Consider the following 113,172-nt stretch of genomic DNA (forward strand, 5'->3'; position numbering starts at 1 on the left):
TCTGGGAAACAGGTTAAGAACCAGGGTGAGTTAGAGAGATTTTTGATACAGGAGCACCACCCGGCGATTGTAAGCAGGGAGCTGTTTGAAACAATCAATCAGGCACGCAAAATAGATCCATAAAGGATTGATAAAAGTCAATAGCAGCAAACAACAAAGTGATTTCTTTTCCCTCTCCGGCATCAGCCTTTCTTCCTGAATCGTTGTGCCGCAAAGGATTCAAAGAAAAATCGATTTTGACCCCTTACTCCATAATGAATGAGCCTCGTTTTTCGAACTATTTTTTCGAAAAACGAGGCTCTTCTTTTATCCAATCCGCTGCTATATCCAGGTTACAGGAATCCCGCCGCATCAGCGGTATTTTTTTAAACTTTATCGAAAAACAGGACTCTTTCTCAGCCTTCGTCCGGAGACAGCAGTCCCTCGTTTTCCAGGGCGCGGGCCAGATCCTCCCGGAACAGCTCTGAGCCGGGGAAGCAGTCATTTTCCATTTGGGAGAACAGGAAGGTCCGCTTCCCGTTTTCGTCCAGATGGAAGCACAAGTAATCGCATCCCGGGTAGCCGATCATGCACCAGCCGTCCTCCCCCAGGTAGGACCCGCCCGCCAGGACGATCCGGTCCGGGGTCGTGGTGTGGGTCTCATAGCTCAGGTTCCAAATCTCAATGCGAAGGTCCCCGAACTCCTCGTAGGACGGCCCGGTCAGATCGGTAAGGCGCCAGTCGTCCCAGACGGCGTTCCCCGGACCGAAGTTCTCCTCGTCGTAGCGCCCGGAGCCGTCTACGCCGTAGCCCTCCGCCGCCAGGGTCTGGAACTGCGTGTCCACGAACAGCGCCGCCTGCCGCAGCACCTCCGCCGGAGGGGTCTTTAAGCTGTTGGCGATATGATCCGTGTAGCCGCTCTCGTCCTTATAAATCCGAAGGCTTTCCCCGTCGAAAAACAGCGTCCGGTAGCCCGTGACCGTGATGTCATAGCCGGGGAGGGGGACCTCCACAGACATGGAAAGGTACCGCCCGTCCGGGTCCCAGAAGCCGGATTCCAGATATCCCACCTCGGGCCATGCGTCATGAATGAGGGCGTCCAGGTCCGCCTCGAAAAGGGTCCCGTCCCGCAGGAAGAAGAGCCGCGAGACATTCCACCCGTCGGAGGCGGCCACCTCCCGCACGCCGTCCCCGTCCAGGTCCGCCTCGGTCACGTTTCCCAGGGCCCGGAGGAGCAGGGAGGGCGTACCGTCGCCGGAGAAGGTGTAATAGTCGTTGATCTGGCCGAAGGAGTGTTCGGTCAGCTGGCCGTAGTAGGAAATCCGCAGGCCGGATTGGCCGAACAGGTTTGTAAAGGGCTCCACGCTGCCCTCCGCCGTCCACCCGGCGGAGTCCTTCCCGGGCACGGTTAAAAAGCAGTCCCGCTCTGTGGCGGAAACCGCCACGGCGGCATAGAGCTCGCCGTCTCCGGAGCGGCAGATCTCTATATAAAAGCCGTCGTCCCTGTCCTCATAGGGTTCAAAGCGTGTGGTGTACAGCGTTTCCGCCGTGCCGCCGCGCCGCTCCACCTGGAGCTCCGGGGCCCGGTAGGGCTCCACGCCGTCCAGGGAAATCACCCGCTCCGGCTCCCAGGCCGGGTAGGCCGTGGGAATGACGGGCGGGTCGTCGTTCCGGACCCAGTTGCTTAAGAAGCGGCAGCCGCCGTCCTTTTGCGGCTCCAGCGTCACACAGACAGGGCCGGAGGAGATCATGTTCATCTCGCCGTTCCCGCTGCTGAGCCCGGGAAAGCCGCTGCCCTCGTAGTACAGGAGAACCTTGCCGTCCTTCCGTTTTCCGGAGATGAAGGTGACTTCGCCGGGATAGTTCGTGTCGCCGTGGAAGTCATAGTAGGCGTCGTATTCCTCCAAATAGGTGAACCGGTCCAGGCCCCATTGGTCCGTCTCGTCAAGGGCGAGGCCCAGGTACTTCTGCAAAACCGCGTCCATCTCAGCGGCAGGACATTTCACAAGGTCCACCATGGGGTCCTCGCCGCCATAAGCCGCGTCCGCCACGGCTTGGCGTTCCTCCTCCGTCACCTCCATGGGCGCTCCCGTGCCATTGTAGAAGAGCTGGAAAAGGTCGATTTGTTGATAATCCTTCGGGGCCTCCACGGCCAGGAAGAGGAACTGGTTCATCATGTTGAAGCCGTCGCCGTTGAATACCTCGGTATTGAACCGCTCCAGCTCCTCCGCCGTCAGGGGCCCGTCCTCCGGCGTCTCCAGGGTCTCGGATTTGGCGAAGGAACAGGCGCAGACCAGAAGGGCTAAGGCCGCAGACAGCACCGCCGCCCACAGCCAGCGCTTCGGGGCCCGGGCAATGCGCCGCACCCGCTCCCGGAGGCTCCGCTTGTCCCCTGTCATGGTGGTGGCGCAGCGCAGAAGGTCCCCGGGCCGGGGCTTGGCGGTGACCAGGGCCAGCAGGGTGGAGCCGTAGGCCCGGCGCTCCCCGTCGCCCAAGCGCTTCAGCGTCCCCTCGTCACAGGCCAGCTCCGCGTCCCGGCGGCTGAGGACCGCCGCCAGCCACACCAGGGGGTTCCACCAGTGGACCGCCAGGGCCGCGCACCGCAGCAGCGACCAGATGTGGTCCCCCTGGCGGAAATGCGTGGCCTCATGGGCCAGCACATGGCGGAGCATTTCCGGGTCCGCCGCCGTTTCCGGGGTGACGTACACCGCCGGGCGGAGCACGCCGAACAGGCAGGGGGAGGGCAGGCCCGCCAGGGTATAGACCAGCAGGGAACACTCCGCCGCCAGCGGAACCCGGAGCCGCCGCAGCCGCCGGGCAAAGCTCAGGTTGGAGAGCAGGAACGCCGCCGCCATCGCCGCCGACCCCGCCAGCCAAATTCCGCCCAGCAGGGCCCGGGGATTCAGCGGCCGCCGGGCCGCCGGAGCGGCGGCTTCCTCCCCGGCGGGGGCGGGGAGGGTCTGGACGGTCTGCCCTGCCGCGTCCCCTTGGGCAGGGTCGATTTTTTCCGCCGGGGTTTGGGGCCCCCTGGGAAGCGCTTGAACCACGGAAAGCTCCGGGAGCACCCGGGGCGCTTCCACAGGGGCGGTGAAGAACTGTCCGGGCACCAAAAGCCGGGCCAGAACCACCGCCCAAAGGGCATACCGCAGCCGGGCGCCGATTCGCCGCCCGAACGCCGCCCGGAGAAGAAGCACTGCCGCCGTCAGCGCCGAGGCCGTCAGCACCCAGTTCAGCAAAAACGCGCTCATTGAGGGCCTCCCTTCTCCGCCTGATCCAAAATGGCCCGAAGCTCCGCGATCTCATCGCCGGACAGCTCCTGCCGCTGGGCCATGGCGCTCATCATCATCCCCACGCTGCCCCGGTACACCCGGTCCAAAAAGCTCCGGGTCTCGGCCACCTCCGCCTGCTCCCGGTCCACAAGAGGGACATACGCCTTTCCCCGGCCCGCCTGCTCACAGCGCAGCAGGCCCTTGGCCTCCATACGGTGGAGGATAGTGATGGTGGTGCTTCTGTGCCAGCCCACCGTGCGCTCCAGCTCGCTTACAATCTGCATGGCCGTCCGGGGGCTTTGCTCCCACAGGCAGCCCAGGACGTTCCACTCGCTGGAAGTCAGTTTGACGCGCTCCATTTTCTGCGCCTCCTTGTCTACATTGTAGACATAGTATAGCACAGGAAGTCTACAATGTCAACAAAATATTATTTCCGCGCTTTAAGCTCGGAAATAATAAAAGCGCCTGCCGCGCTTCCCGAAATCCGGCGGGATTCCCGCGGAAAGCCGGGCCCCGGCGGCAAGTCCCCCGCCGCCGGAGGGCGCGCCATTTTTCAGGCAGCTCCCCGGCAGATTTCATAAACTGTTCACCATTTATCCAGGCCCTTCCTGTATATTATAGATATGCACCTCACCCCCACTATGACCCAGGCGGGCCGGCCCGCCTGCCCATCAGAAATGAGGCATCATTGTGAATATCGCTTACCTTCTGACGCCGAAGCATCGCGTCGCCTACCTGTACGACGACAACACCATACGCCAGGGCCTGGAAAAGCTCCGGCATCACGGCCGCAGCGCCGTCCCCGTCATCAACCGCAAGGGCCAGTATGTAGGCACCGTCAGCGAGGGGGATTTCCTTTGGCGGCTTCTGCCGGACGAAAGCACCCCTTGTCCCTGCTCCGTGAAGGAGCTGGAACGGCTCCACGTCCGGGACATCCTCCGGGAAAACCCCTCCGTCCGCATCACCGCCTCCGTGGACGAGCTGCTGGACACCATCGTCCGCCAGAATTTTGTCCCTGTGGTGGACGATCTCAACAGCTTCATCGGCATCGTCACCCGGCAGGACATCATCCGGTGTCTCGCCGAGGAGAAGGAGGCCCAGCCCACCCTCCGAAAAATCGTGTAAACGGCACCCAAAAGGCCGCCCCTCACCGGGCGGCCTGCATTTTTGCACAAAATTTTAATTTTTAGAAGGAGCCCCTTTGTGCAGTTTCTCCGCATTCGTGGAAATTGGCCTGAAAACTTTCACAAAAACGCCTTTCGATGCAGGAATATTCATGTTAACTTGCAAAAATTATTTACTACGCTAAAATGTCCCCTTGTAAAAAGGGGCATTTTATGGTATGATAATCACATACTTGCAAGAGTTGGCTTCAACCCTCGCAAAATCCAATCCCGAAAAGAGGAAGAACGATGAAAAAGAAATTCTCTCTGCTGATGGCTGTCCTCATGCTGGCCATGCTCCTCTCCGCCTGCGGCGGCGATACCGGCTCCAAGGGCGGCGAAGACGGCGCCGTGGGCGGCGTGGGCGGCGGAAGCTCCGCCCCCGCCGACACCTCCGCCCCCGCCGACACCGGAAGCTCTGACGGCTCCGGCGCTTCCGCCGTGGCCCAGGACACCAACACCGTGGCCGTGGGCGCCGTGGTCATCGCCCGGGACGACGTGCCCGAGGACGACATCTACGCCCTGACCTCCGCCATCTTTGAAAACATCCCCACCATCACCGAGCAGCACGCCAAGGGCGGCGAGCTGGACCTGGACTTTGCCTCCTCCGTCACCTCCGTGCCCTATCACCCCGGCGCGGCCAAGTACTTCGCCGAGAAGGGCAAGGAAGTCGCTTCCGTGAAGGAAGGCGCGGGCTCCGGCGATTCCAAGGCCCTGACCTTCGGCACCGGCGGCGAGTCCGGCACCTACTATGCCTTCGGCGGCGTGCTGTCCAGCTATATCTCCAATAACACCGGCGTCTCCGTCACCGCCGTCACCTCCGGCGGCTCCAAGGCCAACATCGAGGACCTGGCCGCCGGGGACATCCAGCTGGGCTTCGTCCAGTCCGACGTTATGAGCTACGCCTTTAACGGCGAGCGCCTCTTCGACGCCAAGGTGGAGAACTTCTCCGTGGTGGCCGCCCTCTACATGGAGCAGGTGCAGATCGTCACCACCAACCCCGACATCAAGTCCGTGGCGGATCTTGCGGGCAAGTCCGTCTCCATCGGCGACCGGGGCTCCGGCGTGTGGTTCAACGCCGTGGACGTGCTGGGCGCTTATGACATTGACCCCGACAGCGGCATCAGCCCCGTGTACCAGGGCTTCGGCGACAGCGCGGACAGCCTGAAGGACAAAAAGATCGACGCGGCCTTCGTGGTGGCCGGAGCGCCCACCACCGCCATTGTGGACCTGGCCACCAGCGGCCCCGTGTACCTGGTCAGCCTGGACGAGGAGCACACCAGCGCCCTGCTGGAGTCCTCCCCCTACTACAGCGCCTACACCATCCCCGCCGGGACTTACTAATCCCCCAACCCGAGCCATCCCCGGCAAGGGCCGCGTCAAGCGGCCCTTGCCGCATTGAAAGGGCAGCTCTCCCGCCGCCCCTTCAATACGGCAAGGACCTGTTTTCCTTTGTGATACCCCTGTGTTTATTTTAATAAGGAGTAGGATTCTATGAGCGAGAAAGACAAGAAACACCTTCCCGGCGTGGACGTCGGCACCGCGGCGGACATGGACGAGGTCATGCGGAAGTTTGACCGGGAATCCGCCACCCGCATTTGGCAGGGGACACCCAAGCTGATCGTGGGTGTGGTCATGGCCCTGTTCTCCCTGTACTGCATCTGGATGACCCTGCGCTGCACCTGGGACCTGCCCATCCGGCTGACCTCCTTCCTGGGGCTTATCACCATCATGGGCTATCTCACCTACCCCGCCCGGAAGGACCACGTGAAGCCCAATTCCATGCCCTGGTATGACATTGTGCTGATGCTGCTGGGCGCCGGGTCCTTCTTCTATTACTGCCTGAACTATAACTCCCTGGTCATGGTCATCACCAGCGCCGCCAAAATCAACCCCGCCAGCGAATCCGCCATCCCCAACGCCTGGTTTTACCTGGCCATCGGTGTTGTGGCGATTCTGGTGCTGGCGGAGCTCTGCCGCCGCTGCGTGGGGCTGCCCATCCTGTTCGTGGTGGGCGCGCTGCTGATTTACACCTTCGCCAGCGGGCAGAATCTGGCCCGGGTCATCTATACCCTGTTCTACGGCACCTCCGGCGTCATGGCCACCCCCATCCAGGTCTGCGCCAAGTTCATCGCCGTGTTCATCATCTTCGGCGCGTTCCTGGAGCGGACGGGCATCTCCAATTTCTTCATTGACCTCGCCAACTCCCTGGCGGGCAGCACCTCCGGCGGTCCCGCCAAGGTGGCGGTCATTTCCTCCGCCCTGTGCGGCATGGTGTCCGGCTCGTCTGTCGGAAACACCGTCACCACCGGCTCTGTCACCATCCCCATGATGAAGCGCACCGGCTATCAGGGCGAGTTCGCCGGGGCGGTGGAGGCGGCGGCCTCCACCGGCGGGCAGATCATGCCCCCCATCATGGGCGCGGCGGCCTTCCTCATGGCGGAGTACATGGACACCACCTACGCCAACGTGGCGGTAAAGGCCATCCTCCCCGCCCTGCTGTACTTCACCGGCATCTTCCTGGCTGTCCATCTGGAGGCCCGGCGGCTGAATTTGAAAGGCGTTCCCCGGGACCAGCTGCCCAAGTTCGGCATCCTGATTCGCAGCATCTACCTGCTGCTGCCCCTGGTAATCCTGGTGTGGATGGTCTCCACCGGAACCCGGACCCTCCAGTTCTCCGCTTCCATCGCCATTTTGCTGGCCATCCTGGTGAGCCTGCCCCATATGTTTACGGACAGCCGGGCCCAGCACGACGAGGGCTTTGCCGTCCACTTCGTGAAGGACACCGCCTCCATGATCGTCAGCGCCCTGGAGGCCGGCGGCCGGAGCTGCATCACCGTGGCCGTGGCCTGCTCCATGGCGGGCATGGTGGCCGGGTGCATCACCGTGACGGGCCTGGCCTCCAAGCTCATCAACGGGGTCATCAACATCAGCAATATGATCCCCATTCCGGCCCTGTCCCTGTTCATCGCCCTGTTCTTGACCATGCTGTGCTGCATTGTGCTGGGTATGGGCGTGCCCACCACGGCCAACTACTGCATCATGGCCTCCACCTGCGCCCCCATTCTGATTCAGCTGGGCATCGGTAAGATTCCCGCCCACTTCTTCGTGTTCTACTTCGGCATCGTGGCGGATATCACGCCTCCCGTGGCCCTGGCGGCCTACGCGGGCAGCGCCATCGCCAAATCCGACCCCATGAAAACCGGCGTCAACGCCACAAAGCTGGCGATCGCCGCCTTCATCGTCCCTTATATCTTCGCCTACAGCCCGGCGATGCTGTTCGTGGACGTGACCAGCGTCTTCCAGGTGGTGCAGATTATTATCAGCGCGCTGCTTGGCATCTTCGGCGTGGCCGCGGCGCTGAACGGCTACCTGTTCCGGCCCATCCCCAAGTGGATGCGCTTCGCCCTGGTAATCGCGGGTCTTGCCATGATGGTCCCCGGCTCCGCCACGGACGTGGTGGGCCTCATCGCCCTGGCGGCCATGGTCTTCTATCAGCGGGCCATGGCGAAGAAGGGCCCCGCCGCCGCCTGAGCTTTTCCAAAAACCGCCCCGCTTCGGGGCGGTTTCAGACTGTCAAAAAAGTATTTTTGCCAGCCTGGGCAAGTTTTCAAAACCTTTGAAAAGGTTTTGAAAACTTATGATTAAAAACGAAAGCAACCCTTCCTGGGTTCCTCTCGTAACTCTCTTCCTTCCCGTCGGGGATGGTTTTTACGGTTTTTCGACACTCTGAAACCGCCCCGCTTCGGGGCGGTTTTTCCCTGACAGGGGGCTTTGACGGAAATCCGCCGGGTTCCTTCCAGATATTTGTACAGAATCGCCGGAAACCTTTCCAGCCCTTCCAGCGTCTAACCTGTAAAGGGGCCGCGCCCAAATCTTTCGAAAATCTTAAGAAATCTGTAACCGTTTTGTTGTTGTTTTCCCCGCCGAACTGTTCTAGCATAGATGATACAGTTTTGATGCAGGACCCCGCTACCCTGTCCCTGTGCCGTCCCGGCGGCGGACGCCCCGCTGGGGACCGCCGTTTCAGGCCCCGCGCCTCTCTTTGGAGGGAAGGCGCGGCGCTCAGAAATTCCATCCAACCTTTGAAGGAGAAAGCCTATGTCAGAAGTCATGGATCGCGAACAGCAGGCCGCGGCCGTTGAGACGGCCCCGCCTCCCGCGCCGGAAACGGCAGCGGAGAAGACCTCCCTTTGGAAAAAGTGGAGGGGGATGCCCCGGAAGAAGCGGAGAAAGATCGTCCGGCGGTTTATTTTTCTCCTGATTCTCATTGCCATCGGCCTGGGCGTCTGGAAGTTCCTGTCCGCAAAGAAAGGCGGCGAGGAAACCGAGGTGCTCACCGACGTGGTGCAGTACAACTCCATCACCTCCACCGTGGAGGGCAGCGGGCTGACCAAGGCCAAGGACAGCGAAACCATCACCATTGCCACCACGGGAACCGTGTCCGAGGTCTTTGTCAACGAGGGCGACACCGTGGAGCCGGGGACCCCTCTGTTCGTCATCGACTCCGACGCCGCCCGCACCGCCGTGGACAAAGCCCGGCAGGATGTGCTGGGCCGGGAGAAGCAGCTCAACGCCCTTTTGAAGGACGTGGCGGGCCTCAACCTGGCGGCGGGCTACTCCGGCAAGCTGATGGAAGTGGTGGACCTGAACCCCGGGGACACCATCAGCAAGGAGCAGAAGCTGGCGGTGCTGGCGGACGACACCCGCCTGCGGCTTACCCAGTACTACAGCTACGCCTACGAGGGCATGATCCACCAGGGCCAGAGCATGGATGTCTCTATCCCCGCCCTGATGAGCTCCATTCCCGGCACGGTGGAGGCGGTCCACATGGTCAGCCGCATCACGCCGGAGGGCACCAAGCTCTTCTCCGCCGACATTCTGGTGGAGAACGAGGGGGCCCTTACCGCCGAGATGGCGGCCTCCGCCACCGTGACCACCGCCGAGGGCGAGACCATCTACCCCTATGAGCCCGGGAAGCTGGAGTACTACCGCACCGGCGATCTGAAATCCACCGTCAACGGCACCGTCCTCTCCAGCACCCTGGTGGACTTCCTCCAGGTCACCGCCGGGCAGGTTTTGGTCCGGGTGGACGGCGAGGACAGCGAGGCGGAGATCTACTCCGCCCAGCAGAGCCTGGACGAGGCCCAGAAGACCCTGGAAACCGCCGAGAAGAACCTGGCCAACTGCTCCGCCGTGGCCTCCATCGCGGGCAAGGTCATTGGCCTTACGATGAAACCTGGAGACGAAATCGCCGCCAACACCACGGTGGTCACCATCTCCGACACCTCCTCCCTGATGGTCAACGCCACGGTGGACGAGCGGAACGTCAGCGCCGTCCAGGTAGGGACCATGGTAGACCTGGACCAGTGGGGCACCATGGCAATGGGCACGGTGGAAAGCGTCAGCCTCTCCAGCACCATCAACAACGGCGTGGCAACCTATCCCATGGTCATCTCCGTGGACAACGCGGAAGAAACCCTCCAGGTCAACAGCTACATCAACTACAAGCTCACCGCCAGCGAAAACGACAACTGCCTGGTGCTGCCCCTCCAGTCCGTGCGCACCGTCTCCACCGAGGAGGGCGAGACCCTGACGGTGGTCTACGTCAAGGGCGACCGTCCGGACAACGTGGTGGAAAACATCATGGCCGACGAGACGATTCCCGAGGGCTTCTGGCCCGTGGCCGTGGAAATCGGCATCTCGGACAACTACAACGTGGAAATCAAGTCCGGCGTGGAGGAAGGCACCGAGGTCTTCACCCAGATTCAGACGGCCAACCCCTGGGGTTACTGATATGGCAAATCTGATTGAATTGAAGGACATCTTCAAGATCTACGGCGAGGGTCTTGAAAGCGAGGTCCGGGCCCTGGACGGGGTTTCCCTCACCATACAGCGGGGGGAATTCGTGGCCATCGTGGGCCAGTCCGGCTCCGGCAAGTCCACCATGATGAACGTCCTGGGCTGCCTGGACATTCCCACACGGGGGAACTACCTCCTGGACGGCACCGACGTCCGGGAGCTGACGGACACAGAGCTTAGCCGCATCCGCAACAAGGAGATCGGCTTCATCTTCCAGCAGTACAACCTGATTCAATCCCTGACGGTGCTGGAAAACGTGGAGCTGCCCCTGATTTACCAGGGCGTCCGGGCGGACGACCGCTATGACCTGGCCCTGGAGGCCCTGAACCGGGTGGGCCTTTCCAACCGCGTGAAGCACAAGCCCACGGAGATGTCCGGCGGCCAGCAGCAGCGGGTGGCCATTGCCCGGGCCATCGCCACCAAGCCCCCCATCATCATGGCCGACGAGCCCACCGGCGCCCTGGACTCCCGGACGGGCCACGAGGTGCTGGAGTTCCTCCAGCAGCTCAACCGGGAGGGCACCACCGTTATCCTGATTACCCACGACAACGGAATCGCCGCCACGGCCCGGCGCTGCGTGCGCCTCACCGACGGAAAGATCGTGGAGGACAAGGAACAGGAGGTGGACTGGTTTTGAACATCCGTCAGGCAGTGAAAATGGCCTGGAAGTCCATCATCGGCAAAAAGGGCCGGTCCATGCTGACCATGCTGGGCGTCATCATCGGCATCGCCGCCGTCATGACCATCGTCTCGGTCATGAGCGGCTACGCGGCAAAGACCATGGAGCAGTTCTCCGCCATGGGCAGCAACAAAATCTCGGTAGGCATCGACAACTATGTCTATATAGAGGACGAAAACGGCAACTGGGTCCCGGCGGGAAAGGACTACTTCCCGGACCTGTACGCCTACTGCAAGTCCATCCCCCAGTACATCGTGGGCATCACGCCGGAGGCCCGGGCCAGCGTCAACGTGGTCTACGGCACCAAGAACTCCGCTAACTTTGAGTGGGACTGGGACGAAATGGGGAACTTGACCGGCCAGCGGCCTCCGGACGTGTACTACGTCTCCGACCAGTACAGCGCCTGCAACAATCTTGTCATTGCCAAGGGCCGGGACCTGGGAGAGCTGGACGTGGAGCGGTACAACCAGGTCTGCGTCCTGGGCTCCCAGGCGGCGGAGGCGTTCTTCGACTCTGCAGACCCGGTGGGCAAGGACCTCCAGCTCAACGGGCAGAGCTTTGAGGTGGTGGGACTTTACGCTCCCCGCATCTCCGGGAGCGACGCCCAGGGAAGCACCATCGACAACATCATCGTCCTGCCCTACACCGCCCGGCGGCTCTTGGGCGGGGACTACATCTCCAACTTCATCGTCAAGGCCAGGGACGGCGTCTCCACCACGGAGGTGGCCACCCGCATTCGGGGCTTTTTGAATGGCCTGATAGACCCCTCCACCGGGGGCTCCTGGGTGCAGCCCGACGACCGCGGGCTTCAGTACATGAACGAGCAGATGGGCATGATCTCCCTGGTGCTGGGCGGTATCGCCGCTATCTCGCTGCTGGTGGGCGGCATCGGCATCATGAACATCATGCTGGTGACGGTGACGGAGCGGACAAGGGAGATCGGCATCCGCCGGGCCATCGGCGCCCAGCGGAGCTCCATCGTCACCCAGTTCTTGATCGAGGCGGCCATGCTCTGCGGCATCGGCGGCGTCATCGGCATTTTGCTTGGCACCCTGGGCTGCTACGTGGCGGGAAACCTGCTGTTTAAAATGACCATTTACCCCTCCGCCAGCGTGACGGCCGGGGCCCTGGGGTTCTCCGTGCTGCTGGGGCTGATCTTCGGCAGCTACCCCGCCATTAAGGCGTCCAAGCTCCAGCCCGTCGAGGCGCTCCGAGCGGAATAATGAGGAGGAAGACTATGAAAAAACGCGTGTTGTCCCTGCTGCTCCTGGCGGCCTTGGCGGCGTCCTTACTGGTCCTGCCCGCCCAGGCCGCGCCCCCCGCCAACCGCTTCTACGACCTGGGCGGCGACGCTTACGCCCAGGTGGAATCCCTGCGGCTTATGGGCGTGATGGACGGCTTTTCCGACGGGAATTTCCGGCCCAACGGCCAGCTCACCCGGGCCCAGTTTTGCAAGATGGTGGTCTGCGCCCTGAACGCCGAGGACGAGCTGGGCCTTTACCGCACCGTCACCGTCTATCCGGACGTGAAGCCCTCCCACTGGGCGGCGGCCTATATCAACATGGCCTCCAAGGGGAAGAACGCCATCTCCGGCTTCTCCGACGGCAAGTTTTATCCCGACCGCACCGTCACCCTGGGCCAGGCGGCCACCATTCTCCTGCGGGTCCTGGGGTATAAGGACGAAAACATCGGCGGTGTGTGGCCGGACAGCTATCTGTCCTTCGCCGCCTCCATCGGCCTCACCGACGGGGTGGACACCACCAAGGGAAACTCCCCCCTCAGCCGCAGCGACGCCGCCATCCTTTTCAACAACCTCCTCCGGGCGGACGTCCAGGGGGATAAGACCGTCAGCAATTTCCTCACCGCCGCCGGGCTGACCACCAAGACGGACATGGTCCTGGTGTCCTCCAACGCCCGGGGCCCCGACGGCAAGGAGACCGCCATGCTCTTCTCCGACGGATCCATCTACCAGATGGCGGGAGACAAGGCGTCCAACGGCTCCCTCAACGGTCTGAAGGGCACGCTGGTACTGGAGGGGCAGAAGGTCCGCACCTTCCTTCCCGACGCTCTGGGCATCAGCCGTACCGTCACGGTCGCCAAGGCCGAGGCCAACGTGATTACGGACCGCTCCGGCGCCAAATACAACGTCACCTCCGGCACCAAGGTCTACCGCAACGGCGCGGAAACCACCTGGAGCGAAGCCCGGTCCTGGGTGAATCCCGGCACGTCCCTGACGCTGTACCTGGGCACCGCCGGAAATGTGGAATTCATCTTCGTCGGCGGCGGCGACAGCTCCACCGAGGCGGTCATTGTCTACGAGAAGAACTCCGTCAAGGGCTTCGACGCCCTCACCGGAGGCGTGGGCGGCTACACCATCTACAAAAACGGCTGCCGGGCCAACGCCAAGGACATGCGGCCCTATGACGTGGCCACCTATGCCAGCTCCACCAACACCATCCGGGTCTGCGACACCCGGCTGACGGGCTACTACGAGTCCTGTACCCCCAGCCCCACGGAGCCCACCAGCCTCCGCCTTCTGGGCCACGACTTTGACGTGCTGCCCACGGCCCAGTCCACCCTGGCCAAGTTCCGTCCCGGGGACCAGATCACCCTGCTGCTGACGGAGGACAATAAGGTAGCCGGGGCGGTAAAGCCCAACACCGCCGGAGCCAATGCCAACGCCATCGGAATCGCCACCTCCATTTCCGGCACCAGTGCCACGGTGGAGCTCCTCTGCGGCATTGAGATCAAGGGCACCGTGGACCTGGGTGAAGCCTACGGCAACCGCGCCGAGCAGATCCGCCAGGAGGAGCTGGCCCGGATGCAGAACCGCCTGGTCCGAGTCACCTCCACCGGAAAGAACCGGATTGGCCTGGTGCGCCTGGGCGGCGGCGTCTCCGGCGCGCTGGACCTGGAAAAGCGCCGGATCGGCAGCAGCAATCTGGCGGAGACCGTCAGCGTCTTCCGCTACACGGCGAAGGGCATCGACACCCTCAGCCTCAGCGACCTGGGGGCCGGGCCTATCCCCAACGGTGAAATCAGCTACGCCCACACCAACTGGGCGGGACAGGTGGATATCATCGTCCTGGGAGCCGTGGGCAGCGGCGCAACCCTGTACGGCCGCACCTCCATCTCCCTGGACGACCGCGATGTCCGGCGCATCGCCATCTTCAACGACCAGGGACAGGTGACGGACTATTTCCGCAGCAACTACGACATCGCCGGAGGCGTATACGTGGCGGCGGTGGAGTCCAACGACGGCACCGGCTTCTCCAGCCTCAAGCCCCTCACGGCCTTGAAGGACGTGCCCAACACCGCCTGGAGCGGAGAGGGCGCCGTCACAGTGGACGGGCGGACCTACAGCATCCCCGTCACCGTCATGGCCTACAACAAGGACACGGGGGAGTGGATCTCCGCCGGAGACGGCAAAACCGTGGTGGAGATCGCCCACGCCTATGCCAAAAAATGCGACATGTACGCCAGCGAGGACGGCGTCATCCGCGCCATTGAGGTGGGCGGAGACTTCCGCTGAGGCGGCTCCCGCAGTTTAAAGAAAAGCGCCCGGACACTTTGTGTCCGGGCGCTTTTGCTGTTCCGAGAGGCATTGCAAAAAACGACGGCTTATGTTATAATTTTTCATCCGCAGAAATTCCATGCCGAAGGAGGCTTTCCCTATGCTGGTCACCTTTTTAATCGGAAACGGCTTTGATTTAAACCTGGGGCTGGAGACGAAATACGCCCATTTCTATCCCCTCTACCTCAACAGTCCGAAATTTTCCGCGAATGACCCAGATATTCTTGCCTTCAAGGAACTCCTGGCGGAAGACGGCGGCTATTCCCGCTGGGCGGATTTTGAGCGGGCCCTGGGAGAACACACGACGGAGCCGCCGATAAACAGCGAAGCCGCCCTCCGCAAATGCCTCAAGGACTTCAAGCGCTGTTTTGCCCAATATCTGCAGCAGGAGGAGGACCGCATCAACTTTGACGACTGTAGCCGCAGCATGGCACACAAATTTGCCGAATGTCTCTGCACGCACAGGGATTATCTGGAGCCCCGCCTTTTCCGCATTGTCCAGTCTGCACTGCCCGCAAAAGAAGTCTCGATCTATCATATTTTGGACTTCAACTATACGACCATCATTGACCGGCTCTTTCCTTTCTTCTCCTTCAGCGACCTTCGCGGTGGTGATAAAGGCCGCCTTATCCATGTACACGGCACCCATACCAGCGGCATGATTTTAGGTGTGGACAACCTTTCTCAGGTGGCCAATCCCGACCTTTTTACCAATGCCGTTCAGCAGCGCATGTTCCTGAAACCTCTCTTGAACCAGCAGTCCGGCCAAGGTCACGACCAGGACGCGCTAAGCTGCATCAAGCAAAGCGATGAAATCTGTATTTTCGGCATGTCCCTGGGAGAAACCGACCTCATCTGGTGGCAGCGCATCGGATTGTGGCTCATCAGCAATTCCCGGCACCAGCTTCTGATTTTTACCCGGGGGCAGGCGTTGGACCCCCTGTTCCCCGAGGACATCCTGGATCACCAGGATAAGATCCGGAATCTTTTCCTGTCCCGCACAACCCTCGCGCCTGAAAGTTACCCCGACTTCCGGGACCGTATTCATATTGTCATTACATCCGATTTCTTCCGCCTGGAGCCCGCGATGAAGGCTCCCCTTATCGGAAATCCCTCCCCGCCCGCTCTCACTCCGGCCTGATTTTCCGCCCCCATGAGAAAGGAGCTCTCCCATGTCCACCGCTTTGAAAGCCGTCACCCACGCTCAAAATATCCGCTATGACAAGGCCGCCGAGGCCCTGTACATCATTGACCAAAGCCTCCTGCCCAACGAGGAACGGGAAATCCGCCTCCGGACCGTGGACGAAATGGTGGAGGCCATCCAAAAGCTCCGGGTCCGGGGCGCCCCGGCTATCGGCATCTGCGCTGCCTACTGCCTCTATGCCCTGGCCCGGACCATCGAGGAGCCGGACGCCGCCGCCTTCCAGGCCCGGCTCCGGGCGTATTCCGCCCAGCTCAACGCCTCCCGCCCTACGGCGGTGAATCTCAGCTGGGCCCTGGGGGAGATGGGGCAAACCGCCGCCGCCCACGCCGGGGACCCCCGCCCCGCCCTGCTGGAAGCCCTGTACCAAAGGGCGGTGGAGATTCACCAGGACGACATCGCCAAATGCCGGGCCATCTCCGAGCACGGCCTGAGCCTCTTAAAGGAGGGGGACGGCGTCCTCACCCACTGCAACGCCGGGCCTCTGGCCACCTCCCGCTACGGCACCGCCCAGGGGCCCTTTTTCCTGGCGGCGGAGCGGGGCATCCATATCCGCGTCTTTGCCGACGAAACCCGGCCCCTGCTCCAGGGGGCCCGGCTCACCAGCTACGAGCTCCACCGGGCCGGGGTGGACGTAACGCTGATTTGCGACAACATGGCCTCCATGGTCATGAAAAACGGCTGGGTCCAGGCCTGCTTTGTGGGCTGCGACCGGATCGCCGCCAACGGGGACACGGCCAACAAAATCGGCACCAGCGGCGTGGCCATTCTGGCAAAGCACTACGGCATCCCCGTCTACGTCCTGGGCCCCACCAGCACCATTGACTTAAGCTGCCCCGACGGGGACCACATTCCCATTGAGCTCCGGGACCCGGAGGAGATTAAGACCCTCTGGTACGACAAGCCCATGGCCCTGCCGGGCGTCGCGTGCTACAACCCCTCCTTTGACGTGACGGACCACACCCTGATTTCCGGCATCGTCACGGAGCAGGGCATCTGCCGCCCCCCCTATACCGAGAGCCTGGCGGCCCTCTTCCGCTGAGGGGAGGCGGCGACCATGGTTCAAATCTACGGCACCCTGGGCCCCGCCTGCTCCGATACCAAAACGCTGGAGGCCCTCTTTCAGGCCGGGATGACCGGCGTGCGGCTGAACCTCTCCCACGCGGGCCTTGACCGCGCGGCGGAGCAAATCGAACACCTCCACGCCGCCGCCCGGAGCCGCGGCGTCACGCCCCGGCTCCTCATCGACATGCAGGGCCCGGAGCTCCGGGTGGGCGCGCTTCCGGCCCCCCTGGAGCTGGCGGAGGGAACCTCCGTCCGCCTGGGAAGGGATGTCCCCCTGCCCGCCGCCGTCCTGCCGCGCTTAACCCCCGGACAGCCGGTGCTGCTGGACGACGGGAAGCTGCTCCTGCGGGTGGCGGAGCTCCTGCCGGATGGGGCCCTGGCCCGGGTGGAGCGGGGCGGCTTGCTGCAAAGCCGGAAAAGCGCCGCCCTTCCCGGCGTGGACGTCCATCTCCCCGCCATGACGGACAGCGACCGGGAGAATCTCTATCTGGCAAAGGACTACGGCGTCACCGGGGTCATGCAGCCCTTCGTCCGGGGCCGGGAGGATCTGGAGGCCGTCCGGGGGGTCTTGAACGCCGCCGGGGGAGAGGGCATCCGCCTCTTTGCCAAAATCGAGAACCTGGGAGGCGTGGAGAAGCTGGCGGAGCTGATCCCCGCCGCGGACGAAATCGTCGTCGCCCGGGGGGACCTGGGGAATTCCGGCCCCCTTTGGAAGCTCCCGGCCCTGCAAAAGCGCATCGCCGCCGCCTGCCGGGAGGCGGGGCGGCCCTTCATGGTGGTGACGCAGATGCTGGCCTCCATGGAGCAGAATCCCGTCCCCACCCGGGCGGAGGTCAGCGACATTTTCAACGCCGTGCTGGACGGCGCGTCCTCCGTCATGGTCACCGGGGAGACCGCCGTGGGGAAGCACCCGGTGGAGGCCATGCGCTACCTGGCCCATACCGTCCGGGAGGCGGAGGCTTACCGGCGGGAGGCCAGCGCCGCCGGCGGGTTATAGCCTCCGGAGCGGACTTCGCGCACACCTGATAGGCCACGTTGGCGGCGGCAATTGGGGCAATGGGCCAGATATAGAAAACCATGGGCAATCCCTCCTAAAAAATAGACAGCCAGGCTGAAAGCCTGACTGCCGGCAGGTGCCCACCTGTCTTTTGCAAGCGTATGCCACAGCGGTCCGGCGGCGTCAAGCGCCGGGCCGTTTTTTTCCGCCCTTACGCCAGCTCATACAGCGGCCTTACCCGCTCATAGGTCTGGGCCCGGTAGGTGACGGAGGAAATCCGCCGTCCCGAGACCCCATACTTGGGATGGGCGCCGAAGAGGTCCACGTACCGCTCCAGGTCGTCCCGCTCCGCCGCCATGGCCTCCAGCGCCAGCGCCGCCGCCCGGGCGTCGTCAATGGCCCGGTGGCTGTTCACCGCCTTGTCCTCCAGGCCGTAGGCGGCAATGGCGTTTTCCAGCTTGTGGGGGTAGTCCCGCCGGTCCTTATACACCGTCAGCGCGTCCAAAAACCGAGGCTTTTTCAAGACTTCCGCCAGCCCCCAGGGCCGGAGGAGGCCATAGAGAAAATTCAGGTCAAACTGGGCGTTATAGGCCACGATCAGCGGCCGCTCCGCCCCCTCCAGAAGGTCCGCGAAGGCCCGGGCGGCTTCTTCGTCCCCCACGCCATCGGTTTCCAGCCGCTCCTCGGTGATGCCGGTGAGATTCACGATGAAGGGGTCCAGCCGCCGCCCCTCCGGCAGGCGGATAAAGAGGTCCATGCCCCCGGTTTCCACCCCATCCTCCAGCGAAACCGCGCCGATTTCGATGATGCGGTCCCGGCGGTAATCAAGGCCGGTAGTCTCCGTATCGAAGACTACGATCCGGTCAAACTGCTCCCACAGCTTCATGCCGCGTCCTCCTCCAGCCGGCTCTCCCCGGTGGCGTAGTCGATGACCACCCCGGGCTGAACGTTGTAGGCGAAGATGTTGAAGCACACGCCGTCCCCGGCGTCCTCCACGGAATAGGCCTCCATCTGCACCCCCCGGGCCACCAGCTCCGTCCCCACAAACACCGGCGTCACCCGGTAGAGCACATGGTTGTCCGTCCGCTGAACATAGTCCGCCACGTCGTTTTCAAAGGGCAGCATCCCGGTGACGTTCAGATACCGGGTGCCGGTGATGAGATTTTTTTCGTTGGCGTTTTCCCCCGCCAGCTGGAAGCCGATGAGGTGGCAGCGGTTGTAGAGATACTTTCCGTCCACGCAGTCGTACTTGGCGGAAACCCAGCCTGTGGGCTTCACGTTCCCGATGGCCTCCCGCTCCTCCGTGGGCATCAGCTCCGGGCAGATGTTGGCGTAAGCCGCGCCGCAGCGGCCCAGGTAGTCCAGCTCGCTGTAATCCTCAAAGGCCTCCAGGGTCATCTCCTCCTTGGTGAAGCCCGGCTGGTTGTCCTCCAGCTCCACATAGGCCGCGCCGCTCCATTCCGGGATGTCCTCCAAAGACACCGTCTCCGGACGCAGATACCACTGGACCGCCGCCGCGATCACGCACAAAACCAGCAGCGCCGCCATCTGCTTGGGGGTGAGCTGCTGCTTCGTTTTGCCTCTCCGCTTTGCCATACCGTCCTCCTTAAAGCGAAAATTTTCGACACCCCAAATATAACATCTTTCGCCAGCTTTTTCAACCGATAATCCGCCCGCCCCCGGACATGCTGAATGGTGACAACATTTCAAAAACCGGAGGTGCCTATGCTCCAGCGTATGCGAAACCTATGTTTGCTCATGCTCCCCCTTCTCTTCCTGGCGGGGATGCTCTATCTCCAGGGAAAATCCCTCCCCGCCGCCGCCCCCGCCGTCATTCCGGCCTCCGCCGACAACTGGGGCCTCTCCTTTCCCAACGAGGGCCAGTCCCCCGTGGGCAACGCCAGCGCGGAGGATCTGGCCCGGTACAACGCCTGGTTCCTGGGGGACACGTCTCAGAAAGTGATCTATCTGACCTTTGACTGCGGCTATGAGAACGGCTATACGGAACAGATCCTGGACGCACTGAAAAAGCACAACGCCCCGGCGGCCTTCTTCGTGGTGGGCAACATGATCGAAACCGCCCCGGACATCATCCGCCGCATGGCGGAGGAGGGCCACATCGTGGGCAACCACACCTTCCACCACCCGGACATGTCCGCCATTTCGGACCAGGCGGCCTTTCAGAAGGAGCTGGACAGCCTGGCGGACCTCTACCAGGAGACTACCGGGAAAGAGCTTCCCCATTTCTACCGTCCGCCCCAGGGGAAGTACAGTGAGGAAAATCTCAAGCAGGCCCAGGCCCTGGGCTACAAGACGGTGTTCTGGAGCCTGGCCTATGTGGACTGGTACGTGGACAACCAGCCCACGGCGGAACAGGCCTACGCCAAGCTTCTCCCCCGCATCCACGACGGGGCCATCGTGCTTTTGCACTCCACGTCCAAGACCAACGCGGACATCCTGGACGAGCTCCTCACCAAATGGGAGGACATGGGCTACCGCTTCGCCTCCCTGGAGGAGCTGCCGGCGGCCTGACTTCCCCTTGCAACTCCTGGAGAACTGGTATATAATAACGCCAGACCGCCGCCCTTTTGGCGGCGAAAACAGGAGGCGCGTTTTATGGATCTGACGATCACGGCCCTGCTGGACCTCTCCCACACCCTGGCGGGGGACTACCTGGCCCAATTCCAATACCCCTGGGAGGCTCTGGACGGCATCAAGCAGCTGATTTTGCGGCTTGGCCCCGCCCTGGACCCGGCGGAATATGAGGAGCGGTCTCCTCACGTTTGGGTCCACAAGACCGCCTCGGTCGCTCCCACGGCCTTCCTGGGCGCGCCCTGCGTCATTGGCCCGGAGACGGAGGTCCGGCACTGTGCCTTCATCCGGGGTTCCGCCCTGGTGGGGGCGGGCTGCGTGGTGGGCAACTCCGTGGAGCTGAAAAACGTCATCCTCTTTGACGGCGTGCAGACCCCTCATTATAACTACGTGGGGGACTCCATCCTGGGCTTCAAGAGCCACATGGGCGCGGGGTCCATCACCTCCAACGTCAAGTCCGACAAAACCCTGGTGGTGGTCCGAAACGGGGAAGAACGCCTGGAAACGGGCCGGAAGAAGTTCGGGGCCATCCTGGGGGACCATGTGGAGGTGGGCTGCAACAGCGTGCTGAACCCCGGGACCATCATCGGCCGGGCCTCCAGGGTCTATCCCCTGTCCTCCGTCCGGGGGGCCGTCCCGCCGGACAGTATTTTCAAAGGGCCCGGAACCGTCGTTCATCAGGATTGACCGCGCTCATACAAAAGCCCGGCATGGGGGAAACTCCCTGTGCCGGGTTTTCTTTTTAAATGAGGGCTTGACAAATACCCCTGGGGGGTATATGATGAGAATACCCCTAGGGGGTATTTTAACAAAGGAGGCGTCCGCTATGGAAACCTGCGACTGCCACAAGACCAAGGAGCGCTCCGAAGAGGAGGTCAAGCGGCTGGTGAATCGCCTGAACCGGGTGGAGGGCCAGATCCGGGGCATCCGGGGCATGGTGGAGCGCAGCGCCTACTGCCCCGACATCCTGGCCCAGGTAGCCGCCGCCAACGCGGCGCTGAACGCCTTTTCCAAGGAGCTGCTCAGCGAGCATATCCGCACCTGCGTCACCCGGGACATCCGGGAGGGAAAGGACGAAACGGTGGAGGAGCTGCTGGACACCCTCCAGAAGCTGATGAAATGACTTTTATAAATTATCTTTAAAATAGGAGGTTCTGCATATGGAACAGTATAACGTCACCGGCATGAGCTGCGCCGCCTGCTCCGCCCGGGTGGAAAAGGCCGTGGGCAAGGTGCCGGGGGTCACGGCCTGCTCCGTCAGCCTCTTGACCAACTCCATGGGCGTGGAGGGCAGCGCCTCCGCCGCCGAGGTCATCGCCGCCGTGGAGAGCGCGGGCTACGGCGCGTCCCAAAAGGGCGGGTCAAAAGCCGCCTCCGCCGGACCCGCCGCCAATCCCGAGGAGGCTCTGGCGGACCATGAGACCCCCCTGCTGAAAGAGCGGCTGTGGTCCTCCCTGATTTTCCTGGCGGTGCTTATGTACTTTTCCATGGGCCATATGATGTGGAATTGGCCCGTCCCCCAGTTCCTCCATGGAAACCACATTGCCATGGGCCTGATCCAGCTTCTTCTGACGGTGGCCGTCATGGTCATTAACCAGAAATTCTTCGTCAGCGGCTTCAAGAGCCTCTGGCACCGGGCCCCGAATATGGACACCCTGGTGGCCCTGGGGGCCTCGGCGGCCTTTGTTTACAGCACCTATGCCCTCTTCGCCATGACGGACGCCCAGGTCCGGGGGGACATGGGCGCGGTGATGGACTACATGATGGAGTTCTACTTCGAGTCCGCCGCCATGATCCTGGCCCTCATCACCGTGGGCAAGATGCTGGAGGCCCGCTCCAAGGGGAAGACCACCGACGCGCTGAAAAGCCTCATGAAGCTGGCCCCCAAGACCGCCGTGCTGGAACGGGACGGGAACGAAATCACCGTCCCCATCGAGCAGGTCCAAAAGGACGATATCTTCCTGGTCCGCCCCGGCGAGAACATCCCGGTGGACGGGGTGGTGGTGGAGGGCTCCAGCGCCGTCAACGAGTCCGCCCTCACCGGGGAGAGCATCCCCGTGGACAAGGCTCCGGGGGACGGCGTGTCCGCCGCCACGGTGAACCAGTCCGGCTTCCTCAAGTGCCGGGCCACCCGAGTGGGAGAGGACACCACCCTCTCCCAGATCATCCAGATGGTCAGCGACGCGGCGGCAACCAAGGCTCCCATCGCCAAAATTGCCGACAGGGTTTCCGGCGTCTTTGTCCCGGCGGTCATCGGCGTGGCCCTGGCGACCACCTTGGTGTGGCTGCTGCTGGGGCAGACCGTCGGCTTCGCCCTGGCAAGGGGCATCTCCGTGCTGGTGATCTCCTGCCCCTGCGCCCTGGGGCTGGCCACGCCGGTCGCCATCATGGTGGGCAACGGCATGGGGGCGAAAAACGGCATCCTCTTTAAAACCGCCGCCTCTCTGGAGGCCGCGGGCCGGACGGAGATCGTGGCCCTGGACAAGACCGGCACCATCACCCAGGGAGAGCCCAAGGTAACGGACATTCTCCCGGTCCAAGGACTTACGGAAACGGAACTGCTCCGGCTGGCCCGCGCCCTGGAGCAAAAGAGCGAGCATCCCTTGGCGAAGGCCATCTTGCAAAGAGCGGAGGAGGAGCAAATCCCGGCGGAGGAGGTCACGGACTTCCAGGCCCTGCCGGGGAACGGCCTCACCGCCCGGCTGAACGGCGCGGCCCTCAGCGGCGGCAATCTCAGCTTTATCAGCACCCAGGCCGCGGTCCCCCAGGACCTTCAGTCCAAGGCCGAGGCCCTGGCGGGCCAGGGCAAGACCCCGCTGTTTTTCAGCCAAAACGGGGCGCTGCTGGGCGTCATCGCCGTGGCGGACGTTATCAAGGAGGACAGTCCCCAGGCGGTGAAGGAGCTCCAGAACATGGGCATCCGGGTGGTGATGCTCACCGGCGACAACCAGCGCACCGCCCAGGCCATCGGGAAACAGGCCGGGGTGGACGAGGTCATCGCCGGGGTCCTGCCCGACGGCAAGGAGAGCGTTATCCGGAGGCTCAAAGAGCAGGGCCGGGTGGCCATGGTAGGGGACGGCATCAACGACGCCCCGGCCCTGACCCGGGCGGACACCGGCGTCGCCATCGGCGCGGGGGCGGACGTGGCGATTGACGCGGCGGACGTGGTGCTGATGAAAAGCCGCCTCTTGGACGTGCCCGCCGCCATCCGGCTCAGCCGGGCCACCCTGCGGAACATCCATGAGAACCTGTTCTGGGCCTTCTTCTACAACACCATCGGCATTCCTCTCGCGGCGGGGCTCTTCATCCCCTTCGGGCTGACGCTGAACCCCATGTTCGGCGCGGCGGCCATGAGCCTCTCCAGCTTCTGCGTGGTTTCCAACGCCCTGCGGCTGAACCTGTTCAACCTGCGGGACGCGAGAAAAGATAAACCCTTAAAATCCAAACATTCCAAACATTCCGAGGAGGTAACGACTATGGAAAAGACCATGAAAATCGAGGGCATGATGTGCGGGCACTGCGAGGCCAGAGTTAAGAAGGCCCTGGAAGCCCTGCCGGAGGTCAGCGCCGCCAACGTCAGCCACGAGAGCGGCACGGCAGTGGTAACCCTTTCCGGGGCCCTGGCCGACGAGGCTTTGAAGAAGGCCGTGGAGGACCAGGATTACAAGGTGCTGGGCATCCAGTAAGGCCTCAAGGCAGAAAAAAGGTGGACCGCCGGGCGGCGGTCCACCTTTTTTATACGCTTTTAGAAAGTGAATTTTTCGTCTTCGTCCCGCCGTGCGTCTTCCTTCCCGGCCAGCTTATCCGACAGTCCGGCCCGTTTGAGCTCCTCCACTTCCTGCTTGCAGGACTTGGCCTGGGCTTTGCGGAACTCCTCCATAAAGCCTGACAGAAGAGCCTGGTGTCCCATTCCGGTATAGGACGGAGCGCGAGGGGCTCTCGGCCCTCCACAGCCAAAGGCGTTTGCCGCTGAAATCATCGTCCAGCCTCCCTTTCGATTGGTTTGAAAGCCCGTCAGGCGATCGCGTCCAGGAGGTCCCGGACCTTCCCGAACAGGCGGGCCTCATCGGTCTTCCGCCAGGATTGGCTGTCCGAATCCCAGCTCTGGAAGCTGGAGAGGAATTTCATCCAGCCCAGAACGTCGCCCTTCCAGGAATCAAAGGACCAGGGGTCCCTGACGGGGGCCGTATAAAGGCTGGCGGTGCAGGTGGGCCCGGAGAGATCGACAGGAGTCATTTCCAGGCCGCTGAACCCGCAATGGAGGAAATCCTTGTCCTCCTGGTCCAAAACGCCAAACTCGCAGAGCTTGCCGATGAGGGACTGGTAGTCCTCCCAGCTCATATTTTTCAGGTCGAAATTCTCCTTCAGGTACTGCTTCTGCTCCGCCGTCAACGGGGTCTTGATTACTCCGTTTTCCAGCCGGTCCCTTAGACGGTCGAAGTGCGCCGCGCTCCCCTTTTTCGCCATCTCCAGCACCTGCTCCCGGAATTCCGGCTTGGCGTAGCCCACGTTCGGGCCGATGGGGTCCATCCACTCTTTGGGGATGCTCTGTCTGCTTGTCGCTTGAATCATGGTTTTTCCTCCATTTCACAGATTCATTGGGTTTTGAGCGCCCCGTCTTTGAATCCGTTCAATGGAAACGCCCCTGCCTCGATTCCCTTCTTTTCGGAATATCGGCCGGATTTTGGGAAATGTAAGAGGCTCTTCTTACTTTTTCGCGGCCCGGTCCGCCTCGATCTGGAGCTTCAGGGCCTCCACCGCCACCCGGACGGAGGTAGAGGTGTCCTCGCTCATCTTCTGGTCCAGGCCCGCGGCCTCCCGCTCCTGGTTCCAGACCACATGGAAGCAGCTGCCGCAGCGGCAGCCCAGGGCGGCGGCCACCACGAAGAGCGCGGCGCTTTCCATCTCGCTGGCCTTCACCCCCAGGCGCTTCCAGCTCTCCCACTTCTGCTGGAGCTCGTAGTACACCGGGGAGGCAGCGGGGTCGTGCTGGCCGTAGAAGCTGTCCTTGCACTGGACGATGCCGGTGTGGAGAGGATAGCCCAGGGCCTTAGTGGCCCGAACCAGGCAGTCCACGATGCCGAAGTCCGCCACGGCGGGGAACTCCAAGGGGGCGTATTCCAGGCTGGTGTGCTCAAACCGGACGGCGCCGGTGGCCACCACGATGTCCCCGGACTGGACGTTTACGTCGATGCCGCCGCAGGTGCCCGTGCGGATGAAGGTGTCCGCGCCGCACTTGTGGAGCTCCTCCATGGCGATGGAGGCGGAGGGCCCGCCGATGCCGGTGGAGCAGGCCGTCACCTTCTCCCCCAGCAGCGTGCCGGTCCAGACGTTGTACTCCCGGTTATAGGCCACCTGCTTCGCGTCGTCAAAGTAGGCGGCAATGGCGGGGACCCGGCCGGGATCGCCGGGGAGAATGCAGTAGCGGCCGATGTCGCCGGCGGTACAGGCAATATGAAATTGTTTTTCCAATTTTTGCATAACAACCACCTCTATTGTGATATTGTAGAAACAGTATAGCAAATATTGGTTGACTTTGCAACAATGTGACGGAATGTTTTTCAAGGGTCCACCTATTTCAGGCGGACCCTTGCAGACTTTTTGATTATATAGCTACTTTATGAAACTCACTTCATCATCACCACCGTAACCCCGCTCTCACCCTCGCCATAGACCCCCAGGCGGAAGCTCTTCACCGCCTTGCTCCGGCGGAGGATGTCGTGGACGGCCTTGCGGAGGGCCCCGGTGCCCTTGCCGTGGATGATGGTGACGGTTTCCAGCTTGCCCATGACGGCGGCGGACAGGAAGCCCTCCACCACGCTCTCCGCCTCCAGAGTTTCCATCCCCCGGATGTCCAGCTCCCGGCTGGCGGCGGCCCGGAGGGTCCGGGTCCCCCCGGAGCGGACGGGGGTCTTGGGCTTCCGGGCGGCGCGCTCGTCGTCCTCGATCAGCCGGACCTCCTCCGCCTTGGCTTTCATTTTCAGCACCCCCGCCTTCAATTGCAGGGTGCCGTCCTTCCCCACGGAAATCACCTCGGCGGGCTGGCGCACGCCGGGGAACTCCACCAGGTCGCCCTTTTGAATGGGGCGGCTGGGCTTGGGGATGGGCTCGGGGCGGTCCTTCTCCAAGCGGAGGCGGTCCTCCGCCTGGTGGAGCCCCGCCCGGATGGCGGCCTGGGCGTCGTTGATGTTCTGGGCGGAATCCGCCGCGGCCTGCCGCCGCCGGAGCTCCGCCAGCTCATTGAACGTCTGGTCCGCCGCCGCTTTCGCGTCCCGGAGGATGCGCTTGGCCTCCGCCTCGCCCCGGCTCCGGGCGTTTTCCTTGGCCCGCTCCATCTGCTCCCGGAATTCCCGGGCCTTGCGGGCATCCTCCTCCCGCTGGCGGAAGAGGCGGTCCGACTCCGCGTCCCGCTTTTCCAGGGCCTGGCGCTTGGCCTCCAGCTGGGTCAGCACGTCCTCAAACCGGACGCTGTCCCCGCTCATTTGGGTCTGGGCGGCTTCAATGACCTCCTCGGGAAGCCCCAGCCGCCGGGAGATGGCGAAGGCGTTGGACTTGCCGGGGATGCCGATGAGGAGCCGGTAGGTGGGGCTCAGGGTTTCCACGTTGAACTCGCAGGAGGCGTTCTCCACCCCGGCGGTGGTCATGGCAAAGGTTTTCAGCTCCGCGTAGTGGGTGGTAGCGGCGATTTTCGCCCCGGCGGAGCGGACGTGCTGGATAACGGCGATGGCCAGGGCCGCGCCCTCCACCGGGTCCGTGCCCGCCCCCAGCTCGTCGAAGAGGATGAGGCTCTTCCCGTCCGCCTCCTTTAGAATCCCCACGATGTTGGTCATGTGGGCGGAGAAGGTGGACAGGCTCTGCTCAATGCTCTGCTCGTCGCCAATGTCCGCCAGCACCCGGTCGTAGACCGCCACGGCGCTGCGGTCCGCCGCCGGAATGTGGAGGCCGCACTGGGTCATGAGGGTCAAGAGGCCCAGGGTTTTCAGGGACACGGTCTTGCCGCCGGTGTTGGGGCCGGTGATCACCAGGGTGTCAAAGGCCTCCCCCAGCTCTAAATCGATGGGTACCGCCGTCTTGGGGTCCAGCAGGGGGTGCCGGGCCTTCCGCAGGTGAATGGCCCCGTCCCGGCGAATCTCCGGCCGCACGCCGTCCATCTTATAGCTGAGCTCTCCCCGGGCAAAGATCAAATCCAGGTGGACCAGGGTGTCATAATCCCACTGGATATCCTCCCGGTGGGCGGCGGCCTCGGCGGAGAGCTCCGCCAGGATGCGCTCAATCTCCTTCTGCTCCTTGGCCTCCAGCTCCACGTACTCGTTGTTGGCCTGGACCACCCCCATGGGCTCCACGAATACCGTGGCTCCGGAAGAGGAGATGTCGTGAACCAGGCCGGGGAGGTTCCCCTTCTGCTCCGCCTTCACGGGCACCACGAAACGCCCGTCCCGCTGGGTGATGATGGTCTCCTGAAGCACCTTGGCGTAGCTGGGGGAGGAGATGATCCGCTGGAGAATCTGGCGGCTTTTGGCCTGGGCGGCCCGCATGTGGCGGCGGATGTCCGCCAGCTCCGGGGAAGCCGCGTCGGCGATGGTGTCCTCGTCGGGAATGCAGCGCTTGATCTTGTCCTCCAGGAAGCGGTTGCCGTGGAGGGAGAGAAACAGGTGGTCGATGGCGGTTTTTTCCGCCGCGTCGTCATTAAAGTACTCCTTGGCCCGCCGGGCGGCGGTGAGCAGGTCCGCGATCCGCAGCAGCTCCCGGGTGTTCAGGCTGCCCCCCCGGTCCGCCCGGTCCAGGGCCTCTCCCACCGGCTTCACGCCGGAGAAGGAGGGGGCCCCCCGCCGGCCGATCATCTGCCGGGCGGCGTCGGTCTGGTCCAGGAGGCGCAGGACCTCCTCCACTTCCGTCTCCGGGGAGACCCGGAGAGCCCGCTCCTTGGCCTCGGCGCTGACGGCCGCGCCGGACAGCAGTTGCAGCACCCGGGGCAGCTCCAGGGTGCGGAGGGATTTTTCAAACAGCTCGCTCATAGAAATTCCTCCTGTCAAGGGAATCCGCTTTCGCTCCCTTCCGGCGCAAAGCTCCCCGCTCCAGGGCAGCGGGGCCGGAAGGAATCCGTCTCATATCATGCTTTTGTAAAAGTCCAGCGTTCCGAAGCCCCGCTCCAGCTGAGCGTAGAGGAAGGCTTCCGCCGCCGCCGTCAGGCGGCCCAGGGCCTCCTCCCCCAGGCGGAAGGAATACAGCCGCTTGGGGTCCCCATAGACGATATGCCGCAGGGCCGCCAGGGAGTCCCGGCAAAGAGGCCGCCCGCCTCCCCCGCCGCAGTCCCGGCAGCGGAGCACCCCCTGGACCGTGTCCAGCACCGGCTCCGCCGGGTCTTCCCTTCCGCAGAGGGCGCAGGCGTCCGCCAGGGGCTCATAGCCCGCAAGGCACAGAAGCCGCAGCTCAAAGGCGGGCTTCACCAGGGCGGGGGGCTTGTGTAAAGCGGAAAGGGCATACAGCCCGTTGAGGAGGTGCCGCAGCAGCTCCGGGGCGGGCACGGCCTCCGGGCAGACGGCCTCCGTCAGCTCCGCCATGTAGCAGCCCAGGGCCAGGGCCGTCAGGTCGCCCCGGAGGCCGTCAAACAAATCCAGGGTGGACGCGTCGCTGGCGTAGTGCCAGTCCTTGCGCTGGTACAGGGTCCACTCGGCGTAGGCCAGGGGCTGGGCGGCGGCGGCAAATTTGCAGTTTTTCCGCCGGGCCCCCCGGGCGATGACCCCGATTTTCCCCGCCTCCCAGGTCAGGAGGGTCAGGATTTTATCCGTCTCCTTGGTCTCCGTCTCCCGCAGGACCACGCCGCGGTCCACGGCATAGGGCGTTCCCGCCACGGCGGCCTCCCTCCTTTATGTACGGAGAGGAATCATCTCTCCGTTTATGACAAAAAGTTATCGGTTTCGCCCTCCGCCGACCGATAGAGCATATAGGCCAGGGGCTCGCCGGTGAGGCAGAACAGCTCCCAGAGGGGCGCGGGTTCCATATGGTCCATGTCGCAGGCCTCCTTTTGGGAATAGTCTGCGATTGCTGTCGAAAAGGATACGTGGAAAGTTCCGGTCAATCTGGAATGAAAATTTTAGTCCTCCCGGTAGCCCAGGCTGCGGACGTAGTTCACGTTGTCCCGCCAGTTCTCCTTGACCTTCACCCAGGTTTCCAGGTAAATCTGGGTGCCCATGAATTTCTCCATGTCGTGCCGGGCCAGAGAGCTGATTTTTTTCAGCATGGCCCCCTGCTTTCCAATGATAATGCCCTTGTGGCTGGCCTTTTCGCAGTAGATGGTGGCCCCCACGTCCACAACGCCGGAGTCCCGTTCGGAAAATTTCGTGATTTCCACGGCGGTGCCGTGGGGGATCTCCTTGTCCAGGCAGAGGAGCAGCTTCTCCCGGAGCAGCTCTCCCATGACCTGCCGCTCCGGCTGGTCGGAGGTCTGCCCGTCGGGGAAGAGCTGGGGCCCCTCCTGGGCGTATTTCCCCAGCTCCGCCATCAGCTCCTCCAGGCCATCGCCGGTGCGGGCGGAAATGGGGATGATGGCGTCGAAGCCGTCCCAGGCCTCGCTGTAGGCGGCGATGACGGGGAGGAGCTCCGCGGGCTCCACGGTGTCGATTTTGTTGACGGCCAGGATGCAGTGGAGTCCTTCCTCCCGCACCCGGTCGATGAGGGCCTTTTCCGGCCCGCCCACATGGGGGATGGGCTCCACCAGGAGCAGGGCGCAGTCCACGTCGGAGAGGCTGGCGGTGACGACCTTGACCATGTAGTCCCCCAGGGCGGACTTGGGCCGGTGGAGGCCCGGGGTGTCCAGGAGGATGAACTGGGTGTCCTCCCGGTTGACCACGCCGTAGATGCGGTTCCGGGTGGTCTGGGCCTTGTTGGAGACGATGGCGATTTTCTCCCCCACCAGGGCGTTGGTCAGGCTGGACTTGCCCACGTTGGGCCGTCCGCAGACGGTGATCATGGCGGTTTTTTGAATGTTCATAGGTGATCCTCAACTTTCTTTGAGCAATATTACTTTTTAAAAGTGTTTTTATAACCGTGGTCCGGCTTTTTTTACCGCACCAGGACCTTTTTGAGATACTGCCCGGTATACGATTCCTTACAGGCGGCCACACTCTCCGGCGTGCCGGTGCAGACGATGTTTCCCCCGCCGTCGCCCCCCTCGGGGCCCAGATCGATGATCCAGTCGGCGGACTTGATAACGTCCAGGTTGTGCTCGATGACCACCACCGTGTTTCCGCTGTCCACCAGCCGCTGGAGGACCTCCAGGAGCTTGCGCACATCGTCGGTGTGAAGGCCCGTGGTGGGCTCGTCCAGAATATAGATGGTTTTTCCGGTGGCCTGCTTGGAAAGCTCCGTGGCCAGCTTTACCCGCTGGGCCTCGCCGCCGGAGAGCTCCGTGGAGGGCTGGCCCAGCTTCACGTACCCCAGGCCCACGTCCTGGAGGGTCTGGAGGCGGTTGCGGAGCTTCGGCAGGGGGGCGAAGAACTCCAGCGCCTCGTCCACCGTCATGCCCAGCACCTCGGAGATATTTTTCCCCTTATAATGGACCTCCAGGGTCTCCCGATTGTACCGGCGGCCCTTGCACACCTCGCAGGGGACGAAGATGTCCGGCAGGAAGTGCATCTCGATTTTCAGCACGCCGTCACCGGAGCAGGCCTCGCAGCGTCCTCCCCGGACGTTGAAGCTGAACCGGCCCGGGCCGTAGCCCCGGCTCTTGGCCTCCTGGGTGGAGGCGTAGAGGTCCCGGATGTCGTTGAAGAGGTTCGTATAGGTGGCGGGGTTGGACCGGGGCGTCCGGCCAATGGGGCTTTGGTCGATGCTGACCACCTTGTCCAGATGCTCCAGGCCGTCGATGCCCGCGCACTTGCCCGGGTGGACCTTCATGCGCATCAGCTCCGCTCCCAGGCGCTTGAACAGCACCTCGTTGACAAGAGAGGACTTGCCGCTGCCGGACACGCCGGTGACCACCGTGAAGGTCCCCAGGGGGAAGTCCACGTCCACCTTGCGGAGGTTGTTCTCCTCCGCCCCCCGGACATGGAGGAATTTCCCGTTTCCGGGACGGCGGACATCTGGAATGGGCACCCGTTTCTTCCCGGAGAGGTATTGGCCCGTCAGGGAATCCGGGTTGGCCATGACCTCCTCCGGCGTGCCCGCCGCCACCACCTGCCCGCCGTGGACGCCCGCGCCGGGGCCGATGTCGATGAGGTAGTCCGCCTCCCGCATGGTGTCCTCGTCGTGCTCCACCACCAGGAGGGTGTTTCCCAGGCTCTGGAGGTTCCGCAGGGTCGCCAGCAGCTTGTCGTTGTCCCGCTGGTGGAGGCCGATGGAGGGCTCGTCCAGGATATACAGCACCCCCATGAGGCTGGAGCCGATCTGGGTTGCCAGGCGGATGCGCTGGCTCTCGCCGCCGGAGAGGGTCCCGGCGGCCCGGCTCAGCGTCAGGTAGCCCAGGCCCACGGATTGGAGGAAGCCCAGGCGGGACTTGATTTCCTTCAAGATCCGATCGGCGATCAAATGCTGCTGCTCCGTCAGCTCCAGCTGCTCCACCCAGGCCAATTCGTCCACCACGGACAAACGGGTCAGGGCGTCGATGTCCTTTTCTCCCACGGTGACCGCCAGGGACTCCTTTTTCAGCCTCCGGCCCTTGCAGGCGGGGCAGGGGCACTCGGTCATCAGCTCCTCCAGCTCCCGCTTGCTGGCGTCGCTCTGAGTCTCCTGATAGCGGCGCTCCACGTTGTTGCAGATGCCCTCGAAGGGCTGGTACAGCACGCCCTTTCCCCGGGGCTGGTCATAGTGGAGCTCCAGCTTCTCCCCCTTGGTGCCGTAGAGGATGATGTCCTTGGCCTCATCGGACAGGGTTTCCCAGGGCTCCTCCAGGGAGAAGCGGTATTTTTTTGACAACGCGTCGAAGTACATCCGGGAGATGCCGTCGGAGCGGATATTTCCCCAGCCGCTGGCCTGGATGGCCCCCTCCAGAATGGACTTTTTCGGCTCCGGGACCACCAGGGACACGTCCACCTTCAACTGGCTGCCCAGGCCCGTACAGGTGGGGCAGGCCCCGAAGGGGTTGTTAAAGGAGAACATCCGGGGGGTCAGCTCCTCGATGGAGACGCCGCAGTCCTCACAGGCGTAGTTCTGGGAGAACATCAGGTCCTGTTCCTCCCGCAGGAGGTTCACCACCACCAGCCCGCCGGAGAGGGCGGAGGCGGTTTCCACGCTGTCCGTCAATCTCTGCTGGATGTCGGGGCGGATAATGAGGCGGTCGATGATGACCTCGATGTTATGCTTTTTATTTTTTTCCAGCTTGATCTCCTCGTCCAGCTCATAGAGGTTCCCGTCGGCCCGGACCCGGACGTAGCCGGAGCGCTTGGCGTCCTCGAAGACCTTGGCGTGCTCGCCCTTTTTGCCCCGGATGACGGGGGCCATCACCTGGATGCGGGTCCCCTCGGGGAGGGAGAGCACCTGGTCAATGATCTGGTCGATGGTCTGCTGGCGGATCACCTTGCCGCACTTGGGGCAGTGGGGGGTGCCCACCCGGGCCCAGAGGAGGCGGAGGTAGTCATAGACCTCGGTGACGGTGCCCACGGTGGACCGGGGGTTTTTCGAGGTGGTTTTCTGGTCGATGGAGATGGCGGGGCTCAGGCCCTCGATGTAGTCCACGTCCGGCTTTTCCATCTGGCCCAGGAACATCCGGGCATAGGAGGACAGGGATTCCACATAGCGCCGCTGGCCCTCGGCGTAGATGGTGTCGAAGGCCAGGGAGGATTTGCCGCTGCCGCTGAGGCCCGTCATGACCACCAGCTTGTCCCTTGGGATGGTCACGTCGATGTTCTTGAGATTGTTGGCGCGGGCGCCTTTTACGATGATTTTATCTTGCATAAGGGGGCTCCTTGTTTTTCCCCCTGCCAGGGGGAGGGTTGTTCTCGCCCTTGCGGGCGGGGCGAATTGGATACCAGCGATGGCTGGTTCATTGCACCCCCCATTTTCTCTTTTTCTTCCAGAAGAAAAAGAGAAAACGGGCCGTGCACGGTCCAAAAGAGAAAAAGAAGGATCGCCCCTGCGGGGGGACGTGGGACGGGGGTCGCGCAAGAGGTGCTTCCTCCGGGTACGCATGCCTTCTGCCCGCGGCGTAGTCTGAGCGGGGGTTTTGGTGGTTATCGAATGGACTCCCTCCTCTTTTCGCTGCCGCTAATCTGGTGGTAGAGGGTGGATGTCCGCCTTTTCCGGGACTACCTTTCTCTCAATAGGACACTGTGGGACCCACCCTTCTATCGGTAGACCATTTCCATAATGGAAATATTCCGGTAGACCGGAAAACTCTCTTTGTGGGGCCTGACCCCCTGGTCAGGCCATTCTCCAGGAACTGCCCTTCTCCCGGTAGGCCATTCCTTCCGGGCCCATCCTTCTCCCGATAGGACACCCTGTAGGGGCGGACCTGTGTGTCCGCCCTCCCCCAGGTTTCCCCCTATCTCTCCTCAGACCGCCCCAGCAGATAATCGGTACTCACTCCAAAATAATCCGCCAGGGTGCATAATGTCAAGGCAGAAATGTTGATTTCTCCATACTCAATTTTCTGATAGTGGCGGAGTGTAACTCCAAGCAATTCTCCCATTTCCCGCTGATATATTCGCCGTTCTTTCCGTAAAGCCTTTAGCCGTACGCCGAAAATTTCCAAAGTATTCATAGAAACTCCTTGACATACGAATTTTAAAGAGGTATAATGACATTATAATAATTCGTGTGGTGATGATTATGGACCCAACCATTCAAAGACTTTTCGACACCTATGGCGAGTCCGTTCTGAAAGAGCTGAACAATTTTCCCCATGGGGAACTGGTCGACCTTTTGAACGCCCTCCCGATTGAGGAACGCCGCCGAATCCACATTTACGATCAGGTCAGTCACTACTATTATCAATGGTCCGCCGCCGCCTTCGCCGCCGGTCTCCATCTGGGCCTTTCCTTTTTAAATAATGATATCCGCCGTTTCCGCCCGGAGAAGGCCTAACAGCGCCCGAGGCTCCACCTCCACCTGGGCGCCGATCTTCCCGGCGGACACGTAGATGGTTTCAAACTCCAGGGCCGTCTGGTGGAAAATGGTGGGATACTGCTTCTTCATGCCCACCGGGCTGCATCCGCCCCGGATGTACCCCGTTACGGCGGTGATATCCTTCACCGGCAGAAGGTCGATGGATTTCTCCCCCGCCGCCTTCGCCGCTTTTTTCAGGTCCAGGCTGTCGGTTGCGGGGATGTCAAAGACGTGGTAGGCTCCGGAGGCCCCCTTTGCCACCAGGGTCTTAAAGGCCCGCTTGGGGTCCTGCCCCAGGGCCTGGGCCACATGGACGCCATAGTCCCGGGTGCCCTCCGGGCCCTCTTCCTCCTCATAGAAATGGGGGATATAGGGGATCTTTTTCTGGTCCAGGATGCGCATTACATTGGTTTTCTCGTCCTTTTTCTTTGCCATGGTTCACCTCAAAATGATCACGCCCGCCAGGACGCAGAGAATCCCCAGGGCCGTCAGCGGCCCCAGGGTCTCGCCAAAGGCCAGCACGCCCGTCAGGGTGGCCGCCACCGGCTCCAGGCTGGCCAGGATGGAGGCTTTCCCCGGTTCTGTCCGGGCAAGGCCCCAGGTATAAAGAAGGTAGGGTATGGCGGTGGAGAACACCGCCAGAGCCAGGGCCGTCCCCCAGAGGCCGGGGTTGCCGCCGAAAGTCCCCGCCAGCTCCGCCGGGCGGATCAGGACTAGGGAGGCGGGGCCCGCGAAGAGGAAGGTCCAGACCGTCACCGTCAGGGGCGGGTAGTGGGCCAGGGCGTAGCGGCCGAAAATGCTGTACAGCGCGTAGAAGAACCCGGACCCCAGGCCCAGGAGGACGCCGGGGATCGTGACGGACAGCCCGCCGCTGAACACGCCGCAGACGCACGCGCAGCCCAGCAGGGTCAGGCCCAGGGCCAGGAGCTTTTTCCCGGTCACCGGCTCCTTCCACAAAACGGCGGACAGAATCACCACGAAGGAGGGGGCGGTGTAGAGCAAAATGGAGGCCGCCGCCAGGGAGCAGAGCTTCTGGCAGGAGAAGTAGCACACGGTGAAAAACACCACGCTGACCACGCCGGTGCCGAGAAAATATTTGAGGTGCCTCCGCTCCACCCGGAAGACGCTCCGGTCCTTCACGGCGAAGAACGCCGCCAGGAGAAGCATTCCCCCCAGGTTCCGCACCACAACGATGGAAAGAGGCGAAAGGCCCGCCGCCATCAGCGTCCGGTTCCATAATCCGATCATGCCCCACAGAGCCGCCGCCGCCAGGATTGCGGCGCTGGCCGGGGCTCTTTTTTGCGTCTCCATCTATTCTCCCAAAATCTCCCGCTGCACATACTTGGGCAGCTTCTTCAAAACCAGCCCGTGGGACTCCGCGCAGAGCTCCCGGAGGGTTTCATCCGGCAGGCCCCCGTCCAAAAGGCAGGCGATCCAGCTGCGCTTGTCGCAGTAGAACCCCGGCAGGATTTCGGGGTGGGCCGCCCGGAGAATTTCGCTCCGGGCGGGCTCGCATTTCAGGTTCACCAGGTCGTGCCCGTTGTACGCCTCGTCCTTCATCCCGCTGGGGGAGCAGACGGCGGCAAAGAGCTTGCCCCGGATCCTATACCGGAACCAGGCCCATTCGGGCTTATAGTCCTTCTCCGCCCCAGGGAGGGACAGAAGGTATTCGTCCAGCCAATCGTATTTCATTTCCCATCCTCCGTCTTTTTCAACAGGGCGATCAAGGGGTTGGCGAAATCCTCGGAGAAGAGATCATAGGACGTGGAAATCATACGAACGAATTCCCGGTCCTGCTCCGACAGTTCCTCTTTTCCCTTAAGACGCCGCTTCATCACGGCGGCAAAGGTTTTCATCAGCGCCCGGTCCAACAGCGGCATCTTTTCGTAGCACAGCCCTCCCGGCATATAAAAATGGGGAATCCGGTCCAGCTCGTCCGCCGTGAAATTTTTCTCCCAGGTCTGCCGCAGCACCATCTCCGCCGCCCCGGCGGGCATCGCGCCTGTGGCAAAGACCATCAGCGCCGCCCCGCTTGACCGCGCGATCGCTTTTGCCCGCTTCAGCCCGTCCACCGTCCCGGCGCGAAATCTTCCGCCAAATACCATGGTTTCATAGGGAGCCGCCGTTTTCGCGGAGACATCCTTCCAATCCATCAGCGTGCCGCCTGCCTCGCGGGCAATCACCCCGGCGTACCGCCGGGTGAAGCCGGTTACGCTTTTGCAGCAAACCAATACCCTGCCGTCCATATTTCGCTCCTTGCCCGCTTATTTCTCCCCCCGCAATTCGATAATCCGGTCCCGCAGAACCGCGGCGTATTCGAATTCCAGCATCTTGCTGGCTTCCTTCATTTCCTTTTCCAGTCGCTTGATCTCCGCGTCCCGCTCCTGCTTCGTCAGCTTGCGGTGGTGGCGGGCCCGGGTGGTCTCGTCCTCGGCGGTGGTGGAGATTTCCAGCACCTCCCGGACCCCCTTGATGATGGTCTTGGGGACGATGCCGTGCTCCTGGTTGAAGCGGTCCTGAATCCCCCGGCGGCGCTCCGTCTCGTCCATGGCCGCCCGCATGGAGGGGGTGATGGTATCCGCGTAGAGGATAACCAGGCCCTCCGCGTTCCGGGCCGCCCGGCCGATGGTCTGAATCAGGGACGTCTCGGACCGGAGGAAGCCCTCCTTGTCCGCGTCCAGCACGGCGACCAGGCTGACCTCGGGAAGGTCCAACCCCTCCCGCAGAAGGTTGATGCCGATGAGCACGTCGAACTTCCCCAGCCGCAGATCCCGGATGATCTCCATCCGCTCGATGGTCTCCACATCGGAGTGCATATAGCGGACCTTGATGCCGGCGTTTTTGAAATACTCCGTCAGGTCCTCCGCCATTTTTTTCGTCAGCGTGGTCACCAACACCCGCTCGTCCCTGGCCGCCCGAGCGCTGATCTCCTCCATCAAATCGTCGATCTGCCCGGTGACGGGCCGGACCTCCACCTGGGGGTCCAGCAGTCCCGTGGGGCGGATCACCTGCTCCACCACCTGGTCCGCCCGCCCCCGCTCATAGGGGCCGGGGGTGGCGGAGACAAAGACAGCCTGTCCAATGCGGCCCTCGAACTCCTCGAACTTCAACGGCCGGTTGTCATAGGCGCAGGGGAGGCGGAAGCCGTATTTCACCAGGGAGTCCTTCCGGGCGTGGTCCCCGTTGTACATGGCCCGGACCTGGGGCAGCGTGACGTGGCTCTCGTCCACAAACAGCACGAAGTCGTCGGGGAAGAAGTCCAGCAGCGTCATGGGGGCGGAGCCCTGGGGCCGCTCGGAGATGATGCGGGAGTAGTTCTCAATGCCGGAGCAATACCCCAGCTCCGCCATCATCTCCATGTCGTATTCCGTCCGCTGGCGGATGCGCTGGGCCTCCACCAGCTGGTTGTTCTCCGTAAAGGCCTGGACCTGCTCCTCCATCTCCCGGCGGATTTCCCCGATGGCCCGATCCATCTTGTCCTTGGTGGTGACATAGTGGCTGGCGGGGTAGATGGCAATGTGGTTCAGCACCCGGTTCACAGAGCCGGTGATGGGGTTGAACTCGCTGACCCGCTCGATCTCGTCCCCGAAGAACTCCACCCGGATGGCCTTGTCCTTGTAATAGGCGGGGTAAATCTCCACCGTGTCCCCCCGGACCCGGAACATGTTCCGCTCAAAGGCGATGTCGTTTCGCTCATAGCGGATCTCCACCAGCCGCCGGAGGAGCTCGTCCCGGTCCCATTCCGCCCCCGCCCGGAGGGAGACCACCATCTTGGCGAAGTCATCGGGCTCCCCCAAGCCGTAGATGCAGGAGACGGAGGAAACCACGATGACGTCCCGCCGCTCCAGCAGGGCGCAGGTGGCGGAGAGGCGGAGGCGGTCAATCTCGTCGTTGGTGGAGGCGTCCTTGGCGATATAGGTGTCCGTGTGGGGAATATAGGCCTCCGGCTGGTAGTAATCGTAGTAGGACACAAAGTACTCCACGGCGTTGTTCGGGAAAAACTCCTTGAACTCCGCGCAGAGCTGGGCCGCCAGGGTCTTGTTGTGGGCCAGCACCAAGGTGGGCCGCTGGACGGCCTCGATCACCTTGGCCATGGTGAAGGTCTTGCCGGAGCCGGTGACGCCCAGGAGGACCTGCTCCTTCAGCCCGCTCTCGATGCCCGCCGCCAGGGCGGCGACGGCCTCCGGCTGGTCGCCGGAGGGCTGGTATTCGGATACGACTTGAAACTTTGGCATGAGGACCTCCTGCCGGTGGGATTTCAGTGAAGCGATCGGATGTTATCTTACCACAAAGCCCGCCGGATTACAACGTTTGTTCGATATATTTTTCAAAAGCAGGACCCGCTTACCCCAAGTAGCCCGACTCGGAGAAGGACACATACTCACCGTCCGCCACGATGATGTGATCCTCCAGCCGCACGTCTATAGACTCCAGCGCCGCCTTGGCCCGAAGGGTGGCCCCCTGGTCCGCCTGGGAGGGCAGGGCCACGCCGCTGGGGTGGTTGTGGGCCAGAATGACGGAGCTGGCGCAGAAGGTGATGGCGTTCTGCACAATCTGGCGGATGTCCAGGTTCACCGCCGAGGCGCTGCCCTCCCCCAGGCGGCGGCAGGCCAGCAGCTTTCCCTTTCCGTCCAGGCAGATCTCATACACCGCCTCGTTCCGCTCCCGGGAGAAAAGCTCCAGAAGATATTGCCCCACCCGAGCCCGGGTGTTCAGCGCCAGCTCCCGCTCCAGGTCCGTCAGGCGGGCCCTCTGGGCGATTTGGGGAACCAGGCGCAGCAGCACCGCCGTCTGCGTTCCAACGCCCTTCACCTGGGCCAGCAGCTCCACAGGCGCGGAGAACACGCCGGAAAGGCTTCCAAACCGGTCCATCAGGGCATGCGCCAAGGGATTCACATCCCCTCTGGGGATGGCGTAATAGAGCAGCAGCTCCAGGGCCTCGTGGTCCGCGAAGCCGTTCAGCTCATTTTTCAAAAAGCGCTTCCGCATCCGGTCCCGGTGCCCGTCGTGGACGCCCATAAACGCACCTCCCCTGTAAGCTCCGCCCCTCCGCCGGCGGCGGCGGAATCTGAGCGCGGCATTTGGAGAATATGATAGCATATTTTCCAGGAGCCGTCAATCTTCCGGCGGATTTCGAAAAGTTTTTGTATACAAACGGGTTTTCCTGTGCTATACTATATCGAGTTGACGTTCCGGCGGCCCGTTCAGGGCGCCCGGGGCGGTTCCGCCGGGGCGGGTCCCCGGCGCTGATATCGGTATTTTTCCAGGGCGGGACGCGCTTCCCGGCTGGTCAAATAATATAGGGCTTTTCAAGCTCAAAGCGGCTTTCATATTCGGTTGCGACAGGACGCTGCCAAACCTCCGCCGGCGTAACGGGGCCGGGCGGACAGAGGGCGTCTCTTCTTTGCTGTGCCCAGACGCCGGATACAGGACCGCGGTACATCTTTTTATATTGGTAAGGAGTTCTACAATCTATGGCAGAAAAACTGAAAATTATCCCTCTGGGCGGCCTGAATGAAATCGGCAAAAACATGACCGCCTATGAGTACGGCGGGGAAATCATCGTGGTAGACTGCGGTATGGCCTTCCCCGGGGACGACATGTACGGCATCGACTGCATCATCCCCGACGTGACCTACCTCATCAAAAACCGCGCCCGCATCCGGGGCCTGTTCATCACCCACGGCCACGAGGATCATGTGGGGGCCATTCCCTACGTCCTCAAGCAGGTAAACATGCCCATCTACTGCACCCGGTTTACCGCGGGCCTCATCCAGCTGAAGCTGGAGGAGCACGGCCTGGTCAAGAGCACCAAGCTCATCACCGTGGAGCCGGGCAAGTCCGTCCGGGCGGGGAAATTCACCGTGGAGTTCATCCATGTGAACCACTCCATCGCCGACTCCGTGGCCTTCGCCATCCACACCCATATGGGCACCGTGGTCCACACGGGAGACTTTAAAATCGATTCCACCCCCATCGACGGGGAGGTCATCGACCTGGCCCGGCTGGGCGAGCTGGGCAAGGAAGGGGTCCTGGCCCTCTGCGCCGACTCCACCAACGTAGAGCGCCCGGGCTACACCCTCAGCGAACGGGCCGTGGGCCAGACCTTCATGCGCCAGTTCCAGGGCTGCGAGGAGCGGATCATCGTCACCACCTTCGCCTCCAACGTCCACCGCGTCCAGCAGGTGCTGGACGCCGCCGCCGCCCACGGGCGGAAGGTGGCCGTCACGGGCCGGTCCATGGAGAACATCATGCGGGTGTCCACAGAGCTGGGCTATATGAAGGTGCCCAAGAACACCCTGGTGGACATCAATAAAATCAAGAGCCTGCCGAAAAACAAACAGGTCATTGTCACCACCGGCTCCCAGGGCGAGGAGATGAGCGCCCTGTACCGCATGGCCTTCTCCACCCACAAGCAGGTGGAAGTCGGCCCCGGGGACAAGGTGATCATCTCCGCCTCCGCCATCCCCGGCAACGAGGTGACGGTGAGCCGGGTCATCAACGAGCTGTTCCGCAAGGGCGTCCATGTGGTCTATGACAAGGCCGACATGCTCCACGTCTCCGGCCACGCCTGCCAGGAGGAGCTGAAGATCATCCACGCCCTCACCCGGCCCCGGTTCTTCATCCCCCTCCACGGCGAGCAGCGGATGCTCCAGATCCACAGCCAGGTGGCCCAGCAGATGGGCCTGGACCGGAACCACATCGCCATCGCGGAAAACGGAAGCGTCATTGAGCTGACGGCCAAGACGCTGAAAGCCGGCGGCGCGGTGCCCGCCGGGGAGGTCTACGTGGACGGCTCCGGCGTGGGCGACGTGGGCGCCGTGGTCATGCGGGACCGCAAGCGCCTGGCCGAGGACGGCATGGTCGTCGTGGTCCTGCCCACCTCCAGCCACGACGGCGGCCTGCTGAGCCCGCCGGAGATCGTCACCCGGGGCTTCATCTACGTGAAGGAGTCCGGGGATTTGATGAAGGAGCTTCAGGGCATCGCCATGGACGCGGCGGAGTCCGTCACCCGCAAGCGCGGGCGGGACGACGGGGAGCTCCGGGGCGTGGTGAAGTCCGCCGTCAGCAGCTACCTGTTCAAAACGACAAAGCGCAGCCCCATGGTCATTCCCGTTGTGACGAGGCTGTGAGCGGAACAGGGCCGGCTCCCTTCGCAAAGGGGACGGTCCGCGGGGCGGACTGGGAGTTTCCCGCTTGTGGAAACCGCCGTACCGCCTGGGTCTGCCTCAGGTAATGTGTCCCTGCGTGTGATATAGAAGGAGGTCTGCCGTTTTGCGGCAGACCTCCTTGTTTATTTCTTTCTCTACATCCCGCCCCGCTTGGAAAGCGATTCTTTCATAGAAAATTGCCACTTCTCTATTTAGTCGAATCTCATACTGTTTCATATGTCCTCCTTTTACCCGTATTCCCACATTATAACCGTATTCGGTTTATAAGTCAACCGTATTCCCACAATTCTTTTTCTCTAGGAATGGTAATGTGGAAGAAAACGGAAAGGGGAACCATTATGGGGATTGCGGATATGGTACGGACCCGAATCATTGCTTTGTGCCGGGAGAGGGATATCACGGTTAACCGCATGTGTGAATTGGCGGCGGTCCCGCAATCCACGGTCAATAATTTCCTGAACCGTAAGACCCACAATCTTGGCATCATCACACTGAAAAAGTTGACGGACGGCCTTGGATTGAGCATCACAGAGTTTTTCGATACGGAGGCATTCCGCGCTTTGGATCAGGAAATCCACTGAGGGGCGGTTTCGGCAGATGCCCTTCCCGAGTAAAAAACACGGACAGGAGACCTTCCTGTCCGTGTTTCATCGTTCCTTGCTGAGCCCCAGCAGATAATCGGTACTGACGCCGTAATACTTGCTCAACGTGATTAAATGATGGATGGGCAGCTCGTTGGCGCCCCGCTCATAGCGTGCGTACATGGTCTGGGACGTTCCCAGGACCTCGGCGATCTGTGACTGTGTCTTGTCGGCGTCTTCGCGCAAATCACGAAGAATACGTACATACTCCATATCATCCACGTTCGACACCCCCCCTATTGACTTTTACCCGGTTTGTCTTCCAACTTTAATTTATCATAAAAAATGGGGCTTGTTGGGTTTACAACACACAATTTTACTATAATTTCTTCGGGTTTCCATGTATAATTTGTTGGATCCACTAGATTTTAATTGATTAAAGTTTTAAAATCCTCTAAAATCATCGGACTTGTAAGGCCTGACCGCTTTACAAGAGGCCTCTTTTTCTGTATAATACCTTTATCTTGTTTCTATGGACCCGCGTCCATTTTATCATACGCCCCCACTACGTGAAAAGAGGAAATATTTATGGAATATACAGAAGGCGTCCGGTTCGACAGCCTGGGCCTGTCCCCGGAGATCATGCGGGCCATCCAGCGGCGGGAGCTGGAGGTCACCACCCCCGTCCAGGCGGGCTGCATCCCGCCCATGATGGCCTGGCAGGACGTCATCGCCAAGGCCCCCACCGGCACCGGCAAAACCTTTGCCTACGGCATCCCCATTATTGAGCACATAGACCCGGAGGACGACGCCGTCCAGGCGGTCATCCTGGCCCCCACCCGGGAGCTGGCCATTCAAATCACCGACGAACTCCGGGACATCTCCGCCTTCCGCCCCGGCGTCCGCTGCGTCTGCCTTTACGGCGGGCAGCCCATCGGGAAGCAGATCGACGCGCTGAAAAAGCGGCCCCAGATCGTGGTTGCCACCCCCGGCCGGCTCAGCGACCACATGAAGCGCCGCACCGTCCGGGTGGACAGCGCCCGGACCGTGGTGCTGGACGAGGCGGACCGGATGCTGGACATGGGCTTCATCCACGACGTGACCCGGCTTCTGGACAAGATGAACAAGCGGAAGAACCTGGGCCTCTTCTCCGCCACCATCTCCCGGGAGGTCATGGACATCGCCTGGGTCTACCAGCGGGACGCGGCGGAAATCACCGTCCGGGAGGACGAGCAGAACAAGCCGGACATCAAGCAGTTCCGCATGGACGTGGCCCAAAACGAAAAGGCGGACGTCATCGCCAGAATCCTGGAGGAGACGGGCTTCGACCGCTGCATGGCCTTTTGCAACACCAAGGGCTCCACGGAGCGCATCTGCAAGTTCCTGCAAATGCGGGGCATCGACGCGGAGTGCATCCACGGAGACATCCCCCAGCGGCGGCGGGAGCAGGTGATGAACCTCTTCCGGGAGGGCAGGCTCCGGGTCTTCGTCTCCACCGACGTGGCCGCCCGGGGCATCGACGTGGACGACGTGGACATCGTGTTTAACTGCGACGTGCCGGATGAAAACCAGGACTACGTCCACCGCATCGGCCGGACGGGCCGGGCGAAACGCCAGGGGGTGGCGGTGAGCCTCATCGCGGACTACCCCTCTAAAATGCGCATTGACGACATCGCCCAGAAGACCCGGAACGAGATTGTCCCCGTGAAATTCGGGGAGGACGGGAAGCTGGAGGTCCTCGGTTGAGGGAACATAAGAGCGCCGGGGCGGCGTCCCGGCGCTCTTTTCGCGTACAAAACGGATTCAGCTCAAGGAGGCCGTTTCCTCCGCCACCCGGGCCTCGCTCTCCCGCATGGCCTGGAGGGTCTTGTCCATCAGAGTCTCCAGCTCCCAGCCAAGGCGCGCCGCGCCGTCCTTGATAACGTCCCGGGAGCACCCGGCGGCAAACTTCTTGTCCTTGAACTTCTTCTTGAGGGAGGACACCTCCATGTCGGAGCAGGACTTGCTGGGCCGCATCCGGGCCGCCGCGCCGATGAGGCCCGTCAGCTCGTCGGCGGCGAAGAGGACCTTTTCCATCTCGTGGACAGGCTCCACGTCGGAGCAGATGCCAAAGCCATGGCTGCACACGGCGCGGACCAGCTCGTCGGAGCAGCCGATCTCCGCCAGCAGCTCGGGGGCCTTTTTGCAGTGCTCCTCGGGCCACTTCTCAAAGTCCACGTCGTGGAGGAGGCCCACGGCGGACCAGAAATCCGCCTCTTCGCCATAGCCCAGGTCCCGGGCGTACCAGCCCATGACGGACTCCACCGTCAGGGCGTGCTGGAGGTGGAAGGGCTCGGTGTTGTACTTGCGCAGCAGCGCCAGGGCCGCCGCTCTTTCGGGACAGGATTTCATGGGACATTTCTCCTTTGTTTGTTGTTGGGGATAGTATACGGCTTTCGAAAGCGGATTGCAAGCGTATTGGAGCAGATCCCTTCCCGCCGGGCCCGCGTTCCCGATAAAATCCAAGCCCGCCCCTCGACTTGCCGGGGCTCCTGTGCTATACTACAGGAAGACATATTTTAGATGGAAACGGAGGCGTCCGGCTTGTACCGTATTTTTATCGCAGAGGACGACGGCGTCATCGCAGGGGCGGTGGCCCGGCACCTGGAGAGCTGGGGCTATCAGGTGGCCTGCGCCAAAAAGTTCGACGCCGTAATGGCGGAATTCCTGGACTTCGGCCCCCAGCTGGTGCTGCTGGACATCTCCCTGCCCTTCTTCAACGGCTACCACTGGTGCCGGGAGATCCGCAAGGTCTCCCAGGTCCCCATCCTCTTCCTGACCTCCGCCGCGGACAACGTGAACCTGGTCATGGCCATGCAGATGGGCGGGGACGACCTGCTGGCCAAGCCCTTCGACCTTCAGGTCCTCTCCGCCAAGGTCCAGGCCATGCTGCGCCGGGCCTATGACTTCGCCTCCGCCCCGGCCCTGCTCTCCTGCGGCGCCGCGGCGCTGAACCCCGCCAACGGGACGGTCACCGTCAACGGCCGGAGAGTGGAGCTGACGAGGAACGAGGGAAAGCTTCTCCAGCTCCTGCTGGAGAAAAAGGGCCGGATCGTCAGCCGGGACGCCATGATGACCGCCCTGTGGGAGTCGGACAGCTTCGTGGACGAGAACACCCTTTCCGTCAACGTGAACCGCCTCCGGCGGAAGCTGGAGGCGGCGGGACTGCCGGACTTTATCCGCACGAAAAAGGGCGCGGGCTACCTGGTGGAGGATGAAACCGTATGAGAATCCTGGGCGCGTATTTCCGGCGGCACTGGAAGCTGCTCTTCCTCCTGGCGGGGTGCCTGGGCATCTGCTCCGCCGTCTTCTACCTCTACGGCCTGCCTCTGGAGTCGGTGGGCTATGCCTTCGTGTTGTGCTTTTCCCTGGGGCTTGCCTTGTTCGCCGTGGGCTACGTCCAGTTTCTCCGGCGGCACCGGGAGCTGGAGCGGCTGCTGGTCCAGGTCCGGGAGAAGGTCCTCCCCCTGCCGCCCCCCGGGGGACTGCTGGAGGAGGACTACCAGGCCCTGTGCCAGGCCCTGGCCTCCGAGCGGGCCGCCCTGGCCCTGGAAGACCGGAACAGGATCCAGGACATGACGGACTACTACACCCTCTGGGCCCACCAGATCAAAACCCCCATCGCCGCCATGGGGCTGCTCCTCCAGGAGGAGCCCCACCCGGAGCTGGAGGGGGAGCTTTTGAAAATCGAGCAGTACGTGGAGATGGTCCTGGGATACCTCCGCCTGGGCAGCGAGTCCACGGACTATGTATTCCGGGACTGCGGCCTGGACGCGCTGGTGCGCCAGGCCGTGCGGAAGTACGCCCGCCTCTTTATCCTGAAAAAGATCTCCCTGGATTTTCAGGAGACCGGGAAGACCGTGCTGACGGACGAGAAGTGGCTGTCCTTCGTCATCGAGCAGCTGCTGTCCAACGCCGTGAAGTACACCCCCGAGGGGGGCCGGGTCCGCATCTACGGCGACGGGGACACCCTGGTCATCGCCGACAGCGGCATCGGCATCCAGCCGGAGGATCTGCCCCGGGTCTTCGAGAAGGGCTTCACCGGCTTCAACGGGCGGGAGGACAAAAAGTCCACCGGCATCGGGCTTTGCCTCTGCCGCCAGGTGATGGACCGGCTGAACCACGATATTTCCATCGCCTCCCGCCCCGGACAGGGGACCCTGGTGCGGCTGGATCTCTCCAGGGACCGGAAGAGGGTGGAGTGATGGCGGTGATTACAAGAATCATCCCGCCGGAGGAGGACGGGGCCGCGGTGCGGCACATCCTCCGGGCCAAGCTCCACTTTTCCTCCCACGCCGTCTCCCGGCTGGCTCACGGGGGGGAGTGCATCTTCGTCAACGGCGTCCCCGTCCACACGCCTCACGTGCTCCGGGCCGGGGACGTGCTGGCGGTGGAGACGGAGGACCGCCGCCCGCCCAGAACCGCCGCCGTCCCGGGGAACTGGCCCCTGCCGGTGGCCTGGGAGGACGAGCACCTGCTTATCGTGAACAAGCCCGCGGGCATGACGGCCCACGCCTCCAACTTCCTCCCCGGCACCCCCACGGTGGCGGGGGCCCTGGCCTGGACGCGGGGGGCGGACTTCATCTTTCACCCGGTCAGCCGCCTGGACAAGGGCACCACCGGGCTGATGGTGGTGGCCAAGAGCGGCTACGTCCACGACCTGCTCCGGCGGGCCCTGCACACGCAGGCGTTCCGGCGGGAATACCGGGCGGTATGCCTGGGCTGTCCCGCTCCGGAGCGGGGGACAGTGGACGCGCCCATCGGGCGGGACGAATCCTCCGCCGTGGCCCGGAGGGTCCGCCCTGACGGGGCCGGCGCCGTGTCCCACTATGAGGTGCTGGCCAAGGGGGAGGGGGTATCCCTCCTGGCCCTCCGGCCGGAGACCGGACGGACCCACCAGCTCCGGGTCCATATGGCGTACCTGGGCTGTCCCCTGGCGGGGGACTGGCTCTATGGCACGGAAGACCCGGGGCTCATCCCCCGGCCCGCCCTGCACTCCTGCGCCCTGACGCTGGCCCACCCCGTCACCGGGGAGCGGGTGGAGGTCTCCGCCCCCCTGCCGGAGGACATGCAAAAGCTGCTCCGGGAGCGTTTTCTCCCCGGGACGGAGGCTGAAATTGAATAAAAGACGGGACCCGGTCTTCACGGGTCCCGTCTTTTTTTAATCTTCCTCCTCGTCCTCTCCGGCTTCCTCCGGCAGGGCGGGCTCTTCCGGGTCTTCCGGCAGGGGGGCCTTGAACATCTTCCAGGCCAGGAGGCCCAGCACCGCCGCGCCGCCGCCCAGCACCACCGCGCCCAGGGTAAACTGGAAGGAGGTGGGGCCATAGGGGTCGCGGGTCAGGTAGGGCTTGGCAATCTGGTAGAAGAGATAGACCAGGTACAGCGCCGCCAGGGCATAGACGTTGGCGCGTACTCTGGGGTTGAAGGGCTTTTTGGGCTCCTTGGGCTTAGACATGGTTCTCCTCCTTTTCCGGCCCGTCGGGCCGGGTGACGCTCCGCACCCACTTCCAGCTGTGAAGCCGGAGGGCCACGGGAATGATTTTATAGATCTGGTCCCATTTCAGAAGGAAGAACACCAGCTCCGGGGGGCTCTTCCACCAAAACGCCGCCATGGCGGAGAAGGGCACCACGATGCCCCACATGCTGATCAGATTCAGCTTGGCGCTGAAAGCCGTGTCTCCCCCGCCCCGGATGATGCCCGTGTCACAGGCCATCTGGTAGGAGGTGCCCACAGTGGTGACGGCGATGATCGCCATAAACCGGAGGGCCAGGCCCCGGGCCCGGGCCGTCAGCGTGCCGCCGAAGACCGCCAGAATGGGATTCCGGGCCAGGAAGATCAGAGCGCCGGAGGCCAGGCCGATGGCGATGAACAGGACCTGGAGCGTGGCCACCAGGGGACGAAGCGCGTCCTTCCTCCCCTCGCCGATGCTCCGCCCCACCACGATGCCGGAGGCGGAGGCCGCGCCGTAGGCCACTACGGAGAGGACCTGGTAAACCTGGACGGCGATGGCGTTGGCCGCCGTCACGTCGCCCCCCAGGTGGCCCAGAATGCCGGTCTGCACCATCTGGGCCACGCCCCAGAGGGCCTGGTTCACCAGCACTGGGGCGGAAACCCGGTTGTAGTCGCCAAGATAGCTGGCGTCAATGAAGAGGAGCTTCCGCAAAGTCAGGTTCAGCCTCTTCTCCCGGTACTTTAAATAGTAGACCACGATCAGCAGCTCCACGCAGCGGGAGACCAAGGTGGCCACCGCCGCCCCCCGGACCCCCAGCTCCGGACAGCCGAGATTCCCGTAGATTAAGAGGTAGTTCAGCGTGACGTTGATGCACAGCGTGGAAAAGGAAATGGCGTAGCCGATCTTCACCACGCCGATGGACCGGAGGGAGGCCACCAGGATGTTGGTGACGGTGAAAATGACGTAGGAAAAGCAGATGATCCGAAAGTAATCCGCCCCCTGGGCGATGACTCCGGCGTCGCTGCTCAGCAGGCCCAGCAGCTCATGGGGAAACAGCAGCACCACCCCGAACAGCAAAGCCGAGAGAACCGCCCCGAACCGCAGGGCCACGCCGATGATATGGGGAATGGGCTCCAGCTTGTTCTTGCCCCAGTACTGGGACCCCAGCACCACGGCCCCCTCCCCCGCGCCGCCCACCAGCATCTGGAGCAGGAACTGGATCTGGTTGCACAGGCTCACGCCGCTCATGGCCTCCTGGCTGTAGCGGCCCAGCATGACGGTGTCCATCAGGTTTACCCCAAAGGTCAGCAGATTCTGCAAAGCCAGGGACAGCGTCAGGGCAAAAAAGGCGCGGTAGAAGGTCTTCTCCTTAATCATGGGTCTTCTCCTTTGGATGCTCTCACTCCATCCAGTATACCGCGGCGGCGGGAATTTGGCAATATATCTTTTCCGGCACAGCGAAAAGCCGGACGCCAAGGCGTCCGGCTTTTGCCGCCAGGGGGATTATTCCCCCTCTTCCTCTTCTTCCTCCAGGCTCTTCAGGTCAAACTCCAGCTTTTCGCCGCAGTTGGGGCAGACGACCTCGCCGTCCTCCAGAACGGACTCGTCGAAGTAGATGCTCTCCTCGCAGGTGGGGCAGGTGGTAGCGTAGCAGTCCTCGCCCTCTTCCAGGTCGTCCAGCTCATACTCGTCCTCGTCTTCCTCGCCGTAGAGCAGGTCCTCCACGTCCTCCAGATCGTCGCTGACGGCGTCCAGGCCCTCTCCCAGCTCTTCCTGGGCGTCCTCAATGTCGCTGATCTCCAGGGCGATGTCCTCCAGCACGTCGATGATGGCGGCCAGGAGCTTGCCCTCCTTCTTTTCGGTGTCCAGGTCCATGCCCTCCGCCAGGCCCTTCAGATACGCGACCTTCTCCGTGATGCTCATAGTCAATGACCTCCTTTATCCTTCAAATCATGTTCGTGACCACATGCGCGTCAGAAAAATACCTCCGTGACCGGCGTCACGGGTGTGGGGGAATCCAAAGGGGGGATTTCATCCCCCCTTTGCCGTACTCACTCTTTGCAGCGCCCCAAATATTCGCCGGTGCGGGTATCCACCTGGATCTTCTCTCCCTCGTTGATGAACAGGGGCACCTGGATCACCGCGCCGGTTTCCAGGGTGGCCTTTTTCGTGACATTGGTGGCCGTGTCTCCCTTGACGCCGGGCTCGGTCTCCGTAACCTCCAGGTCCATGAAGTTGGGAACCTCCACGGTGAAGACGCTGCCCTTGTAGCTCACCAGCTTGCAGACGGTGTTCTCCTTCATGAACTTGAACGCCTCGCCCAGCACGTCCCGGTTCAGGGGGGACATGTCAAAGGTCTCCGGGTCCATGAAGTAGTAGAGATCGCCGTCGTTGTAGCTGTATTCGGCGTCCTTGCGCTCCACGCTGGCCTGCTCGAATTTGGCGGTGGGGTTGAAGGACTCCTCCCGGATGGCCCCGGTGATGACGTTCTTATACTTGGTGCGCACGAAGGCCGCGCCCTTGCCGGGCTTCACATGCTGGAAGTCCACCACCAGCATGGGCTTGCCTTCCATCTCGAAAATCATTCCCTTGCGAAACTCGCCTGCGGAAATTGTCGGCATAATAAAATCCTCCTCACAAATCTTTATCCGAGAAAACGACCCGTGAGAGGGCATTTTCTCTCTTTTCATGGTTCTTCCATTATAGCCGTAGCTATTTTATCCCATCCAGGCGGTGATTGCAAGTATTTTTCCTCTAATTGTCCGGGACCATGCAAAAATATTTTGGACGGCTCCTATCTCCTCCGCTCCTCCCGGCGGCGGCAGAGGGCCTTGAAGGGGGCCTGGAGAGCGTGGAGGACCTTCTGCCAGGGCGTCGCCGCGCCGCCCAGGGGCTCCACCATCAGCGCCAGCAGGCCGGCCCGGTTCGCCGCCAGCATATCCGTCAAAAGCTTGTCGCCCAGCATGGCGGTATGGGCCCGGTCCGTCCCGGCTCGGGCCATGGCGGCCTCCAGGCCGCGGGTGGAGGGCTTCCCGGCATGGCCCTGGTAGGGAATTCCCAAATCCGCGCAGAACTCCGTCACCCTTGTGCCGGAGCGGTTGTTGGAAACAATCATCACTTGGATTCCCGCAGCCTTCAGCTCCGCAATCCAGGCCCGGAGGGCCGGGTCCGGGCGGTGGACGGACTTGGGGGCCAGGGTGAAGTCCAGGTCGCTGAGGAGCAGGGCCACGCCCGCCTGGCGGAGAAGCTCCGGCGTAATCTCCCGGTAGCACCCGAACAGGCGGCTGGGAACCAGGGAAAGGGGCATAGGCGGCAACCTCCTCGCATAGAATCTCTTGAAGTCATTTCCAGTATACCAGTTTTCAAGCCTGGGCGCAAGGGGGAGTGAAATTTGCAAATCTACCTGGCCGTGACGCCGGAGGAGACGCAGGAGGCCCGGGGGCATTGCCGGAACCTGGCCCACGTGGCCTACCGCATCGGCCCCGGCTCCGCGCTGCTGCGGCAGAGCCTGCTTCTGCAAATCAAGGGGGGCCTCTTATCCGTCAGCGACCGCCAGGCCCCCTTCATCGACAGCCCGGAGGATCTGCGGGACGCGGTGCTGCGGGAGTGCGGGCGGCGGGGCTACTCCGGCGTGCTGCTGGACTTTGAGGAGGCCCCCCGGCGGGACCGGACGGCCTTTGTCTCCGCCCTGGCGCCGGCGCTCTCCTCCTCCCGGCGGGCGCTGTTCCTCCCCGAGGGGTACGCGGGCGCCGCCCCCGGCGCGGCGGTGCTTCTCTGCACCGCCGTCTCCGGCGGGAGCTTTTCTCAGTACCTCCAGGAGGCCGTGGCCCAGGCCGGGGGCGCGGGACGGCTGGCCCTGGACGTTCAGCGGCTCCGCATGGACTTCCGCCTCCCCGCCCGGTCCGGGGAGGGAGAGCCCCTGACCGGGGAGGCGCTGGCGGCGCTGATGGAGCGGGAGAATCCCGCCGTCTTTTTCTCCCAGGACCTCTGCGCCCGGTACTTTACCTATAACCGGGAGGGAGAGGCCCACTTCGTCCTCTTTGACGACGCGGACACCCTGAACCAAAAGCTCCGCCTGGGGGTGGGCATGGGCTTCCAGGCCGCCTTCCTCATGTGGCCGGAGGTTCAGGACATCGCCCCCCGCCTGTTCGCGCCCTGGCGGGGAGGAAAAAAACCACCGTGATTCCTCACGGTGGTTTTTTGCGCTTCATCCCCCCGTTATGCCGGAGATTACCTCCAGCAGGCGGTCGATATCCAAAGGCTTGGCCAGGTGGGCGTTCATGCCGCTTTCGGCGGACTGCTTCCGGTCCTCGTCAAACGTATTGGCGGACAGGGCCACAATGGGGACATTGGCCAGCCCCGGGTCCCCCAGGGCCCGGATGGCCCGGGCGGCGCTGTGGCCGTCCATCACCGGCATCCGCAGGTCCATCAGCACCAGGGCATAGTGGCCGGGGCGGGAGTTCTTCACCTTTTCCACGGCCTCCGCGCCGTCTCCGGCGGTATCCACCAGGAAGCCCGCCTCCTCCAGGAGCTCCACGGCAATCTCCCGGTTCAGCTCGTTGTCCTCCACCACCAGGACCCGGCGCTCTCCCTCCGGGGAGGAGGCGGTATGGGCGGCGGCGGTCTCCTGCAGGCGCAGGTTCAGCGATGCGGTCAGCAGCCCGCCGCCGTCCGGCAGGGCCTGGGCGTCCACCGTGCCCCCCATCAGCTCCATGACGTGCTTGGCGATGGGCAGGCCCAAATCCGCCCCCGCCGCGTCGGAGGCGGCGGTGATTTCCCGGCGGGCAAAGGCGGCGAAGACCTGATCGTTCAGGGGGCGCGCCATATCGGAACAATGGGCGATGAAGTGATAGGACCCATAGGCCCGGGTGGCGCTCCGCTCCCGGAGGGACAACTCCACCCGCCCGCCGGACTCCACCCGGCGCACCGCCCCCAGGGCCAGGCGCTCCAGGGACTGGCGGAGCTTCTGGCGGTCGCACCAGACCTTGGGATGCTCCGTCTCCGGGTCGGAAAGCACCAGCTCCACGCCCCGCTCCTTCGCCCGGGGAAGCACCTCCCCCCATACCTCCCGGGCCAGCTCCGGCAGGGTGCAGGGGACCTCCTCAATGTGAATCTGGCCGGATTCCAGCCAGCTCAGCTCCAGCACGTTGTTCAAAAGCCCCATCAGCTGGGCGCTGGACGCTTCAATCCGCTCCAGCTCCCGTTTCAGCCGCTCCGGCTGGTCCAGGTGGCGCTTCGCCAGCTCGGTGAAGCCCACAATGGCGTTCATGGGCGTGCGCATGTCGTGGGAGATATTGGACAAGAAGGTGTTCCGGGCGTCTCCCGCCAGCTTCGCCTGGGCCAGGGCCGCCTCCAGAATGGCGGAGCGCTCCCGCTCCCGGCGGACCTCCTCGTCCACCGTGCGGCAGGCGAACATAATCTGCGTCGCTTCCCCGTCCGGGCTGACGTTGACGATGAAGGCCTGGACATACTCGGCCTTTCCCTGGTGAAGGATCCGGTAATTGATATGGTAGGACTTCTGGTCCCTCAGGGCCGTCCGGATATAGGCGGGGTCCAGCTCCCGGGTGAACCGCTCCCGGTCCTCCGGATGGACCCAGCGCCGGACGTAGTCCCCGGCAAAGTCCCGAAAGGGCCGGACCTGCAGATCCCGGCCAAATTGGAAGCACTCCCGGCCGCTGACCCGATAGGGCTGAATGACGTCCTCCGCCAAGTCCGCGTGGAACACCACCTCGTAGTCCGCGCTCAGGCCCTCAATCAGCTCCAGGCGGCGAACCAGCTCGTCGTTCATCTGCTCCAGGAAATCCAGAGTCTGTTCCGCCTGCTCCTGAAGCTCCCGCTCCTTCTGGAGCTTTTCTTCCAGAATGGCCGCACGCTCCGCCACCCGGCGGCGGCGGCGCTCCGTGCTGTCGACCAGGAAGACGTAAAACACGCCTCCCAGCTCCTCGGTCTCGATGAAGTGGCCGAAGTCCTCCACCCAGCAGATGGAGCCGTCTTTTCGGACAATACGGTATTCCACATAGTCCAGGTCGAAGCTGTTCTGGGAAATCTGCTCCCGGATGCTGGCCTCCACAGCCTCCCGGTCATCCGGGTGGACGAGGCCGTGGAAGGTCCCGCCGGTGAGAGACCAGAACTCTTCCTCCGTCTTACAGCCAAGCATCTGGAGGACCGCATAGTTGACGTAGAGAATTTTATCGTCATCATCCCGGTAGATGAAAAATCCGCCGGGCATTTCGTCGGTAAAACGCTTAATCTGCCGGGCGGTAAGGCTCTCCCGGTCCGAGAGGTCCCCGCCGCTGCGCAGGAGATATTCAATCAGGCCGTGATTTTCAATCACAGGGTAGGCCTCCTTTCCGGATTTTTTTTATCATAACACATTTGGAAGAGTTTGTCACGCATGACTTGGGGAAGAATTTCCCGCCGGACGAAAAGGACCCGCCCCAGGCGGGGCGGGTCCTTTCTTGTGTGGGATTGCTTTGTCTTTCGCGTTGGATTAGGTGGTAGACTGTGTGTAGGTCAGGGCGGGAACATCGAAGTCTGTGTCGATGTCTTCAACCGTGATGATGATGGATTCGTTCTCGGGAACGATGACATCGTTGGCCGCGCCTGTGAAAGTCCAGGTCTTGTTATCCGCTCCCAGGCTGCCAAGCACGGTGTCGGCAGAGACATCCCACTCGGCGCCGGTGATAGCGCTGGCAGCGACCAGAGTTCCGGCGGTGCCGACATCCGCAGAGTTCTTCACTCCGCCGGTGGCCGTGGCCTTGATGGTGATTACCAGATCGGAGCCCTTGTCGAAGGAATCTCCGTCGGCAATCGCCTTACCATTCATGGTGTAGGATACCGTGAAGCCAGTGACATTGTGGGTCGGGGCCGTTCCGTTGAAGATAGCGAACATATCGTTCTCATACTTCGCGCCGGGGATAAGCGCTGTAGTGCCCAGATCCGCTGTCTTAACATAGGAGACTGTCCCATCAAGCTCCGTGACTTTCGCGTTCAAAGTCAGACCGGCATCATCCAAGTTGGCGTTACCGCTCGCGGCAATCACTTTCTTGTCTCCCACCGTGACGAACACATGGGCAGTGGACTCATCAAAGGTTACCTGGCCCTTGGGAGTGGTAATAATCCACTTGTGGTCGGCAGCAAAGTTGAAGCCCTTTTCAATGGTAGAGTAGCTCTCTCCGAGGAAATCCATCGCCAGCTTCAGCTGAGCAACGGTATCCTCATCCTTGCCGGTCAGGACCACGGAAGCAGTCAGCGCACCCGTGGCAGGGGCAATCGAGGTATCAGCGGCCTTAAGGGCGTCCCACGCCACGGTGCTGGCATCGTCCGCCTTGGCTACGCCCAGTCCGGTGGCCACGGTGTTCTCATAGAACGCCGCAACCGCAGCACCGATGGTGAAGGTGTAATCGGACTTGTTGGGAGCCTCAGAGGTGTGGTTCCGAGCATAGACCGTTACCTTAATGGTATCGCCCGCGGCCAGAGCGGCGGTGGAGCCGTTCTGAATCGTAGAGGCAGAGCCATTGTGGGTCAGCTCGATTTCCATTTCCTTACCGTTGTGGGTGAAGCTGATTTTTCCGTCGCCGTCCATAGCCGCCTGGGTCAGGCCGTTGACCGTTTCGGAAGCAGTGGGATTCGAGAAGGTCACGCCCTTGATGTTGGCGGACAGCAGGTCCTTCTGAGCCGGGGTCGTGGTGTCGGCGGCGGAAACCCAGCCGGTGATGATCACCATGGCAACGCGGCGGAAGCCGTCGGTGTCGGGGTTGTCGTTCACAACCAGCTGGACCTCGGCCCTCTGCTGGCGGTAGTCCTCCACCTCTTTCGTGGTGGGATTGGTGAACATGAAGGTCTTCAGATCATCGAAGCTGTCGATGTCGTTTTTGGTCAGGTCGACGAACACGGCCTTCCGCAGGCTGACGATGTTCTGCTCGTCTCCGACGCCCAGGTCGCCCTTCAGATCGCTGCTGACGTAGGGAGCCAGATCCAGCGTGGTCTTGTCGGTGCTTCTGCCGGAGCCGACCTTCTTGTAGTTACCCAGTTCCACAAGGCTGGCGTTGACATTCACAATCTCCTGGATATCAGCCTGGAAGGTGGAAGTGGTGCGCTGGGTGAAGTCGTTGCGCTGACGCAGAGTGTAGAACTCGTCGTGCTCCGCGTGCTCGGTCTTGGCGTAGGAAGCGAAGTCGCCTCTGTACAGCCGGTCATAGGAGTAGATGGTCTCTTCCTCACGGACGCCGTCCGCGGTGTTCATGGCAACGGTGTAGACATAGACCATCTTGCCGGTGGAGTCATAGTGAGCGCCGCCGGGCATATCCCGGACATACAGCATGGAAGCGCTGTCGGCCTCGTTGCTTTCCTGCTTGATGACCACGGCCTTGATGGCTCCCTTGCTGGTCACCGCAGCCTGGGCCGCGTTGAAGTTGTTTTGATGGACGGGAATCTTTTCGATGGGCAGGAGGCTGTCGTCCGCGGCCGTATTGGAGATTACGCCCTCGGCGGTCGTACGCAGTTCCTTGTTCTCCACGGTCTTGACTTCGGACTTGACCTCGATGGATTCAACCTCGTTGTCATTGTCGAAGGAGACGTAGATGAACTTCACTCCCTTGTCAATGAACAGGGCGCTGTCGTCTCCGTAGTCGCGCAGGTCGACCTTGACGTTGCTCGCCTTGATCTTGTAGGGTTCTCCGGTCTTTTCGTCCACGCCGGTGAAGACGTCGTATACGCCGTCATTCTTGATCTCCCAGTCATACAGGTTGCTGCGGGAGGTGCTCTCATACTTCACCAGATCGCCGGGACGGAAGCCGGTGGCGTTCTTGTCGAAGTTGGGGCCAAGGTTCAGCTCCACAGGCTCGCCGGAGATATCCCAGCCGGTGACGACGGTCACGATGCGGCCGTTCTCCACGTTGGAGCGGAAGGAACCAATCACCATCCACTCGGAGGTGGAACCCACATCCTCAGCCAGCAGGGCATAGCCGTGCTTGTCGAGGGTCAGGGTAACGTCTTTCTTGGTGACTTTGATCTTGTCCCCGTCGATTTCGGACATGTCCTTGTTCCACAGGGAGATGCTGTAGTCGGTGCCGCCCACGGTCAGGGAGACGGCGTTTTTGGCCTTGTTGGTGGGGCCGTAGTCCTTCACGCCGGTCAGGGTGCCGGACACGGTCTCGGGCTCATAGGCCTCGGCGACCTCGAAGTCCTCGCCGTCATGGTCGGCGTCCACAGGGATGATTACCACGTTGTCGCCGGCCTTCAGATCCTTCAAGGCGGCATAGGGAGCGTCCTCAGCCTGGACATTGCCCACCTTCACGTCGATGGGATCCTGGTTGAAGCCGGGGAAGTCCTTGTCTCCGTCATCGGGGTCCTTCTTCTCCAGGGAGACATAGTCGGAACCGACCTTCTTGACCTCCATGAGCTGGCTCTTGACCACCACGACGTCGGTGATGAAGTCGGCCTCATCCTCAGAGACATAGACCTCGACCACAGTGCCGTTGTCGGTCAGATCGGAGATGTTGGAGATCTTCGCTTCCTTGCCGGAGCGGATCGCATCTTCGCTGTTGGTTTCGGGGCACTGGGCGCCCCACACAACCTTCTTGCCGGACTCGCTGATGTTGTACTCGGTGCCGTTCACCCAGAAACGGGTGTAGACGTTCGCCTCGTCGGACTCCAGGGTGTAGCCGCCCAGGCCGGTGGCCCGGTTCTTCACAGCATCGGTCTTATCGGAATAAGCCGCCTGCTTGTCGAAGGTGAAGTCGGGGGCGATGGGGAAGGTGCCGATGGTGACCTTCTTGTAGCTCCAGACGTTGGAGGGACGGCCGAAATCGTCCTTCGCATTCTTGTGCTCGTCGTCCAGGCGCAGATCCTTGAAGTGCTCCTCGCCGAACTCCACGGTGTAGTGATCGTCCTTGGAGTTGCCTACGGTGTCCAGTTTCCGGTTGGAGATGTTTTTCGCATAGGCCTGGTTGCTGGTCACATAAGTACGGGTTTTGTCCCCGACAATGGCGGCGTCTCCGGTGGTGATGGTAAAGCCGCCGGTGTACTCGACCATGGTGGCCTTCAGGGTGTTCAGAGCCAGCTGGCAGGCCTCTTCGCGGTTGACCGCGTCGGCGCCCTGGAAGCTCAGGCGGTTGAACAGGCCGGCGATGTTGCCCAGACGGGCCACGTTCATGGTCCAGCCGGTGCCGGTGAAGCCCTCGAGCTCACTCTTGTAGCCGACGGCGCCCAGCAGCATCTTGGCAAAGGCGAAGCCGGTCAGGGAGTTGGCGGGCTTGAAGGTGCCGTCGCTATAGCCGCTGATGTAGCCGGCGGTCTTGCAGTAGCTGATGACGCCCGCAAAGGTGTGGCCCGCGGGAACGTCGGGATAGGGGCTTGCGTCGTTGGGCAGAGCAGAGGCGGCCTCGGGGCCAATCATCAGGGAAACGATGATCTTGGCGGCGGCGCCGCGGGTCAGCTCGGTCTCAGGACGGAAGGAACCGTCCTCGTAGCCGGTGATAATGCCGATCCGGTTCAGGACGGCAACGGCTTCCTCGTACTGGATCTCATCCTTGTCGGTGAGGTCCTTGTACTCGGTGGCCCCGGCGCTGATGGTGGCCAAAGACATGGTCATAACCAGTGCGAGGACCAGGGATAAGAACTTCTTCATGGATTTTCATCCTCCTTGTTTTGCGGCGGGAAGTTCACCGCCGTTATTTGCGGGCCGGGACGCGTCGGCTTTTCCGGCGCACATACAGTGGCTAGCCGTGCCCGTATCTACCCCGGGACTGCCGCCTCATCCGTGCCGCATGATGAATATAGCACAGCGGTTTTCTAAAATCAATACGATATGCATAGTTGTAACATAACAGTAACAAACACTCCTGCCGTTTCCACCGCTTCTTTTTCCTCTATTTTTTCTCATATTATGGAAAACTTCATATATTTTGTGCTACTTTTTGCCTATCGGCAATTCCATATCACTTAGCTTTTTTATTTTATATATGTAACTTAGGTTTCTTCGCCCCCACGCGTCTTTCTCCTGCATTGCCGGCGGCCCTTCCGGCAGCTGTGCCGCTCCTTTTTAAAAGGCACGCCGCCCCCTTTTCTAAGCCGCAGCCCTCCCCCACGCGAAAATACGGATTGACTTGCCGCCGGAGGGCGTAGTATGATAAATGCAAATTTTCGCAAACGTTTGAGCGCAGACAATCGAAAGGAGGTCCGGCATGAAAACCATTCTCGGCTATCTCCGTCCCCACGCCCCGCGGGTGGCGGTGGGGGTGACGGTGAAGTTCACCGCCGCCGTACTGGAGCTTCTGCTGCCCTTGCTGCTGGCCCGCATCATTGACGACTGCGTGCCCGCCCGGGACCTGGCCGCCGTCTGGCGGGCGGGGGGCCTGATGCTGATTATGGCTTTCGGCGCGGCCCTCTGCAACATTACGGCCAACCGCATGGCGGCTTGGGTGTCCATGGATATGACGCGGCAGCTCCGCCGGGACCTCTATCAGCGGACGCTGTTTCTCTCCCAGGCCCAGCTGGAGCGGTTCACCGTATCCTCCATTGTCTCCCGGCTGACCAACGACACCTACAATGTCCACCAGATGTTTGACAAAATCCAGCGCGGCGGCATCCGGGCCCCCATGCTGGTCCTGGGCGGGCTGGTACTGACCTTCTTCCAGGCCCCGTCTCTGGCCTTCGTACAGCTCGCGGTTTGCTCCGCCACATTTTTCGCCATCTGGCTGGTGACCCGTCAGGGCATTCCCCGGTATACCCGGGCTCAGGAGGCGGTCGACACCGTGGTCCGCGTTCTCCGGGAGAATGCCTCCGGGGTCCGCGTTGTCAAGACTCTGGCCTGCCAGGGCCGGGAAAGAGAACGCTTCACCGCCGCCAGCCGGGCTTCTATGGAGGCCGAACAGACCGCGGGCCGCATCATGGCCGCCGCCAATCCCCTGGCGGATTTCCTTCTGAACCTGGGACTGGTGCTGGTTGTGCTGGCGGGCGCCCTGCTGGTGGACCGGGGACGGATGGCCTCCGGCCAGATTGTCGCCTTCCTTTCCTATTTTACGTTGATTCAAACCGCCACGCTGGGCCTGGCAAAGCTCTTTGTCAAATTCAGCAAAGGCGTGGCCTCCGCCCGGCGGATTGAGGAGGTCCTCCTGGCCCCGGAAGACCAGCGGGTCCGCGTCCCTGAGGGCCCGGGCCTCCAGGGCCCGGAGCTGGGTATGGAAAACGTGTCTTTTTCCTACCTGGGGGTAGAAAAGGATTTAGACGGCGCTTCCTTCCTATTAAATAAAGGGGAAACCCTGGGCATCCTGGGCCCCACCGGTTCTGGAAAGACCACCCTGGTTTCTCTGCTTCTCCGCCTCTATGACGCGGACGGCGGCGTCGTCTGGCTGGGAGGGCGGGACGTCTCCACGCTCAGCCGGGAGGATCTGCGGGGCCGCTTCGGCGTGGTTTTCCAGAATGAAGCCCTGCTGAACGACAGTGTCTACGAAAACATCTCCTTCCTCCGGGGGCTCTCCCGGGAGGACGTGACCGCCGCCGCCAAGACCGCCCAAGCCTGGGAATTCATTGAACATCTGCCCGAAGGTCTGGACGCCAAGCTGGATATCCGGGGCGCCAATCTCTCCGGCGGCCAGCGCCAGCGGCTGCTCGTCGCCCGGGCTTTGGCGGCCCGCCCCAATATCTTGATTTTGGACAGCGCCGACAGCGCCCTGGACTACCGCACCGCCGCCGCGCTCCATGCCGCCATCCGCCGGGACTTTCCCGGTGTCACCCAGGTAATCATCTCCGAGCGGGTGTCCTCCCTCCGGGACGCAGACCGCATCCTGGTGCTGGAAGACGGTGTGATTGCCGCCCAGGGAACACACCAAGAACTCCTGGAAACCTGCGGGCGCTATCGCCGCATGGCGGAGCTCCAGATGGGAGGGGCCGTATGAAAAAGAACGTGCTGGTCCGCTTAAGCCGTTTTCTCCGCCCTTACGGCTTCCGGTTCCTGCTCTTGCTGGTCCTGCTGCTGGCGGGAAATCTGCTGTCCCTGGCGGCCCCCCTGCTTTCCGGCCGGGCGGTGGACGCCGTGGGCGTCCGGGCGGGAGGCGTGGACTTTCCCGGCGTGGTTCGGAACTGCGCCGGGATGCTGGGCTGCTATGCCCTGTCCTCTCTCCTGAACTACGCCGTATCCTCCCGCCTCATCCAAACAGCCCAGGCCGTTTCGCACGATCTCCGCAAAGCCGCGTTTGACCGCATGAGCGAACTGCCGGTGGACTACTTCGACACCCACCCCTCCGGGGATCTCATCAGCCGGATCTGCTATGACGTGGACACCGTCAACGCCACCCTCTCCACGGACCTCCTGCAATTGGGCACCAGCGTCTTTACCGTGGCCGGGTCCTTCCTGATGCTGCTCCTCCTCTCCCCCCGGCTGACCCTGGTGTTCTTTGTCACCGTCCCCCTGTCGGCGGCGCTGACCCGGTTCCAGATGAAGCGCATTCATCCCCTTTTCCGCCTCCGCTCCAAGGAGCTGGGGGCCCTAAACAGCTTTGCCGGGGAGCGAATGGGCTGCCGCCGGTCTATTCGGGCCTACGGCGTGGAACAGGAGGACCTGGGCCTCTTTGACCGGCGCAACGGCGCGGCCTCCAGGGCCTACTACGACGCGGACCGGGCCAGTTCCTCCCTGGGGCCCTCGGTGAACTTTGTCAACAACATCTCCCTTACCTTCGTAAGCGTTTTCGGAGCCCTGCTGTACCTGGGCGGCGGTCTGTCCCTGGGGAGCCTCTCCTCCTTCGTCCTGTACTCCCGGAAGTTCTCCGGCCCCATTCGGGAAGCGGCGAACCTCCTGGCGGAACTCCAGGCCAGCGCCGCCGCCGCCGAGCGGGTGATGGATTTACTGGACGAGGAGCCGGAACCGGCAGACCCGCCGGAGGCCCTCTCCGTGGAGCGGCTGCGGGGCGACATCCGTTTTGACCATGTGTCCTTCGGCTACGACCCCGCCCGTCCCGTCCTCCGGGACTTCACCGCCCATATCCCGGCGGGGAGCCTGGCCGCCGTGGTCGGGCCCACCGGGGCGGGGAAGACCACCCTGGTCTCCCTCCTCCTCCGGTTCTACCGTCCCCAGGGCGGACGCATCATCCTGGACGGCGTCCCCCTGGACGCCTACAGCCGGGACGGCCTGCGCCGCCGCCTGGCCTTAGTGCTCCAGGATACCTGGCTCTTCGGCGGCACCATCGCCGAGAACATCGCCTACGGCGCGCCGGGAGCCTCCCGGGAGCAGATTGTGGAGGCCGCCAAGGCCGCCCGCATCCACCGCTTCATCTCCTCCCTCCCCCAGGGCTACGACACCGTCCTCACCGACGAGGGCGTCTCCAAAGGGCAAAAGCAGCTTCTGGCCATCGCCCGGTGCCTCCTCACCGACGCTGACGTGGTCATTCTGGACGAGGCCACCAGCAACGTGGACACGGAGACCGAGGGGGAGATCAGCTTGGCCATGGAGCAACTTCGCCAGGGGCGGACCTGTTTCGTCATTGCCCACCGGCTGGCCACCATCCGGGGCGCAGACCGCATTTTGGTGCTGGACCAGGGCGGCGCGGCGGAGCAGGGGACCCACCGGGAGCTGCTGGCCGCCGGAGGCGTATATGCCCAGCTCTACGCCGCGCAATTTCAATCGTAAACAATGGCAAACGGCGGCGAAAACGTATCCGGAATTTCAGGAATTCCTCCAAAAAGCAATTGACAAAATAGCAAAAATAGGAAGCGTCCATTTGTTCAAATTGTAAACAAACCGTGAAAACAAACAAAAAACCCCCCCTAAAATCGGGAGGCTGACAATTGACAAACCTACTCAGGATTCTTTATAATGAACCCAGGAAGTCGCAAACGTTTGCGCAAAGCGGACCTATTTCCGCTCCGCGCGGACAGCCCTGGGCGTGACCGGATGGGAGGACTCGATCGCCCGGGGAGTTCCCGGCAGTTATCAGAAAGAGGTGTTATCGTGTCAAATGCAGTAACCGTGACCAAGGAAAGACCCCCCAGAAAGAAACTGACGGCACGTCGGTTGAAGAACCTGATCCTAAACGTGCTCAAAAACCCCTTTAACATGGTCGTGCTGGTCAGCCTGATCGTGTTGTTCTGCCTGATCGTCATTCCCCTGCTGACCATGATTAAGTCCACCTTCACCCTGGCGCAGGGCGAGCTTCGCCGTGTGGACGGCAAAGTGGGCGACTTCACACTCTACTATTGGCAGTACATGCTGATGAGCAACATGTCCAAGGCCGTGCTGTGGGAGCCCCTGCTGCACTCCTTTGTCTGCGGCTTCTTCACCACGCTGATTTCCGTGCCTCTGGGCTCGGTGCTGGCCTGGCTGATGATCCGTACCGACCTCCCCGGCAAGAAAGTTCTGGGCATTCTCATTACCGTGCCCTACATGATTCCCTCCTGGACCAAGGCCATCGCCTGGCTGGCGGTGTTCCGCACGCCCACCAGCGGCGCAAACGGATTCCTCACCGGCATGGGCATCCCGATTCCCGACTGGCTGGCCTACGGGCCCACGGCCATCGTGCTGTGCATGTCCATGCACTACTACGCGTTCTCTTACATTCAGGTCTCCGGCGCCCTCCGCTCCATCAACTCGGAGCTGGAGGAGATGGGCGAGATTCAAGGCGCCAATAAGGCCCAGATTCTCCGCTACATCACCCTGCCGCTGATTCTTCCCTCCGTGCTCTCCGCCCTGGTCATGACCGTCTCCAAGTCCATCGGTACTTACGGCGTGGCGGCCAACCTGGGCAACCGCATCGGCTACTACACCCTGGCCACCCGCATGCGCGTCTACATCGACCAGGGTCCCCGGGGCGTGGGCTACGCCATGTCCATCGTCCTGGTCGGCCTGGCGGCTCTGATTCTGATGAGCAACCAGAGGGCCATCGGCGTGCGCAAGTCCTATGCCACCGTGGGCGGCAAGGGCGGCCGCAGCACCCTGATGCCTCTTGGCGCGGCAAAGAAGCCCATGATGGCGTTCCTGGCCGTCTTCCTGTTCCTGGCCATGGTCATGCCTTTCTTTGTGCTGATTATGGAGACCTTCCAGATCACCACCGGCGCGGGCTACGGTCCCGAAAACCTGACCCTCTACAACTGGATCGGCGAAGCCGGAGAAGCGGAGAAGTACACCAACTACGCGGGCATCTTCCGCAACCCCGAGTTCTTCAGCGCCCTGTGGAACACGGTCCGCCTGACCATCATCACCTCCCTCATCACCGCCTTCTGCGGCCAGTTCCTGGGCTACATCAGCTCCCGCGGCCGGGGCAAGTGGTACGGCAACCTCACCGAGCAGCTGGTGTTCGTTCCCTACCTGATGAGCGGCGTGGCCTTCTCCACCATGTATTTCTCCATGTTCAGCGTGCCTCACTTCGGCGGGCTGATCCCCTCCCTTTACGGCACCTTCACCCTGATCGTTCTCACCTCCGTGGTCAAGCACTTCCCCTTCGCCAGCCGCTCCGGCACCGCCAACATGCTCTCCATCAGCGTGGAGCTGGAGGAAGCCGCGGACATTGCCGGCGCCAGCTTCTGGAAGCGGATGGCCACCATCATTGTCCCCCTGGCGAAGAACGGCTTCATCTCCGGCCTGATGCTGGTGTTCATCTCCATCGCCAAGGAGCTGGACCTCATCATCATCATGATGACGCCCACCACCCGGACCATGTCCTATCTGGCCTTCACCTACTCCCAGGAGGGCTACGCCCAGATGTCCGACGCCATTTCCGTGTGCGTGCTGCTGTTCATCCTGTTCTGCTACATCTTCGCCAACAAGGTCGCCGGCGCCGACATCGGAAAGAGTTGGTAACCCAGCGAGCCACGGACTTTATATAAGAACAGAAAGGAAACGTGCCATATGAGCCGCATTGAACTGAAAAATATTGACAAATTTTACGGCAACAACCACGTCCTCCGCAACATCAACCTGACCATTGAGGACGGCGACTTCATGACCCTGCTGGGCCCCTCCGGCTGCGGCAAGACCACCACCCTCCGCGTGGTCTCCGGCCTGGAAAAGCCCCAGAACGGCATCATGACCATCGACGGAGTGGAAATGATCAACGCCGACGACGCCTATTATGCCGAGCCCAGCAAGCGCGGACTGAACCTGGTGTTCCAGTCCTACGCCCTGTGGCCCCACATGACGGTGTACAACAACATCTCCTTCGGCCTGAAAATCCAGAAGATGAGCCACGACGAGATCGACCGCCGGGTCATGGACTCCCTGCGGATGATGCGCATCGACATGTACAAGGACCGCTATCCTACGGAGCTCTCCGGCGGCCAGCAGCAGCGCGTGGCCATTGCCCGTGCCGTGGCCTCCAGCCCCAAGCTGCTGCTGCTTGACGAGCCTCTCAGCAACCTGGACGCCAAGCTCCGCATCGACATGCGTTCCGAGCTCCAGCGCCTCCACAAGGAGCTGGGCACCACCATTATCTACGTCACCCACGACCAGGTCGAGGCTCTGACCATGTCCACCAAGATCGCCCTGTTCAAGGCCGGCGAGCTGAACCAGGTGGCCACCCCCATGGAGCTGTATAACAACCCCATTGACCTGGAGGCCGCCGACTTCATCGGCAACCCCCGGATCAACCTGGTCCCCGGCAAGGCCGAGATGAAGGGCGGCCAGCTGGTGGTCAAGAGCGAGCTGGGCGGGCACACCTTCACCGCCGAGTACCTGACTAACGAGCAGAAGCCCTCCAGCGGCGAGTTCGACTGCGTGCTGGCCGTCCGCCCCGAGCAGATTCTCATCTCCCGGGAGCCTGTGGAAGGCGCCCTCCCCGTCACCGTGTACGCCAGCCAGCCCGCCGGTTCCGAGACCATCGTCACCTTGAAGGCCGGCGAGGACGAGTTCCTGTCCAAGGAGATCGGCCAGGCCCACTATGACATTGATCAAAAAGTCTGGGCCATCATTGACCAGGACAAAATCAACGTCTATAATAAAGAGACCACCCGGCTCATCAAGCGCGCGGTCTAAGCACCCTCCTTCCTCCCGGATAGGCAAAGAGGCGCACCCCCGGCGGCGGGCCCGCCGCCGGGGTACGGGCTAAGCTCCCGTTTCCGCCCCCTTGGCTATATAGATTCCAGCATCACTATTTCCCCAAAACGAAAGGAGAAGATCTGATGAAGAAGAAACTCTTTGCGCTGCTGATGGCCCTGGTAATGGTCCTCAGCCTGGCCGCCTGCGGCGGCGACAAGGGCGGCGATACCCAGGCCCCCGCCGACTCCGGCGCCTCCACCGGGACCGAGCAGCCTTCCGACGGCGGCGACGCCGCTCCCACCACCGACTTGAAGCTGGGCTATGACATGGACACCGGAGAAAACGTCTATGGCCCCTACTATGACGAGTGGAGCGACATGACCGATGAGGAGCTCTACGAGTTGGCCCTGAAGGAAGACACCACCATCAACGTCTACGCCACCTCCTCCAAGATGCTGAAGGAAGAGGAGCCCTTTGAGGAGGCGTTTCCCGGCCTGGACCTGGTGGTCTCCGACCTGGACTCCGACGAGGTCCTGAGCAAGGCCAGGATGGAAAATGAAACCGGAAACATCACCGCCGACGTGCTCCAGACCAAGGACGTCAACGGAGAAGTGTTCCACGAGTACTATGACAAGGGCGTCATCGAGCCCTTCTATCCCCGGGACATCTGCGCCCACATCCCCGAGGAGAACCTGAAGTACAGCTATCCCCTGTACTCCTCTCAGGCCTTCTGGTATTACAACACCGAAGCGTTCCCCGATGGCCAGCCCATCAACAGCTGGTGGGAGATCATCGAGAAGGATGACGCCGGCAACCAGAAATTCGCCCTCTACACCAAGGAAATCGGCCAGGAGACCGCGTACCTCTCCCTGTTCGCCAGCTTCATCATCAACGCCGACGAAATGGCCCAGTCCTACAAGGACACCTATGGCAAGGACCTGGAGTACACCTACGACGCCTCCAAGTTCGCCTTCGAGGTTCCCGAGAACAACGCGGGCGTTGAGTACCTGTGGCGCTTTACCCAGGCTAAGATGACCTTCATCGGCGACGGTGACGAGCTGGTGCTGGCCGTCCACAACTCCACCAAGGATCAGCCCGCCCTGGCCCTGGCCTCCGCCGGTAAGATCGAAAACCGGGAGGAGTCCGGCTACAACATCGACTGGTGCATCAACCTCAGCCCCTACACCGCCCTGCTGAACACCGAGGCCATGATGGTCGTCCAGGGCTGCAACAGCCCCGCCGGCGCCCGCCTCTTCATCCGTTTCGTCACCGGCGGCGCGGACTGCCAGAGCGGCGGCCTGAAGCCCTTCACCAAGGTCGGCAACTGGCCCCTGCGTGACGACTTTGTGGACGAGAAGAACCCCGCCAAGCTCAACGAGCTGGGTGCCCGGGCCAACGACCTAGTCTCCATCTATGAGATCTATCCCGACGTGCAGGATATGTGGATGTACTGGCTGAACCAGTAATCCCTCTCTCTGCCATCGCCGCGTTCACAGCTTTGCTGGGCGGGCGGCCGGACGGCCGCCCGCCCGCCTTCTAAGAAGCTGTATTCACAGGCGAGAAACGGCACAGGCTTCCCGCCTGTGAATACAGCTTCCATGTTTCAAGGCTTTTAAGGAGGAACCCTATGGCAAATCCCATCCGGCAAAAAGAGATCGACGAGCGGGTCGGCAAGTTCGCGGACAAATTCTGGGGCGCGTTCCAGATGACGGAAAACGGCAGGGTAAAGAGCACCATCCTGCTCTACTCCTTCTGCCTCTGCTGGGTGCTGCTGGCCGTTTACGGCGGCTGCTTCGCCCTTCTCAACCCCTGGCTGGACGGCCTTTTGAGCGGGTCGGCGCTTCCCGTCTGGCTCATCAGCCTGGTGGAAGCCCTGGCGCCCGCGGCGGCGGGGACGGCGGCGGCCTCTCTGGTCTGGCTGCTGCCCGGCGACAAGCGTTTGCTCCCCGCCGGCTATCTCTGGCTGACGCTGCTGATGCTGGCTTGTTTGATCGGGCTCATAATGCTCATGGGCTGGGAAAACGCCGGGCTGGTTCTCCAATTCTTCGGGATGTTTGTGCTGGCCCCTCTGGCGCTGGGCCTGAGCTCGTCCCTTTTGGCGTACTATCTATACTGGAAAAAAAGGCCCCGTGCCGAAGATTCGGCACGGCCTTGGAAAAGGCAGTGAGAATTTATGATCGATACCGTATTGTTTGACATGGGCGGGACCCTGGAGGACATTTTTATCGACGACGCCAGCAAAAAGGCCTCCGCCGAGGGCGTCCTCCGCATCCTGGCGGCCCACGGCCACCCCCTGTCCCTGGACATCCCTGCCGCCATCCAGGCCTTTGCCGACGGCTGGGACCGTTACGCCGCCTACCGGGGCCCCACGAACCGGGAACTGAAGCCCGAGGAGATTTGGGGCAACTATGTTCTGACGGAGCTGGGCCTGGACTTCGACACCGTGAAGCCCTTCTCCGAGGAGCTGGCCCACATGTGGGAGGTCACCCACTACCACCGTGCGCTCCGCCCCAAGGTAAAGGAAATGCTGGAGGGCTTGAAGGGCCTGGGCATGAAGCTGGGCGTCATCAGCAACACCGCCGCCCTCTACCAGGTCTTCCGCACGCTGGAGGAGTACGGCATCCGGGATTACTTCCAGGACGTGACCCTGTCCTCCGTCACCGGCTACCGCAAGCCGGACCCCAACATCTTCCTGGTCTCCTTGAATCAGGTCCGCTCGGACCCCAAGACCTGCGCCTATGTGGGCGACACCTACTCCCGGGACGTCATCGGCCCCCAGAATCTGGGCTTTGGGGCTACCTTCCACATCCATTCCTTCCTGACCCAGTCCCGGGACGGCGACGTTCCCAAGGACGTCCGGGCTACCTATACCATCCAGGACATTTATGAGGTTTACACCATCTTGAAGGACCAGGCGGGCTGAAAGGCGGCAGAATATGTATACGTTCAATCATTTCAATTTTAACGTTACCGACTTGGAGCGCTCCTTGAAATTCTACAAGGAGGCCCTGGGCCTGTCCCCGGTCCGCCGGAAGGAGGCGGAGGACGGCAGTTATGTGATTGTCTTTCTGGGGGACCGGAGGACCACCTTCCGCCTGGAGCTGACGTGGCTGCGGGACCATCCCCAGAAGTATGACCTGGGGGAATGTGAATTCCACCTGGCCCTCAAGGCCCCGGATTATCAGGCAGCCTATGCCAAGCACAAGGAGATGGGCTGCATCTGCTTCGAGAATCCCGCCATGGGCATTTACTTCATCACCGACCCGGACGGGTATTGGATTGAGATCATCCCGTGACAGCGGCAAACCACCGGCTCAAAAGAGCCGGTGGTTTTTTCGCTCAGCCCAGCGCCACGCCTGCGATCAAAAACACCAGAGTCAGCAAAAAGAAATACAAAATCAGCTTCCACACATACTTGACCCACTTGTCATAGGGCACATGCCCCAGGGCCAGGGCCCCCATGACCACCGCCGCCGTGGGGGTGATGATGTTTACAAGGCCGGAGGCGGACTGGAAGGCCGTCACCACCAGATCGCCCCCCACCCCCGCGAAGCGGCCCAAGGGGGCCATGACGGGCACCGACAGCGTGGCCAGGCCGGAAGAAGAGGGAATCAGCACCGTCAAGGGCAGGTACAGCAGGTACACCAGCAGCACGAAGCTGACGGGCCCCGCCCCGGAGAGGGCCTGTTCTCCCCAGTGGAGGATGGTGCCGGTGATCTGCCCGTCGTTCATCAGCACGGTGATGCCCCGGCTGATGCCGATGATCAGGGCCACCCCCAGCAAATCCGCGCAGCCCGCCACATAGGTCTCGGCAATGGCCTCCTCGCCCATGCGGTCGATGAGGCCGATGATCACGCCGCTGACCAGGAACAGGGCGCTGAGCTCCGGGAACCACCAGCCTAAGGTCGGCAGGGGCAGGCCCATCTCGTCAAAGGGAATGACGCCGTAAATCATAATCAGGAAGGTCAGGGTGAAGATGGCCATGATGACCTTCCGCTTGGGCGTAAACTCCACCGTCTCTTCCATGTTGGCCTGGATCTTCCCCGCGCCCACGCCCACCACGGACCGGGCCGGGTCCCGCTTCACCCGGGCGGCGTAGGCCATGACGAACCAAATCGCCGCCCCCTCAAAGACCACCCACTGGATAGCCCGGAGGAGGATGCCGTCCCCCAGGGACACCCCGGCGAAGCCCGCCGCGATGCCCGTGGCAAAGGGGTTCACCGTGGAGCTGATGATGCCCGCCCCGGCTCCCAGGAGGATGACGGAGATGCCCACCACCGCGTCATAGCCCGCCGCCAGAAAGACGGGAATCAGAAGGGGGTAGAAGGCCATGGTCTCCTCCCACATGCCGTAGGTGGTGCCCCCCAGGCCAAAGGCGATCATCAAAATGGGGATTAGCCATTTCTCTCTTCCCCCCAGGCGCTGAATAATCCGGCCCACGCCGGCGTCCACCGCCCCGGTTCTCATGACCACGCCCAGGAAGCCGCCCACCATCAAAATGAAGACACACACGTCCACCGCGTCGTAAAACCCGGCGAAAGCGGCCTTCAGCACCGCCCCGGCCCCCTGGGGGCTCTGGGCCACGGCGTGGTAGGTCCCGGCCACCGGGGCCTCGTTCACGTACTGGTAGGCCCCCGCCGGAACCAGCCAGGTGCACAGGGCCACCAGGATGATGAGGAGGAATAGAATGGTGTATGCCGTCGGCATACGGAATCTCGCTCGTTCCAAAGGGCTCTCCCCCTTTATTTTCCGATGGTGGCCACCAGGACGGCCTTAATGGAGTGCATCCGGTTTTCGGCCTCGTCGAAGACCACGCTGTGGCGGCCCCGGAAGACCTCGTCGGTGACCTCCCGGATGTCCACGCCCTTGTCCTTCCACTCCTTGGCAAGCTTCGTCTCAAAGTCGTGGAAGGAGGGCAGGCAGTGCATATAGAGCACATCCGGGTTCCCCGTGGCCTTCATGGTCTCCTCCGTCACCCGGAAGGGGGAGAGCAGCTCCGCCCGCTTGGGGATCAGCTCCTCCTCGCCCATAGAGGCCCAGATGTCGCCGTAGATCATGTCCGCGCCCTTCAAAGAGCCCATGTCGTCGGTGATCTCAATGAGACCGCCGTTCTGCCTGGCCTCGGCGAAGACCCGCTTCACCAGCTCCTGGTCCATCTGCTGGGCCAGCTCCTGGGGCCCCAGGCCCACGAAGTGCATGCCCATTTTGGCCGCGCCCATCATCCAGGCGTAGCACATGTTGTTCCGCACGTCGCCAGGGAAGACCACCTTCATCTTGTTCAGGGGCTTGGCGCAGTGCTCTTCCAGGGTCATCATGTCGGCGAGGATCTGGGTGGGGTGGTCCCAGTCGGTGAGGCCGTTCCACACGGGAACGCCGGACCATTTCGCCAGGTCCTCCACCACCTGCTGGGCATAGCCCCGGTACTCGATGCCGTCGAAGAAGCGGCCCAGCACTTTGGCGGAATCCTCCAGGGACTCCTTCTTGCCCATCTGGGAGCTGCCCGCGTCCAGATAGGTGACATGGGCGCCCTCCTGGGTGGCGGCAACCTCAAAAGAGCACCGGGTCCGGGTGGAGGTCTTTTCGAAGAGCAGCACGATGTGCTTGCCCTTCAGGGCGGGCTCACAGACGCCGGCGCGGCGCTTGGCCTTCAGGTCGTGGCCCAGGTCCAATAGATAGCGGATTTCGCCGGGGGTGAAATCCTCCAGGGTTAAAAAGCTGCGGCCTTTTAAATTCAATGCCATGTTGTGTTACCTTCCTTTTCTGGTTCCCCCTGAAAAGGGGGGATTGTACTCGCCCTTCGGGCGGGGGAACCTTACGGGTCCTCCCGCCAGAGCGGCATGCTCATGCACCGGGGCCCGCCGCGCCCGCGGCTCAGCTCCGCGCTGGGAATGGTGTGCACCTTAATCCCCGCCTCCTCCAGGGAGCGGTTCGTCACGTAGTTTCGAGAATACACCACCACCTCGCCGGGGGCGATGGCCAGGGTGTTGCTTCCGTCGTTCCACTGCTCCCGGGCCGCGTCCACCTCGCTGCCCCGGCCGCATTCGATAAGGGTCACATGGTCCAGCCCCAGGTGCTCTTTGAGGATGTCCTCCAAACGGCCGTCCTCCTGGGTGATCTTCATCTTTTTGTTCTCGTCCAGCTCCATGACAAACACCGTAATGCTGGAAAGGATGTTGGGATGCACCGTGAACTTGTCCCGGTCCACCATGGTAAACACCGTGTCCAGGTGCATGAAGGACCGGCTCTTGGGGATGTTGAAGGCCAGAATCTTCTTAAAGTTCGTCCGGCTGTAGGTCAGCACCGCCTCCGCCAGGGTGTCGATGGAGTCCCCCTTGGTCCGCTGGGAGATGCCCACCCCCAGCACCTGGGGGCTGAGAATTAAAATATCCCCGCCCTCCAGAGAGGAGGTCTCGCCCCGGTCGTACCACCGGGGGGCGTGCATATACTCCGGGTTATGCTCGAAGATAAATTTGCCGAAGAGGGTTTCCCGGTTTCTCGTCTCCGTCAGCATCTTGTGGATGGACACGCCGGTGCCGATGGTGGCGAAGGGGTCCCGGGTAAAATAGAGGTTCGGCATGGGGTCCACCACGAAGGGATACCCGTCCCCGGCGGCGGATAAGAGGTCCGCCAGCTTCTCGCTCTCGCCCTGGAGCTGGCTTTTCCGCACGCCGGCCATCATAGTGGAGACCATCTGCTTGTCCGGCATCTTCCCCAGGTACTCCCCCAGGAGCACCCGGCTCCGCTGGTCCTTGACGCCCGCCTCGTCCAGGAACTGCATCACCAGCTCCTTGCGGACCTCGTCGCTGGTAATGGAATTCACCACCAGGTCCGTGAGGTAAACCACTTCCACGCCCTGCTGGCGCAGACACTCGGCAAAGGCGTCGTGCTCCTTCTGGGCCTCCCGGAGATAGGGGATGTCATCGAACAAAAGCCGCTCCAGATACTCCGGCATCAGGTTTTCCAGCTCTTGGCCCGGGCGGTGGAGCAGGACCTTTTTCAGCCGCCCGATCTCGGAGGTGTTGTGGATTCCCGTTTCCAAATGGGCTCACTCCTTTTGCGTTCAAATCGTTGGGTGGTTTTAGGGTCCCTGATTTCGGCGGTTTCATGCGCGGCGGAAAAATTTACAAAAAGAGACGGCCTCTTACGAAGCCGCCTCCCTGCCGCCCTCCTCTTCCGGGCCTTCCCCGCTTTCCGGGGGTTCCGCAGATTCCGCGCCGTCCCTTTTCTCCAGCAGCACCGCCGCGAACCGCTCCGCGAAGAGCCGCCCCGCCAGCACCGCCTCCTCCGGGGAGTTCCCGGCGGCCCCCACCTCCAGCAGCAGCGACCCGGTGGTGGCGTGCTGGTTATACCGGGAGTTCCGCAGCAGCACCGGGCGCATCAGCGTGGGATAGTGCTCCAGCACGTCCTGCTGCACCGCCGCCGCCAGACGCAGGTTTTCCAGCCAGAGCGGATGCTCCAAGCCGCTGCCGTCGCTGCCCATCACCAGGGACATCTGGGCGGCGGTTCCCTGGTCCCCCAGCTCGGAAACCACCTTGTGCTGGTTCCCCTGCCCGTCCTCAATGGCGTCCCGGTGGACGTCCAGGACGAAACGGATGGAGGGATACTTCTCCAAATACTTCCGGATCGCCTCCAGCGCCCGGTCATAGGCCCCGGTGTAGTTGGGGTAGTCGTACAGCGTCCGGTCGTGAAGGACGGAGATCCCCGCCTCCCCCAGAACCTCCGCCATCTCGTCCCCCACCCTCACCACATTGCAGCGGTAATCCGTGGTCCGGTAGTCCCCGGACCAGACGATTTCCGTCCCCGGAACGGGGGTATAGGCCTCGCTGCCGTGGGTATGTAAAATCAATACCTGGGGTCCCTCCTCTCCCAGAGCCGCCGCGAAGGGCGCCTGCAGCTCGGAAACAGAGAGGGCATGCTCTGTGGAATTGCTGACGTACACCCGTCCGCAGACGGTGTAGCCGCTGGGGTCCGTGGGAATCAGCGTCTTGGCGGGGACGCCGTTGTCCGCCGCAATGGGGGCCGCCGGCTCCACCGGAGTCTCCTCCACCGGCATCACAATGGGGGCCTGCGTCTCCCCGTCCTCCTCCGGCTGCTCCTGCCGTTCCAGGGCCTGGAGCTCCGCCACGTCCCCCCGCGCCGACAGCAGCAGGGAGGACTCCCCGATGGTCAGCGCCGCCGCCGGGGACAGGCCGTCTCCGGTCCCCAAATCCCCCAGCTCCCAGCGCAGCGCCCGCTCCGGCAAAGCCGCCGCCAGGGCCGAGACCGCCGCCGCCGCGGTGTCGCTTCCGGCGGTGACAGCGGCAATCCACAGCGTTCCCGCCGCCAGAAGAGCCGCCTCCAGCCGCCGGAGGGCGCTCCGCAGAGATTTCTTTTGTTTCATATCCGCTCACCTCTGGGACAACCTATGTCCGGCGGGCGGGAAATATGTCAGTCTTGCAATCCCGCTCCATTCAGTATATACTTGGAAACGAATAACAGCCTTTGCAACCACCCGATTCCACAAAAGGAGCTGAACCTAGTGACCAGAACGCAACTCGCCGGCGGCGTGTTCCTCACGCATCTCCCGGCGAAGAAATTCAAGACAAACCTTCTCTCCGCCCAATTCGTGGTCCCTCTGCGGTGGGAGACCGCCTCCGCCAACGCGCTGCTCGCCGCCATCCTCCGCCGGGGCACCGCCTCCTGCCCGGACATGGGGGCCCTTGCCGCCCGCCTGGACCAGCTCTATGGCGCCCGGATCGACTATACCGTCCGCAAAAAAGGCGAGGCCCAGTGCGTGGGCTTTGTGGCCAGCCTCATCGACGACTGCTTCGCCCCCGGCGGCGAACGCCTGCTGGAGCCCGCCGCCGCCCTGCTGGGAGAGCTCATCTGCCGGCCCGTCACCCGGGACGGGCTCTTCCTGGAGGAGTACTTCGAGAGCGAGAAAACCAACCTTATCGACGCCATCCGCAGCATTTTGAACGACAAGCGGTCATACGCCGACAGCCGCCTCCTCCAGGAGATGTGTACCGGCGAGCCTTACGGCGTGCCCCGCCTCGGCAACGAGCAGATTTCCGCCGCCCTCCATCCCCAGCTGCTTTTCGACGCCTACCGGGACCTCATTTCCACCTCCCGGCTGGAAATCTTCTACAGCGGCAGCGCCGAGCGCTCCCGGGTGGAGGACGCCCTTCGCGCCGCCCTGGCGGACCTGCCCCGGAAGGACCTTGTGCCCCTGCCGGAGCTTGCTCCCCACGCCCTCCCCGAGGAGCCCCGCTTCATCACCGAGCGGCTGGATGTCACCCAGGGCAAGCTGGGCATGGGCTTTTCCTGCGGCAGCGATGACGCCGCCGCCATGCTGCTGGGCAACACCCTGTTCGGCGGCAGCAGCAACTCCAAGCTCTTTTTGAACGTCCGGGAGAAGCTGTCCCTCTGCTATTACGCCTCCTCCCTCTACCACCGGCAAAAGGGCCTCATTACCGTCTCCTCGGGCATTGAGTTCGAGAACTATCAAAAGGCCTGCGGCGAGATACTCACCCAGCTGGAGGCCGTCCAAAAGGGCGAGCTGGAGGCCTGGGAGCTGGAGGCCGCACGGAGCACCCTGCTCAACGCCTACGCCTCCATGGGAGACTCCCAGGGGAAGCTGGAAAACTTCTTCCTGGGCCAGGCCGCCACCGGCCGGAACGAGACCCCGGAAATGCTGGCGGAGCAGATTCGCGCCGTCGCCCCGGAGCGCATTTTTGAAGCCATGAGCACGGTGAAGCTGGACACCGTATACTTCCTTCAGGGAAAGGAGGCGGAGGCATGAAGCCCGTCCACTATGAGCGCCTGGGCGAGACCATCTACCGGGAAACCCTGCCCAACGGCCTGAAAATCTGCGTGATTCCCAAGCCGGACCACGCCAAGAAGTACGCCTTTTTCGCCACCCGCTACGGCGGCATGGACATTCGCTTCCAGCTGAACGGCCGTTGGCTGGACACCCCCGCCGGCATCGCCCACTACCTGGAACACAAGATGTTTGACACCAAGGAGGGCAACGCCCTCCAGGAACTGGCCAAAAACGGCGCGGAGCCCAACGCCTTTACCTCCAACGCCATGACCGGCTACTACTTCGATTCCACCAGCCACTTTGACGAAAACCTGGAGATCCTCCTGTCCTTTGTCTCCGTTCCCTACTTCACCGACGAGAGCGTCGCCAAGGAGCAGGGCATCATCGCCCAGGAGATCAGCATGATCGAGGACAACCCCGACTGGCAGATCTACGCCCGGATGCTCCGGGCCCTCTACAGCGTCTCCACCGCCCGGACCTCCATCGCGGGCACGGTGGAAAGCATCTCCCGCATTACGGCGGAAACCCTTTACGACTGCCACAAGGCCTTCTACACCCCCTCCAATATGATTTTGACGGTGGTGGGAAACGTGGACCCCGTGAAGGTGTCGGACCTTGCCCGCCGGATTCTGCCCAAAGAGGGCGGCCCCGTGATTCCCAGGGACTACGGCAGCGAGCCCGAGGCCGTGGGAGCCAAGGAGGCCCGCATGGCCATGGAGGTCTCCAGCCCCCAGTTCCTGGCGGGCTGGAAATGCCGCCCCGTCCCGGAGGGGGAGGAGCGCCTCCGCCGCCTGATCCTGGGCAGCTTGGCCTGCGACCTGCTCTTCGGCGAGTCCAGCCCCCTGTACCAGCGGCTTTACAGCCAGGGGCTCGTCAATTCCAGCTTCGGCGGAGACTTCGAGCAGATGCCCGGCGTGGCCTTTCTCTACGCCGGAGGCGAGAGCAAGGAGCCCCAAACCGTAGCCAATGAGCTCCAGAAAGAGGCGGACCGCCTGATTCGGGAGGGCTTCGACGAGGACTACTTCCAGCGGGCCCTCCGCTCCAGCTTCGGCTCCAGCCTTCGGGGGCTGAACTCCTTTGAGAACATCGCCGTTTCCCTTACCGAGGGCTGCTTCGGCGGCTTCGACCCCTTCCGCTTCCCCCAGATCTTCGACGCCGTCACCCAGGAGGACATACTGAATTTCCTCCGGGACAACATGACGGCGGACCGGGCGGTTCTCAGCGAGATCGTCCCCAAGGAGGCCTGATATGTCCGCTCCTGAACTGACCGCGCTGAAAACCATGCCCATCAGCTTCCCCGGCCTCTTCGGGGATTGGGAATTCAATCCGGACCCCATCGCCATCCATGTGGGCCACGGCGTCTACTGGTACGGCATCATCCTGGCCCTGGGCTTCCTGGCGGGGCTGCTGCTGTGCATGCGGCAGGCCAAGCGCTACGGCCTGACGGAGGACCATGTGCTGGACTTCGTGCTCTGGGCGGTGCCCTGCTGCATCCTGGGCTCCCGGATCTATTACGTCCTTTTCTACCTGGACCTCTACCGGGACGACTCCGGCGTTTTGGACTGGAGCCGGGCCGTCGCCATCTGGGACGGCGGCATCGCCATTTACGGCACCGTCATCGCCGGGGCCCTGGTGGCCTTCCTCTTCACCCGATTTAAAAAGATTCCCTTCGGGGCCATGGCGGACCTTGCGGTGATGGGGCTGCTCCTGGGCCAGATCATCGGCCGCTGGGCCAATTTCATCAACCGGGAGGCCTTCGGCGGCCTGACGGATCTGCCCTGGCGGATGCGGGTGTGGACCAGCGCTTACCAATATGTGGAGGTCCATCCCACCTTCTTCTATGAGAGCCTTTGGAACCTCATCGGCCTGCTTCTCATTCTCTTCGTAGTCTCCAAGGGCCGCCGGTTCGACGGGGAGAACACCTGGTTCTATTTCCTCTGGTACGGCCTGGGCCGGGCCTGGATCGAGGGGCTGCGGACAGACAGCCTCTACCTCTTCGACTGGACCCTCTTCGGCCAGCCCATTCGGGTCTCCCAGGCCCTGAGCGCCGTCATGGTACTCGTTTCCATTCTGGCGCTGTTTTATGAGATCAAGATAAAGCGGCACGTCCCCGAGGACCTGCTGGTGAACCGCCGGGCCGCCGAGGCCGCCGCCCAGGCGGAGGAGGCCTCCCGGGAGGCGGAAGGAGGCGGCGATGGCGGTCAGGCTTGACGGCGCGGCCCTGGCCGCCAAATTGAAAACCCGGATTCGGGCGGAAGCCGCCGCCCTAGTCCGTCCCCCCATGCTGGCGGTGGTCCTGGCGGGAGAGGACCCGGCGTCGCAAATCTACGTCCGGGGCAAGGAGCGGGACTGCGCCGAATGCGGCATCCGCACCCGGACCCACCGCCTCCCGGCCAGCGTCTCCCAGGAGGACCTGCTGGTCCTCGTGGACTCCCTGAACCGGGACGAAGATGTGGACGGCGTCCTGGTCCAGCTCCCCCTGCCGGAGGGCCTGGACCCCCGGCCCGTTCTCCACGCCCTCTCCCCGGAAAAGGACGTGGACTGCTTCCACCCCTTGAACACCGGCCTTCTGGCCCTGGGGGAGCCCCGCTTCCTGCCCTGCACCCCCGCCGGGGTGCTGGAGCTTCTGGACGCCTATGGCGTCCCCATCCCGGGGCGCCTGTGCGTGATTCTCGGGCGGAGCCATTTGGTGGGCCGTCCCCTGGCCCAGCTTCTCACCGCCCGGGACGGCACCGTTATCCTCTGCCACTCCAAGACAAGGGACCTCCCCGCCCTCACCCGCCGGGCGGACGTCCTGATCGCCGCCGCAGGCCGTCCGGGCCTTGTGACGGCGGACATGGTGAAGCCCGGTGCGGCGGTCGTCGACGTGGCCATGAACCGCCGGGCGGACGGAAAGCTCACCGGAGACGTGGATTTCCCGGCGGTAGAGCCCGTCGCGGGCTTCCTCACCCCGGTCCCCGGCGGCGTGGGCCCCATGACCCGGGCCTGCCTGCTGCAAAACGTCCTCCGGGCCGCCCGCCTCCGCCAGGGGGAGGACCGCTAAACCCGCTGAAACGCCAGTCGCTTTCGCCGAAACCGGCTGGTGTTTTTTGTTATATCTTCCAATTTGTCCCGCCCCGCCTCCGGGGAATATTGACATTTTCGACGGCTCTGGTATAATTAACAGAAAATGTAGAATATGATAAAGTGGCTGGGCTTGTACACGCCGTACGGCCTTTTCCTTCCATTCATGCAATCGAGGTGGTTTTTTGCTGGTTACAAGAGAGATGGATTACGCCCTGCGCATCCTCCGGGCCCTGCACCGGGATGGGCAGCTCTCCGCCGCCGCCGTGGCCCGGCAGGAGAATATGCAAAAAGCCATCACGTTGAAGCTGCTGAACCGTCTCCTGGCCGCCGGCATTGTGGAAAGCCGCCGGGGCGTCAGCGGGGGCTATTTCCTCAAGCGCCCCTGCGAGGAGCTGAGCATTTACGACGTCTTCCAGTCCATCGGCGAGCCGCCCCTTTTGAACCGCTGCCAGCGGGAGGGGTACCAGTGCGAAAACTTCCCCAGTGGCGGCTGCGGCGTCTGCCGGGAGCTCAGCCGCATCCAGGAGGCCCTGGACCGGGAGCTTCAGCGCATGCCGCTGAGTGATATTTTCTAGCGTATCCAGGTTTTATCCGTCTCAATATGCCACAACTGACCATTACGGGAAAAGGAGGCACCCAACATGCTGTATCAAACCACGCAGGCCCATGAGGACCTCCGGGCGAAAGTCCGGGAATTCGCGGAGGCCGAAATCAAACCCATCGCCTTTATGCTGGACAAGGAGAACCGCTTCCCCACAGAGGCGGTGAAAAAGATGGGAGAGCTGGGCCTGATGGGCCTGCCCTACGGCACGGAGTACGAGGGCGCGGGGTCCGACGCCCTGAGCTACGCCATCGCCGTGGAGGAGCTGGCCCGGGTAGACGGCGGCGCGGGAGTCATTCTCTCTGCCCACACCTCCCTGGGCACCTACCCCATTGCCGCCTTCGGCAATGAGGAGCAGAAGAAAAAATACCTTCCGGACCTGTGCGCGGGGCGGAAAATCGGCGCCTTCGGCCTGACGGAGCCCAACGCCGGGTCCGACGCCGGCGGCACCGAAACCACCGCCGAGGACATGGGGGACCACTACCTCCTAAACGGCGAGAAAATCTTCATCACCAACGGCGGAGAGGCCAGCACCTATGTTGTCTTCGCCGTCACCACCCCCGGCATCGGCACCCGGGGCATCAGCGCCTTTATCGTGGAAAAGGGCTGGGAGGGCTTCACCTTCGAGGAGCACTATGACAAAATGGGCATCCGCTCCTCCGCCACCTGCCAGCTGAATTTCAACAACGTCAAGGTCCCCAAGGAAAACCTCCTGGGCAAGGAGGGACAGGGCTTCAAGATCGCCATGTCCACCCTGGACGGCGGGCGCATCGGCATCGCGGCCCAGGCCCTGGGCATCGCCCAGGGGGCCTATGAGGCGGCGGTGGAGTATTCCAAGGACCGTATCCAGTTTGGAAAGCCCATCTGCCAGCAGCAGAATATCGCCTTCAAAATCGCCGACATGGCCACCAAGCTCCGCTGCGCCCGCTTCCTGGTCTACAGCGCCGCCGAGCTGAAGCAGGCCCATGTGCCCTACGGCATGGAGTCCGCCATGGCGAAGCAGTACGCCTCCGACATCGCCCTGGAGGTCACCAACGACGCCCTCCAGATCTTCGGCGGCTGCGGCTACCTCAAGGGCATGGAAGTGGAACGGTTCTACCGGGACGCCAAGATCACCACCATCTATGAGGGCACCAACGAAATCCAGCGGGTCGTCATCGCCTCCCACATTCTGGGCAAGGCCGCCAAGGAGGCCTCCTCCGCTCCCGCCCAGCAGCGCGGCCCGGAGACCGGCGCGCGGAAGCGCCAGATCTGGAAGGACGGCTCCGCCCAGGAGAAGGTGGAGGCCCTGGTTGCCAGCCTCAAGAAGGACGGGCACGACTTCACCGTGGGCATTCCTATGGACACCCCCATCACCCAGGCGGAGCGGGTGGTTTCCGCCGGGCAGGGCATCGGCGAGAAGAAAAACATGAAGCTCATCGAGGACCTGGCCAAAGCCGCCGGGGCCGCCGTGGGCTCCAGCCGCCCCGTGGCGGAGACGCTGAAATACGTGCCCCTGAACCGCTATGTGGGCATGTCCGGCCAGAAGTTCAAGGGGAACCTCTACATTGCCTGCGGCATCTCCGGCGCGATTCAGCACCTGAAGGGCATCAAGGACGCCTCCTGCATTGTGGCCATCAACAAAAACCCCAACGCGAAAATCTTTAAAAACTGCGACTACGGCATCGTGGGGGATGTCATGGAAATCCTGCCCCTGCTCACCGCCGCCCTGGACACCGGGGAGAAGCAGCCCGCGCCGCCCATGGTGAAGATGAAGCGGATGGTGCCCAAGAAGGTCACCCCGCCCCGGAAGCTCTATATCTGCAACGGCTGCGGCCACGAGTACGACGTGCTTGTCGGGGACCCCGAAAACGAGGTCAAGCCCGGCACCGCCTTCAAGGACCTGCCGGAAGGCTGGACCTGCCCCCACTGCGGCGAGGGCGTGGACGCGTTCATCGAGATCGAAGTTTAACGGCCCCGGACTTAAAATAAGGAGGCAGATCTATGTATAACTACCGTCAAGTCACCGACGATCTCTACTGGGTAGGCGCGGACGAGCACCGCCTGGCCCTCTTTGAAAATATCCATCCCCTGTACCATGGCGTCAGCTACAACGCCTACGTGCTCCTGGACGAGAAGACCGTCCTCTTCGACACCGCCGACTGGGCGGTGGGCCGCCAGTTCATCACCAACGTCAAGGCCGTCCTGGCGGGCCGTCCCCTGGACTATCTGGTCATCAACCACGTAGAGCCGGATCACGCCGCCTCCATTGAGGAAATCCTCCTCCGCTGGCCCAAGGTGAAAATCATCACCACCCCCAAGGCGGTGACGCTCCTCAATCAGTTCGGCTTCGCCCTGGACCCCAACCAGATCGACGAGGTAAAAGAGGGGGACAGCCGCTGCTTCGGCAAGCACACCATCGCCTTTGTCTACGCCCCCATGGTCCACTGGCCGGAGGCCATGGTCTCCTTCGACACCACCAACGGCGTCCTCTTCTCCGCCGACGCTTTCGGCTCCTTCCGCTCCCTGGACGGGAAGCTGTTCGCCGACGAGGTGGACTTCGACCGGGAGTGGATTGACGACGCCCGGCGCTACTACACCAACATCGTGGGCAAGTACGGCCCCCAGGTGGTGGCCCTTTTGAACAAGGCGGCGACCATCGTGGGACTGGACAACATCAAGATGCTCTGCCCCCTTCACGGCCCCATCTGGCGGAAGGACCTGGGCTATATCATCGACAAATACACCCACTGGGCCACCTACGAGCCGGAGGAAAAGGGCGTCATGATCGTCTACGCCTCCATGTACGGCAACACCGAGGCCGCCGCCGAGGTGCTGGCCGCCAAGCTGACGGCCCGGGGCGTGACGAACACCCGGCTTTACGATGTCTCCAGCACCCATGTGAGCTACCTGATTTCGGATCTATTCAAGTACAGCCATCTGGTGCTGGCTTCCGTCACCTATAATCTCGGCATCTTCCCGCCGATGCACAATTTCCTGATGGACATGAAGGCGCTGAACCTCCAGAAGCGCACGGTGGCCATCATGGGCAGCGGCTCCTGGGCTCCCCGGTCCGGGGCGCTGATGCGGGAGGAGATCGAGCAGCTCAAGCACATGGAGATTCTGGACGACGAGATGACCGTCACGTCCTCTCTCCAGCCCCAGAACGAGTCGGAGATCGACGCGCTGGCCGACGCCATCGCCGCTTCCGTACTCAAATAATTTGCTTCTCCGTCCGTTCCCGATGCGAAAGTCCGTGAGGATCTTCCAACACGCAGCGGGGGACAGTGAAGACAAGGGCCAGCCTCTCCACCAGGCTGGCCCTTGGTTTGTCTTGAGACAAACCAAGGGCCAACGATTTGGAGCAAGCTCCAAATCGGCCGCTGCGGCGGGTTTATTCAAAACGAGAGGGACCCCTGATGGGTCCCTCTCGTAGCTCTCCTCCTTTCCGATCAGACAAGCCCGCCGTCATGGCTGAAATCCTCCTGCCGCCAGGCAGGCCGACAGGGACCAGGTGCGCCAATCGCGGCACTGGGCCCATGCGGAAACCCGGCGGCTGTTTAGTTCCTCCGACAAGGTGGTCTTGTGATAATCCCAATTCCCGTCATAGTCGGAGACAAGGCGGCTTCCGTCCAGCCGCTCCAGCTGGGACAGCGTGTCAAAGGAAAGCCATGCCAAATAATTTATGCTCACTGTGGGACTCTCCCCCTTCAAATAGCGGTCCACTTGGTTTTTCGCCACCAGATAGTCCACCGGCACGCAGTTGATAACCAGCCACCCCGCCAGGGCCACGGGAAAGGCCCACTTGCAAAACCGAAAGTCCGGCCTCAGGGCCTTCCACAGCCCCGCCAGAAGAAACAGGGCCATCATAATCATGCCCCAATAGGTCATACAGCGCTTGAAGCTCAGGCCGTAAGCGGAGACGTACAGCGTCATCTTCCAGGCCGCCGAGGCCAGCAGGATCAAGCTCTCCCCCGCCAGCAGCCCGCACAGCTGCCGCAGGGCCCTCCAGGCCCGCCCCTCCCGCCGGGAGAGGCACAGGGACGCCAGCGTCAGGCTCAGGTTCAGCACCGTCACGCCCACCATCTGGAAAAAACCGCTCCGGGCCCACTCGGCATAGCTGACCCCCAGGCTCTCCACGTACTCCGGCCCGCCGAAAAGCCCGGCGGACTGCACCGCCAGGAAGGCCAGGTACAATCCATCCACCGCCGCCAGGGCCAGCACAAAACCCAGGGCGTCCACCCGGAGGCCCTTCTTCTCCTCCGCCGGGCACAGCCGTTTGGGATGGGCCATGGCGTAGAGCAGGCTGAAGACAAAAGGCGTGAACGCCAGGGCCCAGAACAGCCGCTGGAACAGGTCCCCGAAATGGAGCATCCGGAATTGAAAATTCCAGTTCAGCCGCTCCAGCGACGCGGCAAACAGGGCGTCCGCCGAGACCAGCACCGGGATCAGGAAGGACACCAGGGCCACCGCCCCGCAGAGCCCCAGGACGATGGTCAGCGTCCGGCCGTCCCGCTTTTCCGTCTTCCGTTCCGCGGGAACCGCCGCCGCGAAACAGGCCCACAAATTCCCGAACAGGCCCTGGAAAAACAGCCTGCACCGCTCCGGCGGCATCCTGGGGTCCCACCAGGGGCGGCTCCCCAGGCCGGACACGGCGTGAAGGGGGACCAGGGCCGCCAGCGCCAGGAAATTCCACCAGCGAAAAAGAGGGTTTGAGGTCAGGGCGAACGTGGACGCCAGGGCCAGATTCACCCCCAGCAGCACCCGGCTTTCCCGGCGGCGGAACAGCTCCTCCCGCCCCACGGCCAGCGCCAGCAGGAGATACCAGGCAAAGACCGTCACGGTATTCCCCATGCCCCAGGGCCAGTTCAGCGCGTCCGCCAGGAGAAGACAGAATCCCAGGGTCAGCAGAAGATTCCGCCGGTACCGGGCCATGGATTCCTCCGGCAATTTCCGTTTTTGGGCGCACACAAGGGACCCTTCCGACGGAAGGGCGTTTTTCAGCTCATCCATATGAAATTCTCCTATCCGCTTGTCCGCCTCAAGCGGACAGTTTTCCTTTATTCCGCGCCGCCGGTTTCATCCGGGACGTACTCCAAAATGTCCCCCGGCTGGCAGTCCAGGGCGGCGCAGACCGCCTCCAGGGTGGAGAAGCGGACCGCCTTGGCCTTGTTGTTTTTCAATACCGACAGGTTCGCAAGCGTAATGTCCACCTTCTCCGAGAGCTGGGAGAGGCTCATTTTCCGCCTGGCCATCATCACGTCCAGATTCACAACGATCATGGCCCCACCTCAAATCGTCAGGTCGTTCTCCGCCTTCAGCTCCGCCGCCTGGCGGAAGAGGGCAGACATGACCAGGCACAAAAGGCCTCCCATGGCGAACATGGGCACGAAGAGGGCGTTGTAGCTGGCCAGGGGAAGCGGCGAGCGATAGTAACACACGCTGAAAATCACCCGTGCCAAGGCCGCCCCGGCAATGAGGAAGCACGCCCACGCCGCCCGCCGAAGGCTGACGGCGTTCGACGCCGCGAAGGGCTCCCCCCGGAGGATGGTTTGCAGCACCCGCCGGGCCTGCCAGAGGATGACGGCGGTGCAGCAGCCGGAGAAGAGGAGGAACAGGGTCAGAACCTGCTCATAAGCAATATTTTCCCTCAAAATCATGTTGGGCCACATGAGGAGCATGACAACCAGAGGATTGACCGGGTCCTGCGGGTCATGCCATATGTCCAGGAGCTCAAACAGATTTCCCTTCATCGCCACGAAAGTGGGAACCAAAAACAAAGCGATCAAATTGCAGGCCAACGTAACCAACACCAGGACATAGAGCACCCTGGCGATTTTCCGCACCGGGATCTTCTCCATAGACGTCGCCCCTCTCAAAGCGGCCTTGTGATGAACTCCATCATCACCGCCATCCCCGCCGCCAAAAGCGCAAACGCCCCGGCGCCGGAGAAAATTTTCAGCTTATTCCTCTGCCGGAATCCGCTCACCGCCATCACGCCGCCCCAGATGGCCAGCGCCAGCGCGGCTGGAAGCAAAATCATCGTCAATCCCATGGCAAACCGCCTCCTTTTTCTGGTATCCTACCATGGACCCAGTTGATTGTCAATAAGAATTTATCGTTTTTCAATAAAAATAAATTGATAGACAGTAAAACAGCGGGGGAAGGAACCCCTTAGTGGGGCCTGCCCCCCCTGGTCAGGCCATTCCCCCGGAACCTCCACCTCTCAGGAAAACAGGAAAGCGGACCGTCCGAGAGGACGGCCCGCTTTCCTGTATGGTATAGAGAAAGGAGAGGGAAAATGGTGGGGTCAGCAAGCGTTTTCCGCTTGTTGGGTTTATCATAGCGGCAGGTCCCTCAATTGTCAACGGCTTTTCTTCAAGCTTCACACTTTGTTTACATCCGACAAATTTTGTTCCCTGATATTTACAAAACGTTCAAAAAATATCCAGATTTCACCCTTGACAGAGCCGTTAGGTTGTGCTAATATTTAGCACGCTAACATTTAGCGCACTAACGACCTTGTCCCTCCGGGGAGAAGAATGAGGAGCTGATTGCATGAACAACTGCGTCAGGGGCCTGGGCCCCGCCCTGGGCTGGGCGGCCAAGCTGTCCAAGGCCAATATGGACGCCCGGGTCTCCCGGTACGACGTAACCCCGGCCCAGACCCATGTACTCCTCTACCTCCAGCAGCACGGCGGGCGGGTCCCGCAGCACGAGCTGGCGGAGTTCCTCCGGGTGAAGCCCTCCACCGTCAACGGCGTGCTGGACCGGATGGAGGAAAAGGGCTTGGTCCGCCGCTCCGTCAGCGGCAGCGACGCCCGCCGCCGTTTCATCACCCTGACGGAGAAGGGCGCGGAGCAGCAGGCCCTCTTCCAGCAGAGCTTTCTCGATGTGGAAGCGGCCATGGTCCGGGGCTTTACCCAGGAGGAGCGGGAAACCCTGTGCGCCCTTTTGGACCGCGTGATTCAAAATCTCAAGGAGGAATCCGAGACATGACGAAACAACTCTGGCCCCACGCCCGGCCCTACGCCCCGTGGATTCTGGCGGGTGTGGCGTGCAGCGCCATGGAGGCCGTCTTCGAGCTGCTGATCCCCCTGGTGATGAGCGACATCGTGGACGTGGGCATCGCGAACGCCGACCAGTCCTACATTCTGCGCAAGGGCGGGCTGATGGTGGCCCTGGCGGTGGCCTCCCTGTGCTTCGGCCTGGGGGCGGCGGTGACATCCTCCGTGGCGGGCATGGGCTTTGGGGCGAACCTCCGCCGGGCGGAGTTCGACCACATCCAGACCTTCGCCTTTTCCAACATCGAGCGTTTTTCCACCGCCTCCCTGGTGACCCGGCTGACCAACGACGTGCACAACCTTCAGATGTCCCTGATGATGTCCATGCGCCTGATGGTCCGGGCCCCGGTAATGCTGGTGGCCGCCCTGTTCTTCTCCATCCGCATCAGCTACCGGCTCAGCAGCGTTTTCCTGGCGGCGCTGCCCCTGCTGGCGGTGGTGGTGGTCATCCTGCTGGCGGCGACAGGGCCCCTGTTCCGCTCCCTCCAGGAGAAGACCGACGCGCTGAACCTGGTGGTCCAGGAGAACCTGGCGGGCGTCCGGGTGGTAAAGTCCTTCGTCCGGGAGGACCGGGAGCGAGAGAAGTTCGCGGAGCGCAACGATGATTTGAAAAACACCTCCCTCCGGGCCTTCGGCCGGGTGGTCGTCAACATGCCCTTGATGATGCTGATCATCTACGGGACCATCATCGCCGTCATGTGGTTCGGCGGTCAGATGGTCTACGCCGGTTCCCTGGAGGCCGGGAAGCTCATCACCTACTTCACCTACATCACTCAGATCATGATGTCCCTCATGATGGTTTCCATGATCTTCATGATGCTGACCCGCACCGTGGCCTGCGCCAAGCGGGTGGCGGAGGTGCTGGGCGAGGTCCCCGCCATCTCCGGCGAGGGGGCCGATCCAAACGCCGATCCCGCCGACGGCTCCATTGATTTCGACCATGTGTATTTCAAATACAGCGCCGAGAGCTCCGAGTGGATTCTGGAGGACGTCAGCCTCCACATCCCCTCCGGGAAGACCGTGGGCATCCTGGGGGGCACCGGCAGCGGCAAGACCTCTCTGGTCTCCCTGATCCCCCGGCTCTACGAGGCGGACAAGGGCTCCGTGCGGGTTGGCGGGAGGCCCGTGGCCGCCTATACCATGGAGCGCCTCCGGGAGTCCGTCAGCATGGTGCTGCAAAAAAACACCCTGTTTACCGGCACCATCCGGGAAAACCTTCTCTGGGGCAGCCCCCAGGCCACGGAGGAAGAGCTTTGGGCCGCCTGCCGGGCCGCCTGTGCCGACGAGTTCCTGGAGCGGATGCCCGGCGGCCTGGACACGGACCTGGGCCAGGGGGGCGTGAACGTCTCCGGCGGGCAGAAGCAGCGGCTTTGCATCGCCCGGGCGATTTTGAAGAAGCCCAAGGTTTTGATCCTCGACGACTCCACCAGCGCCGTGGACACCGCCACGGACGCGAAGATCCGGGCGGCCTTCGCCCATGAGCTGAAGGACGCGACAAAACTCATCATTGCCCAGCGGGTGGCCTCTGTCCGGGAGGCGGACCTGATTCTGGTGATGGACGGCGGGCGCATCATCGCCCAGGGTACCCATGAGGAACTGATGGAGCGCTGCGGCATCTATCGGGAAGTCTATCAGTCCCAGCAGGAAGGAGGGAGCCTCGATGGCTAAGCACGGACCCGGCCCTCATGGCCCCGGCGGTCCCGGAGGCGGTTTCCGCAAGCCCAAGAACATCCGGAGCACCCTGGGGAAGCTCATGCGGTATCTCGGCCGCTATAAGCTCCACCTGGCCCTGGTAGCGGCGCTGCTGGTGGTGAGCTCCGCCTGCACCGTGGGCGGCTCCTATCTCATCCGCCCCCTCATCAACGACTATATTCTGCCCGGCGACTTTCCGGGCCTTGCCAGGATGCTGGCCATCATGGCCCTGGTGTATGTGCTGGGCGCGGTGTGCTCCTATGGTTACAGCCGCATCATGGTTCAGATTGCCCAAACCACCATGGCCAACATCCGGGCGGACCTGTTCAGCCGGATGCAGGATTTGCCCTTGAAATTTTTCGACACCCACACCCACGGCGAGCTGATGAGCCGCTACACCAACGACATCGAAACCGTTTCCGAGGCTCTGAACAACAGCTTTGGAAGTCTCATCTCCTGCACGCTGACCTTCACCGGCACCATCGTCATGATGCTGGTCTTGAGCCCCGCGCTGACCCTCGTCACCTTCGCCACCCTGGCGGTGATGCTGGGGGTGGTTAAGACCATCGGATCCCGCTCCCGCCGTTACTTTGGCGGCCAGCAGAAGGCCCTGGGGGAGGTCAACGGCTATATCGAGGAGATGATTGAGGGCCAAAAGGTCATCAAGGTCTTCAACCACGAGCCGGAGGCCCAGGCGGGCTTCCAGCGGCGCAACGAGGCCTACCGGGACGCGGCCACCCGGGCCCAGATCTTCTCCGGCATGATGATGCCCGCCATGGGGAACCTGAACTATATCAACTACGCCGTCACCTGCTGCGTGGGGGGCCTTCTGGCCATTCGGAACGGCGACCTGGGGGGCCTGGCGGCCTTCCTCCAGTATTCCCGCCAGGTGGGCCAGCCCATCACCCAGATATCCCAGCAGGTAAACACCATCCTCTCCGCCGTGGCCGGTGCGGAGCGCATCTTTGAAATTATGGAAACCCCCACCGAGACCGACGAGGGCAAGGTCCGCCTGGTCCGGGCGGCGGAGGACGAGGCCGGGACCCTTACCCGGGTTCACCGGGACACCAACGCCTGGGCCTGGCTGAAGCCCGACGGCGCCCTGGTCCCCCTTCGGGGAGACGTGCGGTTCGACCATGTGGTCTTCGGCTACGACGAGGGGAGGACCATCCTCCACGACGTGTCCCTTTTCGCCAAGCCGGGACAGAAGATTGCCTTCGTGGGCTCCACCGGCGCGGGAAAAACCACCATCACCAGCCTCATTAACCGCTTCTACGAAATCCAGGGCGGAACCATCACCTATGACGGCATCGACATCCGGGACATCGCCAAGGAATCCCTGCGGCGCTCCCTGGGCGTGGTGCTCCAGGACACCCATCTCTTCACCGGCACCGTGGCGGACAACATCCGCTATGGCCGTTTGGAGGCCACAGACCAGGAAGTGGAGGCCGCGGCAAAGCTGGCGGGGGCCGACGGCTTCATCCGCCATCTGCCCCAGGGCTACCGGACCGTGCTTTCCGGCGGCGGAAGCGGCCTCAGCCAGGGGGAGCGGCAGCTTTTGAACATCGCCCGGGCGGCCTGCGCCAATCCCCCGGTGCTGATTCTGGACGAGGCCACCAGCTCCATCGACACCCGGACGGAAAAACTGATTGAAAAGGGCATGGACCGCCTCATGGCGGGCCGGACGGTGTTTGTCATCGCCCACCGGCTTTCCACCGTCCGCAACGCCAGGGCCATCATGGTCCTGGAGCAGGGGGAGATCATCGAGCGGGGCGACCATGATGACCTCCTGGCCCAGAAGGGGCGGTACTACCAGCTCTATACGGGCCTGGCGGAGCTGGCGTAGGGCTTTGTGCCAAAAACGCCCTGGTTTTGGCATTGACAAAACCAGGGCGAATCCGTATAATGAGCATAGAAGGGCGCTGTTGCAAGACGGTTGGCCCTTACCAGGTAACATAGCAAAACTATGTTGACCGTTCGGGTGCCGTCCGGACGGTCAACACGCCTTTATGGTCAGTATGTAGGCCCAAAAGACCAGACACACCAGAAACCGGAGTACCGCGTACAGCCGTTTTCTTCCCAACAGCTTCACCCCCTTTCATAAGGGAGTGGCCAACCGCCTGTTATACAACAGCGTCCTTCTGTCACCATCCTACCATACCGTCCAGCGCCTGTCAATTTCCGCCGCCCGCTTGGGCGGCTTTTTGCCGCTCTTTTTCCCCGTGCCCCTTGACAATATCGATGTTCGATATTATACTGTACCTAGTAATAACGATATTCGATATTAGGAGGTGCGCCGTGGCGAGAGAGAAGTTTCAAACCCTGACGGAGCCGATGTTCTACATCCTCCTCACCCTCCGGGAGGAGTGCTGCGGCACGGACATCATGACCCGGGTGTCCGCCCTGACCCGCGGGCGGGTGGACCTGGGGCCCGGCACCCTGTACAACCTCCTGGACAGCTTCCAGCAGGCGGGGATGATCCGGGAAACCAGCGTGTCGGGCCGGAAGCGGAGCTACCTGATTACGGACAAGGGCCGGGAGACCCTGCGGGCGGAATACCTCCGCCTGCTGGCGCTGACCGAGGATTATAAGACCTGCGCGGGAGAGGAGGACCTGAAATGAAAAATGTGACCTATCGCTGGAACACGTTTCAGCTCTATGACTACCGGGGCGTGGAGGAACACCTCTCCGCCATGGCCGCCCAGGGCTGGCGGCTGGAGAAGGCGAGCGGCTCCCTCTGGAAGTACCGCCGGGCCGAGCCCGCGAGCCTTCGTTATGCCGTCACCTACAACGCCGGAGCCTCCCGGTTCGAGCCGGGCCCCACGGAGGGGGAGCAGTCCCTGGAGGAGCTCTGCGCCGCCGCCGGGTGGGAAAAGGTCTCCGACTGCTCCAAGATGCAGATTTATTCCACGGAGGACCCCGCCGCCGTCCCTCTGGAAACCGACGAGGCTCTGCGTCTGGAAAACATCCACCGCTGCATGCGGAAGAGCTTCCTCCCCGGCAACATTGCCGTCCTGCTTCTGATGCTCTTCATCGGCCGGGACTTCTTCCTGGCTCTGGTCACCTGGGACCTCTACGGCATGCTGAAAAACAACGCCTTGCTCACCGCCGGGGTCCTGTGCCTGGCGGAGGCGGCCCTCCAGCTCTGTCTTCTCGCCGGTTACTTCCTCTGGCGGCGGCGGTCCCGCCGCTCCGTGGAGGAGGGCGGAACCTGCCTCCCGGTGGGCTGCGGGAGCCGGTGGGCCAGCCTGGGCATGTGGGTCCTGCTGGTCCTGCTGGTGGCGGTGTTCCTGCTGTCGGAGCTGGACCGGGGGCACCGGGGCGCGGTGCTGTACTTCGCGGTGTACATGGCATTCTTCACCCTGATTAACATTCTGATGCGGGGGACCACGGCCCTGCTTCGAAAGAAGGGGGCTTCCAAGACCTCCAACATCGCCTGGACCCTGGCGGTGGATGTGGTCCTGTGCTTCACCCTCATCGGCGGGCTGATCTGGAGCCGCTATGAAACCGACTGGTTCTCCGACGAACGCCCCACGGGGGAGACTTACGAGTACCGGGACCAGAACTGGGACATCTCTCCCCGGCAGGACTTCCCTCTGACCCTGGCGGAGCTCACCGGAGAAGAGTACGGCCACGTCCGCCGGGAGGCGGAGGACCTGGGCTCCGTCTTCATCCCTCAGCGGGCCTACCGGGAGACAGCCCTCCTGGGAGACGGACCCAAGGTCTGCGGGCTGGGCTACACCCTCTGGGACCTCTCCTCCCCCGCCCTTCAGGACTCCCTGCTGGAGGACCTTCTGGAGGACGACCCCATTAAATTCCGGGGCATGCTCCTCACCACCCTGCGCTATGTCCCGGAAGACCCGGTCCCCTGGGGGGCGGAAGCGGCCTACCGGCGCTACTATGACGAGGACCCCGGAGACAGCTGGCTGCTGGTCTGGCCGGGCCGGGCAGCGTCGGTCAGCCCGGACGCGGAGCCGGCGGACGCCCAAAAGGCCCTGATTTCTACCCGGCTGGCCCCGGAGGACTGGAAGGAGGAGACCACATGAAGGATCTCAAATACCGCTGGAATACCCTCTGCCTCTACGACTACCGGGGCGTGGAGGCACACCTCTCCGCCATGGCCGCTCAGGGCTGGCGGCTGGAAAAGGCGGGGAACGCCCTCTGGAAATACCGCCGGGCCGAGCCCGCGAGCCTTCGCTACGCCGTCACCTACAACGCCGGGGCCTCCCAATTCAACCCCGGCCCCACGGAGGGGCAGGAATCCCTGGAGGAGCTGTGCAATGCCGCCGGGTGGACCAAGGTTTGCGATTGGTTCCAGATGCAGATCTTCTCCACAGAGGACACGGATGCGGTTCCCCTGGAGACGGACGAGGCCCTGCGGCTTGAGAACATCCACCGCTCCCTGGGAAAAAGCTTCCTGCTTACGAACCTCATCCTGCTGGCCCTGGGGCTGTTCATGTCCTTCTCCTTCCTGGGTACGCTGTTCGTCAAGCCCCTCCGCGTTCTGGAGCGCAGCGGCAGCCTCATCTCCGGGCCGCTGTTCGTCCTGATGGCCCTGCTGGAAATCTACACCCTCTGTCATTACTACGGCTGGCGGAGGCGCTCCCGGCGCTCCATCGAGGAGGGCGGGCCCTGCGCCCCCATCAGCACCAAGGCCTATCAGCGGATCAACCGCGCGGGACTGGTCCTGGTGGGGCTCTTTGTGGCGGTCTGGCTGGTGACGGAGCTCATCAGCGGCGGCAGGGGCTACGTGGTGTTCTTCACGGCGTATTTGGCCCTGTTCTCCTTGGTAGGGGCCCTAATCCGGGGAACCACGGCCTTTCTGCGGAGCCGGCGGGTCTCTAAGCGGTGGAACATCGCGGGCACCCTGGCAGTGGACGTGCTGCTGGTCTTCGCTATGATCGGCGGACTGGTCTGGGCCAGCATCCGCTTCGGCTGGCTCTCCGGCGGCAGCGGGGAGACCTACACCTACCAGCACATCAAATTCGACGTGCACCCCCGGGAGGATCTGCCCCTGACCCTCACGGATCTGACCGGAGAGACCTACCGCCACGACAGGCGGGAGCGGATGACCCAGGGCTCCTTCCTCCTGCCGGAACAGTCCTACCGGGAGTATGCCTTTCAGAACACCGGGGATGAGGACGAAACCACATGGCCCGGCTCCCTCCGTCTCAGCTATACCATCTACGAGCCCCGGACCCAATGGCTCCTGGAGGCGCTGATGGAAGACCTCCTGGCTGACGGCGACTCCCCCGGCATCCCCGAGTTTTCCAAGACCTACCGCCCGGAGGATCCGGCCCCCTGGGGGGCGGAGGCCGCCTACCGGCAGTACTACCGGCAGGACGGCAAGGCCACGGACAACTGGCTCTTATGCTTCCCGGGCCGGGTGGTGGGCCTTGACCTGGACTGGCCCCCCACGGAGGAGCAAAAGGCCCTCGTCTCCGCCCGCCTGGGCCCGGAGGCATAAAAAAGAGGAGAGGCGTTTTGCCTCTCCTCTCCTTGCGCAGTCTCAGCCCTGGTCCCGCAGCACCCAGCCGTCCCCGCTGAGCATCAGCCGGTCGGCGATCATGGCGATGAACTCCGAGTTTGTGGGCTTTCCCTTGGTGTTGGACACGGTGTAGCCGAAGTACTTTTGCAGCGTCTCCAGGTCTCCCCGGTCCCAGGCCACCTCGATGGCGTGGCGGATGGCCCGCTCCACCCGGGAGGGCGTGGTGCCGAAGCGCTTGGCCACCGCCGGATACAGCACCTTGGTCACCGCGTTGATGACCTCCATGTCGTTGACCGCGATGATGATGGCCTCCCGCAGGTACTGGTAGCCCTTGATATGTGCGGGGACGCCGATTTCGTGGATCACGTTGGTGACGGTGTTCCGCAAAGCGTGCACCCGGAGGTCCGGAGACGCGGGCCCCTCGAAAATGCCGTGCATCCGCTCCACCAGGGAGGCGGGCTCACAGGGCTTTGGCAGATAGTAGCACACGCCCAGCTTCTCCGCGTCCGCCAAGGTCTGATGCCCGCAGAAGGCGGAGACGATGATGGCCTTGGGGCAGCAATCCATCTCCTTCGCCGCTTTGAGAAGCCCCAGCCCGTCCAGCCCCGGCAGGGCCACATCCGTCAGCAGAAGGTCCGGCTTCCGCTCCTCAATCAGCCGCAGCGCTTCCACTCCGTTCCCGGTGGAAGCCGCCACGGTAAACTCACCGGCCTGCTCGATGGCCTCCTGCAGCATGGCGCGGAATTCCTCGCTGGCGTCCGCCAGAATTACAGTCCTTTGATGTTCCATGATGATTCCAAACCTTTCCTTCTTGATCGGCTGTCAGAGCGTCCTGACACTCTCAGCTCGTTTTCTTTAAAATAGCATAAATTTCCAGATTTTTCAAGACAGGATTACAAAAAAACAGAAGTTTTCTTCGACAATTTTTTTGTTTTCTGCGGCAAACCCCATATATTGTGCATTTTTTCCATTTTTCTGTAAGTTTCTACCAGGCCAGGACCGCTCCCTGGCGGGAAAACGCGGAACGGGGGCGGAATTTTACCGCTTTCCCTTTTGGGCAAACTGTGCTATCATAGAGGCTGTTACCAAATTCGGGCGAGGTGGGATTACTATGGACCTAGCTGCGCAGCTGCGGGCCTTTCGGCCCTGGAACGAACAGGAGGAGCGGGACCGGGAGGCGCTGCTGCGCCTGCTGGAAAACGGACAGGCTCCCTATGGCCGGGAGGACCTGGCCCACCTGACGGCCTCCGCCTGGGTGGTGAGCCCCGGGCGGGACCGGGTATTGCTGGCCTACCACAACCTCTATGACTCCTGGTCCTGGCTGGGGGGCCATGCCGACGGGGAGCGGGACTTGCTGTCCGCGGCCCTCCGGGAGGTCCGGGAGGAAAGCGGACTGGAGGAGGTCCGGCCCGTATCCCGGGACATTTATTCCGTGGAAATTTTGACGGTGGACGGCCACGAGAAGCGGGGGCGGTATGTCTCCTCTCACCTCCACCTGAACGTCACCTTTCTTCTGGAGGCGGACCCCGCCGCCCCGGTGCGCCGCAAGGCCGGCGAGAACAGCGCCGTGGCCTGGTTCGCCCTGGAGGAGGCCGTGGCCGCCTCCACGGAGCCTTGGTTTCAAACGCGCATTTACTCCAAGCTCAACGCCAGACTGGCGGGCTATCCGCCCGTCCGCTGATGGAGGGCCCGCGCTGGGAGGCCCTGCGCCCCGGCGGCCTCCGCTTTGTCTATGGAAACGGGCAGCATCCCCCGGGGCTGGACAGCTTCCTCCTGGCCTCCCTGCCGAAGCTGAAACCGGGATGGAAGGTCTGCGATCTGGGCTGCGGCACGGGGCTGCTGGGCCTCCTTCTGCTCCAGCGCCAGCGGGCGCTGGCGGTGACGGGCCTGGACATCCAGCCGGAGGCCGTCCGCCTGGGGAAGCTGGCGGCGGCGGAGAACCGGGTGGAAGACCGCCTGTTCTTCCGGCTGGAGGACCTGCGGGAAACCGCCCTGCCCGCCGGGAGCTTTGACCTGGCGGTCTGCAACCCGCCCTACTTCCCCCCCTCCGCCGGTCCCCTGCCCAAGGGGGAGGCCCGCCGGACCGCCCGGACGGAGGAAGCCTGCACCCTGGAGGACGTGTGCCGGGCCGCCGGGCGGCTGCTGCGCTGGGGCGGGGCCTTCTGCCTGGTCCACAAGCCGGAGCGGCTGACGGACCTGCTCTGCGCCCTGCGGGGAGAGGGGCTGGAGCCCAAGCGGCTGCGGCTGGTTTCCCTCCGGCCGGAGAGGGCCCCCTCCCTCCTGCTGCTGGAGGCCCGCCGGGGCGGAAAGCCGGGCCTGGCTGTGGAGGAGCCGCTGATTCTGGAGAACCCCGACGGCTCCCCCACGGCGGAGCTGAAACGCATTTACTTTCGAGAGGAGGCCCCGCTATGAGCGGAACGCTGTACCTGGTGGCCACGCCCATCGGCAACCTGGAAGACCTGTCCCCCAGGGCGGTGGAGACTCTGGCGGCGGTGGACTTCATCGCGGCGGAGGACACCCGGGTGTCGTTGAAGCTGCTGAACCACTTTGGAATCAAAAAGCCCCTGGCAAGCTATCACGAGCACAACGCCGCCGCCGCCGGCCAGGCGGTCCTGGGCCGCCTCCTGGCGGGGGAGAGCTGCGCCCTGGTCACCGACGCCGGGACCCCCGCCATCTCGGACCCGGGGGAGGCCCTGGTCCGCCTCTGCGGAGAGCACGGCGTGACGGTGACGTCCATCCCCGGCTGCTGCGCTGCGGTGAACGCCCTGGCGGTCAGCGGCCTGCCCACGGGGCGCTTTACCTTCGAGGGCTTTTTGTCCGTCAACAAGCGCAGCCGCCGGGAGCACCTGGAGAGCCTGAAAAACGAAACCCGGACCATGATCTTCCACGAGGCCCCCCACAAGCTCCGCCCCACGCTGGCAGACTTCTGCGAGGCCTTCGGCCCGGAGCGCCGGATCGCCCTCTGCCGGGAGCTGACCAAGCTCCATGAGGAGGTCCGCCGCTGCACCCTGGGGGAGGCGGCGGAGTACTACCGGGACCACGACCCCCGGGGAGAATACGTCCTGGTGGTGGCCGGAGCGGAGCGGTCAAAGGCCGCCGTCCTCACCCTGGAGGAGGGCGCGGCCCAGGTGCTGGCCCTGGTGGACGCCGGGCAGCGTCTGAAGGACGCCGCCAGGGAGGTGGCGGAGCACACGGGCCTCAGCAAAAACGACCTCTACGCCGCCGCCCTGGAGGCGCGAAAATAAAAGCGTTCCAGAAAGCGGGGACGGTATAATTTTTCCTGTCCCCGTCCATACTTCCCTCAGACTTATTTCTATTGAGGGAGGAACTCTTGCATGGAACACAAATTGAAATCCGTCCTCAGCGGCACGGGCTTTTATCTCCTGCTGGCCGTCTGCCTGATCGCGGCGGCGGTGAGCGGCTGGTTCCTGCTCTTTAGCGGGGACAAGCCCGACGAAGAGCAGGCGGCGCCCACGGAGACGGTCAGCGCCCCGGTGGAAAGCGCCTATATCCCGGAGCCGGAACCGGAGGACGAGGAGCCCCCGGTGGAGGCCTCCGCCCCGGTTCCGGTGGAGGTGGAAATCGTTCCCACCATGCCGGAAGTGCAGGTGGACGACACGCCGGTGATGGCGGAACCCCCCAAGCTCATCGTGGAGCCCTTGAAGGGCGAGGTGCTGATGGCCTTCTCCATGGACCAGCTGGTCTACAGTCCCACCCTGGCGGACTGGCGGACCCATGACGGCGTGGACATCTCCGCCAAGCCCGGCACCACCGTGCTGGCGGCCACCGCCGGCACCGTTTCCTCCGTGGAGGACGATCCCCTGATGGGCACCACCGTGGTCATTGAGCACCAGGGCGGGTATGCCACCACCTACTCCAACCTTCAGGCGAGGCCCACGGTGGAGCCGGGGGACCTGGTCACCGCCGGGCAGATCATCGGCGCGGTGGGCGCCACCGCCTCCGCCGAGGCCGCCCAAAGCCCCCACCTCCATTTTTCCGTCACCCAGGACGGGGAGGCGGTGGACCCCGGCGAATTCTTAAAGAGCTGAGCCAAAAAGGCGGGCCCTCCGGGGCTTGCCTTTTTCTCATTTCTATGCTATGGTATATAGGTTAAACGACTGTCCGCCGTCTCCGGCGGCTTAAAAAGGAGTGGGCACCAATATGAAAACTTATACCTTCCAGCCCCGCGGCGTCTGTTCCCGGGAAATGCGGGTGGACCTGGACGACCAGGGCGTCATTCAGGATCTCCAGGTCATGGGCGGATGCAGCGGCAACCTCCAGGGCATCTCCGCCCTGGTGAAGGGCATGACCGCCCAGGAGGCCGTCCGGCGTTTGAAGGGAATCCGCTGCGGGGCCAAGAGCACCTCCTGCCCGGACCAGCTGGCCCTGGGGCTGGAGCAGCTCCTGGCTCAGGGCTGAGAGGGCCGGCGGGAAATATGAAAATCGTCTTGGTCATCGACCAGTTCGACGACGCCAACAACGGAACCACCATCAGCGCCCGGCGCTTCGCCACGGCCTTGAAGGAGCACGGGAACGAGGTCCGGGTCATCGCCACCGGCAAGCCCACGGACTACAAATACGCCGTCCGGCAGATGCGGTTCCTCCCCATTGTGGAGCACCTCATCACCAGCCAGGGGATGCGCCTGGCCATTCCCAACAAGCACGTTTTCGAGAAGGCGGCGGCCTGGGCGGACGTGGTCCACTTCATGATGCCCTCCCCCCTGGCCATCATGGGCCTCAAGCATGTGGAGCGCCTGGGTATCCCTCACACGGCGGCATTCCACTGCCAGCCGGAGAACATCACCTTCACCCTCCACATGGGCAACAGCAAACGGGTGAACGACTTTGTCTACACCAAGTTTCGGGACACCTTTTTCAACCGTTTCACCCACATCCACTGCCCCAGCAACATGATTGCCGATCAGCTCCGCCAGCACGGCTATACCGCGCGGCTCCACGTCATCTCCAACGGCATCAGCCCCCGGTATACCTATGGGCGGGCCCCTCAGGAGGACTGGATGCGTGGAAAGTTCAACGTGCTGATGGTGGGCCGCTACGCCGGGGAGAAGCGCCAGGACGTGCTCATTGACGCCTGCGCCCAGTGCCGCCACAAAGACGGCATCCAGGTCATTCTGGCAGGCAAGGGGCCCCTGGAAAAAAAGTACCGGCGTCTTGCGGAAAAGCTCCCCAACCCCATTGTCATGGAATTTTACGAGCCGGACCGCCTGCTGGAGATCCTCCACATGGCGGACCTGTACGTCCACACCTCCGACGCGGAGATTGAGGCCATGAGCTGCATGGAGGCCTTCGCCTGCGGCCTGGTGCCCGTCATCGCGGACTCCCCCCGGTCCGCCACGCCCCAGTTCGCCCTGGACGGGCGGAGCCTGTTCCCCGCCGGGGACGCCGCCGCCCTGGCGGAGAAGATCGACTGGTGGGTTGAGCATCCCGAAGAGCGGGAGGAAATGGGGAAGCGCTACGGCGAACACGCCGGGCGGTACGCCCTGGACCGCTCCATTGAACAGGCGGAGGAGATGTTCCGCACCGCGATTCAGGAACAAGGGAAATAACGAGGAAAGCCCCGCCGGAAGGCGGGGCTTTCTGCTTTTCCCGCTGTCACCAGCGGCCCCCTTTTCGCGTATGCTGAACCAGCGACAAAGGAGGAATGCACCATGGCATATTCCGACCGGGAGCTGCTGGCGCGCCTGATCGAGTGTGAGGCGGGCGGCGAGGGGGAAAACGGCATGAAGGCCGTGGCAGGGGTAGTGATGAACCGGGTCCACGCCCGGGGCGGCGAGTACGCCCGGGTAGGCCAGGGCAGCATCCGAAACATCATCTTTCAGCCCTATCAGTTCGTCTGCGCCAGCGAGACGGAGGGGGGCGCCTACAACCCCCAGAACATATACAACATGCGGCCCGAGGCCATCCACTACGAGATCGCCGACTGGGCCATCGCCGGGAACCGCCTGCCGGACGTGGCGGAGTCCCTTTGGTTTTACAATCCCTTCGGCCCCGACTGCCGGCCCTTCTTCCCCACCGGCGTGGGGTACTGGCAGACCCGTATCGGCGACCACTGCTTTTATAATCCTACCGACGCATACTATAAAACTTGAGAGGTGTCCATCATGCCCAACACGAGCTATATGTCCCAGCCCCTGACAGACTGGTCCTCTGAGATCAGCGCCCCCCAGACCGCCGCCTCCCCGGCCCCCGGGATGACAGGCCCGTTCCAGTATCCCCCCGCGCCCATGCCCGCCGATATGCCCCCGGCCTTCCAGTTCCCCTCGGCGGGGACTTCCTCCGGAAGCTCCGGCACGCCCGCGCCGTCCCGTCCCGCTGCTCCTCCGGCCCCTGCCGCTCCAGGTTCTGCGGGTTCCGCCGCTTCCACAGGCACCACGGGCTCTACCAGCTCCAGCGGCTCTACGGGCTCCACGGGTTCTACGGGTTCTACGGGCTCTACCGGCTCCACAAACTCTGCAAACGCCGCCGGTTCCACGGGTCCGGTCTCTTCTGTTCCGGCGGTCCGCCCGCCGGCCCGGCATCCCGCCCACAATGAATTTGCGGGCAGCACCGGGGACCTGGACCTCCAGAACCACCAGCCCGCCGAGGTCATTGAGGCTCCCACCACCACCGGAGAGGCGTTTCTGGGTTCCCTGAAGGCCATGCTGCTGCGGAACCGGGGGAACTTCGTGGCGGCCACCCTGCTCATCGGCACCCAAGGCACCATGGTTTGGGAGGGCATCCTCCACGAGGTGGGGAACGACTACTTCATCATCTACCAGACGGGCCGCCAGCGCTATATCCTCTGCGACATCTATGCCCTGAAATACATGGAGTTCTATGACACCAAGCAGCGGGAGCTCTGCGAGCACCTGCTCCAGGAGAATGGCTCCCAGGGCTTTTGCTGAGCGCAAAAAAGCAGCGGGACCTCCCATGAGGTCCCGCTGCTGTATGCGGTATAAAATGATTCGCTTTGCAAAATCAGCGCTTGGAGAACTGAGGCGCGCGGCGGGCAGCCTTGAGGCCGTACTTCTTGCGCTCCTTCATACGAGGGTCGCGGGTGAGGAACCCGGCCTTTTTCAAGATAGGGCGGTTGTCCTCGCTGGCCAGCAGCAGGGCCCGGGCGATGCCGTGGCGCAGGGCGCCGGCCTGGCCGGTGACGCCGCCGCCGGTGACGGTAGCCACGATGTCCATTTTGCCGGTGTTGCCGGTGGCCTCCAGGGGCTGGCGGACCACCATTTTCAGGGTCTCCAGGCCGAAGTAATCGTCGATGTCCCGGCCGTTGATGGTGATGCTTCCGGTTCCGCCGGGGAACAGGTGGACCCGGGCGACGGAGGACTTCCGGCGTCCCGTACCATACAGATAAGGCTTCTTAGACTGATACATACGCTTCCTCCTCCTTATTCAGCGTCCAGGGCGATGGGCTTCTGGGCCTGCTGCTTGTGCTCGGCGCCAGCATAGATGTGCAGGCGCTTCAAGGAATCCTTAGCCACGGTGTTCTTGGGCATCATGCCCCGGACGGCCACCCGCATGGCAACCTCGGGCTTCTCCTGCATCAGGATGCGGTAGGGGGTCTCCTTCAAGCCGCCCACCCAGCCGGAGTGGGTGCGGTAGATCTTCTGCTCGCCCTTTTTGCCGGTGAGCACCGCTTTTCCCGCGTTGATGATGATGACATTATCTCCGCAGTCGGCGTGGGGCGTGAAGGTGGTCTTGTTTTTGCCGCGCAGCAGATCGGCGGCCCGGACGGCGGTCTTGCCCAGGGGCTTTCCGGCGGCGTCCAGGATGTACCACTTGCGCTCAATGTTGGCCTTGTTTGCCATAAAAGTGGACATGGTCTTTCCTCCATCAGTATATTTTCCATTTGGTCTTACAAATCAAACGCTCCTTACGGAGCAAGGTTATTTATACCATGGCTTCCCGGCAATGTCAACAGGATTTTTAACCAGCGCCGTATATACTCTAAGTTTCTATCAAAATCTTCGATTATCTCCTAAATGCTCGATCTCTAATTTAAATTATCCGCTTAGAAAAAACCGGCCCCGGAGGGACCGGCCTATGTATTTCTACAGCACCCACTGCACCAGCAGCAGCAGGACAAAGCCCGGAAGCCCCAGCACTCCGATCACCAGGGCGTTCCAGACGTTGATCCCCAGGGCGATGCCCGTCACTCCGGCGGTGGCGTTCACCGCCCAGAGAGCCAGGAAGCCCAGCAGGGTGTTTGCCAGCACCTTCACTGCCAGCTTCAGCGGCGCGCTGAACACCCGCAGCAGGGCGATGAGGAAAAACCCCGCCAGCAGAGCGGCGATGATCTTCTGATTCAAGTCCATGCCGCTTCGCCCTCCAGCCGGGGCAGGAAGCTCTCCGGGCTCCGCTCCTTGATGGCCCGGATGAGGTAATTGCACCGGGCCTTTTCCGCCTTGATCTGATAGATGCAGGACTCCACCAGCTCCGGGTCCACCGCCTGGTCGAACCGCCGGTAAGCCAGGGACAAATCCCCCCTGGCGCTCTGGAGCTCCTCTTTCAGGGCCAGCAGCTCCGGGTCCTGCCGGGTTTTTTTCAAGAAAGTGGTTTTCATAGCGTTGTCCCTCCTGTATAATACTTTATATGGCGAGTCTGGACAAATATGCCAGTTTTCATACAGGAGGGTCCCCCATGCAGGAAATTTTTATGAGACAGGCCCTGGCCCTGGCCCGGGAGGCCGCCGCAGCCGGGGAGGTTCCCGTGGGCTGCGTCGTCGTCCGGGAGGGCGTGGTGGTGGGCCGGGGACGGAACCGCCGGGAGGAAAAACGCTCCGCCGCCTCCCACGCCGAGATGGAGGCCATCGCCCAGGCCAACGCGGCCCTGGGCTCCTGGCGGCTGGACGAGTGCGAGCTCTATGTCACTCTGGAGCCCTGTCCCATGTGCGCCGGGGCTATTCTCAACGCCCGCGTCGGCCGGGTCTGGTTCGGGGCCCGGGACCCGGCCTTCGGGGCCTGCGGCGGCGTGACCAATCTCTTTATGGAGGACTTCCCCCACTCCCCCGCCCTGGTGGGCGGCGTGCTGGAGGAAGAGTGCCGGCAGGTCCTGTCCGATTTTTTCGCCGGCCTGCGCAGCCGCGTTCATTGACCGGGCCATGCACGCGGGAAGCCTGGGAGGGATTTCCCGTGCCATTTCAGCTATAGGCTTTTTGACTCGCTGGAAAATCTATCCAATTTTCTCGGCCGGCGTCCCGCGAATTTGGTTGACATAAGATTTAAGACTTTTGTAACAATTGATGCTGGTTTCCTTAACAACTCTCCTGTATCTTAATACTTGCAAGAGACAAAACTTCTTTTCATCCAATCTTCCAAACAATAGGGAACAGGGCCAGCTGAAAGGCTGGCCCTGTTCCCTATTGCCCTGTTTCAAGGAAGCCGCGGCGGAGCCACGGGGCCCCGGGCCGTTTCAGCCCGCTTCCCGAGGGTCCGGGTCCCCGTCCAGCGTCACGAAGTAATCATAGTAAGGCAGCAAAAATTCATACCCCCGCTTCAGCCGGTCCACAATCGCCCGGGAAAACAGGTCCTCCGTCAGCTTCTCCTCGTGGCGGATCACAAAGGACTTCGCCTGATACCAGGGCTCCAGCAGCGCCGAGGGGGCCGGGCCCTTGGACCGCTTGTAGGCCTCCGTCTCCAGCTGGAATTCCTCCTGCTTTTCCAGGGCCCGGGTCAGGGCCTCCATGGTCTTGGGGTCCCGGTCCAGCCGGGCCCGGAGCTTCGCCATGGTCAGGGCCTTGGGGAGGTAATACCCCATGCCGTAGGTCCAGCTCTCCGGCATCAGCTCAAACCAAAAGGTGGGCTTGGCCGTCCACTGCTCCGCGGGCTCCTCCACAGAAAACCACAGGCTTTCCTTGTAAGGCCCCCGGCCGTGGAGGCGGCGGGCGTCCCGGTAGATGCGGGTGACCTTGTTGATGAGGTCGTAGTCCGGGCGCTTGTCCCGGATAAAGGCGTAAATCTCCGCCCCCAGGGCCTGCATGGGGCGGTAGAAGTGATGCAGATAGATCTCCTTGTGGGCCTCGAACCAGGCCCGCTCGTTGTTAAAGCGGATGCCCCACATGAAGTCCACCGTCTCGTCGGTAAAGCCGGTAAACATGGCCTTCCTCCTTTTCTGCGGTTGAAAATTGAGAGCAGTATACCACAAAAGGGAGGCCCTGGCAAGGGCCCCGGTATGGACTTCCGGCCCAAGAGATGGTATGATGAAGTTATGCTTCCAATTCATAAATTGATAAAGGAGGGTCCGGCGTTGGAAAACGTGTTGGAACAGCTCAGGAACCGGAGAAGCGTCCGCAAATACAAGGCGGACATGGTGCCCCAGGAGATTCTGGACCAGATCATCGAGGCGGGGCTTTACGCCCCCAGCGGGAAGGGCCAGCAGAACACCATCATCATCCAGGTGACCGATCGGGCGCTCCGGGACAAAATTGTGCGGATGAACTGCGAAATCGGCGGCTGGGAGGCGGGCTTTGACCCCTTCTACGGCGCGCCCGCCATGCTGATCGTCCTGGCGAAAAAGGATTGGCCCAACCGGGTCTACGACGGCAGCGTGGTCATGGAGAACCTGATGGTGGCGGCCCATGCCCTGGGCGTGGGGAGCTGCTGGATTCACCGGGCGAAGGAGGAGTTTGAAACGCCCTGGGGAAAGGAGCTGCTGAAGTCCCTGGGCATTGAGGAGGACTATGAGGGCATCGGCCACTGTGCCCTGGGCTACGCGGAGGGCGAGACGCCCAAGGCGGCGGCGCGGAAGGACGGCCGGGTATACTACATTAAATAACTGCCCGCGTCCGCGCGGCAGAAAACCGGCTGAACGGGCAGGCGGCCCTCCTGAAAGGAGGGCCGCCTGTTTCCTATTCCGTTTCCGGCGGGTAGGGAATCCGGTAGGGCTCCGTCCCCCTCTCCGCCAGCTTTTGGCTCAGCCAAGCCTTTAAGGCGGCGACGCCCTCCTCCGTCCAGGGAAAGGTCTCCGTCTCCGCGTTCTTCGCCAGCTCAAAGCAGACGTTCTCGTACACCCACGCCTGGATCTCCCCGTCTCCCATCCAGCCGGTGCGCTGGAAGCGGTAGCGGAAGGTCCCCAGGCTTCCGGGAAACACCGCCGCCCGGGTGAAAAAATCCAGGGTCAGGAAGTCAAAGGCGTTGTCCATGCGGCGTCCTCCTTTTCATAATCGGTACGTTCTAAACATCACATGTGTTCCCGCAGGGCCTCCAGGTTGGCCCGCATCAGGGAGAGGCAGGTGGCCCCCGCCTCCAGGTCCGCCCGGCTTACGTTGTGGCAGGTGTGGAACTGGGCCGTCTCCACCCCGGCGGCCTCGGCGATGCTGTCCGCCACCAGGTGGTTGGAAAACTCGATATACCAGACGGCGGGCAGGCCCTCTTCCCGGACCTTCCTTGTCAGAAAAGCCACCGTAGCCGCCGAGGGCTCCGTCTGGGCTCCGCAGCCGGGAAAGGCGGCGTAATAGTCCAGATCATAGGCCTCCGCGAAATACAGCAAAGGGAAGCGGTCGCCAAAGACGATGGTCCGGTCCGGCAGAGTGTCGAAGAAGGCGGCGAAGTCCCGGTCCAGCTCCTCCAGCTCCAGGGCGTAGGCCTCGGCTCCGGCGGCGTAAGCCTCCCCGTTCGACCGGTCCAGGAGGGCCAGCCGCTGCCCGATAATCCGGGTGACGGCGGCGGCGTTCCGGGGGGCGGTCCAGACATGCTCGTCCATGCTCAGCACCTCACCCAGGTGATCGTGGCCCTCCTCATGGTCATGGCCCCCCTGCATCCCCTCCACGGTCTCCTCCTCCAGAAGGTCCACGCAGTCAATCATCCGCAGCACGTCCCCCCGGGGCTCGATGGCGGAGAGGATGGTATCCACCCAGGCGTCGGACTCGCCGCCCAGGTAAATGAAGAGGTCGCAGCGCTGGACCCGGAGGATGTCCGCCGGGGTGGGCTCGTAGGAATGGCTCTCCGCCCCGGGGGGCAGCAGCAGCGTCACGTCCGCCAGCTCCCCGGCGGCAGAGCGGGCGAAGTCATAGGCCGGGAAGACGGTGGCGACGATTTGCGGCCTTTCCGAATCCTCCGGCGGCAGGTCCGGGCCGCAGGCGGTCAGAAGCAGCAGGGCGCAGAGGGCGGGGAAGATTCGTTTCATGGGCGGTCCCCTTTTCCGTTCAGCAGTTTCTCTATGATACTACAGGGCCGGGAAAATTGCAAGGCGGGGGAAATTTATGTAAAGGACCCTTGACAAATCGCCCGGGCTGTGGTAGCTTATTGGTAAAGGAAGCTTTACATATCAGGAGACGGCCGCTCTTATTTGTAAAGGGACCTTTCCACGAAAGGAGGCGGCTATGAAGAACCGCGTGGAAGAGCTGCGGAAAGGCCGGGGCCTGCGGCAGGAGGAATTCGCCAGGGCCATCCGGGTTTCCCGGCAGACCGTCAGCTCCATCGAGACCGGGCGCTACAGCCCGTCGCTGGAACTGGCCTTTGCGATCTCGGATTTTTTCGGACTCCCCATTGAGGAGATTTTCATTCACGAAAGGAAGGATATGCCATGAAGAAGAGGGAACTCTGGTTCGGCCTGGGTATGATTGCCGGGGGAATCCTGTTCCTGCTGGCGGCGCTGCTGCTGGAAACGCCCCTGGACAGCCTGTTCTGCGGCTTTTTCGGGGCCTTTACCGGCCCCGGCGTCATGCAGGTCTACAAGTACGTCAAATGGACCAAGCTGGAAACCGCCGACTCTTACCAAAGGCACCTGGAGGAGGAGCAGATCGAGCTCCGGGACGAGCGGAAATCCATGCTCCGGGACCGGTCCGGGCGCTATGCCTATGTCCTGGGGATGCTGCTGGCCTGCGCCGCCATCGTGGTCTTCTCTATTCTGGGGAAGCTGGGTGTGGTGCCGGAGGAGGCGGCGGAGCTGCTGATCTATTTCCTGGCGGCGTTCCTGCTGGTAGAGTTTACGGCCGGCATCCTGATTTACAAGCGGCTGGAGACGCGATATTGAGGGCCAGGGGCCGTCCCGGAAGGGACGGCCCCAACACTTCTTTATTCACAGAAACTTAACGCCCCCGGAGGCACAAAACGGTTGACAGGGCCGTTAGCCCTGACTATAATAAGTGACAGCTTGTCACAAAATGACAGGATGTCATTTTTGCTATGGGGGATTCATATGTGTACAGAGACCTTCCTCCGGCTGCCGGAGGAAAAGCGGCGCCGCTTTCTCGACGCCGCTTGGGCGGAGTTCGCCGGGGCCCGCTTCACCGACGTCTCCGTCAATCAGATTGTCCGCCGGGCGGGCATCCCACGGGGGAGCTTTTACCAGTACTTCTCCGATAAGGAGGACCTGTTCGCCTACCTCCTGGAGGAGGTGCGGAACCACATCAAGGAGGAGTACCGCCGGATTTTGAAGGCCAATGGCGGGGACATCTTCCAGGCGCAGCTGGACTGCTTCGACCGCTTTACCGCGCAGGAGACGGCCCTGGACCCCATGATGAAACGGTGCATGAATTTCGTTCGGAATAACCAGGGGCTGGACATTCAAAAGTTCCTCCCCACCCGGCCGGGCCAGCGGCTGCTGGACGGCATCTGGGACCTGACGGACCTCTCCGGCCTCCGGGACCCCAGCCCGGAGTATGGGCGCATCGTCTTCTGCCTTTTGATGGCGGCCCTGGGCAGCGCCTGTATGGACGCCATGCTCTGCCCGGAGGACCGGGCGCTTCACCGGGAGGAGCTGGCCGTCAAGCTGGAAATCGTCAAGCACGGCAGTTTGAGAATCGCGGAGAATTCTGAAACTTTTTCTTGACCTTCCCCCAGGTGGAAGGTGTATAACAAGAAAAAACGCCCCTGGAGCGGAGGCGCTCCCATACCTGGGCGAATGGAAACCATACATATCTGTAAGGAGGACCCCATGAAAAAGCAATGGATTGCGCTGCTGCTGACGCTGGCCCTGGCGCTGCCGCTGTGCGTGATACCCGCCCTGGCCCAGCCGGGCCCGGAGCCGCCGCCCCAGGCAAAGGCGGAGGAACCCCGCCACGACGCGGATCCCTCCGGGGATGCCGGGGACTCCGCCGGAGACGCCGGAGAGCCGGAAGCCCCCGAAGCCCCCGAAGAGACGGAGGCCCCTGACGCCCTCCCCCCCGCCGGGCCCAGCAGCAGCCCTATCGTCGTGCGGCCCGACGGCACGCCGGAAGCCTCCGCCGGAGGCAGTACGATGGACGATGAGCTGGCCTTCACCGGAGAGGACGATTTCCGCTATCTGGCCTTTGAGGACCTGCGGGACCGGGTGCTGGAGGGCAGTTTGACCGCCAAGATGCTGCAGGAGTCCATCGCCTCCATTGACGCCATGGACTACACCGACATGTACCAGAGCCTGAACGCCCAGATGACCAGCCTGGAAGCGGCGCAGATGATGTACGCCCAAATCCCCGTCGCCAGCGAAATGGAGGGGGCCATGCAGGGCTATATCATCTCCAACCTGGCCAGCTCCTATGCCAGCCTCAGCGCCACCGTGTCGGACCTGGCCTCCGGCAAGCTCCAGAAGGATTCCGCCGCCGCCAGGAAGCAGCTGAAAAACGCCCAGGACCTCACCGTGGTGGGGGCCGAGTCCCTCTACTTCGCCATTTTGGAGCTGGAGCAGACCAAGGGCACCCTCCAGCGGAACCTCACCGCCCTGGATCGAAGCCTGAAGGAGATGGAGCTCCGCTATGAGCTGGGGCAGGTCTCCGCCCTGACCCTGGAGCAGGTGCGCAACGGCCGGGCAGCCTTACAGAGCAATCTCAGCACCCTGGAGATGAACCTCCGGCGGTGCAAGCTCCAGATGCAGTCCATGATCGGGGCCAGCCTCAACGGGTCCCTGGTCCTGGGCCCCCTTCCGGCGCTGAGCCAGGGGCTGGTGGACTCCATGGACTACAAGCCGGATCTCTCCGAGGCCAAGACCCGCAGCTACGACCTCTTTGCCGCCAAGAAAAAGCTGGACGAGGCGGACGACTCCTATGAGGACACCCGGGAGAGCTACGCCCAAAATACATACAACGTCCGCAGCGCCCGGCACACCTATGAGGCGGCGCTGTACGAGTACAAGATGGCGGAGCAGAGCTTTGAGATGAACTTCCGCAATGCCTTCGACTCCGTGAAGGACTACCAGCAGGTGCTGAACTCCGCTCAGACCTCCCTGGCCTTCCAGGAGAGCACCTATGCCTCCATGGAACTGAAATACCGCCAGGGGAACCTCTCCCGCAACGCCCTTCTGGATGCGGAGGATGAGCTGACGGAGGCCAAGGACGCCGTGGAAACCGCCCGGCGGAACCTGTTCACCGCCTACCGGACCTACTACTGGGCCGTCAACTACGGCGTGATGAGCTCCGGCCAGTCCGGGACTTAACGGCCAGCGACGATGATTTGGAGGAACTACATGACAAAGAACAGAATCCTGGCGGCGCTGCTTGCCGCCGTGCTGGCGCTGTCCCTGACCGCCTGCGGCGGGGCGGACGAAACGCCGGAGGAAGAGCCCGCCAACCCGGGCGTGGCCGTCCAGGTCCAGGAGATCGGAGCGGACACCATCTACACGGAGAACACCGTCTCCGGCCAGCTGCTGGCGGAAGACCAGTCCACCATCATGGTGGCCGTCAGCGCCAAATGCACCGCCGTTTACGCCGAGGCGGGAGACGAGGTCAAGGCCGGCGACATGCTGTGCACCCTGGATCTCGCCAGCACCCTGGCCTCCCACAACGCCGCCAGCATCAACTACCGCTCCTCCGCCCAGAGCTACAACGACCAGGCGGCGGTGTTTGAAAAGCAGATTGCCCTGGCGGAGAAGAACGTCCGGGACCTGAAAGAGCTTTTTGAGATCGGCGCGGCCTCCCAGCTGGAAATCGACCAGGCGGAGCTCCAGCTTCAAACCGCCGTCGCCCAGCGGAACTCCACCCTCTCCCAGCTGGAGGCGGGGATGCAGAGCGCCCTTTCCAACGTGGAGCAGCTGGACACGGTGCTGGAAAACGTGGATGCCCGGGGCAACGTCATCGCCCCCAGCAGCGGCACCCTGGTGACCATGAACGCCACCGAAGGGGGCTTTATCTCCAACACCGCCCCCCTGGCCGTCATTGACGGGGCGGAGCAGATGAAAGCCGTGGTCCAGGTGTCCGAGGCCCTGGTGCCCAAGCTCTCGGCGGGAGACAAGGCGGACGTGTCCGTCAGCGCCGCGAATCAGACCTTTGAGGCCGCCATCCGCTCCGTGGAGCGGGCCGCCAACATGCAGACCCGGCTCTACACCGTCACGCTGTCCCTGCCCTCCGACACCGACGGGCTGTTGGCGGGCATGTTCGCCGACGTCACCTTCCACACCGACGTGTCTGAGAACACCATCGTCGTCCCCACCGAGGCGGTGCTGACCCGGGGGGACACCCGGTACGTCTTCGTGGTGGAGGACGGCGCCGCCAAATACGTGGAGGTCTCCACCGGCCTCACCGGCAACGGCGTGACGGAGGTCCTCACCGGCCTTTCCGCCGGACAGCAGCTGGTCACCGTGGGCCAGGCGTATCTGACCGACGGCGACCCGGTCCGCGTGGTCTCCGGCACGGACGCTCCGGCGGAGCCGCCGGAGGAAGGCGCGGAATCCGGCGAAGGCGCCGCTGCCGAAGCGGGAGAGGGCCAGGAGGAATAATTGAACATGAGTATCGCCAGAGCAAGCATCCAGCACAAGGTGGCAACCATCCTGGCCAGCATCTTGATCTGCGTCTTCGGATTGATGTTCGCCACCCAGCTCCAAATGGCCCTGATGCCGGAGATGGAGATGCCCATGGCCGTGGTGGCCTGCTATTACACCGGGGCCAATCCCAGCGACATTGAGGAGCTGGTCACCCGGCCCCTGGAGGGGGCCATCATGTCCGTCCCCGGCGTGGACACGATTTCCTCCACCTCCTCCGACGGCGTGAGCCAGATTCAGATCACCTATGTGGACGGCACGGACCTGGACATCGCCGCCACAAAGCTCCGGGAGCAGTTCGACATGGTGAGCCTCCCGGAGGACGCCATGGACCCGGTGATCATCAACATGAACCTCAGCGCCCTGATGCCCACGGCCATGATCGCCCTGGTGGGCGAGGACCTGAGCCAGCTCCAGACCCTGGCGGAGGACCTGGTGGTCCCCGCCCTGGAGCGGATCAACGGCGTGGCCCAGGTGACGGTGAACGGCGGCGTGGAGCAGCAGATCGCCGTGGAGCTGGACCCCACCCGGGCGGCGGGCTACGGCCTTTCCGCCTCCTACGTGTCCCAGTTCCTGGCGGGGCAGAACCTGATCTACCCCGGCGGGAGCCTTGAAAACGGGTCCAAAAAGCTCACCGTCTCCACCGACGCCAAGTTCCAGACCGTGGACGACGTGCGCAACATGATCCTCTCCCTGCCCACCGGCGGCGCGGTGCGCCTGGCCGAAGTGGCAAATGTCACCCTGGAGGACAAGGACATGGACGCCATGGCAAAGTCCGGCGAGGCCGCCTGTGTGGTCCTCCAGGTCTCCAAGCAGTCCGCCGCCAACGAGGTCTATGTCTCCGAGCAGGTGGTAAAGCGGCTGGAAAACCTGAAGACGGAGAACCCAAGCCTCCGCTATTCCGCCCCCTACCTTGCCAGCGACTACATCAACCAGACGGTGGACGCCGCCTATCAGAACATCCTCCAGGGCGTGCTGCTGGCGGCCGTTGTGGTGCTGCTGTTCCTCCGCCGGGGCGGGGCCACGCTGACTATATTCGTGTCCATGCCCATCTGCATTTTGACGGTCTTCGTCCTCATGCGGGCCTTCAACCTGACGCTGAACATGATGTCCCTGGGCGGCATCGCTATGGGCGTGGGCATGATTGTGGACAACTCCATCGTGGTGCTGGAAAACATCTACCGCTTTTCCGCCGAGGGCCGCAGCCGGGCGGACGCCTGCATTGAGGGCACCAAGGAGGTCACCAGCTCCGTCCTGGCCTCCACCCTCACTACCGAGGCGGTCTTTGTCCCCCTGGCCCTTACCGGCGGCATGGCGGGGATGATGTTCAAGGATTTCTGCCTGACCATCGCCTCCTTGATCTTTGCCTCCCTGGTCATTTCGCTGACCCTGGTGCCCCTCCTCTGCTACTTCACCCTGGACGAGGAGAAGGTCCGCCGCCGTCAGGAAAAACTGGCCGGGAAGCAGCCCGGCCCCTTGAAGCGGCTGATGGAGAAGATCGGCGCCTTCTACCTGAAAACCCTGGACTTCTTTGTCCATCACCTCTTCCTGGGCATGGCGGCCTCCTTTGCCCTGGTGGTCCTCTTCGGCATCACCCTGGTCAATACGAAGATGGTCCTCATCCCCGACATGGACCAGGGGCAGATCTCGGTCAACGTCAGCATGCCCATCGGCTCCCAGCTGAACGAGACCTCCGTCATTGCCGACCGGGTCACCGCCATTGTGGAGGCGGAGGTGCCGGAAGTTGAGGAGATGTTCTACATTGCCTACAACGAGTCCGTTACCATGATGCTGGATATCGGCTCCAAGTCCCAGCGGGCCCGGGGCAGCAACGACATTGCCATCGCCCTCCGGGCGGCGGTGCAGGACATTGCCGGCTGTGAAATCACCGTCTCCGCCTCCGACGCGGATATGATGATGGGCGGCGGCGGAGACATCGCGGTCAACATCGAGGGAGACGACTACGATACCCTGGCCTTCCTGGCGGACGACCTCATTTCCCAAATCGAGGCCCTGCCCGACGCGGTGAACGTGAAGAGCTCCCTGTCCGACGAGGTGCCCCAGGTGAAGGTCTCCGTAAACCGGGAGGCCGCCGCCCAGTACGGCCTCACCGCCGCTTCCATCGGCCAGGCGGTCCGGTCGGAGCTTACCGGCTCCACCGCCACAAAAGTGACCATCACAGGGCGCGAGCTGGACGTGGTGGTCCGGGGCGGCGGCGCGGCGGCGAAAAGCCTGGACGCGCTGAAATCCATGGGCGTGCCCTCCGCCATGGGCGGCACGGTGCCCCTGGGCTCCGTGGCGAACGTCGCCATCGAACAGGCGCCCCAGACCATCGTCCGGTCCAACCAGACCCGGCAGGTGACCATCTCCGGCGACTCCGTCAGCGGCGACACCGCCGCCATGACCGCCGCCGTCTGGGAGATTCTGAACAACTACACCTTCCCCCAGGGCTACGCCGTGGAGACCGACGGCTCCTATGAGACTATGATGGAGAGCTTCGGCGATCTGCTCATTGCCCTGGCGGCGGCGCTGCTGCTGGTGTATTTCGTCCTGGCGGTGCAGTTTGAGAGCTTCCTCATGCCCGTCATGGTCATGCTGATTCTCCCGGTGGCCTTTACCGGCTCCCTCTTCGGCCTCCCCGTCACGGGGCGGGACCTCTCCATGCTGTCCCTGGTTTCCATCATCATGCTGGCGGGCACGGTGGTCAACTCCTCCATCATTCTGGTGGAGTACATCAAGATCCGCCGGGCCCGGGGCGAGGACCGGGAAACCGCCATCCTCCACGCCTGCCCCCTGCGGGTGCGGCCCATCCTGATGACCACCCTGACCACCATCCTCGCCATGGTCCCCATGGCCATGGGAATCGGGGAGACCAACGAAATGATGTCGGACATGGGCATTACGATGATCGCGGGCATGGTGATCTCCACCATTGTAACCCTGGTGTTCACCCCGGTGTACTATTCCGTCATCGACAACCTGAGCCACATCTTCCGCCGGAAGCACAAGGGGGAGAAGCCCCCGAAAAAGCCCCGGAAGCCCCTCTTCGGGCGCAAGGTCAAAGAAGAGCTTCTTTCCGAGGCGGCTCCCGAGACCCCGGCCCCCGAGGCGGAGGCCGTCCCTGCGGAAATCACTTAAATTCCATGAGAAAGCGGGCCGCCCCGGAAAGGGC

At 62.7% G+C, this 113,172-nt stretch carries 104 protein-coding genes; 60 read left to right on the forward strand and 44 right to left on the reverse strand.

Going from position 1 to position 113,172, the window contains the following annotated elements; genetic code table 11:
- Window positions 1–123 (forward strand): recombinase family protein (locus Q1M04_RS04395; protein WP_300446735.1); only part of this gene is annotated, 123 nt, incomplete at its 5' end.
- A 272-nt stretch (window positions 124–395) separates the two neighbouring features.
- Here Q1M04_RS04395 and Q1M04_RS04400 read toward each other — a convergent pair.
- Both Q1M04_RS04400 and Q1M04_RS04405 read right to left on the reverse strand, forming a co-directional pair.
- The gene (locus Q1M04_RS04400) at window positions 396–3,227 is read right to left on the reverse strand and encodes a M56 family metallopeptidase (RefSeq protein ID WP_297997391.1); all 2,832 of its coding nucleotides are present in this window, start codon (window positions 3,225–3,227) and stop codon (window positions 396–398) included.
- Window positions 3,224–3,607 (reverse strand): BlaI/MecI/CopY family transcriptional regulator, encoded by a 384-nt coding sequence (locus tag Q1M04_RS04405; protein ID WP_295757436.1) that lies wholly within the window; start codon window positions 3,605–3,607, stop codon window positions 3,224–3,226. Before Q1M04_RS04405 ends, Q1M04_RS04400 begins: the two co-directional genes overlap by 4 nt.
- A gap of 331 nt (window positions 3,608–3,938) precedes the next feature.
- On the opposite strand from Q1M04_RS04405, the gene Q1M04_RS04410 reads away from it, so the two are divergent.
- The 10 genes from Q1M04_RS04410 to pyk all read left to right on the forward strand — a co-directional run bounded on the left by Q1M04_RS04410 (window position 3,939) and on the right by pyk (window position 17,789).
- A complete protein-coding gene (locus tag Q1M04_RS04410) occupies window positions 3,939–4,373 on the forward strand; it encodes a CBS domain-containing protein (protein ID WP_293280318.1) in 435 nt (144 codons plus the stop codon).
- A gap of 287 nt (window positions 4,374–4,660) precedes the next feature.
- Window positions 4,661–5,755, forward strand: coding sequence for a TAXI family TRAP transporter solute-binding subunit (locus tag Q1M04_RS04415; protein ID WP_297997388.1), 1,095 nt, complete (start codon window positions 4,661–4,663; stop codon window positions 5,753–5,755).
- Between the two features lie 150 nt (window positions 5,756–5,905).
- Window positions 5,906–7,945, forward strand: a complete 2,040-nt coding sequence (locus Q1M04_RS04420) for a TRAP transporter permease (protein WP_297997386.1) — start codon at window positions 5,906–5,908, stop codon at window positions 7,943–7,945.
- A 567-nt stretch (window positions 7,946–8,512) separates the two neighbouring features.
- Window positions 8,513–10,207 (forward strand): HlyD family efflux transporter periplasmic adaptor subunit, encoded by a 1,695-nt coding sequence (locus Q1M04_RS04425; RefSeq protein WP_297997384.1) that lies wholly within the window; start codon window positions 8,513–8,515, stop codon window positions 10,205–10,207.
- A gap of 1 nt (window position 10,208) precedes the next feature.
- The gene (locus tag Q1M04_RS04430; protein WP_297294034.1) at window positions 10,209–10,910 is read left to right on the forward strand and encodes an ABC transporter ATP-binding protein; all 702 of its coding nucleotides are present in this window, start codon (window positions 10,209–10,211) and stop codon (window positions 10,908–10,910) included.
- On the forward strand, window positions 10,907–12,175 hold the full coding sequence (locus tag Q1M04_RS04435; protein ID WP_297997382.1) for an ABC transporter permease: 1,269 nt from the start codon (window positions 10,907–10,909) through the stop codon (window positions 12,173–12,175). Before Q1M04_RS04430 ends, Q1M04_RS04435 begins: the two co-directional genes overlap by 4 nt.
- 14 nt (window positions 12,176–12,189) lie before the next feature.
- Window positions 12,190–14,484 carry an S-layer homology domain-containing protein gene (locus tag Q1M04_RS04440; protein ID WP_297997380.1) on the forward strand — a complete coding sequence of 765 codons (2,295 nt, stop codon included), beginning with the start codon at window positions 12,190–12,192 and terminating at the stop codon, window positions 14,482–14,484.
- A gap of 142 nt (window positions 14,485–14,626) precedes the next feature.
- Window positions 14,627–15,667 (forward strand): AbiH family protein, encoded by a 1,041-nt coding sequence (locus tag Q1M04_RS04445; RefSeq protein ID WP_297997378.1) that lies wholly within the window; start codon window positions 14,627–14,629, stop codon window positions 15,665–15,667.
- A 31-nt stretch (window positions 15,668–15,698) separates the two neighbouring features.
- Complete coding sequence (gene mtnA, locus Q1M04_RS04450) at window positions 15,699–16,769, forward strand: S-methyl-5-thioribose-1-phosphate isomerase (RefSeq protein WP_297997376.1); 1,071 nt, start codon at window positions 15,699–15,701, stop codon at window positions 16,767–16,769.
- A 15-nt stretch (window positions 16,770–16,784) separates the two neighbouring features.
- Window positions 16,785–17,789 (forward strand): pyruvate kinase, encoded by a 1,005-nt coding sequence (gene pyk, locus Q1M04_RS04455; protein ID WP_297997373.1) that lies wholly within the window; start codon window positions 16,785–16,787, stop codon window positions 17,787–17,789.
- 211 nt (window positions 17,790–18,000) lie between these two features.
- Here pyk and Q1M04_RS04460 read toward each other — a convergent pair whose 3' ends face one another.
- Window positions 18,001–18,675 (reverse strand): PolC-type DNA polymerase III, encoded by a 675-nt coding sequence (locus Q1M04_RS04460; RefSeq protein ID WP_297997371.1) that lies wholly within the window; start codon window positions 18,673–18,675, stop codon window positions 18,001–18,003.
- Entirely contained in the window at window positions 18,672–19,385 is a 714-nt protein-coding gene (locus Q1M04_RS04465; protein ID WP_297294039.1) for a DNA/RNA non-specific endonuclease, read from the reverse strand. Before Q1M04_RS04465 ends, Q1M04_RS04460 begins: the two co-directional genes overlap by 4 nt.
- Window positions 19,386–19,574: 189 nt before the next feature.
- On the opposite strand from Q1M04_RS04465, the gene pdaA reads away from it, so the two are divergent.
- The 4 genes from pdaA (at window position 19,575) to Q1M04_RS04485 (ending at window position 24,067) form a co-directional block, all read left to right on the forward strand.
- On the forward strand, window positions 19,575–20,321 hold the full coding sequence (gene pdaA, locus Q1M04_RS04470) for a delta-lactam-biosynthetic de-N-acetylase (RefSeq protein ID WP_295757465.1): 747 nt from the start codon (window positions 19,575–19,577) through the stop codon (window positions 20,319–20,321).
- Between the two features lie 84 nt (window positions 20,322–20,405).
- A complete protein-coding gene (locus Q1M04_RS04475) occupies window positions 20,406–21,068 on the forward strand; it encodes a UDP-N-acetylglucosamine pyrophosphorylase (protein WP_297997369.1) in 663 nt (220 codons plus the stop codon).
- A 139-nt stretch (window positions 21,069–21,207) separates the two neighbouring features.
- The gene (locus Q1M04_RS04480) at window positions 21,208–21,504 is read left to right on the forward strand and encodes a metal-sensing transcriptional repressor (RefSeq protein WP_293280593.1); all 297 of its coding nucleotides are present in this window, start codon (window positions 21,208–21,210) and stop codon (window positions 21,502–21,504) included.
- 37 nt (window positions 21,505–21,541) lie between these two features.
- Entirely contained in the window at window positions 21,542–24,067 is a 2,526-nt protein-coding gene (locus Q1M04_RS04485; protein WP_297997366.1) for a heavy metal translocating P-type ATPase, read from the forward strand.
- Window positions 24,068–24,126: 59 nt separating this feature from the next.
- Here Q1M04_RS04485 and Q1M04_RS04490 read toward each other — a convergent pair whose 3' ends face one another.
- The 8 genes from Q1M04_RS04490 to Q1M04_RS04525 form a co-directional block, all read right to left on the reverse strand.
- On the reverse strand, window positions 24,127–24,360 hold the full coding sequence (locus Q1M04_RS04490) for a hypothetical protein (protein WP_297997364.1): 234 nt from the start codon (window positions 24,358–24,360) through the stop codon (window positions 24,127–24,129).
- A gap of 35 nt (window positions 24,361–24,395) precedes the next feature.
- Entirely contained in the window at window positions 24,396–24,953 is a 558-nt protein-coding gene (locus Q1M04_RS04495) for a hypothetical protein (protein ID WP_204790512.1), read from the reverse strand.
- 135 nt (window positions 24,954–25,088) lie between these two features.
- Window positions 25,089–25,862 (reverse strand): uridine phosphorylase, encoded by a 774-nt coding sequence (gene udp / locus Q1M04_RS04500; protein WP_293281202.1) that lies wholly within the window; start codon window positions 25,860–25,862, stop codon window positions 25,089–25,091.
- A 146-nt stretch (window positions 25,863–26,008) separates the two neighbouring features.
- The gene (locus Q1M04_RS04505; protein WP_297997361.1) at window positions 26,009–28,396 is read right to left on the reverse strand and encodes an endonuclease MutS2; all 2,388 of its coding nucleotides are present in this window, start codon (window positions 28,394–28,396) and stop codon (window positions 26,009–26,011) included.
- A 90-nt stretch (window positions 28,397–28,486) separates the two neighbouring features.
- A complete protein-coding gene (recO, locus tag Q1M04_RS04510; protein WP_297997359.1) occupies window positions 28,487–29,233 on the reverse strand; it encodes a DNA repair protein RecO in 747 nt (248 codons plus the stop codon).
- A gap of 242 nt (window positions 29,234–29,475) precedes the next feature.
- Window positions 29,476–30,372: a GTPase Era gene (era, locus tag Q1M04_RS04515; RefSeq protein ID WP_297997357.1), complete on the reverse strand. Its 897-nt coding sequence runs from the start codon at window positions 30,370–30,372 to the stop codon at window positions 29,476–29,478.
- A 71-nt stretch (window positions 30,373–30,443) separates the two neighbouring features.
- The gene (gene uvrA, locus Q1M04_RS04520) at window positions 30,444–33,272 is read right to left on the reverse strand and encodes an excinuclease ABC subunit UvrA (protein WP_297294046.1); all 2,829 of its coding nucleotides are present in this window, start codon (window positions 33,270–33,272) and stop codon (window positions 30,444–30,446) included.
- Window positions 33,273–33,858: 586 nt separating this feature from the next.
- A complete protein-coding gene (locus tag Q1M04_RS04525) occupies window positions 33,859–34,077 on the reverse strand; it encodes a helix-turn-helix domain-containing protein (protein WP_295757460.1) in 219 nt (72 codons plus the stop codon).
- Between the two features lie 68 nt (window positions 34,078–34,145).
- Here Q1M04_RS04525 and Q1M04_RS04530 point away from each other — a divergent pair, with 68 nt between their 5' ends.
- Window positions 34,146–34,400 carry a hypothetical protein gene (locus tag Q1M04_RS04530; protein ID WP_297997355.1) on the forward strand — a complete coding sequence of 85 codons (255 nt, stop codon included), beginning with the start codon at window positions 34,146–34,148 and terminating at the stop codon, window positions 34,398–34,400.
- Here Q1M04_RS04530 and ybaK read toward each other — a convergent pair.
- From ybaK to radC, 6 genes are all read right to left on the reverse strand, one after another.
- The gene (gene ybaK, locus Q1M04_RS04535) at window positions 34,359–34,856 is read right to left on the reverse strand and encodes a Cys-tRNA(Pro) deacylase (RefSeq protein WP_297997353.1); all 498 of its coding nucleotides are present in this window, start codon (window positions 34,854–34,856) and stop codon (window positions 34,359–34,361) included. The genes Q1M04_RS04530 and ybaK overlap by 42 nt on opposite strands.
- A 3-nt stretch (window positions 34,857–34,859) precedes the next feature.
- Window positions 34,860–35,732 carry a DMT family transporter gene (locus tag Q1M04_RS04540; RefSeq protein WP_297997351.1) on the reverse strand — a complete coding sequence of 291 codons (873 nt, stop codon included), beginning with the start codon at window positions 35,730–35,732 and terminating at the stop codon, window positions 34,860–34,862.
- Window positions 35,733–36,113 carry an MmcQ/YjbR family DNA-binding protein gene (locus Q1M04_RS04545; RefSeq protein WP_297997349.1) on the reverse strand — a complete coding sequence of 127 codons (381 nt, stop codon included), beginning with the start codon at window positions 36,111–36,113 and terminating at the stop codon, window positions 35,733–35,735.
- On the reverse strand, window positions 36,110–36,667 hold the full coding sequence (locus tag Q1M04_RS04550; RefSeq protein WP_297294050.1) for a flavodoxin domain-containing protein: 558 nt from the start codon (window positions 36,665–36,667) through the stop codon (window positions 36,110–36,112). Before Q1M04_RS04550 ends, Q1M04_RS04545 begins: the two co-directional genes overlap by 4 nt.
- Window positions 36,668–36,685: 18 nt before the next feature.
- Window positions 36,686–38,656: an excinuclease ABC subunit UvrB gene (uvrB, locus tag Q1M04_RS04555; protein WP_297997347.1), complete on the reverse strand. Its 1,971-nt coding sequence runs from the start codon at window positions 38,654–38,656 to the stop codon at window positions 36,686–36,688.
- A 109-nt stretch (window positions 38,657–38,765) separates the two neighbouring features.
- Window positions 38,766–39,440, reverse strand: coding sequence for a RadC family protein (gene radC, locus Q1M04_RS04560; protein WP_297300716.1), 675 nt, complete (start codon window positions 39,438–39,440; stop codon window positions 38,766–38,768).
- Window positions 39,441–39,895: 455 nt separating this feature from the next.
- Between radC and Q1M04_RS04565 the strand changes: the two genes are divergently transcribed.
- A complete protein-coding gene (locus Q1M04_RS04565; protein WP_297294052.1) occupies window positions 39,896–41,554 on the forward strand; it encodes a ribonuclease J in 1,659 nt (552 codons plus the stop codon).
- Between the two features lie 96 nt (window positions 41,555–41,650).
- On the opposite strand, the gene Q1M04_RS04570 is transcribed toward Q1M04_RS04565, so the two are convergent.
- Entirely contained in the window at window positions 41,651–41,809 is a 159-nt protein-coding gene (locus Q1M04_RS04570) for a hypothetical protein (RefSeq protein WP_297997344.1), read from the reverse strand.
- A gap of 137 nt (window positions 41,810–41,946) precedes the next feature.
- On the opposite strand from Q1M04_RS04570, the gene Q1M04_RS04575 reads away from it, so the two are divergent.
- Window positions 41,947–42,174, forward strand: coding sequence for a helix-turn-helix transcriptional regulator (locus tag Q1M04_RS04575; RefSeq protein WP_300446687.1), 228 nt, complete (start codon window positions 41,947–41,949; stop codon window positions 42,172–42,174).
- Between the two features lie 66 nt (window positions 42,175–42,240).
- Here the strand turns inward: Q1M04_RS04575 and Q1M04_RS04580 are convergent, their stop codons facing one another.
- Window positions 42,241–42,447, reverse strand: coding sequence for a helix-turn-helix domain-containing protein (locus Q1M04_RS04580; protein WP_204791453.1), 207 nt, complete (start codon window positions 42,445–42,447; stop codon window positions 42,241–42,243).
- A gap of 315 nt (window positions 42,448–42,762) precedes the next feature.
- Here Q1M04_RS04580 and Q1M04_RS04585 point away from each other — a divergent pair, with 315 nt between their 5' ends.
- Entirely contained in the window at window positions 42,763–43,920 is a 1,158-nt protein-coding gene (locus tag Q1M04_RS04585) for a DEAD/DEAH box helicase (RefSeq protein ID WP_295758305.1), read from the forward strand.
- A 57-nt stretch (window positions 43,921–43,977) separates the two neighbouring features.
- Here Q1M04_RS04585 and Q1M04_RS04590 read toward each other — a convergent pair whose 3' ends face one another.
- Window positions 43,978–44,565 (reverse strand): hydrolase, encoded by a 588-nt coding sequence (locus Q1M04_RS04590; RefSeq protein ID WP_295758301.1) that lies wholly within the window; start codon window positions 44,563–44,565, stop codon window positions 43,978–43,980.
- A gap of 192 nt (window positions 44,566–44,757) precedes the next feature.
- Between Q1M04_RS04590 and Q1M04_RS04595 the strand changes: the two genes are divergently transcribed.
- From Q1M04_RS04595 to Q1M04_RS04605, 3 genes are read left to right on the forward strand one after another with little or no spacing between them, the layout of a single operon-like run.
- Complete coding sequence (locus tag Q1M04_RS04595; protein WP_204791450.1) at window positions 44,758–45,441, forward strand: response regulator transcription factor; 684 nt, start codon at window positions 44,758–44,760, stop codon at window positions 45,439–45,441.
- Window positions 45,438–46,418 carry a sensor histidine kinase gene (locus Q1M04_RS04600; protein ID WP_204791449.1) on the forward strand — a complete coding sequence of 327 codons (981 nt, stop codon included), beginning with the start codon at window positions 45,438–45,440 and terminating at the stop codon, window positions 46,416–46,418. The genes Q1M04_RS04595 and Q1M04_RS04600 overlap by 4 nt, the downstream gene beginning before the upstream one ends.
- On the forward strand, window positions 46,418–47,338 hold the full coding sequence (locus Q1M04_RS04605; protein WP_297997340.1) for an RluA family pseudouridine synthase: 921 nt from the start codon (window positions 46,418–46,420) through the stop codon (window positions 47,336–47,338). Before Q1M04_RS04600 ends, Q1M04_RS04605 begins: the two co-directional genes overlap by 1 nt.
- 36 nt (window positions 47,339–47,374) lie before the next feature.
- Here Q1M04_RS04605 and Q1M04_RS04610 read toward each other — a convergent pair whose 3' ends face one another.
- The 5 genes from Q1M04_RS04610 to Q1M04_RS04630 form a co-directional block, all read right to left on the reverse strand.
- A complete protein-coding gene (locus Q1M04_RS04610) occupies window positions 47,375–47,668 on the reverse strand; it encodes a hypothetical protein (RefSeq protein ID WP_297997339.1) in 294 nt (97 codons plus the stop codon).
- On the reverse strand, window positions 47,661–49,043 hold the full coding sequence (locus Q1M04_RS04615; RefSeq protein ID WP_297997338.1) for an MATE family efflux transporter: 1,383 nt from the start codon (window positions 49,041–49,043) through the stop codon (window positions 47,661–47,663). The genes Q1M04_RS04610 and Q1M04_RS04615 overlap by 8 nt, the downstream gene beginning before the upstream one ends.
- A gap of 126 nt (window positions 49,044–49,169) precedes the next feature.
- Window positions 49,170–49,589, reverse strand: a complete 420-nt coding sequence (locus Q1M04_RS04620) for a CD1247 N-terminal domain-containing protein (RefSeq protein WP_297997337.1) — start codon at window positions 49,587–49,589, stop codon at window positions 49,170–49,172.
- Between the two features lie 128 nt (window positions 49,590–49,717).
- Window positions 49,718–50,287 carry an elongation factor P gene (gene efp / locus Q1M04_RS04625; RefSeq protein ID WP_293279905.1) on the reverse strand — a complete coding sequence of 190 codons (570 nt, stop codon included), beginning with the start codon at window positions 50,285–50,287 and terminating at the stop codon, window positions 49,718–49,720.
- Between the two features lie 173 nt (window positions 50,288–50,460).
- A complete protein-coding gene (locus Q1M04_RS04630; RefSeq protein ID WP_297997336.1) occupies window positions 50,461–50,973 on the reverse strand; it encodes a YqeG family HAD IIIA-type phosphatase in 513 nt (170 codons plus the stop codon).
- An 84-nt stretch (window positions 50,974–51,057) separates the two neighbouring features.
- Here Q1M04_RS04630 and Q1M04_RS04635 point away from each other — a divergent pair, with 84 nt between their 5' ends.
- Window positions 51,058–51,849 carry a hypothetical protein gene (locus tag Q1M04_RS04635; RefSeq protein ID WP_297997335.1) on the forward strand — a complete coding sequence of 264 codons (792 nt, stop codon included), beginning with the start codon at window positions 51,058–51,060 and terminating at the stop codon, window positions 51,847–51,849.
- Between the two features lie 24 nt (window positions 51,850–51,873).
- On the opposite strand, the gene Q1M04_RS04640 is transcribed toward Q1M04_RS04635, so the two are convergent.
- Together Q1M04_RS04640 and Q1M04_RS04645 are read right to left on the reverse strand one after the other, a co-directional pair.
- The gene (locus Q1M04_RS04640) at window positions 51,874–54,000 is read right to left on the reverse strand and encodes a response regulator (protein WP_297997334.1); all 2,127 of its coding nucleotides are present in this window, start codon (window positions 53,998–54,000) and stop codon (window positions 51,874–51,876) included.
- 156 nt (window positions 54,001–54,156) lie between these two features.
- Complete coding sequence (locus tag Q1M04_RS04645) at window positions 54,157–58,296, reverse strand: S-layer homology domain-containing protein (protein ID WP_297997333.1); 4,140 nt, start codon at window positions 58,294–58,296, stop codon at window positions 54,157–54,159.
- A gap of 556 nt (window positions 58,297–58,852) precedes the next feature.
- Here Q1M04_RS04645 and Q1M04_RS04650 point away from each other — a divergent pair.
- The 8 genes from Q1M04_RS04650 (at window position 58,853) to Q1M04_RS04685 (ending at window position 68,927) form a co-directional block, all read left to right on the forward strand.
- A complete protein-coding gene (locus Q1M04_RS04650; protein ID WP_297997332.1) occupies window positions 58,853–60,565 on the forward strand; it encodes an ABC transporter ATP-binding protein in 1,713 nt (570 codons plus the stop codon).
- On the forward strand, window positions 60,562–62,292 hold the full coding sequence (locus Q1M04_RS04655; RefSeq protein WP_297997330.1) for an ABC transporter ATP-binding protein: 1,731 nt from the start codon (window positions 60,562–60,564) through the stop codon (window positions 62,290–62,292). Before Q1M04_RS04650 ends, Q1M04_RS04655 begins: the two co-directional genes overlap by 4 nt.
- 321 nt (window positions 62,293–62,613) lie before the next feature.
- Window positions 62,614–64,458 (forward strand): iron ABC transporter permease, encoded by a 1,845-nt coding sequence (locus tag Q1M04_RS04660; protein ID WP_295758275.1) that lies wholly within the window; start codon window positions 62,614–62,616, stop codon window positions 64,456–64,458.
- Window positions 64,459–64,506: 48 nt separating this feature from the next.
- A complete protein-coding gene (locus Q1M04_RS04665) occupies window positions 64,507–65,628 on the forward strand; it encodes an ABC transporter ATP-binding protein (protein WP_297997328.1) in 1,122 nt (373 codons plus the stop codon).
- A gap of 146 nt (window positions 65,629–65,774) precedes the next feature.
- Window positions 65,775–67,097: an extracellular solute-binding protein gene (locus Q1M04_RS04670; RefSeq protein ID WP_297997326.1), complete on the forward strand. Its 1,323-nt coding sequence runs from the start codon at window positions 65,775–65,777 to the stop codon at window positions 67,095–67,097.
- 161 nt (window positions 67,098–67,258) lie between these two features.
- Complete coding sequence (locus Q1M04_RS04675) at window positions 67,259–67,798, forward strand: hypothetical protein (RefSeq protein ID WP_293280720.1); 540 nt, start codon at window positions 67,259–67,261, stop codon at window positions 67,796–67,798.
- 6 nt (window positions 67,799–67,804) lie between these two features.
- Window positions 67,805–68,554, forward strand: a complete 750-nt coding sequence (locus Q1M04_RS04680; RefSeq protein WP_204789530.1) for an HAD family hydrolase — start codon at window positions 67,805–67,807, stop codon at window positions 68,552–68,554.
- Window positions 68,555–68,567: 13 nt separating this feature from the next.
- Window positions 68,568–68,927 (forward strand): VOC family protein, encoded by a 360-nt coding sequence (locus tag Q1M04_RS04685; protein ID WP_297997324.1) that lies wholly within the window; start codon window positions 68,568–68,570, stop codon window positions 68,925–68,927.
- A 43-nt stretch (window positions 68,928–68,970) separates the two neighbouring features.
- Here Q1M04_RS04685 and Q1M04_RS04690 read toward each other — a convergent pair whose 3' ends face one another.
- The 4 genes from Q1M04_RS04690 to spoIIP form a co-directional block, all read right to left on the reverse strand.
- Window positions 68,971–70,359, reverse strand: coding sequence for a YfcC family protein (locus Q1M04_RS04690; RefSeq protein ID WP_295758267.1), 1,389 nt, complete (start codon window positions 70,357–70,359; stop codon window positions 68,971–68,973).
- A gap of 14 nt (window positions 70,360–70,373) precedes the next feature.
- A complete protein-coding gene (gene argF, locus Q1M04_RS04695; protein ID WP_297294492.1) occupies window positions 70,374–71,372 on the reverse strand; it encodes an ornithine carbamoyltransferase in 999 nt (332 codons plus the stop codon).
- A 71-nt stretch (window positions 71,373–71,443) separates the two neighbouring features.
- Window positions 71,444–72,670, reverse strand: a complete 1,227-nt coding sequence (gene arcA / locus Q1M04_RS04700; protein ID WP_297294491.1) for an arginine deiminase — start codon at window positions 72,668–72,670, stop codon at window positions 71,444–71,446.
- Between the two features lie 102 nt (window positions 72,671–72,772).
- Complete coding sequence (spoIIP, locus tag Q1M04_RS04705; RefSeq protein WP_297997319.1) at window positions 72,773–74,011, reverse strand: stage II sporulation protein P; 1,239 nt, start codon at window positions 74,009–74,011, stop codon at window positions 72,773–72,775.
- Window positions 74,012–74,149: 138 nt separating this feature from the next.
- Between spoIIP and Q1M04_RS04710 the strand changes: the two genes are divergently transcribed.
- From Q1M04_RS04710 to Q1M04_RS04740, 7 genes are all read left to right on the forward strand, one after another.
- Complete coding sequence (locus Q1M04_RS04710) at window positions 74,150–75,412, forward strand: EF-P 5-aminopentanol modification-associated protein YfmF (protein WP_297997317.1); 1,263 nt, start codon at window positions 74,150–74,152, stop codon at window positions 75,410–75,412.
- A complete protein-coding gene (locus tag Q1M04_RS04715) occupies window positions 75,409–76,680 on the forward strand; it encodes an EF-P 5-aminopentanol modification-associated protein YfmH (protein ID WP_297997315.1) in 1,272 nt (423 codons plus the stop codon). The genes Q1M04_RS04710 and Q1M04_RS04715 overlap by 4 nt, the downstream gene beginning before the upstream one ends.
- A gap of 1 nt (window position 76,681) precedes the next feature.
- Window positions 76,682–77,644 (forward strand): prolipoprotein diacylglyceryl transferase, encoded by a 963-nt coding sequence (gene lgt, locus Q1M04_RS04720; RefSeq protein ID WP_297997313.1) that lies wholly within the window; start codon window positions 76,682–76,684, stop codon window positions 77,642–77,644.
- A complete protein-coding gene (locus tag Q1M04_RS04725; RefSeq protein WP_297997310.1) occupies window positions 77,628–78,476 on the forward strand; it encodes a bifunctional 5,10-methylenetetrahydrofolate dehydrogenase/5,10-methenyltetrahydrofolate cyclohydrolase in 849 nt (282 codons plus the stop codon). The genes lgt and Q1M04_RS04725 overlap by 17 nt, the downstream gene beginning before the upstream one ends.
- Window positions 78,477–78,681: 205 nt before the next feature.
- On the forward strand, window positions 78,682–79,074 hold the full coding sequence (locus Q1M04_RS04730; protein ID WP_297997308.1) for an Rrf2 family transcriptional regulator: 393 nt from the start codon (window positions 78,682–78,684) through the stop codon (window positions 79,072–79,074).
- A gap of 66 nt (window positions 79,075–79,140) precedes the next feature.
- Window positions 79,141–81,051: an acyl-CoA dehydrogenase family protein gene (locus Q1M04_RS04735; protein ID WP_297997306.1), complete on the forward strand. Its 1,911-nt coding sequence runs from the start codon at window positions 79,141–79,143 to the stop codon at window positions 81,049–81,051.
- 32 nt (window positions 81,052–81,083) lie between these two features.
- Window positions 81,084–82,301: an FprA family A-type flavoprotein gene (locus Q1M04_RS04740; RefSeq protein WP_295758250.1), complete on the forward strand. Its 1,218-nt coding sequence runs from the start codon at window positions 81,084–81,086 to the stop codon at window positions 82,299–82,301.
- A 246-nt stretch (window positions 82,302–82,547) separates the two neighbouring features.
- Here Q1M04_RS04740 and Q1M04_RS04745 read toward each other — a convergent pair whose 3' ends face one another.
- The 4 genes from Q1M04_RS04745 to Q1M04_RS04760 are packed head-to-tail and all read right to left on the reverse strand — an operon-like array spanning window position 82,548 to window position 85,134.
- Window positions 82,548–84,092, reverse strand: coding sequence for a DUF4153 domain-containing protein (locus Q1M04_RS04745; RefSeq protein WP_297997305.1), 1,545 nt, complete (start codon window positions 84,090–84,092; stop codon window positions 82,548–82,550).
- Window positions 84,093–84,139: 47 nt separating this feature from the next.
- Complete coding sequence (locus Q1M04_RS04750; RefSeq protein ID WP_204789795.1) at window positions 84,140–84,361, reverse strand: helix-turn-helix transcriptional regulator; 222 nt, start codon at window positions 84,359–84,361, stop codon at window positions 84,140–84,142.
- A gap of 9 nt (window positions 84,362–84,370) precedes the next feature.
- Window positions 84,371–84,940 carry a DUF2975 domain-containing protein gene (locus Q1M04_RS04755; RefSeq protein ID WP_297997303.1) on the reverse strand — a complete coding sequence of 190 codons (570 nt, stop codon included), beginning with the start codon at window positions 84,938–84,940 and terminating at the stop codon, window positions 84,371–84,373.
- 14 nt (window positions 84,941–84,954) lie between these two features.
- Window positions 84,955–85,134: a hypothetical protein gene (locus Q1M04_RS04760; RefSeq protein WP_293279634.1), complete on the reverse strand. Its 180-nt coding sequence runs from the start codon at window positions 85,132–85,134 to the stop codon at window positions 84,955–84,957.
- Between the two features lie 503 nt (window positions 85,135–85,637).
- On the opposite strand from Q1M04_RS04760, the gene Q1M04_RS04765 reads away from it, so the two are divergent.
- From Q1M04_RS04765 to Q1M04_RS04790, 6 genes are all read left to right on the forward strand, one after another.
- Window positions 85,638–86,078, forward strand: a complete 441-nt coding sequence (locus Q1M04_RS04765; RefSeq protein ID WP_297997301.1) for a MarR family winged helix-turn-helix transcriptional regulator — start codon at window positions 85,638–85,640, stop codon at window positions 86,076–86,078.
- Complete coding sequence (locus Q1M04_RS04770; RefSeq protein WP_297997299.1) at window positions 86,075–87,811, forward strand: ABC transporter ATP-binding protein; 1,737 nt, start codon at window positions 86,075–86,077, stop codon at window positions 87,809–87,811. Before Q1M04_RS04765 ends, Q1M04_RS04770 begins: the two co-directional genes overlap by 4 nt.
- Window positions 87,804–89,681, forward strand: coding sequence for an ABC transporter ATP-binding protein (locus tag Q1M04_RS04775; RefSeq protein WP_297997297.1), 1,878 nt, complete (start codon window positions 87,804–87,806; stop codon window positions 89,679–89,681). Before Q1M04_RS04770 ends, Q1M04_RS04775 begins: the two co-directional genes overlap by 8 nt.
- A 452-nt stretch (window positions 89,682–90,133) precedes the next feature.
- Window positions 90,134–90,457 carry a PadR family transcriptional regulator gene (locus Q1M04_RS04780; protein WP_293279628.1) on the forward strand — a complete coding sequence of 108 codons (324 nt, stop codon included), beginning with the start codon at window positions 90,134–90,136 and terminating at the stop codon, window positions 90,455–90,457.
- Window positions 90,454–91,881 carry a DUF2812 domain-containing protein gene (locus Q1M04_RS04785; protein ID WP_297997295.1) on the forward strand — a complete coding sequence of 476 codons (1,428 nt, stop codon included), beginning with the start codon at window positions 90,454–90,456 and terminating at the stop codon, window positions 91,879–91,881. Before Q1M04_RS04780 ends, Q1M04_RS04785 begins: the two co-directional genes overlap by 4 nt.
- Window positions 91,878–93,302, forward strand: a complete 1,425-nt coding sequence (locus Q1M04_RS04790) for a DUF2812 domain-containing protein (RefSeq protein WP_297997292.1) — start codon at window positions 91,878–91,880, stop codon at window positions 93,300–93,302. Before Q1M04_RS04785 ends, Q1M04_RS04790 begins: the two co-directional genes overlap by 4 nt.
- Window positions 93,303–93,344: 42 nt before the next feature.
- Here the strand turns inward: Q1M04_RS04790 and spo0A are convergent, their stop codons facing one another.
- On the reverse strand, window positions 93,345–94,112 hold the full coding sequence (gene spo0A / locus Q1M04_RS04795) for a sporulation transcription factor Spo0A (RefSeq protein ID WP_293279623.1): 768 nt from the start codon (window positions 94,110–94,112) through the stop codon (window positions 93,345–93,347).
- Window positions 94,113–94,434: 322 nt separating this feature from the next.
- On the opposite strand from spo0A, the gene Q1M04_RS04800 reads away from it, so the two are divergent.
- The 8 genes from Q1M04_RS04800 to Q1M04_RS04835 all read left to right on the forward strand — a co-directional run bounded on the left by Q1M04_RS04800 (window position 94,435) and on the right by Q1M04_RS04835 (window position 100,228).
- Window positions 94,435–95,004, forward strand: a complete 570-nt coding sequence (locus tag Q1M04_RS04800; RefSeq protein ID WP_297997289.1) for an NUDIX hydrolase — start codon at window positions 94,435–94,437, stop codon at window positions 95,002–95,004.
- A complete protein-coding gene (locus Q1M04_RS04805; protein ID WP_297997286.1) occupies window positions 95,004–95,735 on the forward strand; it encodes a tRNA1(Val) (adenine(37)-N6)-methyltransferase in 732 nt (243 codons plus the stop codon). The genes Q1M04_RS04800 and Q1M04_RS04805 overlap by 1 nt, the downstream gene beginning before the upstream one ends.
- Window positions 95,732–96,568, forward strand: coding sequence for a 16S rRNA (cytidine(1402)-2'-O)-methyltransferase (gene rsmI, locus Q1M04_RS04810; protein ID WP_293279618.1), 837 nt, complete (start codon window positions 95,732–95,734; stop codon window positions 96,566–96,568). The genes Q1M04_RS04805 and rsmI overlap by 4 nt, the downstream gene beginning before the upstream one ends.
- Before the next feature lie 90 nt (window positions 96,569–96,658).
- Window positions 96,659–97,372 (forward strand): M23 family metallopeptidase, encoded by a 714-nt coding sequence (locus Q1M04_RS04815; protein WP_297301191.1) that lies wholly within the window; start codon window positions 96,659–96,661, stop codon window positions 97,370–97,372.
- 112 nt (window positions 97,373–97,484) lie between these two features.
- Window positions 97,485–97,742 (forward strand): TIGR03905 family TSCPD domain-containing protein, encoded by a 258-nt coding sequence (locus tag Q1M04_RS04820; protein WP_293280962.1) that lies wholly within the window; start codon window positions 97,485–97,487, stop codon window positions 97,740–97,742.
- Window positions 97,743–97,759: 17 nt separating this feature from the next.
- Complete coding sequence (locus Q1M04_RS04825; protein ID WP_297997283.1) at window positions 97,760–98,890, forward strand: glycosyltransferase; 1,131 nt, start codon at window positions 97,760–97,762, stop codon at window positions 98,888–98,890.
- A 102-nt stretch (window positions 98,891–98,992) separates the two neighbouring features.
- Window positions 98,993–99,433: a cell wall hydrolase gene (locus tag Q1M04_RS04830; RefSeq protein WP_204791567.1), complete on the forward strand. Its 441-nt coding sequence runs from the start codon at window positions 98,993–98,995 to the stop codon at window positions 99,431–99,433.
- A gap of 12 nt (window positions 99,434–99,445) precedes the next feature.
- A complete protein-coding gene (locus Q1M04_RS04835) occupies window positions 99,446–100,228 on the forward strand; it encodes a hypothetical protein (protein ID WP_297997280.1) in 783 nt (260 codons plus the stop codon).
- A 73-nt stretch (window positions 100,229–100,301) separates the two neighbouring features.
- On the opposite strand, the gene rpsI is transcribed toward Q1M04_RS04835, so the two are convergent.
- From rpsI to Q1M04_RS04855, 4 genes are all read right to left on the reverse strand, one after another.
- Window positions 100,302–100,706, reverse strand: a complete 405-nt coding sequence (gene rpsI / locus Q1M04_RS04840; protein WP_293280468.1) for a 30S ribosomal protein S9 — start codon at window positions 100,704–100,706, stop codon at window positions 100,302–100,304.
- A 14-nt stretch (window positions 100,707–100,720) separates the two neighbouring features.
- Window positions 100,721–101,152, reverse strand: a complete 432-nt coding sequence (gene rplM / locus Q1M04_RS04845) for a 50S ribosomal protein L13 (protein ID WP_293280466.1) — start codon at window positions 101,150–101,152, stop codon at window positions 100,721–100,723.
- Window positions 101,153–101,383: 231 nt separating this feature from the next.
- On the reverse strand, window positions 101,384–101,647 hold the full coding sequence (locus Q1M04_RS04850; protein WP_293279203.1) for a pro-sigmaK processing inhibitor BofA family protein: 264 nt from the start codon (window positions 101,645–101,647) through the stop codon (window positions 101,384–101,386).
- Entirely contained in the window at window positions 101,638–101,895 is a 258-nt protein-coding gene (locus tag Q1M04_RS04855; protein WP_204791055.1) for a DUF2508 family protein, read from the reverse strand. Before Q1M04_RS04855 ends, Q1M04_RS04850 begins: the two co-directional genes overlap by 10 nt.
- A gap of 77 nt (window positions 101,896–101,972) precedes the next feature.
- Between Q1M04_RS04855 and Q1M04_RS04860 the strand changes: the two genes are divergently transcribed.
- Window positions 101,973–102,425, forward strand: coding sequence for a nucleoside deaminase (locus tag Q1M04_RS04860; RefSeq protein ID WP_293279206.1), 453 nt, complete (start codon window positions 101,973–101,975; stop codon window positions 102,423–102,425).
- Window positions 102,426–102,743: 318 nt separating this feature from the next.
- Here Q1M04_RS04860 and Q1M04_RS04865 read toward each other — a convergent pair whose 3' ends face one another.
- A complete protein-coding gene (locus tag Q1M04_RS04865) occupies window positions 102,744–103,427 on the reverse strand; it encodes a DUF2461 domain-containing protein (protein ID WP_297293772.1) in 684 nt (227 codons plus the stop codon).
- A 159-nt stretch (window positions 103,428–103,586) separates the two neighbouring features.
- Between Q1M04_RS04865 and Q1M04_RS04870 the strand changes: the two genes are divergently transcribed.
- On the forward strand, window positions 103,587–104,105 hold the full coding sequence (locus tag Q1M04_RS04870) for a nitroreductase (protein WP_366131571.1): 519 nt from the start codon (window positions 103,587–103,589) through the stop codon (window positions 104,103–104,105).
- 73 nt (window positions 104,106–104,178) lie between these two features.
- Here Q1M04_RS04870 and Q1M04_RS04875 read toward each other — a convergent pair whose 3' ends face one another.
- The gene (locus Q1M04_RS04875) at window positions 104,179–104,472 is read right to left on the reverse strand and encodes a hypothetical protein (protein ID WP_297997273.1); all 294 of its coding nucleotides are present in this window, start codon (window positions 104,470–104,472) and stop codon (window positions 104,179–104,181) included.
- 38 nt (window positions 104,473–104,510) lie between these two features.
- Window positions 104,511–105,455: a metal ABC transporter substrate-binding protein gene (locus tag Q1M04_RS04880; protein WP_295757777.1), complete on the reverse strand. Its 945-nt coding sequence runs from the start codon at window positions 105,453–105,455 to the stop codon at window positions 104,511–104,513.
- A 196-nt stretch (window positions 105,456–105,651) separates the two neighbouring features.
- Between Q1M04_RS04880 and Q1M04_RS04885 the strand changes: the two genes are divergently transcribed.
- The 6 genes from Q1M04_RS04885 (at window position 105,652) to Q1M04_RS04910 (ending at window position 113,138) form a co-directional block, all read left to right on the forward strand.
- Window positions 105,652–105,858, forward strand: coding sequence for a helix-turn-helix transcriptional regulator (locus tag Q1M04_RS04885; protein WP_297997270.1), 207 nt, complete (start codon window positions 105,652–105,654; stop codon window positions 105,856–105,858).
- Window positions 105,855–106,304, forward strand: a complete 450-nt coding sequence (locus Q1M04_RS04890; protein ID WP_297997268.1) for a hypothetical protein — start codon at window positions 105,855–105,857, stop codon at window positions 106,302–106,304. The genes Q1M04_RS04885 and Q1M04_RS04890 overlap by 4 nt, the downstream gene beginning before the upstream one ends.
- 165 nt (window positions 106,305–106,469) lie before the next feature.
- On the forward strand, window positions 106,470–107,102 hold the full coding sequence (locus tag Q1M04_RS04895) for a TetR/AcrR family transcriptional regulator (protein WP_297997266.1): 633 nt from the start codon (window positions 106,470–106,472) through the stop codon (window positions 107,100–107,102).
- A gap of 105 nt (window positions 107,103–107,207) precedes the next feature.
- Window positions 107,208–108,680: a TolC family protein gene (locus tag Q1M04_RS04900; RefSeq protein WP_297997265.1), complete on the forward strand. Its 1,473-nt coding sequence runs from the start codon at window positions 107,208–107,210 to the stop codon at window positions 108,678–108,680.
- A 30-nt stretch (window positions 108,681–108,710) separates the two neighbouring features.
- The gene (locus tag Q1M04_RS04905; protein WP_297997263.1) at window positions 108,711–109,958 is read left to right on the forward strand and encodes an efflux RND transporter periplasmic adaptor subunit; all 1,248 of its coding nucleotides are present in this window, start codon (window positions 108,711–108,713) and stop codon (window positions 109,956–109,958) included.
- Window positions 109,959–109,964: 6 nt separating this feature from the next.
- Complete coding sequence (locus Q1M04_RS04910) at window positions 109,965–113,138, forward strand: efflux RND transporter permease subunit (RefSeq protein ID WP_297997260.1); 3,174 nt, start codon at window positions 109,965–109,967, stop codon at window positions 113,136–113,138.
- Window positions 113,139–113,172 lie beyond the last annotated feature (34 nt).

Source organism: uncultured Oscillibacter sp. (genome assembly GCF_950073225.1).
GTDB lineage: Bacteria > Bacillota > Clostridia > Oscillospirales > Oscillospiraceae > Oscillibacter.

Bases quoted from the DNA above. Each gene is read 5' to 3' on its own strand.
- Q1M04_RS04800 (WP_297997289.1), top strand. From the start codon at position 94,435: ATGGACCTAGCTGCGCAGCTGCGGGCCTTTCGGCCCTGGAACGAACAG.
- Q1M04_RS04865 (WP_297293772.1), bottom strand. From the start codon at position 103,427: ATGTTTACCGGCTTTACCGACGAGACGGTGGACTTCATGTGGGGCATC.
- argF (WP_297294492.1), bottom strand. From the start codon at position 71,372: ATGGCATTGAATTTAAAAGGCCGCAGCTTTTTAACCCTGGAGGATTTC.
- ybaK (WP_297997353.1), bottom strand. From the start codon at position 34,856: ATGGCAAAGAAAAAGGACGAGAAAACCAATGTAATGCGCATCCTGGAC.
- Q1M04_RS04755 (WP_297997303.1), bottom strand. From the start codon at position 84,940: ATGGAGAAGATCCCGGTGCGGAAAATCGCCAGGGTGCTCTATGTCCTG.
- Q1M04_RS04570 (WP_297997344.1), bottom strand. From the start codon at position 41,809: ATGAAACAGTATGAGATTCGACTAAATAGAGAAGTGGCAATTTTCTAT.
- Q1M04_RS04550 (WP_297294050.1), bottom strand. From the start codon at position 36,667: ATGGACGGCAGGGTATTGGTTTGCTGCAAAAGCGTAACCGGCTTCACC.
- Q1M04_RS04670 (WP_297997326.1), top strand. From the start codon at position 65,775: ATGAAGAAGAAACTCTTTGCGCTGCTGATGGCCCTGGTAATGGTCCTC.
- Q1M04_RS04540 (WP_297997351.1), bottom strand. From the start codon at position 35,732: ATGGAGACGCAAAAAAGAGCCCCGGCCAGCGCCGCAATCCTGGCGGCG.
- Q1M04_RS04900 (WP_297997265.1), top strand. From the start codon at position 107,208: ATGAAAAAGCAATGGATTGCGCTGCTGCTGACGCTGGCCCTGGCGCTG.
- Q1M04_RS04750 (WP_204789795.1), bottom strand. From the start codon at position 84,361: ATGATCGTTGTGAATCTGGACGTGATGATGGCCAGGCGGAAAATGAGC.
- Q1M04_RS04505 (WP_297997361.1), bottom strand. From the start codon at position 28,396: ATGAGCGAGCTGTTTGAAAAATCCCTCCGCACCCTGGAGCTGCCCCGG.
- Q1M04_RS04775 (WP_297997297.1), top strand. From the start codon at position 87,804: ATGGCTAAGCACGGACCCGGCCCTCATGGCCCCGGCGGTCCCGGAGGC.
- Q1M04_RS04820 (WP_293280962.1), top strand. From the start codon at position 97,485: ATGAAAACTTATACCTTCCAGCCCCGCGGCGTCTGTTCCCGGGAAATG.
- Q1M04_RS04765 (WP_297997301.1), top strand. From the start codon at position 85,638: ATGAACAACTGCGTCAGGGGCCTGGGCCCCGCCCTGGGCTGGGCGGCC.
- Q1M04_RS04565 (WP_297294052.1), top strand. From the start codon at position 39,896: ATGGCAGAAAAACTGAAAATTATCCCTCTGGGCGGCCTGAATGAAATC.
- Q1M04_RS04835 (WP_297997280.1), top strand. From the start codon at position 99,446: ATGCCCAACACGAGCTATATGTCCCAGCCCCTGACAGACTGGTCCTCT.
- Q1M04_RS04715 (WP_297997315.1), top strand. From the start codon at position 75,409: ATGAAGCCCGTCCACTATGAGCGCCTGGGCGAGACCATCTACCGGGAA.
- Q1M04_RS04530 (WP_297997355.1), top strand. From the start codon at position 34,146: ATGGACCCAACCATTCAAAGACTTTTCGACACCTATGGCGAGTCCGTT.
- Q1M04_RS04890 (WP_297997268.1), top strand. From the start codon at position 105,855: ATGAAGAAGAGGGAACTCTGGTTCGGCCTGGGTATGATTGCCGGGGGA.
- Q1M04_RS04600 (WP_204791449.1), top strand. From the start codon at position 45,438: ATGAGAATCCTGGGCGCGTATTTCCGGCGGCACTGGAAGCTGCTCTTC.
- Q1M04_RS04490 (WP_297997364.1), bottom strand. From the start codon at position 24,360: ATGATTTCAGCGGCAAACGCCTTTGGCTGTGGAGGGCCGAGAGCCCCT.
- Q1M04_RS04725 (WP_297997310.1), top strand. From the start codon at position 77,628: ATGGCGGTCAGGCTTGACGGCGCGGCCCTGGCCGCCAAATTGAAAACC.
- Q1M04_RS04485 (WP_297997366.1), top strand. From the start codon at position 21,542: ATGGAACAGTATAACGTCACCGGCATGAGCTGCGCCGCCTGCTCCGCC.
- Q1M04_RS04620 (WP_297997337.1), bottom strand. From the start codon at position 49,589: ATGAGCATCACGGAGAAGGTCGCGTATCTGAAGGGCCTGGCGGAGGGC.
- Q1M04_RS04895 (WP_297997266.1), top strand. From the start codon at position 106,470: ATGTGTACAGAGACCTTCCTCCGGCTGCCGGAGGAAAAGCGGCGCCGC.
- Q1M04_RS04525 (WP_295757460.1), bottom strand. From the start codon at position 34,077: ATGAATACTTTGGAAATTTTCGGCGTACGGCTAAAGGCTTTACGGAAA.
- Q1M04_RS04815 (WP_297301191.1), top strand. From the start codon at position 96,659: ATGGAACACAAATTGAAATCCGTCCTCAGCGGCACGGGCTTTTATCTC.
- Q1M04_RS04770 (WP_297997299.1), top strand. From the start codon at position 86,075: ATGACGAAACAACTCTGGCCCCACGCCCGGCCCTACGCCCCGTGGATT.
- rsmI (WP_293279618.1), top strand. From the start codon at position 95,732: ATGAGCGGAACGCTGTACCTGGTGGCCACGCCCATCGGCAACCTGGAA.
- Q1M04_RS04885 (WP_297997270.1), top strand. From the start codon at position 105,652: ATGAAGAACCGCGTGGAAGAGCTGCGGAAAGGCCGGGGCCTGCGGCAG.
- rpsI (WP_293280468.1), bottom strand. From the start codon at position 100,706: ATGTATCAGTCTAAGAAGCCTTATCTGTATGGTACGGGACGCCGGAAG.
- Q1M04_RS04415 (WP_297997388.1), top strand. From the start codon at position 4,661: ATGAAAAAGAAATTCTCTCTGCTGATGGCTGTCCTCATGCTGGCCATG.
- pyk (WP_297997373.1), top strand. From the start codon at position 16,785: ATGGTTCAAATCTACGGCACCCTGGGCCCCGCCTGCTCCGATACCAAA.
- udp (WP_293281202.1), bottom strand. From the start codon at position 25,862: ATGCAAAAATTGGAAAAACAATTTCATATTGCCTGTACCGCCGGCGAC.
- Q1M04_RS04400 (WP_297997391.1), bottom strand. From the start codon at position 3,227: ATGAGCGCGTTTTTGCTGAACTGGGTGCTGACGGCCTCGGCGCTGACG.
- Q1M04_RS04645 (WP_297997333.1), bottom strand. From the start codon at position 58,296: ATGAAGAAGTTCTTATCCCTGGTCCTCGCACTGGTTATGACCATGTCT.
- Q1M04_RS04465 (WP_297294039.1), bottom strand. From the start codon at position 19,385: ATGGCAAAGCGGAGAGGCAAAACGAAGCAGCAGCTCACCCCCAAGCAG.
- Q1M04_RS04545 (WP_297997349.1), bottom strand. From the start codon at position 36,113: ATGAAATACGATTGGCTGGACGAATACCTTCTGTCCCTCCCTGGGGCG.
- era (WP_297997357.1), bottom strand. From the start codon at position 30,372: ATGAACATTCAAAAAACCGCCATGATCACCGTCTGCGGACGGCCCAAC.
- Q1M04_RS04655 (WP_297997330.1), top strand. From the start codon at position 60,562: ATGAAAAAGAACGTGCTGGTCCGCTTAAGCCGTTTTCTCCGCCCTTAC.
- Q1M04_RS04860 (WP_293279206.1), top strand. From the start codon at position 101,973: ATGCAGGAAATTTTTATGAGACAGGCCCTGGCCCTGGCCCGGGAGGCC.
- Q1M04_RS04790 (WP_297997292.1), top strand. From the start codon at position 91,878: ATGAAGGATCTCAAATACCGCTGGAATACCCTCTGCCTCTACGACTAC.
- Q1M04_RS04610 (WP_297997339.1), bottom strand. From the start codon at position 47,668: ATGTCTAAGCCCAAGGAGCCCAAAAAGCCCTTCAACCCCAGAGTACGC.
- Q1M04_RS04605 (WP_297997340.1), top strand. From the start codon at position 46,418: ATGGCGGTGATTACAAGAATCATCCCGCCGGAGGAGGACGGGGCCGCG.
- lgt (WP_297997313.1), top strand. From the start codon at position 76,682: ATGTCCGCTCCTGAACTGACCGCGCTGAAAACCATGCCCATCAGCTTC.
- uvrA (WP_297294046.1), bottom strand. From the start codon at position 33,272: ATGCAAGATAAAATCATCGTAAAAGGCGCCCGCGCCAACAATCTCAAG.
- Q1M04_RS04440 (WP_297997380.1), top strand. From the start codon at position 12,190: ATGAAAAAACGCGTGTTGTCCCTGCTGCTCCTGGCGGCCTTGGCGGCG.
- Q1M04_RS04475 (WP_297997369.1), top strand. From the start codon at position 20,406: ATGGATCTGACGATCACGGCCCTGCTGGACCTCTCCCACACCCTGGCG.
- Q1M04_RS04580 (WP_204791453.1), bottom strand. From the start codon at position 42,447: ATGGAGTATGTACGTATTCTTCGTGATTTGCGCGAAGACGCCGACAAG.
- efp (WP_293279905.1), bottom strand. From the start codon at position 50,287: ATGCCGACAATTTCCGCAGGCGAGTTTCGCAAGGGAATGATTTTCGAG.
- Q1M04_RS04630 (WP_297997336.1), bottom strand. From the start codon at position 50,973: ATGCCCCTTTCCCTGGTTCCCAGCCGCCTGTTCGGGTGCTACCGGGAG.
- mtnA (WP_297997376.1), top strand. From the start codon at position 15,699: ATGTCCACCGCTTTGAAAGCCGTCACCCACGCTCAAAATATCCGCTAT.
- rplM (WP_293280466.1), bottom strand. From the start codon at position 101,152: ATGTCCACTTTTATGGCAAACAAGGCCAACATTGAGCGCAAGTGGTAC.
- spoIIP (WP_297997319.1), bottom strand. From the start codon at position 74,011: ATGAAACAAAAGAAATCTCTGCGGAGCGCCCTCCGGCGGCTGGAGGCG.
- Q1M04_RS04615 (WP_297997338.1), bottom strand. From the start codon at position 49,043: ATGATTAAGGAGAAGACCTTCTACCGCGCCTTTTTTGCCCTGACGCTG.
- Q1M04_RS04585 (WP_295758305.1), top strand. From the start codon at position 42,763: ATGGAATATACAGAAGGCGTCCGGTTCGACAGCCTGGGCCTGTCCCCG.
- Q1M04_RS04880 (WP_295757777.1), bottom strand. From the start codon at position 105,455: ATGAAACGAATCTTCCCCGCCCTCTGCGCCCTGCTGCTTCTGACCGCC.
- Q1M04_RS04425 (WP_297997384.1), top strand. From the start codon at position 8,513: ATGTCAGAAGTCATGGATCGCGAACAGCAGGCCGCGGCCGTTGAGACG.
- Q1M04_RS04675 (WP_293280720.1), top strand. From the start codon at position 67,259: ATGGCAAATCCCATCCGGCAAAAAGAGATCGACGAGCGGGTCGGCAAG.
- Q1M04_RS04460 (WP_297997371.1), bottom strand. From the start codon at position 18,675: ATGAAGCTGTGGGAGCAGTTTGACCGGATCGTAGTCTTCGATACGGAG.
- Q1M04_RS04405 (WP_295757436.1), bottom strand. From the start codon at position 3,607: ATGGAGCGCGTCAAACTGACTTCCAGCGAGTGGAACGTCCTGGGCTGC.
- Q1M04_RS04875 (WP_297997273.1), bottom strand. From the start codon at position 104,472: ATGGACAACGCCTTTGACTTCCTGACCCTGGATTTTTTCACCCGGGCG.
- Q1M04_RS04680 (WP_204789530.1), top strand. From the start codon at position 67,805: ATGATCGATACCGTATTGTTTGACATGGGCGGGACCCTGGAGGACATT.
- Q1M04_RS04575 (WP_300446687.1), top strand. From the start codon at position 41,947: ATGGTACGGACCCGAATCATTGCTTTGTGCCGGGAGAGGGATATCACG.
- Q1M04_RS04665 (WP_297997328.1), top strand. From the start codon at position 64,507: ATGAGCCGCATTGAACTGAAAAATATTGACAAATTTTACGGCAACAAC.
- Q1M04_RS04590 (WP_295758301.1), bottom strand. From the start codon at position 44,565: ATGAAATCCTGTCCCGAAAGAGCGGCGGCCCTGGCGCTGCTGCGCAAG.
- uvrB (WP_297997347.1), bottom strand. From the start codon at position 38,656: ATGCCAAAGTTTCAAGTCGTATCCGAATACCAGCCCTCCGGCGACCAG.
- Q1M04_RS04495 (WP_204790512.1), bottom strand. From the start codon at position 24,953: ATGATTCAAGCGACAAGCAGACAGAGCATCCCCAAAGAGTGGATGGAC.
- spo0A (WP_293279623.1), bottom strand. From the start codon at position 94,112: ATGGAACATCAAAGGACTGTAATTCTGGCGGACGCCAGCGAGGAATTC.
- radC (WP_297300716.1), bottom strand. From the start codon at position 39,440: ATGGGCGTCCACGACGGGCACCGGGACCGGATGCGGAAGCGCTTTTTG.
- Q1M04_RS04760 (WP_293279634.1), bottom strand. From the start codon at position 85,134: ATGGGATTGACGATGATTTTGCTTCCAGCCGCGCTGGCGCTGGCCATC.
- Q1M04_RS04850 (WP_293279203.1), bottom strand. From the start codon at position 101,647: ATGGACTTGAATCAGAAGATCATCGCCGCTCTGCTGGCGGGGTTTTTC.
- Q1M04_RS04745 (WP_297997305.1), bottom strand. From the start codon at position 84,092: ATGGATGAGCTGAAAAACGCCCTTCCGTCGGAAGGGTCCCTTGTGTGC.
- Q1M04_RS04905 (WP_297997263.1), top strand. From the start codon at position 108,711: ATGACAAAGAACAGAATCCTGGCGGCGCTGCTTGCCGCCGTGCTGGCG.
- Q1M04_RS04825 (WP_297997283.1), top strand. From the start codon at position 97,760: ATGAAAATCGTCTTGGTCATCGACCAGTTCGACGACGCCAACAACGGA.
- Q1M04_RS04685 (WP_297997324.1), top strand. From the start codon at position 68,568: ATGTATACGTTCAATCATTTCAATTTTAACGTTACCGACTTGGAGCGC.
- Q1M04_RS04805 (WP_297997286.1), top strand. From the start codon at position 95,004: ATGGAGGGCCCGCGCTGGGAGGCCCTGCGCCCCGGCGGCCTCCGCTTT.
- Q1M04_RS04855 (WP_204791055.1), bottom strand. From the start codon at position 101,895: ATGAAAACCACTTTCTTGAAAAAAACCCGGCAGGACCCGGAGCTGCTG.
- Q1M04_RS04420 (WP_297997386.1), top strand. From the start codon at position 5,906: ATGAGCGAGAAAGACAAGAAACACCTTCCCGGCGTGGACGTCGGCACC.
- Q1M04_RS04445 (WP_297997378.1), top strand. From the start codon at position 14,627: ATGCTGGTCACCTTTTTAATCGGAAACGGCTTTGATTTAAACCTGGGG.
- Q1M04_RS04650 (WP_297997332.1), top strand. From the start codon at position 58,853: ATGAAAACCATTCTCGGCTATCTCCGTCCCCACGCCCCGCGGGTGGCG.
- Q1M04_RS04785 (WP_297997295.1), top strand. From the start codon at position 90,454: ATGAAAAATGTGACCTATCGCTGGAACACGTTTCAGCTCTATGACTAC.
- Q1M04_RS04480 (WP_293280593.1), top strand. From the start codon at position 21,208: ATGGAAACCTGCGACTGCCACAAGACCAAGGAGCGCTCCGAAGAGGAG.
- Q1M04_RS04740 (WP_295758250.1), top strand. From the start codon at position 81,084: ATGTATAACTACCGTCAAGTCACCGACGATCTCTACTGGGTAGGCGCG.
- pdaA (WP_295757465.1), top strand. From the start codon at position 19,575: ATGCTCTATCTCCAGGGAAAATCCCTCCCCGCCGCCGCCCCCGCCGTC.
- Q1M04_RS04910 (WP_297997260.1), top strand. From the start codon at position 109,965: ATGAGTATCGCCAGAGCAAGCATCCAGCACAAGGTGGCAACCATCCTG.
- Q1M04_RS04735 (WP_297997306.1), top strand. From the start codon at position 79,141: ATGCTGTATCAAACCACGCAGGCCCATGAGGACCTCCGGGCGAAAGTC.
- Q1M04_RS04830 (WP_204791567.1), top strand. From the start codon at position 98,993: ATGGCATATTCCGACCGGGAGCTGCTGGCGCGCCTGATCGAGTGTGAG.
- Q1M04_RS04430 (WP_297294034.1), top strand. From the start codon at position 10,209: ATGGCAAATCTGATTGAATTGAAGGACATCTTCAAGATCTACGGCGAG.